108 protein-coding genes and 1 riboswitch (2 of these 109 cut by a window edge) are annotated in these 115,343 nt (G+C 51.4%); of the genes, 44 read left to right on the forward strand and 64 right to left on the reverse strand.

Annotated features, from left to right (window positions below; genetic code table 11):
- Positions 1–355 carry the 5' portion of a lipopolysaccharide biosynthesis protein gene (locus BD749_RS08560; RefSeq protein WP_101443982.1) on the reverse strand. It extends 1,055 nt beyond the left edge of the window, so 355 of the gene's 1,410 nt are visible here — the first part of the coding sequence; its start codon is at positions 353–355; its stop codon lies off the left edge, out of view.
- Positions 356–717: 362 nt separating this feature from the next.
- Between BD749_RS08560 and ricT the strand changes: the two genes are divergently transcribed.
- From ricT to BD749_RS08575, 3 genes are all read left to right on the forward strand, one after another.
- The gene (gene ricT / locus BD749_RS08565) at positions 718–2,310 is read left to right on the forward strand and encodes a regulatory iron-sulfur-containing complex subunit RicT (RefSeq protein WP_245868943.1); all 1,593 of its coding nucleotides are present in this window, start codon (positions 718–720) and stop codon (positions 2,308–2,310) included.
- On the forward strand, positions 2,303–2,779 hold the full coding sequence (locus BD749_RS08570; RefSeq protein ID WP_101443984.1) for a gliding motility lipoprotein GldH: 477 nt from the start codon (positions 2,303–2,305) through the stop codon (positions 2,777–2,779). The genes ricT and BD749_RS08570 overlap by 8 nt, the downstream gene beginning before the upstream one ends.
- Positions 2,780–2,974: 195 nt before the next feature.
- Entirely contained in the window at positions 2,975–4,075 is a 1,101-nt protein-coding gene (locus BD749_RS08575; RefSeq protein WP_101443985.1) for an endonuclease/exonuclease/phosphatase family protein, read from the forward strand.
- 72 nt (positions 4,076–4,147) lie between these two features.
- Here the strand turns inward: BD749_RS08575 and BD749_RS08580 are convergent, their stop codons facing one another.
- Both BD749_RS08580 and BD749_RS08585 read right to left on the reverse strand, forming a co-directional pair.
- Positions 4,148–4,339, reverse strand: coding sequence for a cold-shock protein (locus tag BD749_RS08580; protein ID WP_076669406.1), 192 nt, complete (start codon positions 4,337–4,339; stop codon positions 4,148–4,150).
- Between the two features lie 424 nt (positions 4,340–4,763).
- The gene (locus tag BD749_RS08585) at positions 4,764–5,051 is read right to left on the reverse strand and encodes a hypothetical protein (RefSeq protein ID WP_143741244.1); all 288 of its coding nucleotides are present in this window, start codon (positions 5,049–5,051) and stop codon (positions 4,764–4,766) included.
- 28 nt (positions 5,052–5,079) lie between these two features.
- Between BD749_RS08585 and BD749_RS08590 the strand changes: the two genes are divergently transcribed.
- Entirely contained in the window at positions 5,080–6,645 is a 1,566-nt protein-coding gene (locus BD749_RS08590; RefSeq protein ID WP_245868946.1) for a hypothetical protein, read from the forward strand.
- 74 nt (positions 6,646–6,719) lie between these two features.
- Here BD749_RS08590 and BD749_RS08595 read toward each other — a convergent pair whose 3' ends face one another.
- The 3 genes from BD749_RS08595 to BD749_RS08605 form a co-directional block, all read right to left on the reverse strand.
- The gene (locus tag BD749_RS08595) at positions 6,720–7,586 is read right to left on the reverse strand and encodes an SDR family oxidoreductase (protein WP_180336354.1); all 867 of its coding nucleotides are present in this window, start codon (positions 7,584–7,586) and stop codon (positions 6,720–6,722) included.
- A gap of 106 nt (positions 7,587–7,692) precedes the next feature.
- Positions 7,693–8,550 carry a hypothetical protein gene (locus BD749_RS08600; RefSeq protein ID WP_101443987.1) on the reverse strand — a complete coding sequence of 286 codons (858 nt, stop codon included), beginning with the start codon at positions 8,548–8,550 and terminating at the stop codon, positions 7,693–7,695.
- 570 nt (positions 8,551–9,120) lie between these two features.
- Entirely contained in the window at positions 9,121–13,071 is a 3,951-nt protein-coding gene (locus BD749_RS08605; RefSeq protein WP_180336355.1) for an AAA domain-containing protein, read from the reverse strand.
- Between the two features lie 198 nt (positions 13,072–13,269).
- On the opposite strand from BD749_RS08605, the gene BD749_RS08610 reads away from it, so the two are divergent.
- The 3 genes from BD749_RS08610 to BD749_RS08620 all read left to right on the forward strand — a co-directional run bounded on the left by BD749_RS08610 (position 13,270) and on the right by BD749_RS08620 (position 15,777).
- On the forward strand, positions 13,270–14,001 hold the full coding sequence (locus BD749_RS08610; protein ID WP_101443989.1) for a hypothetical protein: 732 nt from the start codon (positions 13,270–13,272) through the stop codon (positions 13,999–14,001).
- Positions 14,002–14,184: 183 nt separating this feature from the next.
- Complete coding sequence (locus tag BD749_RS08615) at positions 14,185–15,270, forward strand: alpha/beta hydrolase family protein (RefSeq protein WP_101443990.1); 1,086 nt, start codon at positions 14,185–14,187, stop codon at positions 15,268–15,270.
- A gap of 39 nt (positions 15,271–15,309) precedes the next feature.
- Positions 15,310–15,777, forward strand: coding sequence for an NUDIX hydrolase (locus tag BD749_RS08620; RefSeq protein WP_101443991.1), 468 nt, complete (start codon positions 15,310–15,312; stop codon positions 15,775–15,777).
- 10 nt (positions 15,778–15,787) lie between these two features.
- Here the strand turns inward: BD749_RS08620 and BD749_RS08625 are convergent, their stop codons facing one another.
- From BD749_RS08625 to BD749_RS08640, 5 genes are all read right to left on the reverse strand, one after another.
- A complete protein-coding gene (locus BD749_RS08625; RefSeq protein WP_101443992.1) occupies positions 15,788–16,744 on the reverse strand; it encodes a ComEA family DNA-binding protein in 957 nt (318 codons plus the stop codon).
- Positions 16,745–16,751: 7 nt separating this feature from the next.
- Entirely contained in the window at positions 16,752–16,913 is a 162-nt protein-coding gene (locus BD749_RS19365; RefSeq protein ID WP_180336356.1) for a hypothetical protein, read from the reverse strand.
- Positions 16,914–16,919: 6 nt separating this feature from the next.
- The gene (locus BD749_RS08630; RefSeq protein ID WP_101443993.1) at positions 16,920–18,575 is read right to left on the reverse strand and encodes a sodium-dependent transporter; all 1,656 of its coding nucleotides are present in this window, start codon (positions 18,573–18,575) and stop codon (positions 16,920–16,922) included.
- 121 nt (positions 18,576–18,696) lie between these two features.
- Complete coding sequence (locus BD749_RS08635) at positions 18,697–19,605, reverse strand: SDR family oxidoreductase (RefSeq protein WP_101443994.1); 909 nt, start codon at positions 19,603–19,605, stop codon at positions 18,697–18,699.
- 163 nt (positions 19,606–19,768) lie between these two features.
- Positions 19,769–20,410 carry a peptidylprolyl isomerase gene (locus BD749_RS08640; protein WP_180336357.1) on the reverse strand — a complete coding sequence of 214 codons (642 nt, stop codon included), beginning with the start codon at positions 20,408–20,410 and terminating at the stop codon, positions 19,769–19,771.
- A gap of 293 nt (positions 20,411–20,703) precedes the next feature.
- Between BD749_RS08640 and BD749_RS08645 the strand changes: the two genes are divergently transcribed.
- The gene (locus BD749_RS08645) at positions 20,704–22,263 is read left to right on the forward strand and encodes an alanine/glycine:cation symporter family protein (protein ID WP_101443995.1); all 1,560 of its coding nucleotides are present in this window, start codon (positions 20,704–20,706) and stop codon (positions 22,261–22,263) included.
- An 89-nt stretch (positions 22,264–22,352) separates the two neighbouring features.
- Here BD749_RS08645 and hemC read toward each other — a convergent pair whose 3' ends face one another.
- The 5 genes from hemC to BD749_RS08670 all read right to left on the reverse strand — a co-directional run bounded on the left by hemC (position 22,353) and on the right by BD749_RS08670 (position 26,833).
- Positions 22,353–23,306 (reverse strand): hydroxymethylbilane synthase, encoded by a 954-nt coding sequence (gene hemC, locus BD749_RS08650; protein WP_101443996.1) that lies wholly within the window; start codon positions 23,304–23,306, stop codon positions 22,353–22,355.
- A gap of 12 nt (positions 23,307–23,318) precedes the next feature.
- Entirely contained in the window at positions 23,319–24,446 is a 1,128-nt protein-coding gene (locus tag BD749_RS08655) for a DNA polymerase III subunit (protein WP_101443997.1), read from the reverse strand.
- Positions 24,447–24,595: 149 nt separating this feature from the next.
- Complete coding sequence (locus BD749_RS08660; protein WP_101443998.1) at positions 24,596–25,801, reverse strand: GlmU family protein; 1,206 nt, start codon at positions 25,799–25,801, stop codon at positions 24,596–24,598.
- A gap of 69 nt (positions 25,802–25,870) precedes the next feature.
- Positions 25,871–26,317 carry a hypothetical protein gene (locus tag BD749_RS08665; protein WP_101443999.1) on the reverse strand — a complete coding sequence of 149 codons (447 nt, stop codon included), beginning with the start codon at positions 26,315–26,317 and terminating at the stop codon, positions 25,871–25,873.
- 270 nt (positions 26,318–26,587) lie between these two features.
- Positions 26,588–26,833 carry a type B 50S ribosomal protein L31 gene (locus BD749_RS08670; protein WP_101444000.1) on the reverse strand — a complete coding sequence of 82 codons (246 nt, stop codon included), beginning with the start codon at positions 26,831–26,833 and terminating at the stop codon, positions 26,588–26,590.
- A gap of 176 nt (positions 26,834–27,009) precedes the next feature.
- Here BD749_RS08670 and BD749_RS08675 point away from each other — a divergent pair, with 176 nt between their 5' ends.
- The 7 genes from BD749_RS08675 (at position 27,010) to secDF (ending at position 33,613) form a co-directional block, all read left to right on the forward strand.
- Positions 27,010–27,519: a phosphoribosyltransferase family protein gene (locus BD749_RS08675; RefSeq protein ID WP_101444001.1), complete on the forward strand. Its 510-nt coding sequence runs from the start codon at positions 27,010–27,012 to the stop codon at positions 27,517–27,519.
- A 51-nt stretch (positions 27,520–27,570) separates the two neighbouring features.
- Positions 27,571–27,906 carry a hypothetical protein gene (locus BD749_RS08680; protein ID WP_101444002.1) on the forward strand — a complete coding sequence of 112 codons (336 nt, stop codon included), beginning with the start codon at positions 27,571–27,573 and terminating at the stop codon, positions 27,904–27,906.
- A 122-nt stretch (positions 27,907–28,028) separates the two neighbouring features.
- Positions 28,029–28,607 (forward strand): non-canonical purine NTP diphosphatase, encoded by a 579-nt coding sequence (locus BD749_RS08685; protein WP_101444003.1) that lies wholly within the window; start codon positions 28,029–28,031, stop codon positions 28,605–28,607.
- An 85-nt stretch (positions 28,608–28,692) separates the two neighbouring features.
- Positions 28,693–29,310, forward strand: a complete 618-nt coding sequence (gene udk, locus BD749_RS08690; RefSeq protein WP_101444004.1) for a uridine kinase — start codon at positions 28,693–28,695, stop codon at positions 29,308–29,310.
- Positions 29,310–30,002, forward strand: a complete 693-nt coding sequence (locus tag BD749_RS08695) for a potassium channel family protein (RefSeq protein WP_101444005.1) — start codon at positions 29,310–29,312, stop codon at positions 30,000–30,002. The genes udk and BD749_RS08695 overlap by 1 nt, the downstream gene beginning before the upstream one ends.
- An 89-nt stretch (positions 30,003–30,091) precedes the next feature.
- The gene (locus BD749_RS08700; RefSeq protein ID WP_180336358.1) at positions 30,092–30,418 is read left to right on the forward strand and encodes an RNA methyltransferase; all 327 of its coding nucleotides are present in this window, start codon (positions 30,092–30,094) and stop codon (positions 30,416–30,418) included.
- Positions 30,419–30,589: 171 nt separating this feature from the next.
- Complete coding sequence (secDF, locus tag BD749_RS08705; RefSeq protein WP_101444006.1) at positions 30,590–33,613, forward strand: protein translocase subunit SecDF; 3,024 nt, start codon at positions 30,590–30,592, stop codon at positions 33,611–33,613.
- Between the two features lie 147 nt (positions 33,614–33,760).
- Here the strand turns inward: secDF and BD749_RS08710 are convergent, their stop codons facing one another.
- The gene (locus BD749_RS08710; RefSeq protein WP_101444007.1) at positions 33,761–34,375 is read right to left on the reverse strand and encodes a NifU family protein; all 615 of its coding nucleotides are present in this window, start codon (positions 34,373–34,375) and stop codon (positions 33,761–33,763) included.
- Between the two features lie 263 nt (positions 34,376–34,638).
- Here BD749_RS08710 and BD749_RS08715 point away from each other — a divergent pair, with 263 nt between their 5' ends.
- Together BD749_RS08715 and BD749_RS08720 are read left to right on the forward strand one after the other, a co-directional pair.
- Positions 34,639–36,030, forward strand: coding sequence for a sodium:proton antiporter (locus BD749_RS08715; RefSeq protein ID WP_101444008.1), 1,392 nt, complete (start codon positions 34,639–34,641; stop codon positions 36,028–36,030).
- Positions 36,031–36,277: 247 nt separating this feature from the next.
- Entirely contained in the window at positions 36,278–37,783 is a 1,506-nt protein-coding gene (locus BD749_RS08720; protein ID WP_101444009.1) for a potassium/proton antiporter, read from the forward strand.
- Positions 37,784–37,823: 40 nt separating this feature from the next.
- Here the strand turns inward: BD749_RS08720 and BD749_RS08725 are convergent, their stop codons facing one another.
- The 4 genes from BD749_RS08725 to BD749_RS08740 form a co-directional block, all read right to left on the reverse strand.
- Positions 37,824–38,564 (reverse strand): hypothetical protein, encoded by a 741-nt coding sequence (locus tag BD749_RS08725; RefSeq protein WP_143741245.1) that lies wholly within the window; start codon positions 38,562–38,564, stop codon positions 37,824–37,826.
- A gap of 464 nt (positions 38,565–39,028) precedes the next feature.
- Positions 39,029–39,418 (reverse strand): hypothetical protein, encoded by a 390-nt coding sequence (locus BD749_RS08730; protein ID WP_101444011.1) that lies wholly within the window; start codon positions 39,416–39,418, stop codon positions 39,029–39,031.
- Between the two features lie 36 nt (positions 39,419–39,454).
- Positions 39,455–40,540, reverse strand: a complete 1,086-nt coding sequence (aroC, locus tag BD749_RS08735; protein WP_101444012.1) for a chorismate synthase — start codon at positions 40,538–40,540, stop codon at positions 39,455–39,457.
- Positions 40,537–41,976 (reverse strand): BatD family protein, encoded by a 1,440-nt coding sequence (locus BD749_RS08740; protein ID WP_180336359.1) that lies wholly within the window; start codon positions 41,974–41,976, stop codon positions 40,537–40,539. Before BD749_RS08740 ends, aroC begins: the two co-directional genes overlap by 4 nt.
- A gap of 290 nt (positions 41,977–42,266) precedes the next feature.
- Here BD749_RS08740 and BD749_RS19590 point away from each other — a divergent pair, with 290 nt between their 5' ends.
- Entirely contained in the window at positions 42,267–42,458 is a 192-nt protein-coding gene (locus BD749_RS19590; RefSeq protein WP_101444014.1) for a hypothetical protein, read from the forward strand.
- Here the strand turns inward: BD749_RS19590 and queG are convergent.
- Positions 42,449–43,396: a tRNA epoxyqueuosine(34) reductase QueG gene (gene queG / locus BD749_RS08750; protein WP_101444015.1), complete on the reverse strand. Its 948-nt coding sequence runs from the start codon at positions 43,394–43,396 to the stop codon at positions 42,449–42,451. The genes BD749_RS19590 and queG overlap by 10 nt on opposite strands.
- Before the next feature lie 268 nt (positions 43,397–43,664).
- Here queG and BD749_RS08755 point away from each other — a divergent pair, with 268 nt between their 5' ends.
- Entirely contained in the window at positions 43,665–44,111 is a 447-nt protein-coding gene (locus BD749_RS08755) for a RidA family protein (RefSeq protein WP_180336360.1), read from the forward strand.
- Positions 44,112–44,194: 83 nt separating this feature from the next.
- Here the strand turns inward: BD749_RS08755 and ruvB are convergent, their stop codons facing one another.
- The 8 genes from ruvB to pnuC all read right to left on the reverse strand — a co-directional run bounded on the left by ruvB (position 44,195) and on the right by pnuC (position 53,820).
- Complete coding sequence (ruvB, locus tag BD749_RS08760) at positions 44,195–45,238, reverse strand: Holliday junction branch migration DNA helicase RuvB (protein ID WP_101444017.1); 1,044 nt, start codon at positions 45,236–45,238, stop codon at positions 44,195–44,197.
- A 215-nt stretch (positions 45,239–45,453) separates the two neighbouring features.
- Positions 45,454–46,632, reverse strand: a complete 1,179-nt coding sequence (locus tag BD749_RS08765; RefSeq protein ID WP_101444018.1) for an acyl-CoA dehydrogenase family protein — start codon at positions 46,630–46,632, stop codon at positions 45,454–45,456.
- Between the two features lie 185 nt (positions 46,633–46,817).
- On the reverse strand, positions 46,818–49,292 hold the full coding sequence (locus tag BD749_RS08770; RefSeq protein ID WP_101444019.1) for a TonB-dependent receptor: 2,475 nt from the start codon (positions 49,290–49,292) through the stop codon (positions 46,818–46,820).
- A 62-nt stretch (positions 49,293–49,354) separates the two neighbouring features.
- Positions 49,355–49,453: riboswitch (TPP riboswitch) on the reverse strand.
- Positions 49,454–50,008: 555 nt separating this feature from the next.
- On the reverse strand, positions 50,009–50,884 hold the full coding sequence (locus BD749_RS08780; RefSeq protein WP_101444020.1) for an aldose 1-epimerase family protein: 876 nt from the start codon (positions 50,882–50,884) through the stop codon (positions 50,009–50,011).
- Between the two features lie 14 nt (positions 50,885–50,898).
- The gene (locus tag BD749_RS08785) at positions 50,899–51,420 is read right to left on the reverse strand and encodes an AAA family ATPase (protein ID WP_101444021.1); all 522 of its coding nucleotides are present in this window, start codon (positions 51,418–51,420) and stop codon (positions 50,899–50,901) included.
- A gap of 117 nt (positions 51,421–51,537) precedes the next feature.
- Positions 51,538–52,494: a hypothetical protein gene (locus tag BD749_RS08790; protein ID WP_101444022.1), complete on the reverse strand. Its 957-nt coding sequence runs from the start codon at positions 52,492–52,494 to the stop codon at positions 51,538–51,540.
- Between the two features lie 379 nt (positions 52,495–52,873).
- Positions 52,874–53,050, reverse strand: a complete 177-nt coding sequence (locus BD749_RS19370) for a hypothetical protein (protein ID WP_180336361.1) — start codon at positions 53,048–53,050, stop codon at positions 52,874–52,876.
- Between the two features lie 146 nt (positions 53,051–53,196).
- Positions 53,197–53,820 (reverse strand): nicotinamide riboside transporter PnuC, encoded by a 624-nt coding sequence (gene pnuC / locus BD749_RS08795; RefSeq protein WP_101444023.1) that lies wholly within the window; start codon positions 53,818–53,820, stop codon positions 53,197–53,199.
- An 8-nt stretch (positions 53,821–53,828) separates the two neighbouring features.
- Between pnuC and BD749_RS08800 the strand changes: the two genes are divergently transcribed.
- From BD749_RS08800 to BD749_RS08840, 9 genes are all read left to right on the forward strand, one after another.
- Entirely contained in the window at positions 53,829–54,242 is a 414-nt protein-coding gene (locus BD749_RS08800) for a rhodanese-like domain-containing protein (RefSeq protein ID WP_245868951.1), read from the forward strand.
- 213 nt (positions 54,243–54,455) lie between these two features.
- Positions 54,456–55,925: an IMP dehydrogenase gene (gene guaB / locus BD749_RS08805; protein WP_101444024.1), complete on the forward strand. Its 1,470-nt coding sequence runs from the start codon at positions 54,456–54,458 to the stop codon at positions 55,923–55,925.
- A gap of 203 nt (positions 55,926–56,128) precedes the next feature.
- Positions 56,129–58,204, forward strand: a complete 2,076-nt coding sequence (locus BD749_RS08810) for a GAF domain-containing SpoIIE family protein phosphatase (protein ID WP_245868952.1) — start codon at positions 56,129–56,131, stop codon at positions 58,202–58,204.
- 19 nt (positions 58,205–58,223) lie between these two features.
- Positions 58,224–58,562 carry an STAS domain-containing protein gene (locus BD749_RS08815; RefSeq protein ID WP_040574303.1) on the forward strand — a complete coding sequence of 113 codons (339 nt, stop codon included), beginning with the start codon at positions 58,224–58,226 and terminating at the stop codon, positions 58,560–58,562.
- On the forward strand, positions 58,555–58,965 hold the full coding sequence (locus tag BD749_RS08820; RefSeq protein ID WP_101444026.1) for an ATP-binding protein: 411 nt from the start codon (positions 58,555–58,557) through the stop codon (positions 58,963–58,965). The genes BD749_RS08815 and BD749_RS08820 overlap by 8 nt, the downstream gene beginning before the upstream one ends.
- A gap of 164 nt (positions 58,966–59,129) precedes the next feature.
- Entirely contained in the window at positions 59,130–61,439 is a 2,310-nt protein-coding gene (locus BD749_RS08825; protein WP_245868955.1) for a peptidylprolyl isomerase, read from the forward strand.
- A gap of 36 nt (positions 61,440–61,475) precedes the next feature.
- Complete coding sequence (locus BD749_RS08830) at positions 61,476–62,846, forward strand: peptidylprolyl isomerase (RefSeq protein ID WP_101444027.1); 1,371 nt, start codon at positions 61,476–61,478, stop codon at positions 62,844–62,846.
- 7 nt (positions 62,847–62,853) lie between these two features.
- On the forward strand, positions 62,854–63,819 hold the full coding sequence (locus tag BD749_RS08835; RefSeq protein WP_101444028.1) for an AAA family ATPase: 966 nt from the start codon (positions 62,854–62,856) through the stop codon (positions 63,817–63,819).
- 247 nt (positions 63,820–64,066) lie between these two features.
- Positions 64,067–64,498, forward strand: a complete 432-nt coding sequence (locus tag BD749_RS08840) for a hypothetical protein (protein WP_101444029.1) — start codon at positions 64,067–64,069, stop codon at positions 64,496–64,498.
- 78 nt (positions 64,499–64,576) lie between these two features.
- Here BD749_RS08840 and BD749_RS08845 read toward each other — a convergent pair whose 3' ends face one another.
- Complete coding sequence (locus BD749_RS08845) at positions 64,577–65,443, reverse strand: SDR family NAD(P)-dependent oxidoreductase (protein ID WP_101444030.1); 867 nt, start codon at positions 65,441–65,443, stop codon at positions 64,577–64,579.
- 187 nt (positions 65,444–65,630) lie between these two features.
- On the opposite strand from BD749_RS08845, the gene BD749_RS08850 reads away from it, so the two are divergent.
- Positions 65,631–66,260, forward strand: a complete 630-nt coding sequence (locus BD749_RS08850; RefSeq protein ID WP_101444031.1) for a GNAT family N-acetyltransferase — start codon at positions 65,631–65,633, stop codon at positions 66,258–66,260.
- A gap of 6 nt (positions 66,261–66,266) precedes the next feature.
- Here the strand turns inward: BD749_RS08850 and BD749_RS08855 are convergent, their stop codons facing one another.
- Positions 66,267–67,415, reverse strand: a complete 1,149-nt coding sequence (locus tag BD749_RS08855) for a hypothetical protein (RefSeq protein ID WP_245868957.1) — start codon at positions 67,413–67,415, stop codon at positions 66,267–66,269.
- Positions 67,416–67,575: 160 nt separating this feature from the next.
- On the opposite strand from BD749_RS08855, the gene recA reads away from it, so the two are divergent.
- The 5 genes from recA (at position 67,576) to BD749_RS08880 (ending at position 72,499) form a co-directional block, all read left to right on the forward strand.
- Complete coding sequence (gene recA / locus BD749_RS08860; RefSeq protein ID WP_101444032.1) at positions 67,576–68,619, forward strand: recombinase RecA; 1,044 nt, start codon at positions 67,576–67,578, stop codon at positions 68,617–68,619.
- 170 nt (positions 68,620–68,789) lie between these two features.
- Positions 68,790–69,602, forward strand: a complete 813-nt coding sequence (locus BD749_RS08865) for a DUF3108 domain-containing protein (RefSeq protein ID WP_101444033.1) — start codon at positions 68,790–68,792, stop codon at positions 69,600–69,602.
- Positions 69,603–69,799: 197 nt separating this feature from the next.
- On the forward strand, positions 69,800–70,495 hold the full coding sequence (locus BD749_RS08870) for a response regulator transcription factor (RefSeq protein WP_101444034.1): 696 nt from the start codon (positions 69,800–69,802) through the stop codon (positions 70,493–70,495).
- A gap of 3 nt (positions 70,496–70,498) precedes the next feature.
- On the forward strand, positions 70,499–71,539 hold the full coding sequence (locus BD749_RS08875; RefSeq protein ID WP_101444035.1) for a sensor histidine kinase: 1,041 nt from the start codon (positions 70,499–70,501) through the stop codon (positions 71,537–71,539).
- A gap of 246 nt (positions 71,540–71,785) precedes the next feature.
- Positions 71,786–72,499, forward strand: coding sequence for an RluA family pseudouridine synthase (locus BD749_RS08880; RefSeq protein ID WP_101444036.1), 714 nt, complete (start codon positions 71,786–71,788; stop codon positions 72,497–72,499).
- Between the two features lie 232 nt (positions 72,500–72,731).
- Here the strand turns inward: BD749_RS08880 and BD749_RS08885 are convergent, their stop codons facing one another.
- Positions 72,732–73,712 (reverse strand): NAD(P)H-quinone oxidoreductase, encoded by a 981-nt coding sequence (locus BD749_RS08885; protein WP_101444037.1) that lies wholly within the window; start codon positions 73,710–73,712, stop codon positions 72,732–72,734.
- Positions 73,713–73,909: 197 nt separating this feature from the next.
- Between BD749_RS08885 and BD749_RS08890 the strand changes: the two genes are divergently transcribed.
- The 6 genes from BD749_RS08890 to tsf all read left to right on the forward strand — a co-directional run bounded on the left by BD749_RS08890 (position 73,910) and on the right by tsf (position 79,592).
- Positions 73,910–74,275, forward strand: coding sequence for a BlaI/MecI/CopY family transcriptional regulator (locus tag BD749_RS08890; protein WP_101444038.1), 366 nt, complete (start codon positions 73,910–73,912; stop codon positions 74,273–74,275).
- Between the two features lies 1 nt (position 74,276).
- Positions 74,277–76,628, forward strand: coding sequence for a M56 family metallopeptidase (locus tag BD749_RS08895; protein WP_101444039.1), 2,352 nt, complete (start codon positions 74,277–74,279; stop codon positions 76,626–76,628).
- Between the two features lie 293 nt (positions 76,629–76,921).
- Positions 76,922–77,371: a 50S ribosomal protein L13 gene (gene rplM / locus BD749_RS08900; RefSeq protein WP_101444040.1), complete on the forward strand. Its 450-nt coding sequence runs from the start codon at positions 76,922–76,924 to the stop codon at positions 77,369–77,371.
- Between the two features lie 6 nt (positions 77,372–77,377).
- Positions 77,378–77,764: a 30S ribosomal protein S9 gene (gene rpsI / locus BD749_RS08905; protein WP_101444041.1), complete on the forward strand. Its 387-nt coding sequence runs from the start codon at positions 77,378–77,380 to the stop codon at positions 77,762–77,764.
- Between the two features lie 21 nt (positions 77,765–77,785).
- A complete protein-coding gene (gene rpsB / locus BD749_RS08910; protein WP_101444042.1) occupies positions 77,786–78,553 on the forward strand; it encodes a 30S ribosomal protein S2 in 768 nt (255 codons plus the stop codon).
- Between the two features lie 205 nt (positions 78,554–78,758).
- Positions 78,759–79,592 carry a translation elongation factor Ts gene (gene tsf, locus BD749_RS08915; protein WP_101444043.1) on the forward strand — a complete coding sequence of 278 codons (834 nt, stop codon included), beginning with the start codon at positions 78,759–78,761 and terminating at the stop codon, positions 79,590–79,592.
- Between the two features lie 70 nt (positions 79,593–79,662).
- Here the strand turns inward: tsf and BD749_RS08920 are convergent, their stop codons facing one another.
- The 16 genes from BD749_RS08920 to dapF all read right to left on the reverse strand — a co-directional run bounded on the left by BD749_RS08920 (position 79,663) and on the right by dapF (position 98,070).
- A complete protein-coding gene (locus tag BD749_RS08920) occupies positions 79,663–79,905 on the reverse strand; it encodes a hypothetical protein (protein WP_101444044.1) in 243 nt (80 codons plus the stop codon).
- Positions 79,906–79,972: 67 nt separating this feature from the next.
- Complete coding sequence (locus BD749_RS08925; protein ID WP_101444045.1) at positions 79,973–81,793, reverse strand: MutS-related protein; 1,821 nt, start codon at positions 81,791–81,793, stop codon at positions 79,973–79,975.
- Between the two features lie 21 nt (positions 81,794–81,814).
- Positions 81,815–82,240 carry a RidA family protein gene (locus BD749_RS08930; protein ID WP_101444046.1) on the reverse strand — a complete coding sequence of 142 codons (426 nt, stop codon included), beginning with the start codon at positions 82,238–82,240 and terminating at the stop codon, positions 81,815–81,817.
- A 159-nt stretch (positions 82,241–82,399) separates the two neighbouring features.
- Positions 82,400–83,527, reverse strand: coding sequence for a hypothetical protein (locus BD749_RS08935; RefSeq protein ID WP_245868960.1), 1,128 nt, complete (start codon positions 83,525–83,527; stop codon positions 82,400–82,402).
- Positions 83,508–84,173 carry a hypothetical protein gene (locus tag BD749_RS08940; RefSeq protein ID WP_101444047.1) on the reverse strand — a complete coding sequence of 222 codons (666 nt, stop codon included), beginning with the start codon at positions 84,171–84,173 and terminating at the stop codon, positions 83,508–83,510. The genes BD749_RS08935 and BD749_RS08940 overlap by 20 nt, the downstream gene beginning before the upstream one ends.
- Before the next feature lie 27 nt (positions 84,174–84,200).
- The gene (locus tag BD749_RS08945; RefSeq protein WP_101444048.1) at positions 84,201–84,758 is read right to left on the reverse strand and encodes an RNA polymerase sigma factor; all 558 of its coding nucleotides are present in this window, start codon (positions 84,756–84,758) and stop codon (positions 84,201–84,203) included.
- A gap of 313 nt (positions 84,759–85,071) precedes the next feature.
- The gene (gene amaB / locus BD749_RS08950; protein ID WP_101444049.1) at positions 85,072–86,646 is read right to left on the reverse strand and encodes an L-piperidine-6-carboxylate dehydrogenase; all 1,575 of its coding nucleotides are present in this window, start codon (positions 86,644–86,646) and stop codon (positions 85,072–85,074) included.
- A 162-nt stretch (positions 86,647–86,808) separates the two neighbouring features.
- Positions 86,809–88,302: a Do family serine endopeptidase gene (locus BD749_RS08955; RefSeq protein ID WP_101444050.1), complete on the reverse strand. Its 1,494-nt coding sequence runs from the start codon at positions 88,300–88,302 to the stop codon at positions 86,809–86,811.
- Positions 88,303–88,478: 176 nt separating this feature from the next.
- Positions 88,479–88,988: an Hsp20/alpha crystallin family protein gene (locus tag BD749_RS08960; RefSeq protein WP_101444715.1), complete on the reverse strand. Its 510-nt coding sequence runs from the start codon at positions 88,986–88,988 to the stop codon at positions 88,479–88,481.
- Between the two features lie 145 nt (positions 88,989–89,133).
- Positions 89,134–89,910, reverse strand: coding sequence for a DUF2490 domain-containing protein (locus tag BD749_RS08965; protein ID WP_101444051.1), 777 nt, complete (start codon positions 89,908–89,910; stop codon positions 89,134–89,136).
- A 9-nt stretch (positions 89,911–89,919) separates the two neighbouring features.
- Complete coding sequence (locus tag BD749_RS08970) at positions 89,920–91,119, reverse strand: M20 metallopeptidase family protein (protein WP_101444052.1); 1,200 nt, start codon at positions 91,117–91,119, stop codon at positions 89,920–89,922.
- Positions 91,120–91,238: 119 nt separating this feature from the next.
- Positions 91,239–91,745, reverse strand: a complete 507-nt coding sequence (locus BD749_RS08975; RefSeq protein ID WP_245868962.1) for a sporulation protein — start codon at positions 91,743–91,745, stop codon at positions 91,239–91,241.
- Positions 91,729–92,400, reverse strand: coding sequence for a deoxyribose-phosphate aldolase (deoC, locus tag BD749_RS08980; RefSeq protein WP_101444054.1), 672 nt, complete (start codon positions 92,398–92,400; stop codon positions 91,729–91,731). Before deoC ends, BD749_RS08975 begins: the two co-directional genes overlap by 17 nt.
- Before the next feature lie 140 nt (positions 92,401–92,540).
- A complete protein-coding gene (secA, locus tag BD749_RS08985) occupies positions 92,541–95,906 on the reverse strand; it encodes a preprotein translocase subunit SecA (RefSeq protein ID WP_101444055.1) in 3,366 nt (1,121 codons plus the stop codon).
- Between the two features lie 851 nt (positions 95,907–96,757).
- Positions 96,758–97,282: a GNAT family N-acetyltransferase gene (locus tag BD749_RS08990; RefSeq protein WP_101444056.1), complete on the reverse strand. Its 525-nt coding sequence runs from the start codon at positions 97,280–97,282 to the stop codon at positions 96,758–96,760.
- Positions 97,283–97,284: 2 nt separating this feature from the next.
- Positions 97,285–98,070: a diaminopimelate epimerase gene (gene dapF, locus BD749_RS08995; RefSeq protein WP_101444716.1), complete on the reverse strand. Its 786-nt coding sequence runs from the start codon at positions 98,068–98,070 to the stop codon at positions 97,285–97,287.
- Between the two features lie 159 nt (positions 98,071–98,229).
- On the opposite strand from dapF, the gene BD749_RS09000 reads away from it, so the two are divergent.
- Together BD749_RS09000 and BD749_RS09010 are read left to right on the forward strand one after the other, a co-directional pair.
- The gene (locus tag BD749_RS09000; protein ID WP_101444717.1) at positions 98,230–99,123 is read left to right on the forward strand and encodes a class I SAM-dependent methyltransferase; all 894 of its coding nucleotides are present in this window, start codon (positions 98,230–98,232) and stop codon (positions 99,121–99,123) included.
- Positions 99,124–99,414: 291 nt separating this feature from the next.
- Positions 99,415–100,353: a Ppx/GppA phosphatase family protein gene (locus tag BD749_RS09010; RefSeq protein ID WP_101444058.1), complete on the forward strand. Its 939-nt coding sequence runs from the start codon at positions 99,415–99,417 to the stop codon at positions 100,351–100,353.
- A gap of 85 nt (positions 100,354–100,438) precedes the next feature.
- Here BD749_RS09010 and BD749_RS09015 read toward each other — a convergent pair whose 3' ends face one another.
- A complete protein-coding gene (locus BD749_RS09015) occupies positions 100,439–102,826 on the reverse strand; it encodes a tetratricopeptide repeat protein (RefSeq protein WP_101444059.1) in 2,388 nt (795 codons plus the stop codon).
- Between the two features lie 188 nt (positions 102,827–103,014).
- Between BD749_RS09015 and BD749_RS09020 the strand changes: the two genes are divergently transcribed.
- Together BD749_RS09020 and BD749_RS09025 are read left to right on the forward strand one after the other, a co-directional pair.
- A complete protein-coding gene (locus BD749_RS09020) occupies positions 103,015–104,082 on the forward strand; it encodes an Ldh family oxidoreductase (protein ID WP_101444060.1) in 1,068 nt (355 codons plus the stop codon).
- Positions 104,083–104,085: 3 nt separating this feature from the next.
- Positions 104,086–104,424 carry a hypothetical protein gene (locus BD749_RS09025; protein ID WP_101444061.1) on the forward strand — a complete coding sequence of 113 codons (339 nt, stop codon included), beginning with the start codon at positions 104,086–104,088 and terminating at the stop codon, positions 104,422–104,424.
- Between the two features lie 68 nt (positions 104,425–104,492).
- Here the strand turns inward: BD749_RS09025 and dnaK are convergent, their stop codons facing one another.
- The 14 genes from dnaK to rplO form a co-directional block, all read right to left on the reverse strand.
- Positions 104,493–106,355 (reverse strand): molecular chaperone DnaK, encoded by a 1,863-nt coding sequence (gene dnaK / locus BD749_RS09030; protein ID WP_101444062.1) that lies wholly within the window; start codon positions 106,353–106,355, stop codon positions 104,493–104,495.
- A 206-nt stretch (positions 106,356–106,561) separates the two neighbouring features.
- A complete protein-coding gene (locus BD749_RS09035) occupies positions 106,562–106,861 on the reverse strand; it encodes an FtsB family cell division protein (RefSeq protein ID WP_101444063.1) in 300 nt (99 codons plus the stop codon).
- Between the two features lie 101 nt (positions 106,862–106,962).
- Complete coding sequence (gene eno, locus BD749_RS09040) at positions 106,963–108,240, reverse strand: phosphopyruvate hydratase (RefSeq protein WP_101444064.1); 1,278 nt, start codon at positions 108,238–108,240, stop codon at positions 106,963–106,965.
- 20 nt (positions 108,241–108,260) lie between these two features.
- Positions 108,261–109,367 carry a glutamine-hydrolyzing carbamoyl-phosphate synthase small subunit gene (gene carA / locus BD749_RS09045; protein WP_101444065.1) on the reverse strand — a complete coding sequence of 369 codons (1,107 nt, stop codon included), beginning with the start codon at positions 109,365–109,367 and terminating at the stop codon, positions 108,261–108,263.
- 76 nt (positions 109,368–109,443) lie between these two features.
- Positions 109,444–109,956 carry a 50S ribosomal protein L17 gene (rplQ, locus tag BD749_RS09050; protein WP_040573755.1) on the reverse strand — a complete coding sequence of 171 codons (513 nt, stop codon included), beginning with the start codon at positions 109,954–109,956 and terminating at the stop codon, positions 109,444–109,446.
- A gap of 70 nt (positions 109,957–110,026) precedes the next feature.
- Complete coding sequence (locus BD749_RS09055) at positions 110,027–111,016, reverse strand: DNA-directed RNA polymerase subunit alpha (RefSeq protein ID WP_076669296.1); 990 nt, start codon at positions 111,014–111,016, stop codon at positions 110,027–110,029.
- A gap of 37 nt (positions 111,017–111,053) precedes the next feature.
- Complete coding sequence (gene rpsD, locus BD749_RS09060) at positions 111,054–111,659, reverse strand: 30S ribosomal protein S4 (protein WP_101444066.1); 606 nt, start codon at positions 111,657–111,659, stop codon at positions 111,054–111,056.
- Between the two features lie 22 nt (positions 111,660–111,681).
- Positions 111,682–112,074 (reverse strand): 30S ribosomal protein S11, encoded by a 393-nt coding sequence (gene rpsK / locus BD749_RS09065; protein WP_018476863.1) that lies wholly within the window; start codon positions 112,072–112,074, stop codon positions 111,682–111,684.
- A gap of 9 nt (positions 112,075–112,083) precedes the next feature.
- Positions 112,084–112,461: a 30S ribosomal protein S13 gene (rpsM, locus tag BD749_RS09070; protein ID WP_076669293.1), complete on the reverse strand. Its 378-nt coding sequence runs from the start codon at positions 112,459–112,461 to the stop codon at positions 112,084–112,086.
- 9 nt (positions 112,462–112,470) lie between these two features.
- Positions 112,471–112,587, reverse strand: coding sequence for a 50S ribosomal protein L36 (gene rpmJ, locus BD749_RS09075; RefSeq protein ID WP_045688470.1), 117 nt, complete (start codon positions 112,585–112,587; stop codon positions 112,471–112,473).
- A gap of 5 nt (positions 112,588–112,592) precedes the next feature.
- Positions 112,593–112,811, reverse strand: a complete 219-nt coding sequence (gene infA / locus BD749_RS09080; protein WP_018476861.1) for a translation initiation factor IF-1 — start codon at positions 112,809–112,811, stop codon at positions 112,593–112,595.
- On the reverse strand, positions 112,812–113,585 hold the full coding sequence (gene map, locus BD749_RS09085; protein ID WP_101444067.1) for a type I methionyl aminopeptidase: 774 nt from the start codon (positions 113,583–113,585) through the stop codon (positions 112,812–112,814). It lies immediately after the preceding gene.
- A 3-nt stretch (positions 113,586–113,588) separates the two neighbouring features.
- Entirely contained in the window at positions 113,589–114,905 is a 1,317-nt protein-coding gene (gene secY / locus BD749_RS09090; protein ID WP_101444068.1) for a preprotein translocase subunit SecY, read from the reverse strand.
- 5 nt (positions 114,906–114,910) lie between these two features.
- Positions 114,911–115,343 carry the 3' portion of a 50S ribosomal protein L15 gene (gene rplO, locus BD749_RS09095; protein ID WP_101444069.1) on the reverse strand. It continues 14 nt past the right edge of the window, so 433 of the gene's 447 nt are visible here — the last part of the coding sequence; its start codon lies off the right edge, out of view — the gene reads right to left on this strand; its stop codon occupies positions 114,911–114,913.

Below are 115,343 nucleotides of genomic sequence, written 5' to 3' on the forward strand. Positions count from 1 at the left end.
GCAGCGAAATGAGCAGTCGATTCTCGTGTGCATCGGCAGGAACCGCCAGGTATATGATCCCCATACAGAGCAGGCCATACACAAGCGACCAGCTCGTCAGGAAACCATAAAGCTGGCGCCAGATCCACTGGAAACGGCGGGGATGCCGGGCAAAGCTGTTTTCCATCACCACGGTAAAACCCAGCGACTGCAGCATAACCAGAGCACTGTAGTAGGCTGTCACCACACCGGCCACGCCGTAATCTTCCGGTGTCAGGTGCTGCGTGATAAGGGGCAGGGCCAGCACACCCGCCAGGCGGGGTATCTGAGCAGACAAGCCATAGATCGCAGCATGTGACAGGAGTTTCCGAAGCATTCTCTAAAATTAGGGGATAATCCCTTCACGGCCATACCTGCTGGATTGCATTTTGCTAAATAGCTTTGGCACACACTGTTTAAAACTCCCGTAAAAGCACTAATTTATGCGTCGGACTGTTAAAGACCGCAGGCACGAAAGCCGGTATTTGAGCATAAGCTCAAAAAATTAGTATATTTGTTAATTCAGACAATAAGAAAACAAGAAGCCTCACGGCTATATAGGAGATATAAACAGTGGGATGTAGTTCATGTTCTAGTGGCGGATGCAGCACCGGCGATAAACCGGGAGGCTGCAAAAGCAACGGCGGCTGTAGCACAGGAGGCTGCAATCGTTTAAACGTGTTCGACTGGCTCAGCGATATGGAAATACCAACCGCGTTTGAGGAGTTCGACATCGTAGAAATAAGATTCAAGGGAGGGCGCAAAGACTTCTTCCGCAACATAAACAGACTCGACCTGACCACCGGCGACCCGGTGGTAGTAGACGTGCCCAATGGGCATCACATCGGCACCGTGTCGCTGAAAGGCGAACTGGTGCGCCTGCAGATGCTCAAGAAAAAGGTAGACAACAACGAGGAGATCCGCACCATTTACCGCATCGCCAACGAGCGCGATCTGGAAAAGCTGCGTGAGGTGCAGGAGCAGGAGGCGGCCACTATGTACCGCTCCCGTGAGATCATCCAACAGACGGGCCTCAAAATGAAGCTGTCTGATGTAGAGTTTCAGGCAGACCGCTCCAAAGCCACCTTCTATTATTCTGCCGACGACCGCGTCGACTTCCGCGACCTGATCAAGAAACTGGCCGAGGAGTTTAAGGTGCGCATCGAGATGCGTCAGATCAGCCTGCGCCACGAGGCCGGCCGATTGGGAGGTATAGGTTCCTGCGGCCGCGAACTGTGCTGCTCTACCTGGCTCACCGATTTCAAGAGCGTATCTACCACGGCGGCCCGTTACCAGAACCTGTCACTCAACCCGAGCAAGCTGTCGGGCCAGTGCGGGCGCCTGAAGTGCTGCCTCAACTACGAGCTCGAAACCTACATGGAGGCGCTCAAGGATATACCAACCGTGTCGCGGCCGTTGCAAACCAAGCAGGGTGATGCCATGCTGCAGAAAACCGACATCTTTAAAAAGATGATGTGGTTCGGCTACCGTGGCGACAACAACTGGTACCCCGTGCCAGTGGAGCGAGTGCACGAAATCCTGAAAATGAACAGCCAGGGCATTGTGCCTGAAACGCTGGTAGAGGAACCTGTGAACGAGCCGAAGCAGAACGAATTTGTGGCGCAAGTGGAGGGTAGCCTCGAGCGACTCGACGACAAGTTCAAGAGTAAGAAAAAGAAGAAAAAGAAGAAAAAATCAGGTGCTCCCGAAGGAGCCGAGCAAAAGCAGGACGGTCGTCAGCAAGGCGAAGCACGCGAACCGCGCAGCCAACGCAACGAGCAGAAGCAGCGCGAACCACGCGAAGGCAGGGAGCAACGTGAACCGAGAGAACCACGTGAGCCAAGAGACCAGCGTGAGGGCAGAGAACAGCGTGAGCCGCGTGAGGGTCGTGGGCAACGTGACAATCGGGGCCGCAACCGTGGACCGCGCGATGGCAAATCACCTGAGCAAGGTATGCCAGCCAAAGCAAGTGTGGGGGGAGCCAGCCCGGAGGCGCAGGGAGCTGAACAGGCGCAACGCCCTAAAAAGCAGCGCCCACCGCGCAATCGGGGTAACCGCGAAGGCCGTGAGAACCAGGAAGAACGTGGACCACGCAACGAGGAAAGAGCCGCGCGCGGCGAAGCCAGACCAGCCCGCGAAGGTGAGGCTCCACGCCTACCACGTGGCGAGGGCAAACCAACTGAGCAACCGCCGCAAGGCGATGGCGCACCGCAGCAGCGGCGTCAGAAGTCACGTAGACCGAACCGTGGACCAAAACCAAACCAACCTAAAACACCTTCGTCTGATGCGTAACCTGATGCTGACGCTGGCAGTAGCGGGCACCTTGCTACTGTCGGCCTGCGACCCATCGCGGGTATATGAGCAAAACATAGAGCTGCCCGACAAGAACTGGACAGTAGACAATGCGCCTGTATTTGAGTTTGCCATTACGGATACTACCAAGCGGTATAACGTGTACTTCAATGTGCGCTACTCCTTGGCATACGACTACTATAACCTGTACCTGCAGCATCGCCTCACGGCACCAGATAGCAGCCAGGTATCGTCGGCGCTGCACGAAATCCATTTGATGGATGCAAAAACAGGAAAGCCAGAAGGAAAGGGCTCTAGCGACATTTACGATATACAGTCGCTGGTGCTGAAGGACGTCGCTCTTCCACAGGCGGGCACGTACCGCCTGCAGCTGACGCAGTACATGCGCCGCGATCCGCTTCCCAACGTTCTGGCAGTGGGCGTGCGTGTAGAGGAAGCAGGCAAGTAGCACATAACAGATTCTTTAGAAAACGGCCGGGGCTTATTCATAGCTTCGGCCATTTTTTTTATATACCTGCATACGCTATACTTTATGCCGAACGCTTTAGATCCTGACAAGAAACCGCAGGCGCTTACAACAAAAAATTAGTGTTGAAAGTATGCAGTATATCTTACTGTCCTATACCTGTTTGCTTGCAACAATATGAAGCTCACCCTCCAGATAGCCGGATTCGTTCTGACGCTATTTTCATTTCTACCGCTCATCAAATCCCCTTTATGGTGGATCAGGGTACTCGACTTTCCGCGCTTGCATGTGGCTATACTGCTAACGGGCGTGCTGGTGGCCTATGTAGCGTTGTTCGGTTTTGCAGGCGATGCAGCAGAGATCGCCATGCTCGTGCTGTGGGTGCTAGCAATTGCGAACGAAATGCGTTATGTGTACTTCTTCACACCGGTCGCACCGGTCGAAGCCCTGCGCACAGAAGTAGCGAAACCGGCCAACTGTATCACGCTGATGATCTCGAACGTGCGCATGACCAACAAAAAGTATGAGAAATTCCTACAGCTCGTTCTGCGTGCCGACCCTGACATTGTGCTTATCAACGAACCCGACAGCGCCTGGCACCAACACCTGCAACCTGAGCTGAGCAAGCGTTTCCCATACGCCATCGAAAAGCCGCTGGAGAACACCTACGGCATGCTGCTCTACAGCAAGTTCAAGCTGCTCGACAGCGAGATACGCTTTATGGTAGAAGATGACATTCCCTCGTTTTTTACGACTGTAGAACTGCCAAGCGGACTTTTGTTTGATTTGTACACCGTGCACCCGCAGCCTCCGCGCCTCTTGCAGAACACTGAAACCCGTGAGGCGGAACTCCTGATCGCGGCCAAGGCTGTCAAGAAATCACCGCATCCTTCCATTGTGGCCGGCGACCTGAACGATGTGGCCTGGTCCAGCACCACCAAGCTGTTCAAGCAGATAAGCGGTATGCTGGACCCACGCGTCGGCCGTGGCTTCTACAACACCTACAATGCCTACATACCGCTCTTCCGCTACCCCCTCGATCACGTTTTTTACGATCCTTCGTTCCGGCTGGTGCACATGGAGCGTCTGCCCAAGTTCGGGTCCGACCACTTCCCGATCCTGATCACGCTGAACTATGAGCCGAAGCTCCAAAACGAGCAGCAGCCTCCCAAAGCCGATGCCGAAGATCACGAAGAGGCGAATGAACTGATACAGGAAGGGCTGGAAAAAGGCGAGGAGCGCAACGAGGAAAAAGAAGCCGAGAACGGAAGAAAATAAAAAACCCGCTCAGAGAACTGAGCGGGTCAAAATAGATGAATGCCCTGCCTAAAGGGCTATATGTTCGTTAACTTAGATACGCTCTACGTTAATTGCATTCAATCCTTTTTTGCCATCTTTCACTTCGAAAGAAACACGGTCGTTCTCACGGATTTCGTGAACAAGACCTGTCTGATGAACGAAGATGTCTTGGTTTGTGTCGTCAGCCACGATGAATCCGAAGCCCTTAGACACGTTGAAGAATTTTACTTTACCTGTTTGCATGATAAATAATTGTTAATAATAGAAGCAAAGGTAAAAAATAAGTTCTTATAAATAACCAAATTCCTAAAAATATAATGTGACCTCTTCCATCAGAAAAAGGTCATCTAAATCAGAAACATAGCTTTCTTTTCTCAACTTCTTGGTGCACCTGCACGCAAGTGTTTCGGGTTGTCTCACGGGCCCTCCCGCCCTATACCTGTCTCATAACCCTCCTACGTAAGGTCCGTATAGCTAAAACGTTCAGTTACACTAACTAAATCGGTATAATGACCATTTTTTGGTGTGCCCTGAACAAGGCCTTACCACTGCTTTGCCATTTTGTGCTGCGCAGTGGCGATGCCCCAGGAAATTGATCCTTTACTATACCTTTTAATCTATAACTATAAACTGAGGAGATCAGAACTATGAAAGAAAACGAAAAAAATCAGTCGTCCAGCCAGTCTGGCAGCATGTCGAGCGGCATGTCTTCGGGCACTTCCAACCAAAGCGGATCCAGTTCAAGCGGATCTGGCATGGACTCCATGAACCAGGGAAGCTCTAGCATGGGTTCTTCCTCTTCCAGCTCTAGTCCTGCATCAAAGAGCAGCAGCAAAACGACTTCTTCTGACACGAAGTCGACAGGTATAAAAGCAAAAGCAGGCTCTAAAACCACTGCCAAAACTTCCGATTCCAAAACAGCAAAATCTTCCTCATCTTCTTCTAAGTCCGGCAAGGGCATAGAGTCTACCAGCAGCAGTTCTATGAGCGGCAGCTCGATGGGCAGCAGCGACCAGAACTACGGCAGCCAGAGCGGCTCTCAGCAGGGCTATGGCAACCAGCAGCAAGGTGGCCAGAACTACGGTGACAGCCAGCAGGGCTACGGCTCACAAGGCGGCTATGGATATGGCTCACAGAACAGCAACTACGGTGGCCAGGGTGGCTATGGCTATCAGGGCGATTACGGCTCTTCGCAGCAGGGTGGCAGCATGCAGCGCGGTTACGGCGACAGCAGCGGCTACAGCTCTTCATCGCAGGGCAACTATGGCGGCTCGCAGGGTGGCTATAACTATGGCAACCAAGGTGGCATGGAAGGCAACCGCACCCGCTACCAGGATCAGGACTACGGTGCCTCGAGAGGTGGTATGCAGGGCGGCTACCAGGACAGAGAAGGCGACAACATGGGTGGCCAAAGCTACGGTGGCTCACAGGGCTCTTTCGGTATGCAGGGCAGCGGCTCTAACCAGGGCGGCTATGGCAGCTACAGCAGTGGCCGCGGCGGATACGAGCAAGGCGGCAGCTACCGCAGCAGTAACCAGGGCAACTATGGTGGTTCGTCTCAGGGTGGCTATGGCGGCAGCAGCAGAAGTGGCCAGGAAGGCTACGGTTCAAGCATGACAGGTTCAGGCTCGTCCAGATCAAATATGCACGGCGGCTATGGCAGCCAGGGCAGCTATCAGCAGAGCTACGGACAGGGCGACTACGGCCAGCGTGGCTCACAAGGTGGCTACGGTTCATCGCAGGGCATGCAGCGTGGCTACGGCGACAGCAGCGGCTACAGCTCTTCATCACAGGGCGATTACGGCTCTATGAGCAGCCGCGGCGGCTCAGGCAACTACGGTTCGTCTTCACAAGGCAACTACGGCGATCGTGACCGTTACGGCTCCATGGGTTATGGTTCATCCAGAGGTATGAGCGAGTACGACCGCGACGACTATGGCTCACAGAGAGGCTACAGCTCGCAGAGCTCTATGCAGGGCGGCTATGGTTCGCAGGGTGGCTACGGCTCACGCGGCGGCTCATATAACGACGAGTACCGCTCTTCTCAGGACCGCAACCGCGGCGGAAGCTCTTATGATGATAACTACGGCTCGCAAAGCAGCTACGGCGGATCTTCGCGTCAGGGCTCGCAGGGAGGCTACGGTTCATCTTCACAAAGCGACTATGGCTCGATGAGCAGTCGTGGTGGTTACGGTTCTTCCTCTCAGGGCGGTTACGGCTCGATGGGCGGCAGATTGCAGGGTGGCTACGGCTCTATGAGTAGCGGCGGCTACGGCGGATCTGAAAGAAGCGGCGGCATGAGCGGCTATGGCCAAAGCGGTTACCGTGAAGGTGGCTATGGCCAGGGCGGACGAGGAGGCGACCAGAGCCGCTATGGCTCTATGGACAGCAACACCTCTTACTACAGCGATAACCAAGGCTCATCTTCCCGCGAAAACTATCGCAGTGGCATGGGCGGCCAGGACTACTCGCAGCGCGGACGCTCCAACTACGATGATGACAGCAGCTTTGAGACAAGAAGAAGCGACCGCTACCGTGACCTGGACTAATTTGAAATGATGTAAAATAGAAAGGCCTTCCCTATGTTAGGGAAGGCCTTTTTTGTGCATCCATACCTGACACTTTAAAAGCACCCGCTATAGTCGCTGGCGAACTGCCGGAAGTTATGGGGAGCACGACCTGTTATTTCCTTTACAGAATCTGTTACAAGGGAAGACTTTCCGGTTTTGTACACTGCATACAGCTCCAGAAGAGCATCGGCTATTGGTGCGGGTGTGTGATGGGTGAGCATGGCCTGGCGAGCTGCCTCTTCCGGCACATCCACAAAGTCTATTTGCTTGCCTGTTGCATTGCCCAGCACCTCGGCTATTTCCTGGTGCGAAAGTGCCTCCGGCCCGGTCAGTTCGTATACCTTCCCTGAGTGCTCGCCCGACAGCAGCACCTCTACCGCCACAGACGCAATGTCGCGGGTGTCGATGTAGCTGACCTTGCCCTCTCCTACCGGCATATAGAACTTCCCTTCCTGCTTAATGGATTCAGCGCTGAAAGTCACCAGGTTCTGCATAAACCCCGCAGGCCGCAGGATGGTAAAAGGGATGCCGCTCTCCTCTACATACCTTTCCATTTCCCGGTGCCAACGCCCCAATTGTATACCAGGCTCCGCCCCCGCCCCCAGCGCCGACAGTCTTACAATATATTTAACTTCTTGCTTCACGGCTTCTGATACCAGATTGCGGGCCATCTCCAGTTGATGTTCCGAGAGCGGTGTAATAAGCATAAGGCGGTCTATGTTTGTGAAGGCGGCATGCAGCGAGTCTGGGTCATTGAAATCGATCTCCACGATCTCCACACCAGGCAGTCTTTTCAGGTTTTCGCCTTTGATGAGCGAGTGTACGCCCGCCCGGACATTGACATCCTGCATGGAAAGTTGTTTTATGATCTCGCGGCCTACAGTACCTGTAGCACCAGTCACCAATATCGTTTGTTGCATCGTTTTTCAGTTATGGGGTATGCTAGCTATACGTGTACAACCCGGAGGCCGTCACATTCAACAGCAATACATCAAACTTCCCACACCAGAGATAGGTAAATACCGACTACCGCTTCAACTCAAAACGCACCAGGTATAGCTTTCCACTTTCGTTGCTGATGAGCAGTTCTGTTGGCGACAGGTATAGCAGCGCCTCCGCCTGACCTGTTCGGGCCAGTGGCAGACAGTAGCGCTTGCCGGCAAACTGCACCTGCTCGTTTTCGGGTTCAAACAGGTATAGCCGCCCATACCCGAGCAAGGCGAAGTCTTTTCTGTTGGGAGCGCTGTCGGCGGCTGTGATAGCGGAGCTCACGCGCAATTGCTCCTGGGGCTGCAAGGTATAGGAACCGGCTGCGGCAGGCAAGGTATAGCGGCGGGTGAGGCCCTTGCGTGCACGGCTTTTGGTAAACAGGTGCAGGCTGTCAGCACGGTAAAAGAACGCCTCCAGGTCGAAGTGTTTGGCGGACGCGGGAGGTGGAAATTCCTGCTGGTCCGCGAAGAGGAAGCGTATAGTATCCTGCACGGTCCTACCTTCCTCCTGTACCTTGAGAACGCGCAGGTCGCGGCGGGTGTTGGCATTGTTGCCGAAGTCGCCGATGTAAAGGTTGCCTTGGTTGTCCTGAGCTAGTTCTTCCCAGTCCCGGTTGGGTATAGGCAAGGGCACCGTTTGCAGCAGTTCGCCTTTCAGGTTAAACAGGTATAGCTCAGCAGGCTGGCCGCCATCCGGGTGTGTCCAGAAGGTGCTGTCGGTGGCATGGGCCAGTCCGGAGCTCTCCCGGATGCGGGCATCCAGGCGTCCGATGCGCTCCACTTTCACCTTGTACTCCTTCCGTAGCCGCTCAAAGTCGCTGTTGCGCAGGTCGGGTCCGCAGCCGCACAAAGCCGTTTGCAGGTATACATACAGGGTGAAAAGTTTGATGAGCATTTACTCGGGGGTGGTTAAATTGTTGATTGCTGATTGTTGATTGTTGATTGAATTTTGCACGATTACAAAAGTTTGTGCTGTGATTGCCGCTAACTCAAATAAGAGTGCCGTTATACAGGTAGTTTGAGCCTTTGGCTCGCGGATTACAAATCCGCTTTTGCAATACTTTCGGATTGCAAATCCGAAAAAAATGAGTCAGAAAGAACAGAATGGGAAACTGTCATCTCGAATGAAATGAGAGATCTGGACCATTCTCCCGAATCGGTCATAGTTTAAATTTCTCTAGGAGCTTTTCCTTACCGCTCTTTCGGATTTGCAATCCGAAAGTTTTATTGAGGGCTCCTCCCCCCACTGTTGGGCATGTCCACATCCCCGTATGTCATGTGCGCAGAACAGGAAACCCGCGGCAGTTGCAGGGAGCTTATTTTCGTTTCGTTTATTAACGACTGATGGCCAAAAAAATCGCTCACAAAAGGTGTACGCAAATGATACGACGTTACGGTGTAACGTCGCTACTATTTCCAAACTCCTCAACTCTCAAACTCCGAAATTCTTAAACTTCTTAACTCCTCAACTCTTAATCTCTTCTACCCTCTTTAACTTTTTCACCAGCGCCTCTTTATTGTCCCAGTACTGCCGGCTGTATACCTTCTGGAAGGGCCAGTTGCGTTGACGGAGCAGTACCGGAATGTCGGCGTGGGCGTGACGGACAGAGAGGTTGTTGTAGTACAGGTCGTCATCAGTGAGCACTACGCTGTTGTAGTTCCCCTCTTCCATCAGGGTGAGGTCGGCGAAAGGCACGGCGGCTTGCAGGGCAGGTATAGCCTGGGCGAGCCGCTCTTTCAGCAAGGGTACGTGTGCGGGCATAGGCAGTACCTGCGGCTCGTACTTGAAATAACGGCGACTGACTTGCTGGGCGTAGTGCAGGTAATCGCGCAGCAGTTTGGGACCGGCATGCTGGGCATTATCCACTTGCAATTGTTCGCTCCGGATGCTGCTCACCACCATCACCAGCTGCCGGGCGCGGGTAATGGCCACGTTCAGGCGATTCTCGCCACCAGCCTGATTCAGGCTGCCGAACTGCATTACCATCTTGCCTTTCGCATCCGGTGCATAGCCCACCGATAAGATCACCACCTCCTTCTCATCTCCCTGCATGTTCTCGATGTTCTTCACCGTGACAGTCGGCGGCAAGGCTATACCTTGCACCTGGGCTTTTTCCTCCAGCAGGTCCTGTACCAGCATCTGCTGGTTGTAGTTGAACGTGATGACGCCCACATCTTCTACTCCGCTCTGCACGAGTTGCCATACATGCTCCACTACCTTTTCGGCTTCGGGGAGGTTGCTGTTCTGCTGCCATAGGCCCTGCACTTTCACAAATTGGATGGCGGGCTGCCGGGCGTTCACGTCCTGCAACTCAGGTATAAGCTCCAAACGGTTGCGGTAGAAATGGCGGTTCGAGAAATCAATCAGTTCCGGAAAGCGGCTGCGGTAGTGCTGCGTGAGCATGGTCTGCGGCAGGTATAGCCCACAGAGTTGCAGCAGCGACTCGGCGGTCAGCTCCTCAGCTTCCTCGTCGCCGTTGCCACCCCAGCGGGAACGGTACAGGTCCGAAGGGCGAAGCTGCTGTTCGTCGCCGGCCACCACCACCTGGCGCCCGCGCAGCATGGCCGGTATACCCGTCTCAGCGAAGCACTGGCTGGCCTCGTCGAAAATCACCAGATCGAAGCAGCGCTCCAGCGGAAAAACCGCCGACACCGTTTCCGGAGAAGCCAGCCAGCATGGCGTCAGGTTCAGGATTTCATCACCGAACAGTTCAAAGAGTTTTCGGATGGGGTATAGGCTGCGCTTCTTGCTCACCTGCGCATGCAGCCGGCGATAGGTCACGGCATTGCCGAGCCGGTTGTACTCCATGTTCCGGTAAGTCTGCTCCCGCAGCCGCGACAGTACAATCTCCTGGCTCAGGTCCTGCTTTTGTTGTAGCAGGTTTTGTAGGTCGGTTTCTAAACGGTCCAGCTCTCCGCTGTCGGGCATGCGCAGTTCGGGCCATTGGCTTTCGAGTTCGTGCAGCCAGGCCAAGTATAGACTGTTCAGAAAAAGCTCCTCGCCGACTTGCGCGTCGGCTATACCTTCGCGCAGCACCTGCCGGCAGATTTCCTGTTCCGCCACGGTAAGGGTGCTGCGGAGCTCGTCGTACGCCACCAGTTGCTCGAAATTTTGACGGAGGCTCTTCAGTAGCAAGTCGCTGTAACTCTCCTGTTCTGTTAATTTTTCGATGTGCGTTTTTGGGAGCCATTGTTCCCACTCGCCATAGCGCTGCTCAAACACCTGCAGCGCCTGGGCCAGTGCCTGCAGGTGGCCGGATAGATTTGCTTCCAGCCACATCTTTTCATGCAGCACCCGATCGCGGTGCAGTTGTTTGAGCAGTTGGTGCGCTGCCAGGGCCTGTTCCACCACCTCCAGTTTTTGCAGCATCGGAGTCGGGTTGTCTTCAAGGCGCAAGGTATAGCTGATGCTTTTGTTGATGGCTTTGATCAATTCCTGCGCCTGCTCGCGCAGCTCGAGGCGCCGCTGCAGTTCACCCACGCCGCCGGGGCTCAGGTCAAGCTTGTACTTATCCAGTGCCTGTTGCAGCACTTTCTTATCCTGAGAGAAATACCAGCCCAGTCCTTTCAAAAAATCCTTCTGCTTTGCCTCAAAAACCGTAATCGCTGATTTTACCAGCGTCAGTTGCTCCACAGGTATAGCGGCGTCCGGAGCGGGGCACACCAGGTATAGCCCTTTGAGCTGGCGCACCAGTTTCTTCAACTCCGATGCCTTGGCTTGTTTGCGCAGCAGCGGTTGTATAACGCCGGCTACGCCTTCCAGCTCGAGCAGATGCTGCAGCTCATCCAGGGTGTCGTAAGCCGCACGGAAACGGTCCAGGCTGCTCAACTCAAAATCGGAGCCGCTCAGTTGGCTGATGCCCTGCTGCATGGCGCGGTACTGCTCGGGCAGCGCCTCGATGGTGCGCTCCATTTCCTGCCGCTGCGGCCAGCCGAAACCCCGCATGCTGTGCCGCTCCTTCCAGGCAAAGTCCGGCTGCTCCAACGCGATGCCCTGTTGCAGACAAGCACGCAGGCGGGGCAGAAAGTCCGTAACTGTGTCGGCGGTGAATTGCTTGAATACCTCCGACAGACGCACATGGGGCTGCTGCAGGCTGCTGCGCAGGTATAGCTCTTTAGGCGACCAACCACACCGGCTGCTGTCGAACAGGGCAGTGCGGAAACGCTCGAGCTTTTGGAGGCTTTGGTTGATGCCGCGGCTCACCTCCAGAAACGTGCGGTCGGTGAAAATGCTGTTGAGGGCGTGGTTTTGCTTCTTGTATTCCTCGACCTGGTCAATCTGCAGGAGCAGTTGCTGGTAAATGCTTTTGCGGTCGGCGTTTATGTCGTGCACCAGGGCGGCGAACGGGCCGAGCCCGGCGGACGATAGGCGCTGGTGCACCACGTCGAGGGCGGCGCGTTTCTGGCTCACCACGAGCACCCGCTTGCCGCGCGCCGTGAAGTCTGACACCAGGTTACAGATGAGTTGTGACTTGCCCGTACCCGGAGGGCCCTGCACCACGAGCGAACGCCCCTGCTTCACCTGCTGCAGTGCCGCCTCCTGTGAGGCATCCATAGCAAAGGCGGTAAAGGTTTGTTGCGCCTGCGTGGCGGCCTGGCTTATACCTGCGTCCGGGCCAGTAAACAGGTCCTCCATCTCCTCCAAGCCGTCGCGTTGCAGTAGTTCGTCGTAGTCGTTTAGCAAAAACGAAGCGGCCTGCGGGTATAGCCCCAGCACGGCTTCCTGCTCCAGGTATAGCTGACCGGGTTTGAGGTCAGCCTCGTAGTCGGCTTTACGGAAATCGCGGAAAGGCTTGAGCTTGTCCGTGAAAAACTCGCGGCCCGCGTGTATCGTCAGTTGGTTCTCTTTCAGGAGCTCATATACCTGTGTGCGAAACTCCAGCGGGTGTGTGGGCAAGGTGCTCAGGTCAAGCTCCAGCAGGGGTTCGGCCAGCGGCGTGCCCATGTAGTGCGCGTAGGCCAGCACAAAACTCTGGTTGAACTGCGCCGGTTGCGAAGTGTCAGGTAGAAGCTCCCACTCCTGCTTGCCGTTCACCTGCAGCTGCACCGGGAAAAACAGTAAGGGGCAGCGTACGGTGGTGCCATCCGAGAACTGGCCATGCACAAAGGGCCAGCCCAGGTACAACTCCCGACTTCCGCGTTCCTCCAGAATCATGTCGGCTTTGCGCCGGATGTAGCGCAGCCGCTGGCTAACGGGCGTGACCGGGGCATAGCGACTGTCGGCAAAAGGAGCCAGCACGGCAGTCTTGCCACCGATCACTTTCTCCAGGGTGTGGAATGCAGGTTTGTTGTTGATGAAATCCAGCTCGTTCACATCCAGGTGCAGCTCGCGCGAAAGCCGCAACAGCAACAGGGCTCTGTTGCCGGCGCTCAGGTTAAGCAGACGATGGCGGTAGTTTTTGAGGATGGATTTCATAATTGCGTTGCTCCGAAAACGGATGAACATGCAGAATAGTCTGTAGCTATACGGCAAGTCGGTGGCTAAACGGCAAGTTAGCAGGAAAATAGTGGACTTGGAAGCGATAAGATGGGCACCGTTCTGGTTTTGTATCCGTAAAATCAATCATCAAGGGCCTCCAACGCTACGCCTATACCTACGCCTGAAGCCTAAACCATGAATCCGATCAAAAGATTAAAAACGGCCGGTTTGTTCTTCCCTGCTCCCGGGGGCAGACTTGGCTCTATGGCTTCAAGCAAAACCACGCTGCTGGCTACGGGGCTCTATACCTTTACCGCGCTGCATGTGCTGGCCGCGATTGCGTTTTATGCCCAGGACATAAGCCTCTTCTACAGCTATACCACCGAAGACGGATATATCGAGTACTTCACGTCTTTTTTTCTGCTGGCCACTTCTGTTTTCTGCTACATAAAAGCGCGAAAAATGGAAAGCAAATGGGCAGTGGCGTTTTATTACCTGGCAGCGGCCGTGTTCTTTTTTGGCTTTGGCGAGGAGATTTCCTGGGGGCAGCGCATTCTGGGTTTAGGGGTGCCTGAAAAGCTGGAAAAGATCAACCATCAAAGTGAGTTTAACTTGCACAACATTCACCTCAACGGGGTGAACCTGAACAAGCTCATCTTTGGCAAGCTGCTATACCTGGCCGTGTTCGTTTATTTTCTGGCCTTTCCGGTGCTTTACCGGCGCTGGCAGTGGTTCCGGCACCTGGTCGATAAGATCAGCTTCCCGTTGCCAACATTTATGCAAGCACTGCTTTACCTGCTGCTCTTTTGCTGCCTGATGCTCATAAACGACGGAAAAATGTGGGAAGTGCAGGAGTTTTTGCTCGTCAGCTTCATTTTCTATGTATTCCTGATGCCCTTAAACCGCTATGACTCAAGACAGGTATAGGTATAGCTTGTTTGGACGTAGCACCCATAATTTAGCGCAAGCGGCGTAGTTCAACGTATGGCAAAGAAATTTGCTGGCCAGTTGTTTTGTGCTTTGGCTTTGCTCACAACATTTTCCACTGCACAGCAGTTGTAGTATCACGCATACACTGTAGCTTGCAACTTGTTCGCACTGTTTTTGACTATGAAAAAACCGATCAACCTCTTCCTATACCTCGGGCTTGTCCTGTCGCTGCTCTCCTCCTGCCGCAAAGAACGCATGGAGAAAGACGTGGCCCGCATGGATGAGTACACCACTTCCAAAAAGTACCCCTCTAAGTTCGCCGACGAAAGCATCACCAAATGGAAAGAGCAGGTGCCCGAGATTCAGGAGATCAGGATCAAATCCACTTTAGACGGCACCCAGCAACCCGCACTTTTCTATACCTCCAACACTACCGGGCCACGCCCTTTGCTCGTGATGCTGCACAGCTGGAGCAGTGAGTATTTGCAGGAAGTGAGCATCCCCTACGCCCTCTGGAGCAAGGAGTACGACTGGGCTTTCATTCACCCCAACTACCGCGGCAAATTTGATAAACCCGAAGCCATGGCCTCCGACCTCGCCATACAGGACCTGGTGGATGCCGTGAACTATGCCAAAGCAAACGCCGAAATAGACGAGTCGCGCATTTACATCCTGGGCTCATCGGGCGGTGCTATGACGGCTCTGGTGGCTGCAGGCCGCCACCCCGAGATCTGGGCCGGTGTTGTGGCCTGGGTGCCGGTGTTCGACCTGGTGGACTGGTATGCCTTCAGCCAGAATTACCCGCACCGCGATTACAACCGGCATATTGTGGCTGCCTGCGGCGGAGAACCTATACCGGGCACACCGGCCGCCGAAGAGGCCAAGCGCCGCAGCCCGAGCACTTACATCCACAACGCCAAAGAGGTCCCTATTTTCCTGGCCCACGGCACCGTGGATGTGCTCGTGCCGCCTGACCACTCCATCCGGGCCTACAACATACTGGCCAGCCCCGCCGACACGATCGCGCAGCAGGAAATAGACTACATCCTGAAAGAGCAGGCACTGCCCGAAGGAATGGAAGGCGCCACCACCCGCGACAAGTATTTCGGGGTGAAAGACCCCAAGGTGGTATTTATGCGGGAGTCGGCTAACGTGCGGCTGGTACTGTTTGAAGGGGTGCACGACATGGCCTACAATCCTGGTTTGCTGTGGCTCAACGAACAGCAAAAGAAAATAGCTCCTGCTGCCCCCGTTGCCGGGCATTGACCCACCTCCGGAACCTGTTGCTATACCTGAGAAATGGCGATGAAAGAAGAAACTCCCAGACCGGCTATACCTACGCTCGAGCAGGTTTCGTCTGGTGGCGTGGTCTTTCACCGAGGGGCTTCAGGTATAGAAGTAGCGCTGATCTCGGTGGGTGAGCCCGCACGCTGGCAATTGCCCAAAGGTATAGTTGACCCCGGCGAAGCACCTGAGACAACCGCCCTGCGCGAGGTGCGCGAAGAAACCGGCGTGACAGCTCGGCTAATAGAAAAGATAGATACGATAGAATACTGGTATGTGGGCACCAGATCCGGTCAACGCGTGCGCTTCCACAAGTTTGTGCACTTCTTTCTGCTTGCTTACCAGTCCGGCGACATAGGCCAGCACGACTGGGAGGTGAACGAAGCCCGTTGGGTGGATCTGCAGGCAGCCAAAGCTTTGCTGTCCTTCAAAAGCGAGCGGCAGGCACTGGAGAAGGCGGAGCGGTTGATCAGAGCCATTGAAAGGTAAAACGCTATACCTATAGCTCCAGATAAGGGCTGATCTTGTCGAACAGCTCGGCCGTCACAATCTTGATCTGCCGGATATCCTCCACCCGCTTAAACTCGCCGTGCTGCTCGCGGTAGGCCACGATGGCACGCGCCACATTAGAACTGATGTAGGGATGGGCCTTCAGTTCATCTGCCTGTGCTTGGTTAAGTGACAATCGCTGTAGGGTATTGTTTTTTGGCACAAAAGTGTACTTGTGCAGGCTATCGACCACGGCTGGCGGCAGTCCGTATACCTCCTGGACCTGGGCCATGCTGTGGAAACCACCCAAGCCGCTGCGGTACTTCACGATCCGGGCCGATAGCTTGCTACCGATGCCCCTGATCTGCTTTAAGGCGGTGGTATCGGCGGTGTTGATGTTGAATGGGGCCAGGATAAATCGCTCCCGTGGGCGGGCATTGTTAGCCCAGTTCGGGTTGGGCACCGTGCGTGCGTTGGCGGCTATACCTTGGTTGCGCTTATACCTGTCAGGTTTGGTTTCGGGGAGCTGGATGTAGGGGTACAGTTGCTGAAAAACAGAATCGGGCAGGCCATAAATGGTGCCGAGCTGTGCCTTGTAAGTGAAGTCACCGACTTTGTTGCGGTAGTTGAGAATGCGCTGCGCCATGTATTTGGGCATACCCAGTTCCTGCCATTGCGCTTCGGTCAGGTGGTTGGGGTTAAAGGGCTGCAGGGCCAAGGGCAGTTTGTATACCTGCCTCCTATTGGTCGGTTCGGGCTGCCTGGCCTCGAGCTGCGCCACCAGGCTGTCGAGCAGTTGCCTGTCCGCGGTGCTGCCAAAGGTGTCTGCTTCAGGTTCAGAAATCCTTTTAAACAGCCATGGTGCTGCCGTTAGCAGCACCATGGCTCCTATCAGTACCAGAAATCCGTTTACCTCGCGCTGCGAAAAGCCAAAGTTGCGTCTGATCCAGTACCTCAGTTTTTTCATAAATCGATCAAGCCCGCGGTGCCTGCCGCTCTATCTCGTCGTCGTTGTCGAGAAAAGAGTCGGGCTCCGGTTTGGGAGGTGTGTTCAGCACCCTGTAAAAAAAGTATAACGTTACGCCAGTTACTAACAGCATAGTACCGAGCATCACAACAAGTGCAGATGTATTCATAGTTTCCTAAATTCTTCCTTCTCTAACTCTTTTTTTATACGCCATGTACACCAGCACCGCAATGCTCAGGAACATGGCCACCAGCAGTATGCGCGAGGCATTTACAAAGAACAAGGTGTCCTGCAACTGCTCAATCACGGCCGGATCGGTGGCTTCGGCCAGTTGGCGCTTCAGGCTCGTGTTCTTAATCTTGCTGATGATCGAGCCGTCGTCGAGTACCCAGCCATTGCGGAAGGCACCTGCCCAGTCGCCGCCCTTTGGTGTAATAAGCGAGCCGATGAACACCCACAGCAACAGCAGCGGAGTGATGAACTTGATAATGAACTTGTAAATGCCCGGCACTTTGATATCGGCACCGGAGGTAATCTCTCTCCAGCCCTTGTTCATGCCAAATACCCAGGCAAACAGGATAGACTCAAACAAGGCAAACACCACCAGTGACACGGTGCCCGCCCAGTAGTCGTACTCGTCGAACACCCCATACTCAAAGAATAATACGGTCGGCATACCGAGCAAGAGCACGATCAGGCCAAAAGACCAGGCGGCTGGTCTGCGGCGCCAGTTAAACTCGTCCTGCAGGAAGCCCATCCAGGGCGTACCCATGGCCAGCGACGAGGTGATACCGGCAAAGAACAACAGGCCAAACCACATCACACCGGCAACGGCACCCAGCACATCGCCCCACTGGTAGAACAGGTATGGCAAAGTACGGAAGCCCAGACCCAGGCCGCCCTGGCTATTTACCAGGTTCACCACGCCATCTATACCCAGGTAGCCGATCGAGATCGGGATCAGGATAGAGGCACCCAGCACCACTTCCACAAACTCGTTCATCCAACCGGCTGACATGGCGTTGAGGGCAATGTCGTCTTTGGAGCGCACATAGGAAGCATAGCAATGGATGGTACCCATACCTACCGACAGGGTAAAGAAAATCTGACCGGCGGCAGCCAGCCATACTGTAGGCGACCAAAGCTCATCGAAATTGGGCGTCCAGAGGAAGTTAAGGCCAACCGAGCTGTCGTTAATGGCGCCGTTTTCGCCGGCTGTAATGGTGAAGCCTTTGTAAGCCAAGAACATACCGAAGAGAATCAAAAGCGGCATACCGATTTTGGCCACACGCTCCACCCCTTTGGCCAGGCCTTGCGACAGGATCCAGGTGTTGAGCAGCAAACAGATGACGAAGAAGAGGATAGGCTCGTAAGGAATCCCGAAAGTAGAGTCTCCCAGGCTTACATACTCGTCAAAAAAAGCAGATACCCCGTTTTGGTCAAGCCCGGAGAAGGTGCCCGCCAGCGAGTGGAAAACGTAGGAAAGCGTCCAGGACTCGAGGTAGCAGTAGTAAGAGGCTACCGCAATGTTGGTCCAGATGCCAAACACACCGATGTACTTCCAGAGGCGGTTGCGGTGCATGGTGTCCACGATAAAGGGCGTGGAGTGGTGCCCGAACTTGCCACCGAAGCGCCCCATGGACCACTCGATCCAGAGGAGCGGAATACCCATCACCAGAAAGCAGACCAGGTAGGGGATAATGAAGGCGCCACCGCCGTTCTGCACCGCCTGCACCGGGAAACGGAGGAAGTTTCCCAGGCCCACCGCGTTGCCGGCCATGGCCAGAATGAGACCCACCCGGGAGCCCCAAGATTCTTTGTTAGCACTCATAAAAAGGGTAAAGGTTGGTTAGTTTAGATTAGTTGGTTTAGTGTAAAGGCACGGATAATCAGGATTTAAAGCTTACAATTTAAACAATGGTTCTGATTGCACCATAGTAAATTCAATATTTTTAATACATATCAGCCTGTTCTGCCACCATGGCAATGCCCTCCTCAAAGGTGTGGGGTTTGTAGCCAAGTTTCTTTTCAGCTTTGGTGATGATAAAGCCAGTGCGCGGTGGGCGTTTGGCCGGTTGTGAAAAGGTGCTGGCATCGGCCTTGTCGATAAGCGATTTGTCGAGTTGGAAGTAGTCGGCTACAAGCATGGCCATGTCGTAAGGCGTGTACATTTCCTTCCCCGAGATGTTGTAAATACCTTCAGCATCGTGCTGCACAGCCAGCCAGCAGCCCATGGCCAGGTCTTCGGCCAGCGTGGGTGTACGGAACTGGTCAGTTACCACCTTGATCACCTTGCCTGCCCGCAAACTGTCGCGCACCCACAGCACAATGTTCGTACGGCCATAGTCGTGCACCACGCCGTATACCAGCACCGTGCGCAGAATGGCCCATTTGCACTTCGCCTGCTTCACAATTTCTTCGGCCATCAACTTCGTTTCACCATAAAAACTGATCGGGTTGCCTGTTGCCTCTTCGTCATAGGGGCCGTCTTCTCCGTCGAAAATAAAGTCGGTGGAGAGGTGAACGAGGTGCACATCATGCTTTTCGCAGGCTTCCACCACATAGGCCACGGCATCGCGGTTGAGTTTCAGGGCGCCTTCGCGGTCTGTCTCACACTGGTCCACGTTGGTCATGGCAGCGGTATGGATCAGGTGGGTGGGTTTAAAATCGGCCACTACACGCTCTACTTGCGAGCGGTTAGTCACGTCCATGGAGGCAAAGGCCAGTGTCGGGAAGATCTCGGCTAGTTTGTTTTCGCCACGGCTGGTCGCCAGCAATTCTACATCGGTGCGGGGTAGCAGCAAAGCGACCAATTTCTGGCCCAGCAGGCCATTAGAGCCTGTTATTAATATTTTTTTCATTTCTATTCTCGGGGTGTAATCAATATGCTTCAAAATACTTCCTGCCCTGTATAAAGCAGAGCGGTGATCTTCTTTCAGTTGTAAGTGCGTGGTCACTTCTCCAAAGTGCACTGCTCAGGTATAGCAGTCAATCAGAGGCGCAATGTTGTCGGTTTGATAAGCGTTACTCGGCCTGCGGGTAGGTATAGCGGTACTTCTTTGCTATCTTTTTCTTCTTCATCTCCTCTACCTGCACCGTCATCTTCACATCCGACAGGGGGCGGTTGCGGCCGTCCACAGCCTGGCTGGCTATTTTATCGATCACATCCAGGCCGTCGATCACCTGCCCGAACACGGTGTAGGCTTCGTCTAGCTGGGGGGTGCCCTGGTGGTTTTCCACGATGTAGAACTGTGAGCCGCTAGACTCCTTCTTCGGGTTTACCTGGTCGCTCATGCGGGCAGCAGCCAATGCGCCGCGCACGTGCTTGTATTTTGGCTTTATCTCGGCCGGAATGGTATAGCCGGGGTTGCCTGAGCCGTCGTTGCGCGGGTCGTCATCCCTGGAGTTCGGGTCACCGCCCTGTATCATAAAACCGTCGATTACCCGGTGGAATGTAGTCCCGTTGTAGAATCCTTCACGCGTCAGTTTCAGGAAGTTTTCTTTGTGCAGCGGCGTGTCGTCGTAGAGCACCAGTTTCATGTCGCCGTGTGGGGTGGAGATGGTTACAAGCTGATCTTTTCCTTTGGGTGCCTTTTGTGCCACCGTGGCCATGGGGCAAAGCACCAACAGCATCACAAAAGTGGCCATTACTTTAAGCAGGTTCATGTTCAAGCGAAAGGTTATCGGTTTAAAATTGTGTATGGGTATCAAATTTAAGCCTTTATAGTTCCTATTCATGCTTTGGTGTCATTTTCTCCGGACTCATGCAAATTCTCCTATTTTGCTGGATACGTATAGAGAAGAGGCGCTACAAGTAAAGCCCGCTTTTGCAGAAGTAACAATTTGCACTTTAGGAATTTTGCGCTGTACCTGCAGAAGCAATTTAAATGTAAATTTCCTATTTCCGTCTAATAAAATTATATTAAAGCTGACCGACTAAACTTACCTACCCCTATTTGATGAAAAAAGTACTACTTACAGCAAGCCTTGGCCTACCTGTTCTGGGCAGTGTACAGGCCCAGGACCTGCAACCTACCATCGACGAAAAAATTGAGGCGGCCGTTGCGCCCACTGCGCAGTTCATCTCCGATATCATTTTTTATGAAGTGCCCATAGCAGGAGCAGGTATACCGCTTATCCTGGTCTGGCTGCTGGCAGGGGCGCTTTTCTTTACCGTATACCTGGGCTTCATCAACATCAGGGGCTTTAAATATGCGCTTGATATTGTGCGCGGCAAGTATAACCAACCTGGCGCGCCGGGCGAGCTTTCGCATTTTCAGGCACTAACGGCGGCTGTGTCGGGCACGGTGGGTCTCGGCAACATTGCGGGTGTGGCCATTGCCATCTCGCTGGGCGGACCGGGGGCTACGTTCTGGATGATCATGGCTGGCCTGCTGGGCATGTCGACCAAGTTTGTGTCGTGCACCTTGGGGGTGAAGTACCGCGATGTGCACGCCGACGGCACGGTGTCAGGTGGGCCAATGCACTACCTTAAAAAAGGACTGGCTGAACGGGGCGCAAAAGGCCTGGGCAAGTTTCTGGCTGCGTTCTTTGCGGTGATGTGCATAGGCGGGGCTCTCGGAGCCGGTAACATGTTCCAGATCAACCAGGCCACACAGCAGTTCATTACCGTTACAGGCGGCGCGGAGGCTTCTTTTTTCGGAGGTGGCAACGCCTGGCTTTTCGGCCTGATCATGGCTGTGCTGGTGGGCCTGGTTATTTTAGGAGGCGTGAAGAGCATTGCCCGGGTTACCGAAAAAGTAGTGCCCCTGATGTGCGGCATTTACATCGCGGCGGGCATCCTGGTTTTGACGGTTAACTTTTCGCAGATACCGGCCGCCTTTGGGGCAATAATAGAGGGAGCCTTTAGCACAACGGCCCTTGGCGGCGGTTTGGTTGGCGTGATGATTCAGGGCTTGCGCCGTGGCATTTTCTCGAATGAAGCCGGTATAGGCTCTGCCTCCATTGCCCACTCTGCCGTGAAGACCAACATGCCCGTAACCGAAGGCTTCGTGGCCTCCCTGGAACCCTTCATCGATACGGTGATCGTCTGCACCATGACAGCTCTCGTTATTGTCGTGACAGGCGCTTATACCCAGGACACAGGAGATGGCATTGCGCTTACTTCTTCTGCTTTTGCCACCGTCATCAACTGGTTCCCGCTGGTGCTGGCCGCTGCCGTCATCCTGTTTGCCTTCTCCACCATGATCACCTGGTCTTACTACGGCCTCAAGTCCTGGACCTACCTGTTTGGCAACTCCCAATCATCTAAAATTTCATTCAAAGTTCTTTTCTGCGCTTTTGTTGTGCTGGGCGCTCCGGTTCAGCTGATCAGTGTGGTTGCCTTTTCTGATGCCATGCTGTTTGCCATGAGTATACCGAACCTGATCGGTCTGTTTATGCTGGCTCCGGTGGTTAAAAGCGAGATGCAGGCTTTTCTGGCCTATGCACGCTCCGGGGCAAAGCAACCGCTCACACCGAAGCCTGTAGACAGCACCCACCTCGAAGCCGAGGTATAGGTATAAGTGCAGATAAAATAGAAAAGGGGCTGTCCGCTTTGCGCAGATGGCCCCTTTTCGATTGTCTGGTATCTTTTTGTGTTTAATGCTTATTCTCCGCGTTCCGATCTGATTTCACGGAGTATCTGGTCGCCTCCCTGGCGCAGGATCGTTTCGGCCAGCTTCACACCCAAGGCTTCTGCCTCGTCTCTATTGCCCTCAAAGATTTCTGAAAGGTGCTGCTGTCCGTCGAGGCTCACAATGCCGCCTTGAATGCGCACGTTTCCTTCGGCTGTCAGTTTAGCCAGCGCAAACGATGGGATGCTGCAGCCGCCCTCCATGGTGCGCAGGAAGGCACGCTCTGCTACCAGGCACACATGGGTGTCGGCATGGTCAATCGCATCTTTGAGCAACTGCTTCAGCTCCGGGTCCAGGTTACGGGCGCACTCCACGGCCACGCTACCCTGACCGGCGGCAGGTATAAACTCGTCATCCGGAAAGGTATGCACGATCAAATCGTCGTAGCCCATTCGCACTACACCGGCGTAGGCCAGTATTAGCGCTTCGAAAGGACCTTCTTTCAGTTTCTGCAGGCGGGTCTGCAGGTTGCCGCGCGACTCGGCGGTGATTACGTTCGGGTAGTATTTGCGGAGCAGCGCCTTGCGACGGGTTGATGAGGTGCCCACCATCGCGCGGCTGTCGCGCTCAAGTTTAAAGTCCGGGTTAAAAGACAGCACGACGTCATTCACCACTTCGCGCTCCATAAAGGCTACCAGTTCCAGATCCTCAGGTATAGACGACTGCACATCTTTGGCGCTGTGCACGGCAATTTCGATGTCGCCTTCGCGCAGGCCAATTTCTAACTCCTCGGTAAACACGCCTTTCGAGCCCAGTTTGTCGAGCGAGCGGTCCAGTATCTGATCGCCTTTGGTGCTGATGATCACAATTTCGGTACCGAGGCCGGCGGCCTGCAGTTTGTCGGCCACGGCGTTTGCCTGCCAAAGGGCCAGCTTACTGCCTCGTGTACCAATTCGGATGGTTTTTACTATTGTATTATTTTCCATGATATTTTCTTCTTAACTGGCATTGCGCAGGTACTGGGCAATCTGGATTGAGCTGTCCACGAACACCATTTTTGGATTGGCATTTCGCTCTATGTGGTAGTGTGCCTCGTTCAGTTCCTGCGTTAGTTTATCGGCGTTGTTTTCTGTGATCAGCTTGGAGAACTTCTGCACGAAGTCAAGCTCATTGGGGGGCAGGTAAGCTATCAGCGCCTGGTCCACACCGTACAATATGACTTTACGGAACAGGTTGAGCGCGTAGAGCAAAAAGTTCTTCTGGTTCTCGCGGCCCAGCTTCTGGAAGTCCTCACTGGCATCTACCACCTTGTCGAACTTGAAGCTGTAGCAATTGCGCATCCAGTCGGTAAAAAAGGTAAAGTAATCGCTGCTGACCTCGCTGGTGAGCTTAGTGGCGGCATTTAAACTGCCTTCTGCCAATTGCGCCACCTGGTAAGCGGCGGTATCGTCCAGCCCGTGCTTTTCCTGCAGATAAGCGATCACCTCATGTTCAGTAAAGGCCCGCACCTGCACAATCTGGGTACGCGAGGTAATGGTGGCCAGCAGCTTTTCAGCGGATTGCGAAACGAGCAAAAAGAGCGTTTTAGCCGGTGGCTCTTCCAGCAACTTGAGCAGAGCGTTTGCCGCGAAGGGGTGCATCAGTTCCGGCAGCCAGATCAGCACGATCTTGTAATCGCCCTCAAACGCCTTCAGGGAAACCAGCTTTACGAGTTGCCGGCTTTCTTCTTTCGAGATATTGCCCTGCTTGTTCTCGGCTCCGATGTGCTGCATCCACTCGTTCAGCCCCTGGTATGGGTTGGCCAGCACAAACTCGCGCCACTCGCTCAGGAACTTCTGGCTCAGTACATCCTTGGTCACCGACTTGGTACTCGTCACCGGCATCACAAAATTGAAGTCGGGGTGCACCAGTTTGTTCATTTTCACGCAGCTGTTGCACGTTCCACATGAATCATCAGGCCTACGGTCCTCGCAGTTGATGTAGGTCGCATAGGCTAGTGCCAGCGCCAGATTGGCACTCCCCTCCTGCCCCAGAAACAGCTGCGCATGCGCCACATGATTCTGCCGCACCGAGTTAATGAGCAGGTTCTTCGTTTCCTGATGCCCTATGATTTGAGAGAAATGCAAATTTCGAATTGTTAAATGTTAATTGCTAATAGTTGATTGTTAATTGATTACTAATGATTTGCTTTTTGCTGAAATGTTCGGCTGTTGATATTTATCCTGACGACAATTCCCAATCACCCACGCAACAATCAGCAATTAACAACCAACAATTAAGCTTTCCTATCCCACACACGGTATTGTTGGGTTTGCTCGAAAATGACTGCCATGATGGCACGCTCTATTTCGTTGTAAGGTATGCTGCGGCGGTCCATCACTTTTTCGGCTACTTCATCGGCTTTGCGCAACTGAAACGTCTCGAAACCAGAGGCTCCGCCCCAGGCAAACGAAGGAATGAAATTGCGTGGGTAGCCGGCCCCAAAAATATTGGCGCTCACGCCTACCACTGTGCCCGTGTTGAACATGGTATTGATGCCGCTTTTGCTGTGGTCGCCCATGATGAGGCCACAGAACTGTTGGCCGGTGCTCCTGAAACCGCCTTTGGCATAGTTCCAGATCTTCACTTCTGCGTAGTTGTTCTTCAGGTTCGAAGTATTGGTGTCGGCGCCCAGGTTGCACCACTCGCCCAGCACGGAGTTGCCCAGGTATCCTTCGTGGCCTTTGTTGGTATAGCCAAAGATAACGGAAGCAGCCACCTCGCCGCCCACTTTGCAGAAGGGCCCGATGGTTACGTCGCCGCGCATTTTGCCGCCCACGTTCACATTGCTTCCTTCGCAGATGGCAAACGGCCCTTTAATGATGGCGCCTTCGTGTATCTGTGCATTCTTACCAATGTAGATAGGGCCATTTTCTGCATTCAGGATAGCCGCCCGTATCTTCACTCCTTCTTCGATAAAGATATTCTCTTCGGCATACACCATGGTATACCTGTCGCCGATGGGTTGGCTTTTACGGCCTTCCGTCAGCACCTTGAAGTCGCTGCGGATCTGGTTGCCGTTCTGCACGAAGATCTCCCATACCTCCCGGATAATGTTCTGGGGCATGCACTCAATCCGCTTAGAGGAGGAATGCATCACCAGATCCGCCGCATCGTGCAGGTCCAGGTTGTCGGCGTTCAGGGCGATCAGCAGACCCTCGCAGTACAGCCCCTCCCCTACTTTAAGGGATTTCACCTGCTCCACCAGTCTTTCATCAGGGCAAACGGCGCCATTCACAAACACATTATGCGTGTCGTAGTTGGCCGGGTACTTGTGCTGCAGATAAGTTTGGGTGAGGTACGACACGGTTGCGCCCGCGTAGGTCTGCCACTTTTCGGCAATCGTCATAATACCTACCCGTATACAGGCCACCGGCCTGGTGAAAGTCAGCGGCAACAGCGACTGTCGAATTACCGGTTCATCGAAGAGAATGATGTTCATAGCTACAAAAATAAAAAGTCTTCCTGAAATAGTTCAGGAACATGGGGTTTATTGGGTATAATCTTTTTGCTAATAAATGATGAGCTCCACCTGCTTTTCCTGCTGCCCGGCAGGGAAGGTCTGGTTCTTCCCAAAGGAGCTCTGCCTGTAGGTATAGCCCGTGCCGATATGCACTTCTTCTTTTGAATCGAGCACCGCAGGTATGGTTTTACGGATGTATAGCCTGTTTGCCCGCACAGGTATATCCTTCAGGGCCATCGTGAAGGTACTGTCGAATACCACTTGCACGGCGGCATCAGCCACGTCTTTGTTCATGCGGCTGATCACCAGCTCAACCGTGACTTTCTCCTCGCCAAACTGGCTGTAAGAGAAATCCTGCTGACCGTATACCTGAAACACCACTGTTTTGTCGAGCGGCTCAGGCGCAGGTATAACTTCCTCGGGATGGCTGCATGAGGGCAGGAAGAGGCTGAATCCTATAATAGCTGGCAGGAAGAAGGTATTCGTTTTTTTCATAGTGGCAGGTGTTTCTATTTGCTTTTGGCGTTAATAAACCAAGTTGGCCATCAGGTTGTGTCCTTTGAAGATGGCAACTGACCTATTGACTAGCTTTGCGGCTGTATGCTGTTGCTCCGGATTCTTTCTCTCAATCGCCATGCACTATACATAGGGAAGCGAGGCTAAACCAGTTGAGACCGAGCACGTCCTCAGGGGGATAAAAATAGAAAAGTCTTCCCGATTTCTCGGGAAGACTTTTCAAACGTTTTAACCAGATAATATACCTGACTATTTTTTCTTGTAACGTGTGTTGAAACGCTCCACACGACCCGCAGTATCCACGAAGATGTTTTTGCCAGTGTAGAAAGGGTGCGACGCAGAAGAAACTTCCACTTTGATTACTGGATATTCTTTGCCGTCTTCCATTGTGATTGTCTCGCTAGAGTTCATCGTAGAACGGGTGATGAATTTGAAATCACTCGTCATATCCTGGAAAACCACCTCTCTGTATTCTGGGTGAATGCCTTTTTTCATTATTATAAACGTTAATTAACCTTAATTTCTGAATCGGACTGCAAATTTAGCAAGTATTTTTGAAATTAAAACGCTACTAACCAAATTATTTTAACATTTACCGCGGGGTGCTGCAGCTTGCGATAATTCTTTAAATTTGTCTCAGCCACAGCGCTATACCTTATACCGACACCTACATGACACACCCACAGCAAAACCTGATACTCGACCAGAACCAGATACAACAGAAGATTACCCGCATGGCTTACGAGGTATACGAGCAGAACTTTGAGGAACAGACACTTGTGCTGGCAGGTATCCACCGAAACGGCTATACCCTGGCCGGTATGCTGGCCGCTGAACTGGAGAAAATTTCACCCATCAAGGTAACGCTCCTGCAGGTTAGCCTGGACAAAACTGCCCCGCTTCAAACGCCGGTCGCCATCACGCCCGAAAATGCACCGCTTGAAAACACCGTGGTCATTATCGTGGATGATGTCCTGAACACGGGCAAAACGCTGGCCTATACCTTGAACGCCCTGCTGCCGCAGAACCCCAAGAAAGTGGAGATCGCCACGCTGGTGAACCGCCACCATACCTTGTTCCCGGTATCGGCTACTTACACAGGCTACTCGCTGGCCACTACCCTGCGCGAGCGCGTGGATGTGGTACTGCAGGCAAACGAAGTGGCGGCTTACCTGCACTAAAAACGTTTGAGCGCTTTTTGAATAAGAAAGCCTATACCTTAAACTTACCCTATGCGGTTAAACAAAGCAGAGACACGATTCATCGGAAACTGGGCCAAAACAAAAGAGCGCGGCCAGTGGCGCTACATTCTTACGCGCGGCTTGCTGTGGGGCGGGCTAGTAGGCTTCCTGTCAAAGCTATTCCAGGTATGGGACGCGCTCAAAGCCTGGGACACCGGCTCCCTTGCCAACACATTTGCCTCCTCTGACTTTGTGGTTCGACTGCTTATTTACAGCGTAATAGGTATAGGCATACATGCCTACCACTGGAACACCAACACCCAAAGGTATAACCAGCTAAAGAACATCGAACGAAAAACGCAGGCCGCGGCTAATGCACCAGGCTGATCCTATACCTGAAGTCGTCCGGGCACGTATCCCCGAGGGACGGTACATCGCTCATTATTCTCCGGAATCGTGCTAATTTCAAAACCATACTCAGCTGGGGTTCAAGTCCTCAATTTAATACCATGAAAGAACTCTGTTTCGCCACGAACAACCGCAATAAAGTAGCCGAGGTAAGCCGCATGCTCGAAGGCAAGTATAAACTCCTCACCCTCGAGGACATTGGCTGCCACGAAGAACTGGCTGAGGACCAGGACACACTCGAGGGCAACTCACGCCAGAAGGCACAATACGTGTGGGAGAACTACCAGGTCAACTGCTTTGCCGACGACACGGGGCTGGAAGTAGACGCGCTTTGCGGCGAACCGGGCGTGTACTCGGCCCGCTATGCCGGCCCGCAGCGCAGCGACGCCGACAACATTCGCCACTTGCTTCAGAACCTGGAGGGCCACGACGTGCGCCGCGCCCGCTTCCGCACCTCCATCACGCTATATCTCGACGGAGTGGAGCACCAGTTTGAGGGAACCGTGAATGGGCAGATTACCACCGAATGGAAAGGCGACAAGGGCTTCGGCTACGACCCGGTATTCGTGCCGGAGGGTTACGACCGCACTTTTGCCGAAATGAGTCCGGAGGAGAAAAACGCCATCAGTCACCGCGGGGAGGCCGTGCGCAAGCTCGTGGAATTTTTGAAGGCGCAATAGCGTTTGGGTGGTAAAATAATTAGCGCAGGCTGTAGCCACATTGGCCTTAAAAGACTAATTTTGTAGCCTGAAACTATAATCTCCAATGCAAAAGCCATTTATCGTCGGAATTACAGGAGGTAGTGCTTCAGGGAAAACCACTTTTTTGAATAGACTACTTGCGTCCTTTTCACCTGAGAACATCTGCCTGATCTCTCAGGACAACTATTACAAAGACCGCGAGCACCAGACCCGCGACCTCAACGGGGTTGTCAACTTCGACCTCCCTTCCTGCATCGACGACGAGGCATACGCACAGGACATCCTGAAGCTGAGCCAAGGCGAGACCGTTTACCGCAAAGAGTATACCTTCAACAACCCCAACGTAGTGCCAAAGCAGCTGGAGTTCAAGCCGGCGCCCATCGTGGTAGTAGAAGGTATTTTTGTTTTCTACTTCGAGGAGATCGCCAAGCTGCTCGACCTGAAGGTATACATCGACGCCAAGGAGTACATAAAACTGCAGCGCCGCATCGTGCGCGACAAAGTGGAGCGCGGCTACGACCTTGACGACGTGCTATACCGCTACACGCACCATGTGGCGCCTACGTATGAGAAATACATCAAGCCCTACAAAAACGACGCGGACATCATCATCCCGAACAACGAGAAGTTTGACCGCGGATTAGAGGTACTGACCACTTTCCTTAACTCCAAGATAAAATAATGCGACACAAGTTCGTAGTAATCGGCCTCGGTATTTTTGGCAACTCCATTGCCCGCACACTTGCCGAGCGCGGCGCAGAAGTGCTCGCCATCGACAACGATGAAGACCACGTGGATGCCATCAAAGACGAGGTGGCCTATGCTGTTTCGCTGGACGCGACCGACATTCGCGCCCTCGAGGCGCAAAATGTGCAGGACATGGATGCGGCCATTGTGGCTATTGGCGAAGACTTTGAGGCCCTGCTGATTGCCACGGCCAACCTGCAGGAGCTCGGCATCAAACGGGTTATTACGCGCGCATCAAACAAGCAGCAGCGTCGCATTCTGGAGAAAATGGGCGTACAGGAAATCCTGTCGCCGGAGGGGGAGGTTGGCAAAACAGTGGCCGAGCGCCTGCTGCAGCCCAACATCCGCACCTTCCTGCCGCTTCCCGACAACTACGAAATCGTGGAGATCAACACACCGCGCGGCATCGCCAACAAAAGCCTGGCAAAAATATCGCTGCGCGAGAAGTACAACCTCAACATGATCACGATTAAGCGCTTTTTTGAGGAGATACAGGACGGCAAACCCACACAGGTAGAGCACATCATCGGCGTACCGAAGGCCGACACTATTATCTATCCGTCTGACATTCTGATCCTTATCGGCAAGAAGCACGACATTAAACGTTTTATTGATATAAACCGCTAACAGGTTTTAATTTTTCATAGAAAGCCTTACATTTGCTTTCTAGTATGCCAAATACCACTAACATATTGCCACACTTTCGTCATCTTCTGATGACTGTTACCCTGCTTTGGGCACTGATGCTCAATGGGCAGGAGGTAGTGGCGTATACCTACACGGTACCAGGCGCTCCTGCCAAATCGGCCTCGCAGTTGGCCACAGTGCCACAGGAGAAAACGGTTGTGAAGCAAAAGGTGACGCTGGAGGCCACTACCTCCTTTGTGGTGCTCAATCTGGAGCAGAACGCGCTGGAGCCCACGCCTATACCTGCCTTTGCCATACCTGCCGACGAAGCGCTTCCTGCCTATGCGGCCAGGGCACCCGGAGCTGGTTTTGTGGCCCGCTTCTTCCCTATTTCCATACAACCCAACGCTCCCTAAGCGAACCCTTTCCCTGCAGGCCCATCCTTGGTCCTGACCCGTTGCGCATACCCAAAACAGTAGGTATAGCGGAACAGCAGCACAGCTTTTCTTGGTTAACAGATCGTTTCACAGCTGTGATTTTCAGAGTATTACCATTCTTTCAACTATACTTTTTTTATCCATCAACTCATGCGGAATAAGAATTTCATCATCATTATGACCGTGATAGTATCGGCGCTCTGCCTGTACTACCTGTCATTCTCGTTCGTTGCCCGCAGTGTGCAGAAAGACGCTGAGGCCTATGCCACAGACGCACAAGGCAACGTAGACCACGCCAAACAGCAGTCGTACCTCGACTCGGTGTGGAGAGAGCCAGTTTACAACTTCCTCGGTGCTGAGTATACCTACCAGGAAGTAAAAGAAAACGAATTGGGCCTTGGCCTGGACCTTCGCGGCGGTATGCACGTGGTGTTGGAGGTGTCTCCAATCGAGATCGTGAAGTCGCTTTCCGGCAACAGCAAAGACCCCAACTTCCTGAAGGCCCTTGCCCGTGCCCAGGAAATGCAGCGCAACAGCCAGGAGCGTTTCCCGAACCTGTTTGCTGAAGCTTACCGCGAGATAGAGCCAGACGGCCGCCTGAGCCGTATTTTCTCCAACACGGTTACCCGTGGCAAAATCAGCTACGAGTCCAGCAACGCGGAGGTAGTAGACGTAATAAACCAGGAGGTAGAAGAGGCCATTGAGCGTTCGTTCAACATCCTGCGTACCCGTGTCGATAAATTCGGTGTGAACCAGCCGAACATCCAGCGCCTGGGCCGCAGCGGTCGTATCCAGATCGAGTTGCCAGGTGTAGACAACCCTGACCGTGTGCGTAAGCTCCTGCAGGGTATGGCCAACCTGGAGTTCTGGGAGGTATGGACACCAGAGGAGATTTCTCCTTACTTCACACAGCTGAGCACGCATCTTGATGCAGAAGAGAAAGCCGGTCGCCTGAACATCGGCCGTGCTGCCGCACAAACTGCTCCAGCAGCTGCCGGCACAACGCCAGCTGCCGTACAGGATGCCGCCGCTGACGATGTACTCGCCCAGGCCGCCGCTACTTCTGGCGACACTGCCGCTTCTGCTGCAAACGACACCACTGCACTTGCCTCTACTGCCCAAACCGACTCTGCCGATGCGCTTCAGTCGTTGCAGAATGAGCAAATGGGTGTAATGGGTCGCCTGTTCACGATGATGCCGGGCGGTATCGGTGCCAACGTGCGCGACACTGCCAAGATCAACGAGATCTTCGCTAGACCTGATGTTCGTTCTATCTTCCCTCCGAACATGAAGTTCCTGTGGGGCGTGAAGCCTCTTGTAGGTGATAACCGCCAGGAGTTTGTGGAGTTCTACGCTGTGAAGAAAGGCCGTGACGGCAAAGCACCCATGACTGGTGATGCCGTGAACGACGCTCGTCAGGACTTCGATCAGAATGGTCGCCCTGAGATCAACATGACCATGACGCCAACCGGTGCCAAGCGCTGGGCAAACCTGACAGGCAACAACGTAGGCCGCCAGGTAGCCATTGTGCTTGACAACTACGTGTACTCTGCGCCAGTGGTGCAGGGCGAGATTACGGGTGGTAACTCCTCTATCACCGGTAACTTCACTATCGAAGAAGCAAAAGACCTTGCCAACATCCTGAAAGCCGGTAAAATGCCAGCTCCTACCCGCATCGTGGAAGAAGCCATCGTTGGCCCTTCACTGGGGCAGGAAGCCATCAACCAGGGTCTGATCTCTACAGTAGCTGGTCTGGTGCTGGTTATCCTCTTCATGATTGCCTACTACGCGCGCGGCGGCTTTATCGCTGACCTTGCCCTGTTGTTCAACGTGTTCTTTATTCTGGGCGTGTTGGCGCAGTTCGGTGCAGCCCTCACCCTTCCTGGTATCGCCGGTATCGTGCTGACGCTGGGTATGGCCGTGGATGCGAACGTACTGATATTTGAGCGTATGCGCGAGGAAGCCTCAAAAGGCCTTAACATCCGGGAAGTGATCAACAAAGGTTACGAAAAGGCGTTCAGCTCTATTTTGGATGCGAACGTGACTACTTTCCTGGTAGGTTTCATTCTGTACTTCTTCGGCTCTGGCCCGGTAAAAGGCTTTGCCATTACCCTGATGATCGGTATTGTTACTTCGTTCTTCACATCAGTGTTCATCTCCAGAATCCTGGTTGAGCGTAGCTTTAGAAGAAGTGGCAAGCTTTCTTTCTCGACTTCGATTGCAGACAAGATGTTCCGCAACGTGAAGTTCGATGTGATGAAAATCAAGAAGCCTGCTTACATTTTTTCACTGAGCGTGATCGTACTTGGCTTTGTTGCCATGTTTATCAACGGTGGCCCTAACCTGGGCGTTGACTTTAAGGGTGGGCGCTCTTATGTAGTGGAATTCGACCAGGCTATACCTGCGCCGGACCTGCGCTCTGCCCTGCTGGACAACTTTGAGTCTGCCGGCACGGAAGTGAAGACATTCGGTGCGTCTAACCGCGTGAAGGTGACAACAAGCTGGCTGGCGGAAGACGAAAGCACGCAGGCCGATGAGCGCGTACTGAGTGCCCTGATGCAGGGACTTGAACAGTACAGCAACCAGAACCCTGAAGTGCTGAGCTCGTCGAAAGTGGGCGCTACCATGGCTGACGACATTCAGAAAACAGCCCTGTTGGCCGTATTGCTTTCACTGGCGGGTATCTTTATTTACGTGATGGTTCGCTTTAGCAAGTGGCAGTTCTCGCTGGGTGGTGTTATTGCCTTGCTGCACGATGCACTCATGATCATTGCGGTGTTCTCTATTCTGGAGCTCATTGGTATTTCTTATGAAATAGACCAAGTGTTTGTTGCCGCGGTACTGACCATCATCGGTTTCTCCATTAACGACACCGTAGTAATCTTTGACCGTGTGCGTGAGTACATGCACGACAACCCGAACAAGCACATCAAAGACCTGGTGAACCCTGCTTTGATTAGCACCTTCAGCCGTACCATGATCACGTCACTCACCTTGCTGGTAGTGGTAGTGGTACTGTTCATCTTCGGTGGCGAAGTGCTGCGCGGTTTCTCACTTGCCATGATCATTGGTGTACTGGCTGGTAGCTACTCTTCCCTGTTCATTGCGACGCCAATCGTACTGGACACCATGAGAGAGAAGAAGACTCCGGTAGCCTCTGCTAAAATGGCGTAAGCCACGCTTAACCATAATAAAAAACTCCCACCTCTGAAAAGGGGTGGGAGTTTTTTGTTCAATAAGGTATAGACTTTCCTATACCCTGAAACAAAAAGGGGCGGCTCCGATCGGAGCCGCCCCTTTTTGCTAATACATGTTAATGGCTTAGATAGTTACTCCGTCCGCCACAACTTCTTTTACTTCAGGAACCATACGCTTCAGCAGGTTTTCGATACCAGCCTTCAGTGTTACGGTAGCAGATGGGCAGCCGCTGCAGGAACCTTGCAGGTGCACGGTTACCACGCCGTCTTTATAAGACTTAAATGAGATATTACCACCGTCCTGCTCTACAGCCGGGCGCACGTAGTTCTCCAGCAGGTCCGTTACTTTCTTCGAGATAGCTGCATCTTCTTCAGTCGCTTCTACCCCTGCTTCGCCGTTTGCGGCTGGCTTATTAGCCTGGAAGCCTTCCACGAAGATAGGGCCGCCTGCCTCCACATACGACTTCAGGAAAGTACGCAACTCAGGTATAAGCTTTACCCACTCGATGTTAGCGGATTTGGTAACAGTTACGAAGTTGCTGGCAATGAATACACGCGACACATAGTCAAAGTTGAAGAGCTCCTGCGCCAGTGGCGAATCAGCTGCACTCTCCAAGTTTGGGTAGTCCACACTCTGACCATCGGGCAGCAGGCCTACGTTCATCACAAACTTCATTGACTCGGGGTTGGGGTTGGCCTCAGCGTATACCGAAACCGTTTTTTCTCTATTTTCTAACATGGATATCAGTGTTTTAAATTAAAACCTAGGCCTTTGCCTTAAAGTTTCCAAAATTACTCAATTATTCTGACAACTGATAGTGCCTTGCCGACTGCGCTCGCCTTCACATGTGCGCCACACCTCTTGCATTTGGAGTAGATTTATAATGAAAAGTCGCCGATTAGCAGTGTCTATACAACAATTAGGTTAGCTATTTAGCCCAGAAAATGTAACTTTGTAACGCAGTTAAATTTTTGTCCTGACTCTAATCCCGCACATTTAACATGCTTTACAACTACATTTTGCTGGCGCAAGCTCAGCAGGCCATTCCTGGCTTTTTGATTATTCCATTCCTGCTTCTTATCGGACTTATTGCCAGTGGCCCCATTTTCTTCGGGCACTTCTGGGAGCATAATTATAAGAAAATAGCAGTTATACTTGGTCTCACCGTACTGGCTTACTATCTGTTTGTATTGGGCGATGTGCACATGCCTGCCCACACCCTTGCAGAGTACTTTACCTTTGCCGTTCTGCTCAGTTCGCTCTACATAGCGGCGGGCGGTATCTACCTAAACGTAAATGCTAAAGCTACCCCGCTCATAAACGTTGCTTTGGTGGCTGTTGGCGCTGTTTTGGCTAACTTTATCGGTACCACAGGCGCTTCCCTGCTTCTGATTCGTCCGTTCATGCGCCTGAACGCGCACCGTTTGCAGCCTTACCAGATCATATTCTTCATCTTTATTGTGAGTAACGCAGGTGGCCTGCTGACACCGCTCGGCGATCCGCCGCTGTTCATCGGTTTCATCAAAGGAGTACCGTTCTTCTGGACGCTGCAGCACCTCTTCATTCCATGGCTATTGTCAATTGCGCTCCTGTGCCTACTCTTCTTCTTTGTAGACAGCCGCAACAAAGGCAATGAAATTGTAGCTGAGCTTGAGCCGGCACAGCCAAGCACGGGCAAAACAGAGTTCAGTTTTAGTGGCCGCCGCAACCTGTTCTGGCTGGCGATCATCATCGGTGCCGTGTTCCTCGACCCGAACGTGATTGATGCACTGCCACACATTTACTACGATGGAAACAAGTTCTCTTATATCCGCGAGATCATTCAGCTGAGTGCCGCTTTTATGTGCTACCGCTTTTCGAGCAAAGAAGCCCTGGCAGGTAACCAGTTCAACTTCCACCCGATTCTGGAAGTAGTGTTCCTGTTCTTCGGTATATTCTTCACCATGATGCCAGCCCTGCAGCTGTCTGCCGAAATCGCCTCTTCTCCTGCATACGCTAACTACATCACGCCAAACTTCCTGTACTGGGCTACAGGTTCGCTTTCCGGCTTCCTGGACAATGCACCAACTTATGCTAACTTCCTGTCGCTGGCCATGGCCAAGTTTGACCTGGCGCAAAGCAATGTGGAGGATGTGAGACAATTCGCTGCCGGAACTTCGGCCGCAGGTATGGAGACCCTGATACAACTCGAAGCCATCTCACTGGCAGCTGTATTGTTTGGTGCCTTTACTTACATCGGTAACGGACCGAACTTTATGGTGAAGGCGATCGCCGAGAGTGCCGGTGTAAGAATGCCTTCTTTCTTTGGTTACATTCTGCGTTACTCTATCCCGTTCCTGTTGCCGATCTTCCTGTTGATCTGGTTCCTGGTCGTGCACCTGAGATTATTCTAATCCGAGTATATGCTATTCATAAAAGAGCCGCCCTTTACTGCAAGGAGCGGCTCTTTTTGTTTATCAACTATACTACAACTTTCCTTATAAATGACCCAACCCTCAGTCACAACATAAAGAATTCAGCTGTCAAAATACTCCGAAAAGCATTTTAGCGACCACTAAAAGCGGCTTTTTCGTTATATTTGTTTAGTCCCAAAATCAGGTAGCTTACTCTTGCCTGCTTAATTACCGATAACCCAAGCGTATGGAGAATATAAATGTCGAACTGATATTATTTGCTATTGCCATCCTGTTTTTCCTGAGTATTATGGCTGGGAAGGCGGGGCACAAGTTTGGAGTACCAGCCTTATTGCTGTTCCTGTCAGTAGGTATGCTCTCGGGTAGCGATGGCCTGGGCATTCAGTTCGAGAATATCCAGCTTGCACAAATCATCGGCACGGTAGCCCTGTGTATCATTCTGTTCTCGGGCGGTATGGACACCAAAATTGCCGATATACGACCGGTAATGGCGCAAGGGGTGGTTTTGGCAACCATAGGCGTGTTTCTCACCGCCGTGCTGACGGGTTTCGCTATCTGGTGGATCCTGGGCATGACAATGGCATCTGCAGGTATAGGCCTCACCACTTCACTGCTACTGGCGGCCACCATGTCCTCCACCGACTCTGCCTCCGTTTTCTCCATCCTCCGCTCCAAGAGCCTGAATCTCAAAAACAATCTACGCCCCATGCTGGAGCTGGAAAGCGGCAGTAACGACCCCATGGCCTATATCCTGACCATCACGCTCATTGAGATTGTTCTGATAGAAAGCGGCGTGAATTACTGGGCTGCAGCCGGTATGTTAGTGGTGCAGCTTGTGGTTGGCGGGGTGGCTGGCTATGTAATGGGGCGCCTGGCCGTGCGCTTGATTAACAACGTTGACATTGATAACAGCTCGCTATACCCTATCTTGGTTTTCACTGTCTGCATCTTCATCTTCTCAGCCACTTATTTCATCAAAGGCAACGGCTTTTTGGCAGTATACATCGGGGGCCTGGTTATCGGTAACTCCAAATTTGTGCACAAGCGCTCTTCGCTCAACTTTTTTGATGGCATGGCCTGGATGAGCCAACTGCTCATGTTTCTTACGCTAGGTCTGCTGGTGAACCCGCACGAACTGGTGCCCATTATCATACCTGGCCTCATCATTAGTTTCCTGATGATCTTCATAACCCGCCCGATCAGTGTTTTCCTGTGCCTGCTGCCCTTTCGCAACATGGGCATGAAAGACAAAACGTTTATATCATGGGTGGGCCTGCGGGGAGCAGTGCCGATTATCTTTGCCATCCTGCCACTGGCCGCAGATGTACCGCATGCACGCCTGATGTTCAACATCGTGTTCTTCTGTACGCTGGTTTCGCTGGTGGTGCAGGGCACCTCGCTCTCGCAGGTGGCTGTTTGGCTGGGCTTGGCCGAGAAGCCGCGCGAGCTTCAGAAACTGAAAGATTTCGATATCGAGTTTTCTGACGAGATCAAGTCTATCACCACAGAAATCAACATTACGGAACAGATGCTGATAAACGGCAATCACCTGATGGATTTGCCCCTGCCAGACAAAACCCTAGCTGTAATGGTAAAGCGCGACGAGAAGTACTTTGTACCGAAAGGCAAAACCGTGCTGCAGGAAGACGATAAACTACTCATCATCACAGATGACCTGGAGGCCCTGATGCAGAACATGCAAAACCTGGGCAGCGCTACCAAGGCGCAATAGCAAAGTAATGCGTAGTGCTCCTGCACCACTCCGTTTCCCGTTATGCATACTGCAATAGCTCGTTCACTTCAAAGACAGCTGTCGCCGGCACAGGCGCACTGATGGCGAGTTCGGCCGCGATGGAGCGTGGAGCCAAGCCGTTGGCAGCATCCAGCAAGTTATCCAGCATCAGCTTGGCCAGGTCGTATACCTGCGCCTCTGCTGCATCCGCAATACGCACACTGCAGGTAATTAGCACCGGAACGCCCAACCGTTTAAGGAGCGGGAAATACTTATAGCGCTTATTAGCCAAAGCAGCACGCAAGGCGCGGCCACCGTAGAACTCCAACAGATCCTGGCTATCGTATTGCTGCGTCTGCAGCTCCGTCAGGTATACCCATACCAGCCCGCGCTGGTTTTCAAAGGCTTCGCTCCTCACAAATTGATTTAACTCTTTCTGTGCCTCCTTGCCGCTATCAGATGATGGCAGTGCGGCGACAACTTCTGAAAGAGCTGTCGCCAGGGTTTGGTCGCTCAGTGGTAACAGCCCTGTCCGAAGAACTATCTCAGGCATTGGTAGCTTTGTGGCATGATACGCTTTGATGGAATAACGTCGCAGTATGGTTGCCAAGTGCTGCTGGGTCTGCACATAGATCGAGTCAGGTATAGTAGAAAGCCAACTCTTGCCCTCCAGGTTTTTTGCCAGCTCCAATTCCCGCTCCTGGCTAATGCGGGCCATGTCGGGGGCCACAAAATCCATTACTTCCTGCGGCCAGGTAGATTTATCTTCTAATATGATCAAGGTTGAATCGTTACTCATTTTAACAAGAAAATTAAGAACTGTAATAAGGTAGTTGTCTGGCTACCGAACAGTAGGCAGACCAGCAGGTATTGCAGCATAGAACAATTGTATTCACTTCTGCCTGTAGCCAAATCTTATTGCTCGTACCTGTTGCGACTGCGGCCATCGCCCGGTTCAGGGATGCCATCAGTTGCCAAAGGGAACAATATGCTGGTAAGGCTCAGCAGTAGTCTGGGTTCCCTATGACTTCCTGGAGACAGAAAGCCAGGCGAACACGAACGAGCCCTAAGCAGACCCGCAGGACTTGAAGAGAATAATCCGGTAAAATTGATGGTTTGTGAAAGCCGCACGGGCAGCATCTGCTAAGGCTGCAGCTTACCTGCAGAGACTGTGCCCAGAAGGTTGAACAGTTTCCTCTTCGATTAGCAAACGCGTATGCTGTGCACGAACTATGGGAGAACCTGCTAAGGGGCCTGAGGTTGAATGGAGCGGTAAAAATACTTGATGAAGCAGCCTCTGCCGGAAGCTCTCCCCGCGTAAGGTGGAATGACCTCGTCGCTGGGAACAAGGAATGTAAAATGCTTTAGGGTTGTTCCGGCTTTCTGAAGTCCGTAGAAAAGGCCGGAGGGCGGGGTTGCATCCTGAGAAAGGCGCTGTTTCCCCTGCGTAAGGATATGCCCCACCTCGTCTGGCAATACAGTGGCAGATTCGGATGTGAGGGAGGTATTGTAAACAGCACCACAGGCCGCCGCCGCATGCCCCTGACCCGCCAAAGCTACGAGCAACACGAAGGCCAACAGCAAAGGCCTGATATGACTGGATATGTTTACGCCACTTAGTATCACTATGAACAAATATACACAATTCAGGCTAAAGAGGCATCATTTGTTTCAGAATACCAGTCTATTAGCGCGTTGCCGTAGCAGAAAATCGGCCAGCACGAGCGCAGCCATGGCATCTACAATGGGCACGGCCCGAGGCAACACGCAAGGGTCATGACGGCCCTTGCCTTGCAGGGTAATCTCATCGCCGGCGTCGTTGATGGTCTGTTGGGGCTTCAGGATGGTCGCGACAGGCTTGAAAGCGACATTGAAGTAGATATCCTGCCCGTTGCTGATGCCGCCCTGTATACCGCCGGAGTGGTTAGTGCGGGTGCGCACATTTCCGTTTTCATCGGTATAGAACTGGTCGTTGTGCTCCGAGCCGCGCAGCTTCACACCCTCAAAGCCGCTGCCATACTCAAAGCCCTTCACGGCATTGATGCTCAGCATCGCCTTGCCCAGCTCAGCGTGCAGTTTGTCAAACACCGGCTCTCCCAAGCCTACCGGCACGCCTTGCACGACACAGCTCACCACACCGCCAATGGTATCGAGGCTATCGCGGGCGTCTTCTATCAGGCCGATCATACGGGCGGCAGTTTTACCATCGGGGCAGCGCACTTTGTTGGCATCAATCTGAGTCAGGTTGAGGCGGGTGTAGGGCTTGCGCACCTTGATACTTCCCACCTGCGAAACGTAAGAGCGCACTGTGATGCCGTAGTGCTGCAAGAGTTTGGCCGCCAGAGCACCTGCCGCTACACGGGCAACTGTTTCGCGGGCTGAGCTACGGCCACCGCCCCGGTGGTCGCGCAGGCCGTACTTGGAAGTATAGGTATAGTCGGCATGCGACGGACGGAAAGCCTGCGCCACATGCGAGTAGTCGTGGCTTGCCTGGTCTTTGTTGCCCACTACCATGGCAATGGGCGTACCGGTGGTTCTGCCCTCAAACACACCCGATAGGATGGTCACTTTGTCTTCTTCCTTGCGGGGCGTGGTGATGTCGGACTGGCCGGGGCGGCGACGATCAAGCGCAGCCTGTATCTCTTCGGTGGTGATCTCCAGACCTGCCGGACAGCCATCCACAATTACGCCCACAGCCGGACCATGCGATTCGCCGAAGGTGCTTATTTTGAAAATCTTACCGTATGTGTTGCTCATTTGATTTTGCGGTTTTTTAAGAATATAAACCCTGACAAAGCCAGAAGTACCAGCAGGATGATATTGGTATAGCGCTTAATGGCTTCGTTCTGGTAAATACTCACCAAGGTATGGTCTTCGTTTTCCATGATCTTATAAAAAGGTCCCAGGTCGCGGGCCAGCACCATGTTGTCGGCATCGGCTATACCTGTTACCGTCACGCTCAGATTGGATTTCAGGGTATCGTAAGTGGCCGTCACCGGGTTGAAATAAATCCACTGAAAATCGTTGGCCAGGATATAAGTGCCCGGTACGCGGCCCAGCACCGAATAGGTAAAGCGCTTTATGCCCTGCACGTGGCCGGCACGCAGCGTGATGTCCTGTTGCAGATCGGGCGGGTAAAAGTCGAGCGTGCCGGTTGTGGTCGGGCTCGGAGGCATGATGGCCGCCAGGTTGCCCTCTCCTTCCAGCTCAAACACGTAGCTAAAGCTTTTGTTCAGCGGCACCGATTTGCTGGAAAGCCCCTCCCGCAAGGTATACTCCCCAACCGGCACCACGTCGCGCAGGGGATGTGGCGGCAGCTCTTTGACAGGTATGATGCGCTCACGGGCAAAGAAAGTTTTGTAGCCCTCCAGCCGATCTTCGAGCAGCGTTGGATTAACGGCCACTTTGTATTTAAGCATGCGCAGCGAGAGTTTCGGGAAGCGTAAGGGCTCCGTGGTAAGCGGGTAAAGCACGGCTTCGTACAACCTGAAACGCAGGTATGGCTTGCCCTGCACCTCCACCTGCTCCGGAGTCACTTCATCAATTTCAAAGACCTCCTCCCAGGCATTGGGCTGCTTGAGCTGGCGTAGTATACCTGTTATCTGGTTTCCAAAATCATGAAAATCGAGCAGGCGCTGATCCTCTTCAGCCAGGTAAAAGTATAGCACGATGTTCAGCCCTTCGCCTACGTATACCTCCTTTTTGTCGGTGTAAAGTGTCAGAAAGGCGTTATCTTCCTGGTCCACGTACTCCTGCGGCTGCTCTTCGCTCTGTTCGGGTTGCTGCGGTATCACCAGGTCAGGGCCTTGCGGGCTCACGGCAGCCATCGGGCCCACTCTTATTTTCATGCCAGCCGACTGCAGGATCTGCCCGTTCACGGTCATGCTGAAGGGCTTTACCTCGTAGTCTCCTTCTGCCAGGGCCGCATAATTCTGCGTGATGGTCAGCACAGTGGTGGTTTTACCGCCGGCTATCACCGTTTTGGTAGAGGAAAAGCGATTACTCTTTTTGAATCCTTCGATCTCCGGGAAAGGAGAATAGTCTTTGAGTTGCTGGTCCTGCAACCTGATCGACACAGTGAAGTAGGTGTTGATCGGAAGCGGGCTTTTGCCTAACTCAATACGCGCCTGCTGCCCAAAAGCGGGCACCAATACCAACAGGTATAACAGGGCAAGTAGGAAACTCAGTCGCATAATCGAGGGCATAATAGCAAATTTACAAATTCTTGTCGCTATACCCCGGAATATTATAGTCCAATTGCTGCGAAATAACTGAATTTCTTTCCGCCGCTTTATTCGTGTTTTCTGCAAAATAGAGGGCTGTTTCTGCCGTTCTCCTATTAACTGACATCCTCAAAACAGGCAAACATTGTCATTCAGAATCAACTGATTAACTAAAAATCTTACAAATCAATCAAAACTGAATCAACTTTTTAAACTGGTTTCGTATATCAGACTATATTACCGAAATACCTTAAAATAAAATGTTGGAGTACGTTAAAATGATCTTGTTGAAGGTAAGCTTCGACAAAAAGCTGTTTGAAAAAGAACTGCGAAAAGCCTTTAAAGTGCTGATCCCGGAAGAGCTCAAACAACTGAAACAATGGTGCTATGAAAAATTTTCGGAGATATACCTTTATGTGCTAAATAAGGTCTTCTCCAGAGCTCAGGTTTGAGTGTCGGGGCTTTGCTCAACAAAACGGATATTGCGCAGTAGACCATTGTAGCCTGTTCGTTTCACAGCTGATTTCTTGAACAGCTGCGCAAAGACCTCTTGTGTAATTTCCTCCCAATCGTTTTTTTTCATTTCTTTCAATTGAGGGTGCGGCGCAAAGGCTGGCTCCTGGTGTGGCTTGCTGAAACGGTTCCAGGGGCATACATCCTGGCAGATGTCGCAGCCGAAGATCCAATTGCCAAACCTCCCGTTCATCTCCTGCGGCAGCTGGTCCTTCAGCTCAATGGTGAAGTATGAGATGCACTTGCTGCCATCCACAACGTAGGGCGCCACAATGGCATCCGTTGGGCAGGCATCCAGGCAACGGGTACAGGAACCGCAGTAGTCTTTGATCGGTCCGTCATATTCCAGGTCCAGGTCGATGATCAGCTCGGCGATGAAGTAAAAACTACCGACCTGCGGCGTGATGAGGTTGGAGTTTTTGCCGACCCAGCCCAATCCGCCCTTTTTGGCCCAGGCCTTGTCGAGTACTGGGGCAGAGTCTACGAAGCAGCGGCCGCCTACCTCCCCTACCTCCCCGTTGATATAATTGAGCAGCGTCTTCAGCTTGTCTTTGATCACAAAATGGTAGTCGGTGCCGTAAGCGTATTTCGATACTTTGTACGTTCCTGCTTCTGGCTGCTGGGCTTCCTTCTCGGGGTAATAGTTGAGCAGCAGCGACACCACCGATTTGGCGCCCTCCACCAGCAGACGCGGGTCCAGGCGCTTGTCGAAATGGTTTTCCATGTAGTGCATTTGCCCGTGCATGTTCTGCTTCAGCCAGTTCTCCAGGCGCGGAGCCTCCTCTTCCAGAAAATCAGCCTTGGAAATGCCGCAATACATGAAGCCCAGTTCCTGCGCTTTCTGCTTGATCAGGTATGTGTAATGTGCTTTGTTCAAAATAAAGGTGCTGCTCAGGTATAGCTATACCTTGGAGAGAACAAATTTACATAGAAATAAATCCGATTCGCACCTTTGTTTCCCAAGGCAGCGCGCCGCTACCCTATCCGTATACCTTGGATCGTTCAGTTCCGGACACAGTTGTCCTATTTTAGAGCATGTTACAGCGCCTGTTATACCTTTAATCGGCTTCATATCCTGAATGGGGGCACTTCGCAGATTTGGCACATTTATAGGTATAGCTATACTTGATCTTAACTTATCAACTATGAAAAATATCTTACTTCTATTGATTGCCGCAGGCATTGGCTTTGCTTGCAATGCGCAGGCACAAGGGCAAAAACTGCAGAACGGGAAAGTCTTTCACCTGCATCCCAAGGGGGAACAAGAGTGGAACTATGCCCAGGCTTACCGGAGTAGCAACCTGCTATACCTGTCGGGCACGGTGGGCAAGGGCACCATGGACAACGCAATGGAGCGAGTTTACAAAACCATCGAGCTGACCCTGAAGCAGTACGGCCTTGACCTCACGCATGTGGTCAAAGAGAACCTGTACGCCACCGATATAGAGGCCGCCAAGAAAAGCCAGCCCATCCGCCGCAAGTACTATGGCACGCATACCCCGGCGGCCACCTGGGTGCAGGTGGCAAGGCTCTTTGAGGAAGACACCATTCTGGAGGTGGAGGTGATCGTGGAGATAGAGAAAACGGAGTAGCGTTAGGTATAGCTTTTTACTTCTGACACAAAACAAAACGGCAGGCCTTGGGCCTGCCGTTTTTAAATTATCACAAACAGTTTTTATTCAGATTGATCAAAAAGCCCACCGGCTACCACCTGTTGTGGCGGAATTTTGCCCAGATGACGGTAAGCTGCCTCTGTGGCTTCGCGGCCGCGGGAGGTACGCTTGATATAACCTTCCTGGATCAGGAACGGCTCGTATACCTCTTCGATCGTCTCAGACTCTTCGCCGCAGGCCGTCGCGATCGTCGACAAACCAACCGGGCCGCCTTTAAACTTCTCGATGATGGTGGTCAGGATGCGGTTGTCCATGTCGTCCAAACCATTGTGGTCCACATCCAGCGCATTCAGGGCGAAACGAGCGATCTCCACGTCGATGGTGCCGTTGCTTTTCACCTGCGCAAAGTCGCGGGTACGACGCAGCAGGTTGTTGGCGATACGCGGTGTACCACGGCTACGGCGGGCAATTTCGAAAGCAGCATCCTCGTGTATAGGCGCTCCCAACAAAGCTGACGAGCGCTTTACAATAGAAGTCAGAAGTTCAGCATCATAGTACTCCAAGCGTGAGTTGATGCTGAAACGGGCACGCAGTGGCGAAGTCAGCAAACCAGAACGGGTCGTGGCACCAATCAGCGTGAAGGGATTCAGACTGATCTGCACCGAGCGGGCATTCGGACCCGAGTCGAGCATGATGTCGATCTTGTAGTCCTCCATAGCCGAGTACAGGTACTCCTCCACAATCGGGTTGAGGCGGTGAATCTCGTCGATGAACAGTACATCGTTCGCATCGAGGTTCGTGAGCAAACCCGCCAGGTCGCTTGGCTTGTCGAGCACAGGGCCCGAGGTCATTTTAATGCCTGCGTCCAGTTCCGACGCAATGATGTGCGACAGCGTGGTTTTACCCAGGCCGGGAGGTCCGTGCAGGAGCACGTGGTCCAGGGCTTCGCCACGGCGCTTGGCTGCCTGCACAAATATTTTCAGGTTCTCCACCACTTTGGCCTGCCCCGTAAAGTCGGCAAAGCTTAGCGGACGAAGTGCCTTGTCAATGTCTTTTTCAACTGGCGACATGTAGTCGTTACTGCCAGTCAGATAATCTTCTCTCATAAAAATGCTCTCTTAAAAAGCCCTTTTCGCTATACCTAAAGGTAACAGTTTCGGTAATGCTTTCGCTCCATTTCTGCTGACGAATTTACTCATTTTTGCTAATTATTTTATAGTAATTTGCCAAAAATCTAATATGATTAGCAAAAAGGCAGCCACTCACGTGGCTGCCTTTCCATTTCTTTACCGTTATCCGATAAAAAGGCAACGGGAAACTATTACTTAAACGCTGGTATACCTGTGATATCAGCCCCGGTGATGAGCAGGTGGATGTCGTGCGTGCCTTCGTAGGTGATCACTGACTCCAGGTTCATCATGTGGCGCATGATCGGGTACTCGCCCGTGATGCCCATACCGCCATGTATCTGGCGTGCTTCGCGGGCGATATGCAAGGCCATGTCCACGTTATTGCGCTTCGCCATCGAGATTTGCTGCGTAGTGGCTTTGCCTTCATTCTTCAAGGTGCCCAGTCGCCAGGCCAATAGCTGTGCTTTGGTTATCTCGGTCAACATTTCGGCCAGCTTCTTTTGTGTGAGCTGGAACGCCCCGATCGGTTTGTCGAACTGGATGCGCTCCATGGCATACTTGCGGGCCGACTCATAGCAATCGATGGCTACACCGATGGCACCCCAGGCAATGCCATAACGGGCCGAGTCGAGGCAACCCAACGGACCGCGCAGACCTTCTACGTTTGGCAGTAGGTTTTCTTTTGGCACTTTTACGTTATCGAACACGAGTTCGCCGGTGCAGCTGGCACGCAGGCTCCATTTGTTGTGGATCTCCGGTGTGGAGAAGCCTTCCATGCCGCGCTCCACAATCAGACCTTTAATGCGACCCTGTTCGTTCTTGGCCCATACCACCGCCACCTGGCACTCCGGTGAGTTCGATATCCACATCTTGGCACCGTTAAGCAGGTAGTGGTCGCCCATGTCTTTGATGTTGGTCGTCATGCCGCCCGGGTTAGAGCCATGATCCGGTTCTGTCAGGCCAAAGCAACCCAGCCACTCACCGCTCGCCAGCTTCGGCAGGTATTTTTTGCGCTGCTCCTCCGAACCATAGGCATAAATCGGGTACATCACCAGCGAGCCCTGCACCGAGGCCGTAGAGCGCATGCCAGAATCACCGCGCTCGATCTCCTGCATGATGATGCCGTAGCTAATGTAGTCGAGGCCGCCGCCGCCATACTCGGTAGGTATAGTCGGACCAAAAGCACCCACATCGCCGAATTTCTTCACGATTTCAGACGGGAAGTGTGCATCCTGCGCCCATTGCTCAATGTTAGGAGAGATTTCCTTCTTTACAAAGTCGCGGATTGACTGGCGGATAAGTAGGTGCTCTTCGGTGAGCAGGTCGTCGATGTTATAGTAATCAGGGGCTCCTGATGATTCGTAGGCCATAGTTTTGTTTGTTTTAAGGAAAGGGTAATACGCAAATATAACAAGTTTTCTGAATCAGGGTTTGTTGGGTAGTTAATTTGCTACATGCTTGCATGGTTAGGCGGGTAAATGCCTTGTTTCATCCCTTCATCACAAAAAAAGCCCCACCGAATGGTAGGGCCTTTCCAAAAAAATCTCAATCTATGTTAAAATCTTAAACCCACCGAGGCCAGGAAGTTGCGGGTGGCCTGCGGGTAGTAGAAGTTTTCGGTTGTCACGTCCCCTCCCGCTTTGTAGCTGTAGGTATAGCCATTGGCGGCATAGCGTTCGTTGAAAAGGTTGTTAACCAGCAAGCCCAGCTCCAGGCCTTTCAGCACGCCTGTAAAACCAGTGGTATAGCGCAAGCGAAGGTCGCCCACCTGGTAGGCAGGTATAATGCGGCTCTCGTTCTGGGTATTGTCGAGGTACTGTTTGCTCACGGTTTTATAGACAAAGGCAGCCTTCAAACCTTTCAGCACTTCTACCTCCAGTTGCGTGGCCGACACAAAATCAGGCGAGAAAGCGATTGTGGATTCGGCGTAGGTGTTCATTACCTGGCCGCCTTCATCATAGTCGTCGATGTACTCCTCGAAGTTGCGCACTTTGTTCTGGCTGTAGCTCAGGTTGCTGCTCAGGCTGGCGAAACTACCCAGACGCAACGCTCCGGCCAATTCTATACCCTGGCGGTAGCTGCGGTCGATGTTGGTGCGGGTATAGGCGCCTACGTCGTTGATCTCGCCGGTGAGCACCAGCTGGTTTTTGTAGTTCATGTAAAAGTAGTTCGCCTCCAGGCTAGCACCCAGTTCACGCCCTGCCAGTTCGCCCAGGGCCAGCTGACTACGGTAGCCTGCCTCTATGTTGCGAAGCGTCTCAGGTTTTGGACGGCTATTAACGGTAGACTCTGTAAAGTCGCTCCGTACGGGTTCGCGGTTGCCGATGGCGTACGATGCGTATACCTGGTGCCCCGGCTTCACCTCGTAGCTTATACCTGCCTTGGGGTTGTAGAAAGTATAATCCACCTCCTGCTCCAGGTTCTCGAAGTTGTTGTCTATTCCTTCAAAGGTGTAGTTCACCGTCCGCACCTGCATGTCGCCAAACAGGCTTAGCTGGTCCGTCAGGCTGTAGGTCAACTTTCCGAAGATATTAAAGTCCGTTTTCACGGCGTTGTTGTCGTAGTAGCGGTCGCGGATATTGGAGGTGGAAGCGTAGCGTGCCCAGATCACCTCCCCGAAATGGTCGCCGTCATACCTGTTCCAGGCACCGCCTATGGTGGCGTTTAAACGTGACGACGGATTGTACTGCAGGGCGTAGGTGGCGCCGTAAAATCCGTTGTCGAGCCAGCGGCGGCGTATCAGGTCAGTTCGGCTGATCACCTGACTGCCAATCTCTACATTCGGTAAGCCGTAGTTCGACAGTCGGTCGTTGTTGCGGAACTGCTCGTAGTAGCCACGTCCGTAGGTATAGTGCAGTGCTCCAGAGAAGGTAAGCTCTGGCGAGAAGTCGTGCGAGAGGTGCAACTGGTAGTGGTCCTGCTGGTAATTGTCGGTTTCGTTGTCGTAGGTATAGTAGTTATACATGCGGCCGGCAGTACGCAGGTTCTCCAGGTCGCTACCCGTTATGCCGTTGCGGTCGATATAGGCCTGCAGGTCGGCGGCATTGCCGTACACCAGCGCTTCCGGTGTGCCGTACCAAGCCTGGTAAGTCTGTTCCTGACCCGAGAAGGTCACGAATTTCACGGTGGTTTTATCGCCGTAGTAGCCACCCGAGAAGTACATCGATTTCAGATCAGAGAAGGCACGGTCGATGTAGCCATCCGACTTGATACGCGACAGGCGTCCGTCGAAAGCAAACCTTCCATTGATCAGCCCGGTACCGAAGCGTACGTTGTTTTTCCAGGTGTTGAAAGAGCCGTAGCTGTTGTCGGTCTCAGCATAGGCCTCGCGGCGCACCTTTTGGGTCTGGATGTTGATGCTGGCCCCGAAGGCGCCTGCTCCGTTGGTGGACGTGCCCACCCCGCGCTGCACTTGCATGTCTTCCACGGAGGAGGCAAAGTCCGGCATGTTCACAAAGAAGGTACCGTGGCTTTCGGAGTCGTTTATCGGAATGCCGTTCACGGTTACGTTGATGCGTGTGATGTCGGAGCCACGAATGCGGATGCCGGTATAGCCCACGCCCGCACCGGCATCAGAGTTCACCACCACCGAAGGCGTCTGCTCCAGCAGGTAGGGCAGGTCCTGCCCAAAATTGCGCTCGGCTATTTCTTCGCGCGTTACATTGGTAAAGGTGGTGCCGGTGCGCTCGTTGGCACGCGTAGACGAAACCAGCACTTCGCCGGTGCTCACGCTGGCTGGCTGCAGTTCCAGGCGCACCTCTGTGTCGGCAGCTAGCTGTATTTGTCTGCTCAGCTGGGTATAGCCCAGGTAGCTAACCTGCAAGGTATAGCCGCCTGCTGGCAGGTCCTGAAATTGGAAACGGCCATCGGGGCCGGAGACGGTAACATGGCCGCTGCTGGTCAGGACGACGGTGGCTCCCGCCAGCGCCTCGTTTTTGGCAGCATCGGTAACGTAGCCGCTCAGCGTGTACTGAGCAAGCAACTGCAATGGCAATAGCACGACTGCCATCACAATCAGTAATTTTTTCATTGGTGTGTAAGAAAAGAATAAGATGAAACATACAGACCTGCCTGGGGCCGGCAGCCTGCTACATTGTTTCCCCGCGTTTTTCCCTTCGCCGGCATTACCCGGAATCAGGTTCAATGGGTATGATCTCAGCCCGTTGTTATAAGGCACCCCTAAACTGATGCAAAGGTATACCTGATTTTCTGTGAAAACAAAACCGGCCTATGTGAAATATGGCCAACCCACTGTATCAAGTAGTTAAGTACAATTTTATTTTAACAAAAGCCGATAACCACATGCGGGCAAACTACGTTGAAAACTATACAAGGCACATTTTCAAGCACCCGCTCACATCAAGTAGGAATTGCCAGGAAAATAGGCCGGCTGAACCAATTTTAGAGTTTAAGAAGAAATGTGATGATGATCAGCTTACTGTATACTTTAGCACTGCTAACGATACTGGCATATTACGCTTTCGCGCCACGCAAAAAGTTCAGGGGATCTTCCTCTACTGATAACGACGATGATGGAGGCGAGCCACTTGGCGACGATCTGCCAGATCTGGACCTGCCACCCGGCATATCATTGCCCATCAATGATTATGAACCGCAATATGACTTGAGACGCATCAAGGTTCCCAAGTTCCCAGAGCCTTCTCTGCAATGAAACACTGTGAAACCAAAAAGTCCCCTGCTCGACCATTCGGCAGGGGACTTTTTGGTTTAGAGGGGTTGCTCAAACTATAATATCTCCATCGTGAAGGTTCGCTCAAACACATGCTTGGGGCTCAACAGGTTGATACCCTCCTTTTTATCGATTTCGCCAGACTCTCCGTCGCGCCCCGCTATACCGCACCAGGGCTCGATACACACATAAGGCGATGGCCCCGGCTTTGCCCAAATGCCCAGGTATGGAAAGCCCTCGAAGGTCATTTCGATGCGGCGCTGGTTAGTGCGGCTGCCCAGTGAGAGTTTGTCTGAGTTCAGGCTTTTGAACACCAGCGCGTCTTTCTCAAAATAGCTGTGCTTGAGGGGCAGCACCCGCTCGTGCTCCAGCACTTTTTCGGTGTCGCCACTCTGCAGACCTCCATCGGTGAGCAGGTAACGGTGCAGGGTTTCTTCCTTTTCAAACTCAATAAAGTAGTCCTCGTAGCGCTCGCCGCCATAAAATGGCACATTAAAGCCCGGATGTCCTCCAATAGAAAAGTACATTCCTTTCTTATCTCGGTTGAGCACCTGGTTGGTGACCGAAAGCTTGTTGTTCTCGAGCTTGTAGGCGATCAGAAGCCTGAATTTGAATGGGTATACCTGTAAGGTCTCCTCGTCGTCTTCCAGCTCAAACACCAGCTTGTCTTCTTCCTCCTCTATCAGTTTAAACTCCTTGTGCCGGGCAAAACCATGGCGCTTCAAGGCAAAAATCTCGTCTTCGTAGGTATAGGTTCCTTCGGGCAACTCGCCCACGATCGGGAAAAGGTTGGGCGCGTGACTCCCCCAGATTTCCGGGTCGGCCTGCCAAATAAACTCCAGCCCCTCGTCGAGCTTAACAAAGTGCTGCAACTCGGCGCCTTTGCTCTCAACGCCCACTTTAAAGTTATAATTCTGCAAATAATATAGCATGGCCAGGTATAGGTTTAGGTGTGTTGTCGGAGCAACGCATCGACACGCCCGATCGCTTTTTCGAGCCGCGCTTCGTGCTGTCCGCTGATCTCCAGAAAAGGCACCCCGAGCGCCTCCAGTTCCCGCTTATACCAATCATAAAAAAACTGGCGCAAGTGCGGATGCTCCCGTTGCGGATCAGGCTCCCACGGCAAATCAACGCCCATGAGCAGGTAAAGGTTGTAGTCCTGCTGCTTTAGTTTTTGCAGCACCCAGTCGGGGCACATCCCGAAAGCGTGCTCGCTCCAGATCTTGATCACCAGCAGGTCGGTGTCGGAGAACAGAATGCGGTTTGCCTCTTGCTCAATTTGCTCCTCCAAGTCTAGTTGTCCCCGTGCGATTGTCTCCAAATCCTGCAAGGTATAGGGCCTGGCCAAGTCTTCGATGTAAGTGCGGGCGTACTCTGGCACCCACACTGTGTTGTAGTGCGCGGCCAACTGCTGCGACAGCGTGGATTTACCCGTGGACTCAGGCCCTGTAATGGCGACTTTCAGCATACAACAAAGGTATAGCAATTATGCTGAAAGTCACGACCGGAAGGTATACCACAAAAACAGCCACCCACAGGAAACCCCGCGGGTGGCTGTTTAGCTTGTCAGCTCAGGCTGCTGGTTTTATTCTTCGCAGTGGTTTTCGTCGATCCAGTCGCCAATGGTGCTCGCAGCCGTCTGCAGATCGCAGATGGATGACCCATCCGTGTAATAAGCTGCGATACAGGTATAAGCATTGCGCACCGACTCAGGAAGCATGGTGAAATAATCGGCCCAGGCAATGCCCTGCTCCATCGCACTCAGTACCAGGGCGCCTGCCTGGAATAGTGCTTTCGCTTCGGCTGTGGTGGCTGGCAATGTGTGCTTTCCTTTCTCTAACTTCTTGTTGCCAACGTAAATACACTCCACGCCGGCTGGCCAGTTTTTACCCATGTTGCCTTTGTTGAAGTAGCGTCCTTGCGAGAATGAGCACACCTCCACCGGGTTGCAATAGTCTTCGCAGGTTCCGATGGCGCCCCTGTTGCATTGTATCTCTCTTGGTCCACCGGTTTTTACCAGCACATTGGCTCCACTCAACAGGGTACCGTCGGTTAGTTTGAATGAGAAGGACGCTTTGTTGGCTTTCAGAATGTCATCGAGTTCGCCTTTCATCTCGAACTTCACAATACCGGTTTCCACAACGCCGGGTGCCGTGCAACTACCGTCAGAGTAACCCAGCACAAAGCCGTTGCCATACGCGTCAAGCTGCCCTGCCACATAGGTTTCACCAGCCACCGTAATTGTTGCATGGGTAATGCTGCCCTCAGCAAGGCATACAGGTTTCTCCTCGCAGTCCAGCAACTCCAGATTCAGATGGCTTAAACCATACGGGGCGCTACCGCCCTTTACTGTAAAGGACCAGGCATCGCCGTCATAGCTTAAGCAGCTCAAACCGAAGCCGCCCAGGGTTGCCTGGTATTCATTCAAGGATGTGCTGCTAAGCGAGGATGTGGGGTTTACATCATCGCTCTCCTTCCTACAAGCAACTGCCACGAAAGCAAACAGGAAAAACAGGAACGAGTACTTCAATAGTTTTTTCATACGATTTTAAGGGTTATAATTAATTATGGATTTTTCTCAGAGTAGGCAGCAGAAGCAACAGGATGTCCTGTTTAAGGAATTGACTTTGATCTTGCCTTATCTTTAAGTCACTTGCAGGTAGTTGTACGGAGGGGATATACTTATATATAATATATTAAATATTATTTTGTATTATATATAAATACAAGGGTGAATATTTACAATTCGGGGGTGAATGGATTTTAGTGGAGAGTTTAGGAATGTTGTGACTGAAGGACAACAATTATTTTGCATCATTCCCATATATAAAAATACTTCCACCTGTAGGTGCAATAAAAAAGGATGCATTATACCTAATGCATCCTTTTCAATACTGCCTGCCAGTTAAGACAGGTATCTCCTAATTCTCTGTGAAGCTATAATCGTAAAAATTATACACTTCTACCTCTTTGGGGTGCTTATCGCCGTGCTGGCGCAGCAACAGGCGCTTGGGGCTTTCGTCCGGAGACTCGTAGCCCCACTTCATACGGTTCTCGTACTTGAGTTCGTCTGGCAATTCAATCTTGCGGTTCATCATACATAGTGTCGTTGTAGCGTGGAACATAGGTACTCGCATACTTTGGCGCACTAAAATTCAACTATTGCCTCAGCTACACTCATGTACGGCACATATTGTGCCATGACTGAACACTATAGAAACATAAAACAGGATATTTTTGATAATTACTTTGTAACAGGAGCTAGAGCTTCCTTTTCCATATCCCGCTTCCAATCGAAATACCCTATGGTTGCCAGAATAAGGAAGATGAAGTATAAGAGCGCCGTCAGGTATAACTCTTTGTAGGTGAACACGCCTATGTAAACCACGTCCACGGCTAGCCATACCAGCCAGTTCTCCAGGCGCTTCTTGGCCATCATCCAGTAAGCCATCAAACTCACAGCGGTTGTGCCCGAATCGGTATACGACAGGTCGGCATCGGTATAATTGTCAAGGAAATAGCCCAAGCTGGCCGTGAAGGCCAACACCAGAGCAATCATGATCCAGAACTCCCGCTGCCCCACCCGGGTAACTTTGCGCTCGGTGTGTCCTTTGCCGCCATACAGCCATTCGTACCAACCATAAAAACTCGTGATGATATAGAAGGCATTCAACCCCATGTCGGCATAGAGGCGGGCATCGTAGAACACAAATACGTAAGCCGTTACGCTTACCACACTCACTGGCCAGGTCCAGATATTCTGGCGGGCCGCCAGCCAGACCCCGGCTATACCTGTGATCACCCCTATCACCTCGACCAGGCTCATGGCCTGCAGTGCCCCTGTTATGCTGTTGTAAAAATCTGTCATCTATACCTGTGCAAACCCATGGATTGGGCTATTTTGTTGCTAAGTTTGCAAATCGAAACCAAAACGCCAAAGTTAAAGGTATAGCACAAGCAGGAGAGCTTAAGATGGACGAGATCACAGCACAGGAATTGAAAGAACGACTTGGCCGCAGCGCTGCACTGCAGATCGTGGACGTGCGGGAGCCCTCTGAGTTTGAGATCTGCAACCTGGGAGGCGAACTTATACCCTTGGGGGAGTTACCAAAACAGGTCAACCGCATCCGCCGCGATATACCAGTGGTAATGGTCTGCCACCATGGGTTTCGCAGCGCACAGGCCATTAACTACCTCACCCAACGCCTCGGCTACGACAACCTGCTCAACCTCAAAGGCGGCATCCATGCCTGGGCCACGCAGGTAGACCCTACCATGCAGGTATACTAGGTATAGACTACTTATTTCTCTTAATTTTAGGAACGACTATACCTTTTCATATGCTTTTCTATACCTGAATTTCAGCGGTGTTTTCCCTCAAACTATACCGCAGGCAGGAATTTTATAGCATGTCGCGAATAATTTTCTCGTACCTCTTGCTAAATTATCCGGATTAATTTATGTAATTTTACGCGGCAAATAAGGACCCCTAAATTATTTGCCATGATCGCTGATCAATCCAAAATTGTTTTTGAGGCACTCACCTACGACGACGTGCTTCTGCTCCCGGCCTACTCCGAGGTGCTTCCCCACAACACTGATACTTCCTCACAGCTTACACGCAATATACGCATTAACATTCCGCTGCTTTCGGCCGCTATGGACACCGTGACCGAGGCTGAGCTGGCTATTGCCATGGCCCAGGAAGGCGGCATCGGCATCATCCACAAAAACATGTCGATCAAGAAGCAGGCCGAGCAGGTGCGCAAGGTGAAGCGCTCTGAGAGCGGCATGATTCTGGACCCGATCACGCTGCAGGAAGATGCCACGCTCGGCGATGCGGTGCGCATTATGTCTGAAAACAAAATCGGCGGTATACCTATTACAAACGGCCACGGCAAGCTGACAGGCATTCTGACGAACCGCGACCTGCGCTTCGAAAAAGACCTGACCCAACCTGTCAGGGCGGTGATGACAACCGAAAATCTGATCACAGCCGAAAAGGGCACGGACCTGGCCAAGGCCGAAGATATCCTGCAGCAGTACAAGATCGAGAAACTGCCTGTGGTAGATGGCGGGGGCAACCTGGTAGGCCTGATCACTTACAAAGACATCCTGAAAAAGAAAGACCGCCCGAACGCCTGCAAAGACGAGTACGGCCGTCTGCGCGTAGGTGCCGCCGTAGGCGTGACGCCTGACGTGATGGACCGCATCAAGGCACTGGTAGAAGCCGGTGTGGATGTGATCAGCGTGGACACGGCGCACGGCCACTCCAAAGGCGTGCTCGACGTGGTGCGTAAGATAAAAGAAAACTTCCCGACCCTGGAGGTGATTGCCGGTAACGTGGCCACTGCCGAGGGCGCCAAGGCCCTGGCCGATGCCGGTGCCGATGCCGTGAAAGTGGGCGTTGGCCCGGGCAGTATCTGCACCACCCGCGTGATTGCAGGTATAGGCGTTCCGCAGCTGTCGGCTGTGATGGAAGCGGCAAGAGGCCTGGAGGGTACTGGGGTGCCTGTGATTGCCGACGGTGGCATTAAGTTCTCGGGTGATATCGTGAAGGCACTGGCTGGTGGTGCGAGCACCGTGATGGTGGGCTCGCTGCTGGCAGGCACTGAAGAAGCACCGGGCGAGATGATCATCTACGAAGGACGTAAGTTTAAAACCTACCGTGGCATGGGTTCTATCGAGGCGATGGAAGACGGCTCGAAGGACCGCTACTTCCAGGGCAACGAAAAAGACAGCAAAAAACTGGTACCGGAAGGCATTGTGGGCCGTGTGGCTTACAAAGGCATGGTGGCAGAGGTGATCTACCAACTGGTGGGCGGCATCCGCGCAGGTATGGGTTACTGCGGCACCCCAACCATCACCGACCTGCAGGCTGCTAAAATGGTGAAAATAACAGGAGCTGGTCTGCGCGAGAGTCATCCGCACGATGTACAGATCATGCGGGAGGCTCCGAATTACAGCCGCTAATTATTTTGGTGCTATAAGGAAAGAAGAAGTAGGTTGGCTTTTGTTAACCTACTTCTTCTTTTTTACGTTATGCAAGTTGTTCTTTCAAAACTCACCTTGACAACTTGGCCAAAGAGCAAAAAATTTTCTTACCTTACAAACTAATAAAGTCTCGGGCAAGCCATTTTCTGTCGCCAATAAAACTAAGCACGGTTTTCCGTTTTATGCTTTATAGAACCAACGCAAAATCTCTGTTTATTACCTCCGCCCTGATCAGCTGGTCACTCCTGCTGGCCAATGTGCTGTTGGCGGCAGAGAGCATGCACCGGGGCAGCTCCAATGCGCTGAATCTGCCTTTTGTCAACAACTTCCTGATCGTTGTCTTCATTATTTCCGTTTTTGGTTTCCAACGCCTGAGCGCCGACAACCTGAAGGGAATCGATTTTATTGGCTACCTCTGGAACATTTTCGCCAAAGGAGGTATAGCAGCCTATCTAAGCATTGCCCTCTACATGGTATATCGGGTGGTCACCAACTACTCCAGCATGCAGTCGCCGTTGCTGCTGCATATGGTCTACCAGGTTAACTTCGGCTTGCTGGTGCTGTTCCTGGCAAAGGCCTTCTATGTGTGGCGGCAGCTGATCCTCTACCACAAGAACAAGTTTATCCAGATCGCCTGGGACTGGTACGAGATTTTGCTTTTCGCCACGCTGGTACTCACGTTACTCAACTTCAATTACAGCAGCCTGATCTTCCTGCCTTTGCTAGGACTGATCGGCCTGTATACCTTGTTCCTGTGCACCAACCTGAAGTGGGTCGCCTACCTTACTTTCAATAAAAAGGGCCGGTCACTCATCCTGTTGGTGGCTATCCTGTTGGCCTGCTATATTTTCGCCGACTTCTTCCATGGCTTTGCCGACAGTCCGCTGCTCGTTATCGACTACTCAGACGTGGGCTTTTTGCTCTTGGCCATGTTCTTTGTGGCACTCTATACCTTTGCGGCTTTCCTGGTAGCGCTTTTCAGCCTCCCCACTTCCAGCGTGTTTGAACAGAAGAGCGAAGACCTGCTCAACTTCCAACGCCTGAGCCAGTCGATACAGCAGGGCCAGAGTGAGAAGCAGGTATACGACATGCTCTTCGAGAGTACCGTGAAGGCCGCCGACGCCAGCGCAGCCTGGCTGGAGGTGTTTAAAGGAGAGAAAAAGGAGGAGGTAGAGCTCTGCCACCAGCTTACCATAGAAGAAGAGCAGATCAAGCGTATACGCCACCTGTTGCTGGCTTATAACATCCAGCACATCGACTACATCAACAACAACCTCGACCGTAACCCCGGCTTCCGGGACCTCACGCTGCCCTGGAAGTCGCTTATCATCCTGCCTATCAAGTCGAAGAAGCACCTGTTCGGGGTGCTATACCTGCTGAAGGATATTGAGCAGGGTTTCGACAGGGAGACCGTGAACGTACTGCGCACTTTCACCAACCAGACCATCCTCACGATTGAGAACCTGCGCCTGGTGCACGAGTCGCTGCAAAACGAGCGCTACAAAGAGGAGCTTAAAATTGCTTCGGTGGTGCAGGACAGCCTCATACCTAAAAAATTCCCGAGCGACAGCTGGTTCGAGATCTCTACCTACGCCAAAGCCGCCAAAGAAGTGGGGGGCGACTTTTACGACTTCCTGCAACTGAGTGAGTCGCGCATTGCCATCATTATCGGCGACGTGTCGGGCAAGGGTATTTCGGCGGCCTTCCACATGGCCCAGATGAAGGGCATTTTCCATGGCCTGATGCAGCAGGATATGCCGCCAAGCGAGTTCATGAAACAGGCCAACAGCGCCCTGAGCCGCTGCCTCGAGAAAACTTCTTTTATCACTTCTGCGCTATACATCATTGATTATCGCATGAAGGGCTTTATGTTTGCCCGCGCGGGCCACTGCCATACCTTGTATTACAACTCCATGATGGACGACACCTTCTATTTTCAGACGGATGGACTGGGACTTGGCATCATTCGTGATAAAAGTTATAACAATCACGTCCGGGAAATGTATTATGATTACAACCCGACCGATGTGATGGTGATTTACACGGATGGCATTGTAGAGGCCCGCAGCCCGACCAACGAGGAGTACGGAGAGGACAGGCTGCGCTATATGCTCACCCAGACCTACCACCTGGAGGCCGAGGATATAAAGTACGCCATTATAAACGATCTGCAGGATTTTACAGGTCCCACAGAAAACCTATACGATGACCAGACACTGCTCGTCATCAAGTTTAAGCCGACTCAACCTAGTGAATAATTACACGTAAAGGATGCCGATGAAAATTACTAACCAAATCAAAGACACAACGATCATCATCACCCTGGATGGTGAACTGGACGCAAGCTCATCTGTCATGCTCGATGAAGCGCTTTCCGACCCCGAGATCATGACCTACAGCAAGATCCTGGTAGACTGCAAAGACCTGAACTACATCTCGTCTGCCGGCCTCGGGGTATTCATTTCGCACCTGCAGCGTTTTGAAGATGCACAGATCAAACTCATTTTTTACAACATGCAGGACAAAGTGCGCAACGTGTTCGAAATCCTGGGCCTCGACCTGCTCATGACCATCGTTTCGGATTACGAGGAAGCCATGACCATTGCTGATGAATAATAAAATCACAGTAAGCTGTACTAAAAAAAATCTGAAGCAAATACGGGACTTCGTCACGGAGTATCTGGCAGCATACAGGCTGACAGATATCCTGATGAACCAGATCGTATTGGCTGTGGATGAGATATGCGCCAACCTCATCATCCATGCCAACCAGGAAGACCCGTCCAAAAACATTTCCCTCTCCATCACGGAGAAGGCAGGCATGCTCAAGTTCGAGATCGTCGACAACGGAGTGGCCTTCCGCCGCTCCGAGTACAAGGAGCCCAACATCGAAGAGCACATCCGGGTCGGCAAAAAAGGGGGCGTGGGCATCGCGCTGGTCAACCGGATCATGGATCGTGTGGAGTTTGAGTCGAACGCCAGGCAAAACACCTGCTTCCTGTACAAAAAAATTAAATAGGGCTGAACTGCACACTTTTAGCGCCCCTGCTCCGTTATCCGGAACGAAATCGCATGCAATAGGATTATAGTGGTACTTTTTGGCTAATCTGTCAGAAAAATTAACTAAAATTGCATGATCTGACCTCGTCAGGGCAAAACCAAGCGTTAGTTTATCATCTATTTATGCGCAGCAATCAACTACTTGTTGCGGCAGCAGCCCTCGTAATGGCTGGCTGTACCGCAACCAAGAAGAATGACAAGCAGGAACCTATCATTGCGACCATTGGCTCCCAACCCATTTACACATCCGAGTTTCAGTATGTGTATGAGAAGAACAACGGGGGCAACGAAGACGCCTATACCCGCCAGAGTGTAAGCGAGTACCTCGATCTCTATACCCGATTCAAGCTGAAAGTGATGGAAGGCGAGAGTCGTGGTCTGGATACCACTGCTGCTTTTAAACGGGAACTGGATGGCTACAGAGAGCAACTCGCACAACCCTATCTCACCGAAAAGAGCGTAACAGACCAGCTGGTGCGGGAGGCTTATGAGCGCCTGAAACAGGAGGTAAACGCATCGCACATCCTCCTCGGCCTGCCCAACGACCCAAGCCCGCAGGACACGCTGGCTGCTTACAACCAAGCCCTGGAACTACGCAAGCGATTGGAGGCCGGCGAGGCGTTTGATAAACTGGCGCGTGAGTTTTCGCAAGACCCATCGGCAGCCGAAAACGGGGGCAACCTGGGCTACTTCACAGCCATGCAGATGGTGTACCGCTTCGAGGACGCCGCCTACAAAACACCGGTTGGTCAGATCTCGATGCCGGTTCGCACCCGCTTTGGCTATCACTTGATAAAGGTAAACGACAAGCGTGCCGCGCAAGGCGAGGTAAAGGTAGCCCACATTATGGTGCGTGCCACCCCAGGTATGCCAAAGGCAGACTCACTGGCCGCCAAACAGCGCGTGGATGCCATTTACAAACGTGTGCAGCGCAATGAGAACTGGGACCGACTGGCTGCTGAATTTTCGGAGGATGCCAACTCAGCCGCCAACGGAGGGGAACTGCCCTGGTTCGGCACGGGCCGCATGATTCCGTCGTTTGAGGAAGTAGCTTTTGGCCTGAAGAAGGAAGGCGAAGTAGCTCCTCCTGTGCTGACGCCTTACGGCTGGCACATCATAAAACTGATCGGTAAACAAACGCTTCCGTCGTTTGAGGACATGGAGCAGAACTTGCGCAACAAAATTGCAAAAGACTCACGCTCCGAGCTGAACAAAGCGGCTTTCCTGAAGCGCATCAAATCAGAAAACAACTTTAGTGAAGACGGCATTGTCAAAGCCGCTGCTTTGGGTAAGACTACAGACGAACTCGTGCAGGGCAAGTGGGACTACGATGCGACCGACAAGGCACTGAAGAATACACTGTTCACCATACAAGGCAAGCCTTATACCGTAGCCGACTTCTATACCTTCGTGAAGGCAGAGCAGCGTCCGCGCATAGCAGGCGACCCGCAACATCACATGAACTCGCTTTACGACAGCTTCGTGCAGAAAAGTCTGCTGGCGTATGAGCGTGCCAACCTGGAGAACAAGTACCCTGATTACCGCATGCTCGTTCGTGAGTACCACGATGGTATTCTGCTGTTCCAGCTGATGGACGAAAAGGTATGGTCGAAGGCGGTAGAAGACTCGGTTGGCCTGAAGGCTTTCTTTGACCAAAACCGCGATAAGTACCAGTGGAAAGAGCGTGCGCACGCTACCGTAATCAGCGCTGCCGATAAAGACCTGCTCACCAAGGCCCAGCAGCAACTGAGCCAGCGCCGCTATGAGGTACGCACCGGAAAACCTGCCGATATTACCTTCGAGACAAATAGCGCCACACCGGACCAGGCAAACATAGCCCGTCTGAACGAATTGGCCGATCGCCTGAGCAACAACCCGAACCTGATGCTGGAAGTGAATGGCCACGCCGACTCACGCGAAGCGGCAGGCAAACGCGACCTCTCTGCAGAGCGTGCCAAAGCCATTGCAGCCTACCTGACAGCACATGGTGTAGCAGCCAATCAGATCACGACCAAAGCACTGGGAAAAACCAAGCAGGCTGCCTCCGACAACACCGAAACCGGGCGCCGCCGCAACAGACGCGTATCGTTTACTCTTTACTCACCTGAACTCAGTGTGCTGGCCGAAAACCTGAATGCCGGCAACCCGCTGGGTGTACAAATCGCAGAGAAGAAATTCCAGAAAGGCGAGAACAAGGCAGTAGATGCTGTGAAATGGGAAAAAGGCACTTATAACACCGAACTGAACGGACGCCAGTACCTGGTGATCGTGCACGATGTGCTGGCCCCTGCGCCAAAGCAGCTTTCCGAAGTAAGAGGCCAGGTAACGGCCGACTACCAGAACTACCTGGATGAGCAGTGGGTGAAGCAGCTGCAGGAGAAGAATCCGGTCAGTGTTAACCAGACAGAGGTCGATAAAATCATCAGAAAATAACGCGGGTCCGAAACGAGAGAACCGACACAAGCCAACATGCATAACACACTAGATAAAACGAAAACCCTGGCCCTGCTACTGCTCAGCCTGATCACGGCCTTTACAGCTACAGCCCAACCTACGCAGAAGAAACTGGATGGCATCATCGCGAAGGTAGACAACCACGTGATCCTGCGCTCGGAGCTTGAGTTCAGTTACCTGCAGTACCTGGCGCAGAGCAAGCAGCAACCAAGCGCCCAGACCGAGCCATTGAAGTGCGAGATCCTCAAGTCGATGGTGCAGGAGAAACTTTTGCTGGCGCGCGCTGAGATTGACTCTGTGGTAGTGGAAGAAACGGCCGTAACGGGCGAACTGAACCGCAGAATTGACTATCTCGCCTCACAGGTAGGTGGCACCGAACGTCTGGAGCAATACTATAATAAGAGCGTAAAGCAACTGCGTGATGAGCTGCGCCGTTCGGTTCGCAACCAGATGGTGTCTGAGAAGATGCAGCGTGAGATCACCGAGAAAGTAACCGTAACCCCGAAAGAGGTGCGTCGCTACTTCAACCAGATACCTGCCGACAGCTTGCCTTACTTCTCCAGCGAAGTGCAATTGAGCCACATCGTGAAATATGCGCAGGTAAGCCGTCAGCAGAAGCAGGCAGCCCGCCAGAAACTAGAGGCACTGCGTGAGCGCATTGTGGCCGGAGAGGACTTTGCCACCCTGGCCCGTGAATTTTCAGAAGACCCGGGCTCAGCAGCAGATGGCGGCGAGCTGGGTTTCATGAAAAAGAAAGAGCTTGTACCAGAGTACGAGGCGGCGGCCCTGCGCCTCGAGCCGGGCCAGATGTCGAACGTCATTGAGTCGATGTTTGGCTTTCACCTGATCCAGATGATCGAGCGCAAAGGCCAGGAGTTCAACACCCGTCACATCCTGATCAAGCCTGCCACTGAGCGCGTGGATGTACAGGACGCAATCGCTGCCCTGGATAGCGTGCGCACTCTCATCGTGAACGACAGCATCAGCTTTGCGAAGGCTGCTAAAGATTTTTCGGATGATAAGAACACAAAAGACAACGGTGGTACTATCATCAGCCGTATGACCGGTAACTCGTACATCCCGATGGATGAAGTGGAACCAGGTATATTTTTCGTGATCGACACCATGAAAGTAGGTGATGTGTCGAAACCGGTGACCTTTACTACGCCGGATGGCAGGGAAGCAGCCCGTATCATTATGCTTCGTTACAAATCGGCTCCACACCTGGCCAACCTGCGCGACGACTACCAGAAGATAGCCGCCGCCGCCCTGGCCCAGAAAAGAGACAAAGCCGTGGACGAGTGGTTCCGAAAAAACATCGACACCGTATTCATTGAGATCGATCCGGAGTACGACCAGTGCAAAGTGCTTGAACTAACGCAATAGAGACCAAATGAAGCAGTATACCTCTGACAAAGAAGCAGCCGATGCTTTGCACCGCGCCTATCAGGACCTCACTTCCGAAATATCCAAGGTTATTGTAGGACAGGAGGAGGTCGTGCGACTGGTGCTCACAGCCGTTTTTTGTCAGGGGCACTGCCTCTTAGTAGGTGTTCCGGGGCTTGCTAAAACCCTGCTGATTCAGACCATCGCCTCTTCGCTGGATATGTCATTTAGCCGCGTGCAGTTCACCCCGGATTTGATGCCGAGCGATATTGTAGGAGCTGAGACGCTGGATAAGGACCGCAATTTCAATTTTGTGACCGGTCCTATCTTCGCCAACATCATTCTGGCGGATGAGATAAACCGTACACCTCCCAAAACCCAAGCAGCGCTGCTGGAAGCCATGCAGGAGTATGCCGTGACAGTTGCCGGCAAGCGCTACGAGTTGCCGCGCCCTTTCTTCGTACTCGCCACCCAAAACCCGATTGAGCAGGAAGGCACCTACCCGCTGCCTGAGGCCCAGCTCGACCGCTTCATGTTCAACATTACCTTAGGCTACCCAAGCTACGAATCAGAGCTGCAGATTGTGAAGAACACCACCGGCGCCGCCCGTGTGGCGCTCGACAAGATCCTGCACGCCGATGACATCATGGCGTTTCAGCAACTGGTGCGCCGCGTACCGGTGGTAGACAATGTAGTAGAATATGCCGTAAAACTGGTGCACAAGACCCGCCCGAACACAGCGATGGGATCTGAGCGGGCCAGTCAATACCTGGAGTGGGGTGCGGGTCCACGTGCCTCCCAGCACCTGATCATCGGGGCGAAATGCAACGCCTTGCTCAATGGCAAGTACTCACCTGATATTGAAGATGTGCAGGCAGTCGCTTTACCAATTCTGCGTCACCGCATTGTGCGCAACTTCAAAGCCGAGGCAGAAGGTATAACGGTAGAGCAGTTGATTCAGGAGTTGCTTTAATTGTTGATTGCTGATTGTTAATTGTTTAGAAATTACGCAGGTATAGCTACAGACTAAAGTCAGAACTATATCTTCCATTCTTCGCACACATAGCGTGCTAACAATTCAGCAATTGAACAATTTAACCATCCAAGAGGCAACAATTAACAATCAGCAATCAACAATTCACCAAACAATTTAGCAATCTACGCTTATTGGTGTAATTTTGCGGCTGTACTGATTTTTTTGACACATTACCCTGAAACTTATGGAGGCGGCAGCGCTATACGTTCGCTTTAAAGAAAACCTGGCCACAATTATTGGAGCCCTGAACAGCAAACTCGAGGTTCGCTCCATGCCCTATAATGTATCCTTACCGCTGGAAGTTGACCTGCTTGCTGACATTCTGCGCCTGCACGGTCTTGAGTTTAAATCTGAGACTGCGGGGGCTGCCCGCCTGGAGGATTTCACCCGTTGGTTTGAGCAGAATGAGAACACGGTGATGGATACCCTGCAACGCGTGATGGAAGACAAGCGCGCTTACATGAAAACAGCAGGTGGCGTGGTGCTGCAAAAAGAAATGCTGATACGCAGGCTGGAGTATTTCAATGAAACGGCTCATACCCTGCAGGTGATGATGCGCCAGCAGCAGCTTAACAGCCCGAAACACTTCAAATACCCTTTCCTACTGAATCAATAGCCAAAGGCTATACCTAGTAAACGAGCAGCGCCCGCAGTCTTATACCTGCGGGCGCTGCTCGTTTATACCTGAGAATGCTTACTTGTTCCGGATAGTGGTATGCCCCTCTTTGGAATGCTCCAGGTCCAGCTCGCCTTTCGGTTCTTTCTTCATACTCGAGTCGGCCTCTTCTCCTACGGGCCCCTTAGCTACCGTAATACCGCCATCTACCATATAAAGTGCACCCGTTACATAAGAGGCTTCGTCTGAGGCCAGGAAGCAGTACACGTTTGCCACCTCTTCCGGGCTCCCTCTGCGGCCCATGGGTGTGGCTGCCTTCATAGTCTTCACCATCTTGCCATCCATCGGGCCGGTGCTTGCGTGGGTCCAGGCGGTGTCAATTGGCCCCGGCCCTACTATATTGACCCGTACGCCAAACTGCGCCTGCTCAACGGCCAGGCCTTTCATAAAGGCATGAATAAACCCTTTGGTACCACCATAAGGCGTATTCTGCGCTATACCGATCACACCGGCCTCCGACCCAGCCGACACAATGTTGCCTTTTGTTTTGTGTAGTTCGGGCAGGGCGGCCTTGCTCATAGCAAAAGCCGACTTAATGTTGTTCTTGATCATGTAATCCAGTGCCTCCTCGGTGTAGTCTTGCAGCAGGTTCACCTCCGGAAACACACCGGCGTTATTGATCAGGATGTCGAGCTGTCCATATTCTTTCACGGCCTGTTGCACGCATTCCTTTGCGTTGGCTTCCGTGGAAATGTCGCCAGTGTAAGCCAGTGCTTCACCTCCCTCCTGCTGTATTTCCTTCACCACTTCTTCCACCGGATCCTCGGGGAAGCCTGCGACCACCACACGTGCCCCTTCCTGTGCAAATTTTTTGCATATAGCCTCTCCTATACCTGTGCCACCGCCTGTTACGATAGCTACTTTGCCTTCTAGTCTCTTTTTCATAGCTGATTGTTTAATGTAAAAAGCATACGTACTGCATAAAGTTGTAACGATAGCAACAGCTAGCCGGTTAGCGCGAAACCGGGTTATAAAGATTATTTCCACATTTTCGGCTAATCAGCGTATGACAGACAATACAACTAAGGCAATGGCAATGACCTGGCTGTTCCATTAAAACAAGAATACACCGATGAGCTACTTATACAACACCTTGCCAGAGGAGTTTGATGAACAACTGGAGACCGAGCACCTTGTACTCAGGCCCTACGCAGAGGGAGATGAGCAGGAATTTATGCAGCTGATACACGAGGATACTTCTGCCCTGAGCCCTGCCTTTACCGGAAGAGTGGCGCGTGTGCGTGTTTTGGAAGATGCACGTATACAGTTGGCCCAAATGCGCACCGACTGGGACAACCGCAAGCAGTTTGACTTTGGCGTATGGCTCCGGGAAAGCAATACCTATATCGGCGATATCACGCTTAAAAACATCGACAGGTCCATACCAAAGGCAGAGGCCGCACTATACTTCTCCAGCTGGTCTGAGATGCTGAACCTGGCAGAGGAGGCTTTCAAGGCGGTACTGCATTTTGCCTTCGAAGACATGAAGCTTAACAAGGTATACCTGCGCTGCACCCACTACAATAATGCATGCGCTCAGTTGGCCGAGAGCTGTGGCTTTGTAAAAGAGGGCGTACTGCGCAGCGACTTCAAAGGGGCTGATTCGGAGGAACTGCTCGACCTGAGCTACTATGGCATGACCCGCGACGATTACGAAAAAACGAACCAACTCAAAGAGCGCGACTCACAGGCAGCCGTGTAACCTGTGCTATTTGCGGGGCCTGGCAACAAAAAAATCCGTATCGAAGGTCAGGTAGATGGCGTTTGAAAACTCCAGTTTGGGGTTGTCGAGGTCTACCACGGGCTCCAGGCGAAGCGTCAGGTTCACGTCATCTACGATCTCTATGTCTTTCATCAATCGCAGGATCAGCAGGTGACGGTCTTCCTGTATAAAGTCAGGGTCTTTATAAGTCGTGGAGGCCGACTGAAAGAGCTTACCGCCCAGTTCCGTAATATACCCGTCGCCTCGCCAGTAACTCAGCATCACGTCCTGGTACTTGGTGTCTATACCTGCGTTCAGGTATACGGCGGCGCCTTTGGTGAAGGGAAGTTGAAAGGTGTTAGAAAAGTCGTTAAAACCTAACAGGTAGTTTTTGGTATAGAGCCGGTGCAGAATACGGTGTGGCAGCTGCCGCTCTAACTCAAACCCCACGGCGGCATTAAAAACGGTAAGCAAAGGCAAGGGCGAACTGTCGATCTGTCCGCCTTTGTGCTGCGCCGTGAACTGCACAGGTATAGCCAGCCGTAACGTATCGCCTGCCATGGCTCCGGGCTTGTTAAGCAAGTGCAAAGCGGAGCTGATTCCGCCTGCCACCTCCTCGCGCACCGGGTCAGCCGGGTAGATCATTTTGCTCCAGTCAATCCAGGCATCCAACTTAACGCGGTGCGTGTTCAGCAAAAACTGCAATCCGTTTTCAAGCCGGTCGTTGATTACCCGCTCAAAATCATAGAGCGGCTCTACATACCCGTGGCTGACATTGCCTTCTAATGTACCGAACACAAAAGCCCAATTCTCCTGCTGCCACTTTACCGTGAAGGTAGGCTGAAAGTCCTGGTAGCCAGAACTGCCGAAGTCTTTCCAAAGAAAGGCTCCTGCATCTATTCGCACAGCAGCAGACGGATAATAGCTCACGCGCGGCATCAGATGGTAGCCGAACAGCGTATAGCCATCAGCTATCTTGTTGAAGTACTCGTTGTTTTTGGAGAAGCCAAAGGCGTGCAGTCCAATTCTAATCTGGTTAGCATTTTCAGACTTAACAGGTATAGCCTGCTTCAGTGCGTTGTTGTTCAGTTGGCCATGAGCTAAAGAGCTGTATAGCACCGCAAACACACAAAATAAAAGCCTGAAATAGATCATAAATAATTGCGTAAGATGGCACAAAAGTGCATTCGTATATGTTGTAACAAGACGGCCCTGATCAACTAAAATATTTAGCAAAATACCTGCTACTTTTTTTGCAAATTGATTTTGAACGTCGTAATTTCACATCAATATAAAGCTATTTAATTAAACACACATGAGCGTAAGCAACGAAAAACTAAAAGCCCTGCAGCTGACCATTGACAAGCTTGACAAGACTTACGGCAAAGGTACTGTAATGAAGTTGAGCGATAACAAGGTGGAAGACATTCCGGCTATCTCAACCGGCTCGCTAGGACTTGACATTGCTTTAGGAATTGGCGGTTTGCCGCGTGGCCGTGTCATTGAGATCTACGGTCCTGAATCGTCTGGTAAAACTACGCTTACTATGCATGCTATTGCCGAGGCACAGCGCAATGGTGGCCTGGCCGCCTTTATCGACGCAGAGCACGCATTTGACAAGGTATATGCCGAGAAACTCGGAATCGATACAGAAAACCTCCTGATCTCGCAGCCTGACAACGGTGAGCAGGCATTGGAGATCGCCGATCACCTGATCCGCTCCGGCGCGATCGACATCATCGTAATTGACTCTGTGGCTGCCCTGGTACCGAAAGGCGAACTGGAAGGCGACATGGGTGACAGTAAAATGGGCCTTCAGGCTCGTTTGATGTCGCAGGCCCTGCGTAAGCTGACCGGTACGATCAACAAAACCGGCTGCTGCTGTATCTTCATCAACCAGCTTCGTGAGAAGATCGGTGTGATGTTCGGTAACCCGGAAACTACTACAGGTGGTAACGCCCTTAAGTTCTACGCCTCTGTGCGTCTCGATATCCGCCGTATCGGCCAGATCAAAGAATCTGCCGACAACATTACAGGTAACCGTACCCGTGTGAAGGTGGTGAAGAACAAAGTAGCGCCTCCGTTCAAAGTAGTGGAGTTCGACATCATGTATGGCGAAGGCATTTCTAAAGTAGGCGAGATTCTGGACCTGGGCGTTGAGCTCGGCGTGGTGCAGAAATCCGGTTCGTGGTTCTCTTACAACGGCGACAAGCTGGGTCAGGGCCGCGACGGCGTGAAGCAGATCCTGCTTGACAATCCGGAACTGCAGGAAGAGATCGAAGCCAAGATCAGAGCGATTGTGAAAGGCGAGCCAGAAAAGGTGGCTGCCGCTCTGGAAGATGCCAGCGGTGAGGAGTGAACATTATTCTCATCAAACAAGTAATCAAAAAGGTGCTATGCTACATAGCACCTTTTTGCGTTTTATGTTGTTGGTAGTGTGAAGATAAGATATTACCTTAGTGCAAGGGCCTGTTTTGGTATAATAGTTGGATATACATTGAAAACGATACAAGCCTTACCTTACAACGTATGAAAAGGATATTACCAGTTTTTCTTTTGCTAATCGTGGTGCTCTCTGGCTTTGCAGCCAAAGAGTCGCTTCGCACTATACCGAACGAAAGCTTTAGCGCGGGCGAGCTGCTAAAGTATAAAGTACACTATGGCCCCATTACAGCGGCCGAAGCAGTCATTGACATCGCACCAAACCTGCATCGCATTAACGACAGGCCAACCTACAAAGCGACCGTGTATGGCAAGACCAGCAATTCGTTCGACCTCTTTATCAGAATCCGTGATACCTGGCAGTCGTACATCGACACTGCTGCCATCTTGCCGCAGCGCTCTTTCCGCAACATTGAGGAGGGCAGCTACCGCAAGCGCGAAACAGTGGACTTTAACCATTTCACCAACACCGCGCAGGTGGAGTCAAAAAGAAAGAACCGGGATAAAAGACAAAGCAGCCATAAGATCCCATCCGGCGCCCAGGACATCGTGAGCGGTTTTTACTATCTGCGCACCCTGGACTACGACCGCTACAAGCCGGGCGATAAGTTCACGATCAAGGGTTTCTTTGATGAAGAGACATTTGACATGGTGGTGACCTACCAGGGCCGCGAAACAATTGAAACCAAGGCCGGCTCGTTCAGAGCGATTAAATTGGTGCCCCGTATGCCAAAGAACAAACTCTTCAAGGGAGAAGACGCGATTACGGTATACCTGTCAGATGACAAAAACAAAATACCTGTACTGATATCAGCCAACATGTTTGTGGGAGCCGTGAAAGTGGACTTATATGAGCACAAGAATCTGAAGCATAAACCAGCCCTTGTGGCACAGAAATAAACAGAAAAGCCAGCCTTTACAGCTGGCTTTTTCATTGCCCAAAAACGAATGTTAAGAAAATATTATGATTTGGCTTCCCGCTCCTTCTATACCTTCCGAAATGATATCTTTGTCTTGAAATGGAAGCCATGAAACGACTTCCGGCAATAGTTATACCTGCTTGCTCGTAGCGGGCAGGAAAACCTAATCAAAAAGACGTGCAGACACCGAACCAAGCCCAATATAAAATACTGGTAGTTGATGACGATCCGGATATTGTGGAGCTGCTCCAGTACAACCTGATCCGCGAGGGCTACGAAGTAGCGCAGGCCGAAAACGGCAAAAAGGCAATAGAGGTCGCGCATACCTTTAAACCAAACGTGATCCTGATGGACGTGATGATGCCGGTAATGGATGGTATAGCCGCCTGCCGCCAGCTGCGCGAAGAGCAGGATTTCCGCCATACACACATCATCTTCCTGACTGCCCGATCGGAGGAGTTCTCCGAAGTAGCCGCTTTCGATGCCGGCGCCGACGATTTTATAACCAAGCCCATTAAGCCACGTGCCCTGCTTAGCCGATTGGCAGCCTACGCGCGCCGCGATGCGCAGCAAGAGGAGCAGGAGCAAGTAATAGAGATCGGCGGATTGCGGATTGACCGCACCAGCTTTGCCGTGTACAAAGGTGAAGAACGGATTACGCTGCCAAAGAAGGAGTTTGAACTGCTGGCTTTCCTGGCCGCCACCCCGAACAAGGTATTTACGCGCGAAGAGCTGCTCAACAACGTGTGGGGGAGTGATGTTTATGTCATTGCCCGTACCGTGGATGTGCACATCCGGAAAGTACGCGAGAAGGTAGGCGAAAACCAGATCAGGACAATCAAGGGGGTTGGCTATAAGTTTAACACCGATTAAGAAATGAACCTTAACTCCCGTACGCTTGCGCTTTTGCTATCGCTGGCAGTGGCCCTTGTGCTCACTGCCTTTTTGGCTTTAGCCAGTTACTTTTCCTCACAGGGATTAATGGCGGCGCTTGTACTGGTGTTTATCTGCTGCTTCCTCCTGATCTATTTTTCTTATGAGGCGCTCGTGTTCCGCGAGATCAAGAACGTGTACTCCAGCCTGGAGAAAATAAAGAAACAGGAGTACCGCAAAGCAGAGGGACGCTCTTTGTTCACGGCCGACCCACTCCGAAAGATAAAAGACGATATTTTCCAGATAGCCGAACGAAAGCAGCAGGAGATTGACGAGCTCAGACACCTGCAAGTGATGCGACGCGAGTTCCTGGCCGACGTTTCGCACGAACTCAAAACCCCGATCTTCGCAGCGCAAGGCTTCATCCACACCTTGCTTGATGGCGCCATGGACGACCCCGCCGTGCGCGACAAATTTTTGCAGAAAGCAGCCAACAGCCTCGACGGCCTCGACACGTTGGTACAGGACCTGATCAGCATCTCGCAGTTTGAGAAAGGGGTCGTAAAAATGGAAAAGCAGGACTTTGACGCCGCGCAACTGGTACGGGAGGTGTTTGAGCAGCTGGAGCAGAAAGCAACAAACAGCCAGACAAAACTGCACTTACTGGATGTAGAGCCTGGCGAGAAAGTCATGATTCACGCTGATCCTAACCGTATCCGCCAGGTATTCATCAACCTGGTTGACAATGCCATTAAGTACGGACACGTTGGTGGCAATATCTGGGTGTCCTTTACAGAAGGCCGCAAGCGCTACACCATTACCGTGAAAGACGACGGCCCAGGTATAGCGCAGGAGCACATCAACCGCATCTTCGAGCGTTTCTACCGCATCGACAAAAGCCGCTCACGCGACAAAGGCGGCTCCGGCCTGGGCCTTGCCATTTCCAAGCACATCATCGAAGCCCACCGCTCCTTCATTGCTGTAAAAAGCGAGCTCGACAAAGGGACCGTCCTGCGGTTCAAACTGCTGAAGGCGAAGGGGTGATTCATTTAATTGTTATGATCCCAAAATAATTAGGGTTTAACTTTAGATAATGTATTTAATAGAATAGAAAAGCGGAGGCTATACCTTCTTTACCTCAAAACAAACAGCAATTGACAATTAAAAAATTTAGCCATTTAACAATTCAACCATTTAGAATTCCAACAATTAATACCCCCATCAAATTTGCGTATCTTTGCAGGCTACGTAGCTAAGGTATAGCTGCGCCCGTTTACGATACTGTTTAACATGAAATACCCGGTTTTTAAAGACCTGATCATATTCGAGAACGAGGACTTTTTGGTGGTGAATAAGCCGCCGTTTCTGGCCACCCTCGAAGACCGTACCCCAAACACCACCAACCTGCTTAAGCTGGCCAAGCAGCACAACCCCAACCTGCAGGCCTGCCACCGCCTCGACAAGGACACGTCGGGCTGCCTCGTGTTTGCCAAGAACCCAGAGGCCTACCGCCATTTGTCGATGCAGTTTGAGCACCGCGAGGTATACAAGGTATACCATGCCGTGGCCTGGGGGGTGCATAAATTCGAAGACCGGTTGGTGAACCGCTCCATCCTAGCAGGCGCCAAAGGTGTGGCGAAACTCACGCCACAGGGCAAGCCAGCCGAGACCTATTTTACCACCCTGGAAAGCTACAGTCGCCATACCTTACTGGAGTGTATGCCCGTGACGGGCCGCCTGCACCAGATTCGTGTGCACCTGGCTTTTTTGGGAGCACCTATCGTAGGTGATGAATTGTATGGCGGAGAGCCCCTCTACCTGAGCAGCCTGAAGCGCAAGTTTAACCTGAAGCAGCAAACCGAGGAGCAACCACTCATCAAACGCTTTGCGCTGCACTCGCACACCATTGGCTTTAGGCTGATGAACGAGGAGCCAATCAAAATAGAGGCACCCTACCCGAAAGACATGGCCGTGCTCATCAAGCAACTTCGGCAGTACAGCTAGACTTTTTGATAAAAGACTATGTGACAAAGGACAAAAGACGCTGGGCGAACCTGCATCTTTTGTCCTTTGTTGTTTGGGCTCACCGAACTGCCCGCCTATACCTATACCTATACCTATACCTATACCTATACCTATACCTTATTAAGCACGCAGAATTGCCTTCGAGCAACCTTTTACCAATCGGCCTCAACGAAAAAGTCCTTTGTCTTTTGTCAAATCGTCTTTTGTCAAGTCAATTGACCCGCAGCACGATCTTCCCGATGTTCTTGTTGGCCTCCATGTAGCCGTGCGCCTCGGTAGCGTCGGCCCAATCGAACACCGAGTCAACAACAGGTTTAATGGTCCCATTCTCGAACAGCGGCATGGCAAAAGCTGCCATGTCCTGCGTGAGTTTGATCTGGTAGTCGCGGGTGCGGGAACGGAGGGTAGAGCCGATCACTTGCAGGCGTTTTACCAGAATCTGGCGCAGATCGAAGTCCTCTACCTTGCCGCCTCCCAGGCTTGCCAGCAGCACCAGTCGCCCGTCGAGGCGCAGGCATTCGATGTTCTGCTTGAAATAGGGACCGGCAATGAAGTCCACGATCACGTCCACCCCCTCTGAGTTGGTATGGGCCAGCACCTCATCTTCAAAAGGCACTTCGTTGTAGTTGATCGCTTTGTGGGCGCCCAGGTCCAGACAGGCTTTTACTTTGTTTTCAGATGCCGTTACCAGCACCTGAGCTTGGAGGGCACGGGCCAGCTGTATACCTGCCGTGCCTACCCCACTGGCGCCTGCGTGTATCAGTATACGTTCCCCAGCCTGCAGCTTGCCCAGCCAGGAGATCGCCTGCCAGGCCGTCAGGAACACCTCAGGTATGGCAGCGGCTTCTTCCATGCTCAGGTTATCAGGTATAGTCATGGCCATTTCTTCGTGTATCACGGCATACTCGGCATAGCCCCCGCCGGGCAGCAGGCCCATCACTTTGTCGCCTTTCTTGAACCGGGTACAGTTTATACCTGCCTCCACCACCTCACCGGCCATTTCGAGCCCCAGCAGCGGACTTTCCCCTTTGGGCGGTGGGTATTTGCCTTGTCGCTGCAAGGTGTCGGCACGGTTGAGCGCAGTGGCCTGCACACGCACCAGCAATTCGTAGGGTTTGGGCAGTGGCTGTTCGTATTCGCCCAGCACCAGTTGCTCTGGTCCGCCTGGTTGCTTCACTAGGATGGCTTTCATATCAGGTTACGGTTTGTTATTGGCTATACCTAAAGACGCCTCCTAAAAGTAGATGTTTCCTAGGGAAATGCAAAAGTGCGTTTGCGGGCCGCATGAACGCATTTATACCCGATCCAAAAAATATTTTATAAAAATCAACCCCTAACACTTGACCTTATTACGAAACTTTCGTAACTATACGAAAACATCGTAGAACTATGGAAAAGCTCACGCAACAAGAAGAGGAAGCCATGCAGGCGATTTGGTCGCTGGATGGTGGTTTTATAAAGGAGTTTCTGGAAAAGCTGGAAGAACCAAAGCCACCTTATACCACGTTGGCCTCTACGGTGAAGAATCTGGAAAAGAAAGGCTTTTTGCTAAGTGAGAAGTTCGGCAACACCTACCGCTATACCCCCATCATCAGAGAAGAGGACTACAAAAAGCGCTTCATGAAAGGCTTTGTGGGCGACTACTTCAAAAACTCCTACAAAGAGCTGGTGGCTTTTTTTGCGAAGGAAAAGCAGATCAGTGCCGAGGAGTTGAAGGAGATTATTGATATGATCGAGAACAAAAAGACAGATTGATATGCCGACCCTGCTCCTATACCTGCTGAAAGCGAACGTGGCCCTGGTGCTCTTTTACCTGGCCTACCACCTGGTGCTGCGCAAGCTCACCTTTTACCACCTCAATCGGCTTTTCCTGTTGTTTGGCATTGTGTTCTCGGCCGTATACCCGCTGGTGGACCTCACCGAGCTGTTTAGCCGCCACGAAGAACTCGCTGTGGTGCAGAGCTATGCCGTGGTGATCCCTGTCTGGACGTCCACCGCTATACCTGAGCAAGCTCCTGCATTCGACTACTGGTTGATACCTGTCGGGCTGTTCTGGATAGGCTGCGGACTGATGCTATTGCGGCTGATGGTGCAGTTTGTATCGCTTTACAAAATACACCGCGCCTCGGTGCCTGCTACTTACCAAGGGGTTGAATTCCGCAAGGTACAAGGTATAAGCGAGGCTTTCTCGTTCTGGAAAACCATTTACCTGAACCCCGCGCAGCACCAGTCACCCGAACTGGAATCGATCCTGCGGCACGAGCAGATACACGTGAATGGCTGGCATACCCTGGATGTGCTGCTGGCTGAGCTGAGCACCGTGTTTTACTGGTTTAACCCAGGGGTATGGCTCATGAAAAAGGCCATGAAAGAAAACCTAGAATTTATAGCCGACCAGCATGTTGTAGATGCTGGCGTCGATAGAGTAGCATACCAATACCTCTTACTGAAAGTTGTGGGCGCCACACAACCTCAGCTTGCCAATCAGTTTAATTTCCCATCACTTAAACGAAGAATTGCCATGATGAACAAAATGCCCACAAATAAGACCAACCGACTCAGACTGCTGGTTGTGCTTCCCCTCGTCACCGTGCTGCTGGTTGCTTTTAGGAGCGCCTCACCGGATGATATCACGAACTTGACGGAAGCCATACTTCCAACAGAGGAAACAGCTCAACAGGAAGCAAACCACACTGATGAATATGCAGCCTTCTATGCTCGCAACCCAGAGGTAAATAAAATCTCCTGGCGATCGAATGGAAAAATAGTAGTAGCGCTGAAGTCCGGTGCTGAGGAGGTCTATACTTTTGGAGACAAGCAAAGTATGGCGGCGGCCGAGCAGAAGTACGGCGAATTACCTAACACACCGCCTGTTGCCAGAAGAGATAGCCAAGACCAGGAGGCGAGGGCTAAAAAATTAGCCGAAGAACACAAGGCTTTTTATGCCCGCAACCCGCAGGTGAGGAAAATAGAATGGGTATCCAGAAATGAAATTAGAGTGCGTCTTGAGTCTACGGAAGAGATTTACAACATGGCCGACACAAAGAGTCGTGCGGCGGCTGAAAAGAAGTATGGTCAGTTCCCCTCAAGCCCTGGTCCAGCACAAGTTGTCACGAGAGCCGAGTTTGAATCTCAAAGAGATGACGCAGTACAGCAACAGAACAGTGAGCGCATTTTCTCACCGACGGACATTGGCTACTATCAGGACAGAAACAATCTTCCTGTGGACTACACCAACTTCTTAAAGAGGAACCCAACAATTGATAAGGTTGGCTGGAAGATTCATCCAGAGAAAGGCCCGAAAGCAGTAGTGCTGTTCCTAAGATCGGGGTCAACTGAGATCTATAACCTGAATGACAAGGAGAGCATGGCTAAGGCAAAAAGCAAGTATGGCGAATTCCCTGGTATGCTACCGCCACCACCGCCTGTAATGATAAAAGATAAATTGCCACCGCCGCCACCGCCAGCCCCAGCTGCTCCAGATGCGCCACCAGCACCTGACAAAGAGGAGCTGATAGTAGGTATGCCAGAAGCAGCCCTATATTATATTGACGGAGTAGAAGCTAGCCGTGAAGCCGTACAAAAACTCGACCCAAAGACCATCCACAGTATAAATGTAGTCAAAGGGAACACCGCAGCAGAAGTATTTGGTAACAAAGCCTCAAAGGGTATTATCTCTATCGTAACTGAAAAGAACAAAGACTCTCATAAAGTACAGGAGTTAAACAAGAAAATGAAGAATCTGGTGCCACCACCGCCAGCGGCACCAGATGCACTTCCGGCACCACCGGCTCCGCCAGCACCAGGCGTTCTAGACCTACCAGAGAATGTGCTGTATTATATAGATGGTATGGAAGCTACAAAGGAAGCAGTTGAAAAACTTACCCCAAAGCAGATTTACAACATGAACGTTGTAAAGGCGGAGAGCGCTCAAAAAGCACTCGGCAACAAAGCAGCCAATGGCGTTATTTCCATAACGACGGAGGCAAACAAGAACTCAGAAAAGGTAAGGGAGTTCAACAGGAAGCTATTAGGAAGAGCAGAAGCCCGAGAACCTGGACATGAAAAACATAAAATTATTATATCAGAGTCTACTAATAAACAATAATCCAAAGCTATACCGGCTAGGATCACATTATTCTCGTTTCGAGGAAACAAAAAGTCAAGTGAGATAACTATACTTGTAAAAAGGCAGAAAACAGACTTAGATAATAGATTAGCTCTCAGGCAGTGGCGCAGCTTTGTGTCGCTGCCTGCTTTTTTACACTATTCCTCTGTGTCACAGCATATTTCTACATCAAGTATTGCATATCAAATAAAGACTTTCTATCTTTGTGACCATTTTTCAAGAACCCTCGAGAAAAAATTAATTGTTAAATAAATCGCTTACAACCACCAAAAATGGATCATTTAAGTTATAAGACCCTTACTGTCAATAAGAAGACAGCCAACAAAGGCTGGGTGATTATTGATGCAGGGCAAGGAAGCTTGGGTCGCGTGGCGTCTGAAATCGCCAAGATCCTGAAAGGCAAGAACAAGCCTTCGTACACGCCAAATGCTGACTGCGGTGACAACGTGATCGTTATCAATGCTGATGACACGCGCTTCACTGGCCGCAAGTGGGACCAGAAGTATTACCTGACACACACGGGTTACCCAGGTGGTCAGAAGAAAACTTCTCCACGTGAGCTGAAGGCTAAATCATCAACGCTGCTCGTTGAGCGTGCGGTTCGTGGCATGTTGCCTAAAGGCCCACTAGGTCGCGAGCTTTTCCGTAATCTTCATGTTTTTGCAGGAAGCGAGCATCCATTTGCAGCTCAGCAGCCTAAAGAATTAACCCTCAACATCTAATAATTAATGGAAGTTATCAATACATCTGGTAGAAGAAAAACCTCGGTGGCTCGTATCTACATGACGGCCGGGCAAGGGAATATCACTATTAACGGTAAAGATATCAAGGCATACTTCCCTGACGAAGTACTGCAAACTATTGTGAATCAGCCGTTTCAAACCTTAGAAGCTATTGGCAAGTACGATGTTACTGCTAATCTAAAAGGTGGTGGTGTAAGCGGCCAGGCTGAAGCACTTAGACTTGCTATCGCAAAAGCACTGGTAGTAGAAAACGCCGAGTCAAAATCTGCACTTCGCAAAGAAGGGTTCGTAACCAGAGACCCTCGTATGGTGGAGCGTAAGAAGTTCGGTAAGCGCAAAGCGCGTCGTTCATTCCAGTTCAGTAAACGTTAATATTAAAGGTGTATCAACAACATGGCAAGTACTAATTATAAAGAATTACTTGAGGCAGGTGTTCACTTCGGTCACCTTACCCGCAAGTGGGATCCGAAAATGGCTCCGTACATCTTCATGGAGAAGAACGGAATCCACATTATTGACCTGAACAAGACGCTGGTTGCCCTTGACGAAGCTACTTCAGCTATCAAGAACATCGCCAAGTCTGGTCGCAAAATCCTTTTCGTAGCTACCAAAAAGCAGGCCCAGGACATCGTTGCTGAAGAAGCAAAGCGCCTTAAAATGCCTTATGTAACTGACCGTTGGTTAGGTGGTATGCTGACGAACTTCGCCACTGTGCGCAAGTCGCTTAAGAAAATGTCGACTATCGACAAGATGGTAAAAGACAACACAGCTTATGCAGCTATTGCAAAGCGTGAGCGTCTGATGCTGTCTCGTGAGCGTGAGAAACTGGAGCGTGTATTGGGCGGTATCGCCGACCTATCTCGCCTGCCAGCTGCTCTGTTCATCGTTGACGTGAAGCGCGAGCACATTGCCGTGAAGGAAGCACAGAAGTTGAACCTGCCTGTATTCGCAGTTTGCGATACGAACTCTAACCCAGAGACGGTTGACTTCCCAATCCCAGCAAACGACGACGCCTCTAAGTCTATCGCCCTGATCGTTTCGATCATTGGTAAGGCTATTGAAGAGGGTCTGTCTGAGCGTAAAGTAGACAAAGAAGAGACTGAGCGTAAGCGTTCTGAAGAAGAAGGCATCAAAGCCAAGCAGGAAGCTGACGAGCAATAATCTCTAATGCATAGTGCATTGTAAATAAACTGAACATTGGGCTTTGCTGCTTCAATGTTCAGTTTGTTTTAGGGCATAGGAGAGACAAAGGAAAATTTGACAAAGGACAAAAGACTGTAAATAGCAGCCAACCGTTCTGTTCTTTTCTGGAGAATCCCTTAAAAAGACTCTTAATTATTAATTCATAATTCTTAATTATAACAAGATGGCTATTACAGCACAAGACGTTAACAGACTTCGCCAGGAAACTGGTGCAGGTATGATGGATTGCAAAAAAGCACTTACAGAAGCCAACGGCGACTTCGAAGCTGCTAAAGATATTCTGCGTAAGCAAGGCCAGAAGATTGCCAGCAAGCGTGCTGACAACGCTACTTCTGAAGGTATTGTATTGACTCAGGTAAGCGACAACGGCGCTACTGGCGTAGTAGTAGCACTTGCTTGCGAAACTGAGCCGGTATCAAAAGTAGAAGACTTCAGAAACCTGGCGCAGTCCGTTCTGGACGCTGCTGTTTCTACTGGTGCTTCTTCTAAAGAAGAACTGTTGGCAACGCCACAGGCTGACGGCCGCTCGCTGCAGGACCACATCACAGACCTGATGGGTAAAATCGGTGAGAAGATCGACGTGGTTTCTTACGAGACTGTGAAGGCTGAGAAAGTGGTAGCTTACAACCACTCGAACGGTAAACTAGGTGTACTGGTAGGTATGAGCAATACTAACGGCACAGACGTAACTGAAGTTGGTAAAGACATCGCGATGCAGATCGCTGCCATGAAGCCGATCGCGCTTGACAAAGACGGTGTTGACTCTGCTACTATCGAGCGTGAGATCGAGATCGGCAAAGAGCAGGCCCGTGCTGAAGGCAAGCCAGAGAACATGCTGGAGAAGATTGCGCAAGGTAAACTGAACAAGTTCTACAAAGAGAGCACGCTGTTGAACCAGGAGTTCGTAAAAGACTCTTCGCTGACTATCTCTCAACTGCTTGAGAAAACCAGCAAAGGTTTGACAGTAACGGAGTTCAAGCGTGTAGCTATCGGCTAATTCGCTTTGCAACCATATTAAAAAAGGCGCTGAGAGATCAGCGCCTTTTTCATTGGCCATAGTCTATACCTTAATTATTCCGTCTCACCGTACTCACAAAAGCATCACGCATGTCCTGAAAACGATTCACAACAGCTTCGATGAACTCTTCATCCAACAGGGCCTTGGCGCCTTCGTCTCCCATCACTTCGGTTTCCTCTATCTTATAAATCTGCTCCAGGTTGGCTTTCTCCAGCTTTAGGATATACTTGCCGTTGTATGAATGCAGCGTAATTTTCACGTGCGGGTTAGGTATGTCGGCTACTACTCTCATAGGTTTATTTCTGGTTGTTTATATATGTTGCTATGCTAACGTAAATTCGGCCCTTAGGTGAACGCTCTTACCCGGCTGCATCGGTGCGTTCCATCTCAATGCCCATGAGCTGCATCAGTTTACTGGCATTGAAGCTGCGGCAGATGCCCCTTTGCAAGGTATAGTCGAAGAGAATTTTATCGCCCTCGATGGTGCTGTTGAAGCTGAAGTTCTCGACGCTGCCCGGAAGTTCCTGCTCCATCGCCCCAAGCTCCAGATCGTGTGTGGAGATAAGGCCAGAGGCGTTGCGGCGGTGCAGCTGCCGGATCAGGGCCATAGCCCCGGCGTGGCGGTCACGGGAGTTGGTGCCTTTGAGTATCTCGTCCAGCAGGTAGAACACCGGCTCCTCCCCTTCTGTCATGTTGAGCAAAATACGGAGGCGCTTAAGCTCAGCGTAGAAAGATGAAGTATTCTCAGCGAGGTTATCGGCAGTGCGCATGGCCGTGTATACCTGCGCCGGAGCTACTTTCAGGCGGCGCGCGCATACGGCAGCTCCCATGAAGGCCAGCACCATGTTAATGCCCACCGTGCGCAGAAACGTCGTCTTGCCGGACATATTGGAGCCTGTGACCACAATCGTCTTGCCAGCACCTTTCATCTGAAAATCGTTGGCGATGCGCTCCACTGAAAATATTAGCGGATGCGCCAGCTTTTCAGCATCCAACTCAAAAGGTATAGCGCTCAACTCAGGTATAGCAAAATGGGGCTGCGCATACTGAAACGCAGCCATACTAGCCAACGCCTCAAATTCCGCCAATAAATCAAGCGAGGACTCTACTTGGTCCAGGTGGGCTGCTTTCCAGGCTTCCAGCCGATAGATCCACACAAAATCCCACATCAGGATCGTGTTCAGGAAAAAGCTCATCAGCGTGCTCAACCGCCACGAAAAATAGTCGATGATAGTGGCTACTTTGCCGATGGCGACGGAAGCGGGTGTGCTGCCTTTGTAAAGCTTCGTCCGGATCTCCTCTAACAGCGAAGCGTTGAAGGTATGGGGCTCAAGATGGCGCAGTTGATCTGTATAGCTTTGCATGGCCTCGTACATACCGATACTCTTTTCGTAATAATCGTCGCGTTGCTGTTGGAACTTAAGCCCCAGCAGATACTGAATAGCCAGAAAACCAACTGCAATGTACCCGGAGTAGCCATAAAACCAGGCCGCAATGGACGCCAAAGTCAATACGGGCAGCACAAATACCAGCAACTTTAACCAAGGGTATGTTTTATACAAACTCTGCTCGCGCAGCCAGTCAAAAAATTCCTGTGTATTTTCGTTGAGGTGCTTGTAATGCATCGGTTTCACGATAGCCTGCTGCAGCCACTCCTGCTGGTCGGGTTGCGTCAGTTCAGCCGCCGCCTCCTGCCTGCGCAGCACTTCCGTAGCAGGGGCCGCCTGCCGGAACCACTGGGCCAGCCGCAGCTTGCCAATGCTGGTGACAGCGCGGTTCATCAGCTGAAAGAGCGAGTCCGGACCAAATATGTCCAGATCGGAGGTATAGGGGTGCTGGTCGTCTTTAAAGGCGATGCCGTCGTCAAACTTATGGAGCTTGCCCTGCAGCCGGTCGATCTCCTGCAAGTTGAGCTGGCCGAGCAACTGCAGCTGCTTATACCTGTAGTCGAGGCGGCTGTGCCAGCGCATGACCAATATAAAGAGGACGTAAAACCCGACAATGCTGATGATGCCCGAGCTGGTGTTGCCGCTCCTGAAAAAGAGCCAGGCCGTGACAGCGCCCGCCAGGAATACCACTACCCGCAACCACGACACTGACTTCGATTTACTGCCTGCTTTTTGTTCTTGCTCCTCATAGGCCGCAGCCCGTTGTCTGAATTCGTTTTCTCTGTTGTTCACGTATCGTTAATTCGTTTGCGGCTAGTCAATTGTAGCAATGCACTTCAACTCAATGGCAATGGGGGTCGGCAGTTTGTTTATCTCCACAGTAGTACGGCAAGGCTGGTTGTCTTTGAAATACTCGGCGTAGATGCGGTTATAGGTCGCAAAGTCGTCCTTCATGTTTGTCAGGTATACGGTCACGTCCACAAGGTTCGCCCAGCTCGAGCCGGCATCTTCCAATATGTAGCGCACATTCTGAAACACCGAGCGGCACTGCACTTCTATATCATACGATGTAATGTTGCCAGCTTCGTCCAGCTCCACCCCTGGTATCTTTTTAGTACCACGCTCCCGTGGCCCAACGCCGGACAGGAACAAAAGATTGCCTACACGGCGGGCATGCGGGTATAGCCCCACCGGCTCCGGGGCTTTCGATGAATTGAGAAGCTCTTTGTCGTTTGTCATACTCAAATATAAAACATTCTGGCCAGCATTGTGCTGTGGCACCGCCATCCTGCAGGCCAATAATAGAAAAGCCGGCCTATTTCGCAGGCCGGCTTCTCTCACCTTAAACAAACTCTATTATTCAACCCCTTCACGTGTAATATGTTTCAAATCAGGGAGTTATTTTGTAAACTTTACATCGTTGTACTTAGATGTGATGTTGATCGAGCCCTTGGGAGCAGCGCTTCCATACTTGCCTTTGTACTCAGCAGAGGTATGGCCTTTTTCCATCGTCGTGAATTTTACCAGGTTACGGTCTACCTTAAAATCAGCGTACTGAACATTAACATTAAAGTCGAAGGCAGAGTCATCTTCAAAGTGCAGTTGGATAGGCGTAAACCCTCCATTTACCGAGATGTTCTTGAAGTTTTTCTTCACATTATCAACCTTGAAGGAGCTGTACTTCACATCCATTTCCAAGGCTTCGGATAGATTGCCAATCTTTAGATCGCTGTACTTAACCAGGCCGTTAACGCCATTCGTATTGCCCAGATTAAGGGTTGAGTATGCCAGATCCACATTACCTTTGTTTAGGTAGCCAATGGTGTTTGGAGTACTCTGGCAAAACGAGGCTTTAATCGAGTTAGAGGCATTGGCCAGATTGCCCGCTTTAAAGGCGCCGTAACGCACATGCAGGTCTACTTTGCCTTTCATGTCGGGCAGGTATACGTTGCCGAAGCTGTTCTTCACCATCAGGTTGTTATCGGCAGGCATGTTCACTGTGTAGTTGATCTCGAAGCTCTGATGGCCGCTCTTGGAGTTCATAGACCCCATTTCGGTCTTCACAGCAATGGTATTGCCGCTTCTGTTATCGACTACATTGATCTTATTCAGCATTTCCTGGGCTGTTTGCTCAGAGTTGGCCCGGCTAATGATGTCAACCTTCACCTGTATTTCGTTGCGGTTCCAGGTGTTCACGTGCACGTTGCCGAACTTATTGTCGATGCTCAGTACATCCGACTTGTTAACCTTGTAGGTCTTATCGAAAGTCTTGCGCCTCTCCGACTTATAGGTATAGACTTCAGCCTCTTGTCTGCCCGGCTGATGCGGCGGCATTACAACAGGGGGCACCGGCGGAACTGGCGGTGCGGGTGGCAGTGTCTGCTGCGCATTAAGGGTGGGTGGCGCAGGCGGCGTTTGGCTTGGGCAAGGCTCTGGTGCATAAGGCTGCGCCGTGGCCAGGGCAGGTAGTATTACCAAAAGCGTGGCTATGTGGTAGCGCAATGATTTAAATAGTGGTAGTTTCATTGTTCTTTGGTTCAGTAGTATCCTGTTCTTTTATAGCTTCTATTTTCTTGAGCACCTCCAACTGATGGTTCAGCACTTCGATCCGGATCTGCAGGTTCTGGATCATGGCCGCCATCACCTGGTCGGTGTTCGGCGTAGTTTGTAATTGATTCTTGAGTCGGGTATAGCTGCTGTCGAGGCGGGCCAGTTCGTTGTCAATTTGCCGGGTTTCGTCCAGGCCAAGCACTTTCAGGTCGTATTCGCTCAGCTCTTCACGCTTACTGTTGATCTGGCTGGTATAGTAGACCTCTACTTCGGCAAGCTCCGGTGCTACCTGGTAGACGGATGGCTGCCCAGCAGTTTCGGTGGCAACGGCCAGGGAATTTGTGGGTGTCGGGGCGTTCTGCTTCACCATCCAGAGCGTAATGCCACAGGCCAGCAAAAGCACAATGGTGGCGGCTACGCGCATGAACATGAAATCGGCGGTGAAGTTGAGGCGCTCCCCAAAGTTAATGCTGATCACCTTCGCTTCCTTGCGAGGCTTCTCCTCCAGCGCCTTCTGCACTTTTAGCTCAGTACAGATCTCCTGCCACAGTTCCGGTCTGGGCTCGAACATGTCGAAGTCCTCCCGGTTCTCGTTCACAAATTCCTTTAATCTATCTTTCATCTCTCTTCTCTTTATAGTCAACCACGGCTAGGCCATGGAATGTGTGTCTTTCATAATTTCCAGGAGCTTTTTGCGGGCCCTGCTGTACTGCGATTTCGAGGTAGACTCGCTTATACCCAGCACATCTCCTATTTCGGCATGGTCAAGTCCCTCCAACAGGTATAGGCTGAGCACCACCCTGTAACCGTCGGGCAGGCGCTGTATAGCGCGTCGAACCTGCTCTACCTGCCACTCTGCATCGTCGTCGTACTCCTCGTCGGGTATGTCCCCGGCAATGCGGTCCTCGAGTGGCACCAGTTCCGAGCGGCGCTTGCGCACGGCGTTTACCGAGGCATTGATCACGATCCGCTTTAGCCAGCTCCCGAATGAAGCTTCTGCTTTGTAAGAATGAAGGTTTTTGAAGGCGCTGATAAAGGCTTCCTGCAACACGTCCTCGGACTCGGCATAATCGTTGGTGATGCGCATGCTCACGTTAAACATGGCTTTGGAGTATAACTTGTACAGCTCGTACTGGGCACGGTTGTCCCCTTCCCTGCAGCGCTGCACGACCTTTGCGTTAACATCCTGAAAAGTGCCTTTTTCCAAAATCGCCTTGTTTATCGTTCTATTTTCTCTGTTTGTCGACCTTACGCCTTATTTCATCTTAATTTTTGCCCTCCCTTCATTCTATCTGCACTAAAGACACAACCAATTGCGTTGGGTTGCATCAAGTTGCAAAATAATTTTAAAGAATTTTTCGTTGCTCGCCCATGTATGCTGTTGCTCTACTTATTACAGAGGTAGAGCCACAAAAAAAGCCAGCCCCAAATGGAGCTGGCTATACTTTTCAGGGTATACCTTCAGCTGTATACTTGCCTGGCTTACAGAGTTAAAAGGCGATGCCTTTGCAGCGGCCGGGCTACCCAATATCGAACTTAATCCCTTGCGCCAGCGGTAGCTCACGGCTGTAGTTGATGGTGTTGGTCTGGCGGCGCATGTAGATTCTCCAGGCGTCAGATCCGGACTCGCGGCCACCGCCTGTGTCTTTCTCACCGCCAAAGGCACCGCCAATCTCCGCACCGGACGTGCCAATGTTCACGTTGGCTATACCACAGTCAGAACCCCAGTGACTCAGGAACGCTTCAGTCTCCAGCATGTTGGTCGAGAAGATAGACGAAGAAAGTCCCTGCTTCACACCGTTCTGAATGTCAATGGCATTTTCAACGTCACCGCTATACCGGATCAGGTATAGGATCGGCGCAAAGGTCTCTTCCTGCACCATATGGTAATGGTTCTCAGCCTCCACAATGGCCGGCGTCACGTAGGTGCCGGTTGCGTACTGCTCGCCTTCCAGCACTTCGCCCCCGATCAACAGCTTGCCGCCCTCTTTCTGCACCTCTTGTAGCGCATTCTGGAAAGCCTTCACGGCATCTTTATCAATCAGAGGCCCTACCAGTGTGGTGTCGCTCAGCGGGTGACCAATCGGCAAGTTCGGGTAGATTTTGAGCAAGCGGTCGCGCACCTGGTCAAATACATTCTCGTGGATGATCAAACGACGGGTGGACGTGCAACGCTGTCCGCAGGTACCCACGGCACCGAACACCACGGCACGAAGCGCCATTTCGATGTCAGCATTTTCGGTGATGATGATGGCGTTGTTTCCGCCCAGTTCCAGCAGCGACTTACCCAGGCGGGCTCCAACGGCCTCGCCCACCTTTTTGCCCATGCGGGTAGAGCCTGTAGCCGAAACGAGCGGTACGCGGGTGTCGTGCGCCATCAGGCTGCCGATCTCGGCATCCCCGATGATCACGCTGAAAATGCCTTCCGGCAACTCGTTATCGGCCAGCACGTCGCGGATGATGTGCTGACAGGCGATGGCCGTAAGCGGAGTCTTTTCGGATGGCTTCCAGATGGTTACGTCGCCGCAAACGGCGGCCAGCATGGCGTTCCAGCTCCACACCGCTACCGGGAAGTTGAAGGCCGAGATAACACCCACTATACCCAGCGGGTGGTACTGCTCATACATACGATGCTGCGGACGCTCGGAGTGCATGGTATAGCCGTGCAACTGGCGCGACAGGCCAACGGCAAAGTCGCAGATGTCGATCATCTCCTGCACCTCGCCAAGCCCCTCCTGCAGGATCTTGCCCATTTCGTAGCTCACCAGTTTACCCAGTGCCTCCTTGTGCTCACGCAGCTTGTTGCCGATTTGGCGCACAATCTCGCCACGTTTCGGGGCCGGCACCGTGCGCCATACCTTAAAAGCAGCCTGCGCCGTTTTTACTACCTGCTCGTAATCATCGGCTGTGGCCATGTTTACCCCAGCGATCAGGTTTCCGTCAGCAGGTGAGTAGATGTCGCGGGTTGTTTTGTTGTTTTCGCCGCCCCAGTTCAGACCGGTGCTGTAGGCGGGGTTCAGTTCTTTGATGCCCAGTTGCTGCAATACATCGGCAATCGCCTTTGTCATCGGCATTTCATCTATGGCTTGCTTCATAATTCTATCCGTATTATCAGGTTTTAGGTGTTTAAACATCTTGTAGAGCGACTTGCCTTGCTATAGGAACTCTACAGCATGAAGATAGGCCTTTTTTCCGGGCTAAGAAAACAAAAAAGCTCCCGCCGTGTGGCAGGAGCTTTTTTAATATCTCACTAATACTTAGCGCTTCCCGATCGGGTAATAAGCTTTCAGACCGTCAGGGTACACACCCTCTATGTAAACGATGCCGGTCTCGAAGTTCTTCAGGTGGCGCTCCACATCGGCTGGCACGTTCACTGCATACTTATCTATACGCGTAATGATGAAGCCGTCTTTCATACCAGTCTCACGGAACTTGCTCTTCTCCACATTGGAGATCTTGGCACCGCCGTCTATACCTAGTTTGTTCATTTCGGGCTTGCTCACTGCTTCAAAGGTAGCGCCGTCGAACGTGACAGAGTTTGCATTGCTGCGCTTCGATATCTCAGTGCTGTTGTTCAGGTTCTTGAGCGTTACGTTGGCAGAGCGTGTCTTGCCGTCGCGCAGGTATTCCACCTTCACCTTATCGCCAGGACGGTAGCGGGCCACCTGCTCCAGCAATTGCGAAGTACGGGCTACTTTCACATCGTTGATCGACGTGATCACGTCACCGGCGCGAAGACCCGCCTCCTTGGCACCGCCCTCTTCCACCGTATTCAGGTATACGCCGTTCAATGTGTTCAGGCCTTTCTCCTTGGCCAGCGCAGCGTCAATCTCCTGGATGGTGGCACCCAGCAAGGCGCGCTGCACCTCACCATACTTCAGCAGGTCATCCACTACTTTGCTCACAATGGCAGATGGCACTGCAAACGAATAACCAGCAAAGGAACCGGTTTGAGAGGCAATGGCCGTGTTGATGCCTACCAGATCACCGTTCAGGTTCACCAAAGCGCCCCCGCTGTTGCCTGGGTTCACGGCTGCATCCGTCTGAATGAACGACTCGATGCTCAGGTCACGGTTCTGGCTGGTGCGCAGGATGTTGATGTTACGTCCTTTGGCACTTACAATACCGGCTGTTACGGTAGAGGTCAGATTCATGGGGTTGCCCACGGCCAGTACCCACTCGCCTACCTGCAGATCGTCGGAGTTACCGTAGCGAACAACAGGTAGCTTGTCGGCGTTGATTTTCAGCAGGGCCAGATCGGTGGTAGGGTCTGTGCCTACCAGCGTGGCTTCAAACTTGCGCTTGTCGTCCAGTGTTACTTCTATTTTGTCGGCGCGGTCAATTACGTGGTTGTTGGTAACGATATAGCCGTTAGAGGCAATGATCACACCAGAGCCGGAGCCCATCTGCGGACCACGCGGCACACGCTCCCCAAATCCATCGCCGAAGAACTCGCGCAGAAACGGGTCCATGGGTGTGTTGCTTCGCTGTGCAGTGCGGGCGCTGTATTCGGTCATCACGTGCACCACGGCAGGAGTTGATACCTGCGCTGCTTTAATAAAGTTAAGTCCCTCCGGTACAATTACGTTGCTGCTGCGCATATCGCTTGTGTAGCGAACGGTTGGATACTCCTGTTGTGCCTGTACGCCCTGCGGGCTGTTATCTTCCAGCAACTTATAGCTGCCTACTGCCACACCGCCGCCCATTAGCGCCGATAGTGTGAGGCCAACAATAAACTGTTTCGTCTTCATGTATTGAATTCCTCCTTATTGGTGTTTATCAAATATTAAGGTTAATCTATATTATAACCTTGTAACGCTAATATACTATACGGCAGTATAAAAGGTCAAGGCGATTGGCATTCTTTAACATTTCTATAACAAAAAAGAGGCCAGTTTAGGTGGCCTCTTTTTTGTTATGGGTTCTCTTATTTTTCTCTTCCGTTCTCAGCGGCTGAGGCTGCCACACGCTTCTGCTTAGCGGCTTGTTTGGCCTCTTCTTCACCGCCCGATATCGTGATCTGGCGCTTCATAGTCTTCTGCTCATCCTTCGGCACGGTAACCAACAGCACACCGTCCTGCAGCTGCGCTGAGATCTTATCCGGATTCACGTTGTCAGGCAGGTAGAAAGAGCGGGTGAAAGTACCGTACTGGGTTTCCAGCATCTGGTAACGACGACCTTCCTCTTTCTTCTCAAAGCGGCGCTCACCCGAAATGGTCAGCTTGCCTTCCTGAAAATCGATGGAAATGTCCTCTTTGCGTATACCTGGCAGGGCTACCTCAATCTCGTACCCGTTGTCGGTTTCGCAGGCATCCACATGCGGCGTAAAACCAGTGAAGCCTCTGGAGTTTACAGACTCGTTGAAGAATCTGTCTAACATCGAGCTGAAAGTCTGCGGCATCTCATTCTGCATGCCGTTGTATTTTCTGAGTACCATAGCTACCTCCTTTTTTAAGTTTTCGTTTTCACTTTCAAACAAGGTATAGCTAAAAGTTTGCCAGTCGTTTTATTTTATCGAATCATGAAATAATGTCATTTGCACCACTACACTTTACCTGTCATCTCTGTCAAATTTTCAGAAATCAGTAGGTATAGCTGCCAGTGGAAGTCGCTCTGTTAAAGGCATATTTAAGCTCTAGGCCAAATACAGGCGAAATGCGGTTTCGCTTCGTGGTATAACCCTGCTCCACCAGCATCCCGTCTTCGTCATATTTAGGCCCTACCTCCACAAAGTAGTAATCTGTCTGCCGCAGGAAGTAGGGTGTAACGCGAAGCTTGTCGCTGATCTCGTACGTGGCGTCTACTCGGAGGCGGGTCCGATCGATGGTGCGCACCAGCAATTCGTTTGTCTCATCCCCAAAATCCTTTACCACCAGCATCTCATAAGACAAAGACGGTGTCAGGAAACGCGCACCAACAGGTATACGCTTGCCCAGTTCCACCATCAGCCTGAAGCGTGCAAAAGGGTCTCTGCGCTCCTGGTTTACATAGTCCAGTGTAAGTTGTTTGTTGAAATACAGGCCTTTGATATTACCGGCATGGCGCAGAAAAGCAGATGTAAAGTTACTCGATGGCATGTCTTCTTTAGCGTAGCGGAACATGGCGCCCGCCAGCCAGTGATCGGTAAAGGCGTGTTCGTAGCCCAGCGTAAACTCAATACGCTCAAAATTGCCTACGCCGTTGTAGCGCCCGTCGGTATTAATGCGGTATTGGTTCTGTAGAAACAGTAGTCCGTTCTCACCCAGGCCGTAGCTCAGTTGCAGTTCGGGCCAGATGGCGGTAGGCGCGCTTATCTTGCTTTGCGCTGTGCTCAAAAGCGGCAATACAAGCAGCGAGAGGAAGAAGTAGAATTTTTTCATGGTCGGTCGTTATGCTGTTTTAGCCTCCAGTTCCTGCACCGCAATCCAGGCCATCAGACCTATACCTGTTTCCAGCGCGGCTTCGTCTATATCAAACGTAGGGGTGTGAACACCTGAGGTGATGCCTCGCTCATCGTTGCGGGTGCCCAGGCGGTAGAAACACGCGGCTACCTCCTGCGAGTAATAAGCAAAGTCTTCGGCGCCCATCCACAGGTCCAGATCCACTACGCTTTCCGCCCCAAGGTATAGCGCCGCCGCCTCGCGGGCTCGGCCAGTCAGGTCGGGGTCGTTTTTCAGGAAAGGGTAACCAAACTTGATGTCGATGTCGCAGCTGCCGCCCATGCTTTCGCACAGCCCTTCGGCTAGTAGGCGTATACGGCGGTGCGCCTCTTTGCGCCATACCTCATCCATGGTCCGGAAAGTGCCTTCTACCTTCACTTCGTTCGGGATCACATTGGTGGCACCCAAGGCTTCCACTTTGCCGAAAGAGAGCACGGTGGGTACTTTGGGGCTGGCATGGCGGCTCACAACTTGTTGCAACGCCACGATCAGGTGTGAGGTGATGAGCACCGGGTCGACGTTTAGCTCCGGCAGGGCCGCATGACCGCCCTTTCCTTTCACGGTGATGTAAATTTCGTCGGCACTGGCCATGTACATACCTGAGCGGAAACCAACCTTACCGGCTGGCAGCATCGGGAACACGTGTTGGCCTATGATGCCTGCCGGTGCCGGTTGCTGCAGCACCCCTTCTTTTATCATCACCGAAGCACCTCCGGGAAATTTCTCCTCTCCTGGTTGGAACACCAGCTTCACGGTACCTTCAAACTCATGGTGCAGGTCCTGCAAAATACGAGCAGCGCCCAGCAAAGAGGCTGTGTGCACATCGTGCCCGCAGGCATGCATCACACCTTCATTCTTCGACTTGTAGTCTACGGAGTTTTGCTCTGTGATCGGCAGGGCGTCCAGATCGGCGCGCAGGGCGATGGTTTTACTTTCCGGATTTCGGCCTTTTATCAGGGCCACCACGCCAGTAGCTGCCATACGGGTTGTTTCAAGTCCGTAGCTTTGCAGTACCTGCTCCACATAGGCAGCTGTGTTGTGCTCTTCAAAAGAAAGCTCCGGATGGGCGTGTATGTGCCGGCGTATACCTACCGTGTCGTGCGTGTAGGCCCTGGCAAGTTCTTTTATTTTTTGCGCTAGTTGGTTCATGTAAGTAATGCAGCGGGAAGGCGCTCCCTGCCTTGGTACAATTGGTTAAAGATAAAAAGAAAAACGTTGCAGCCGCCTGAGCAACTGCAACGTGTATACCTGCGGCAGGTCGCTATACCTTAGTTTTTGGGTATGTTGATCTGTTCCTGCACAATATGGGCGTTGGGTATCAGATCGCTGATCCGGTTAAGCACCTGCTGTGCTTCCATGCGGGTAAAATAATCGCCTATCTTCAGCCTGAAGTTCGGCTGTTGGTAGGTCAGGTAGTCTTTTTCTTCTGGCATGCGGGCGATGATCGCTTTGCGCAGGTCCATCACGGTCTGGCGCTCCGAGCCGTTGTAGGCCAGAATACGATAACCCTGTGCATACTTTATACCTTTGTTTACACTGGCCACGGAGTCCATCAGCACAGCTACTTTGGCATTGGCGTGATTGGTTGGCTCCACCCGCGCAGCCGCCGGCGCGTTAGCCCCTTCAGCAGGGTAAGTCGGGCGGTAAACGCTGATATCGTCTACTACACGTGCACTGGCTTTGTCTGGAGAACTGGTACGGGCCTCTGAGGCGGGCTTGCAGGCCGATGACACTAGCAGGGCCATTATAAATAAGAAACTAAGCGCTCTGTTCATGCTTTACAATTTGGATACTGGCCGAGCAACCCAATCGGTCTGCTCCCGCCTCAATTAACGCAAGGGCATCGGCGTATGTTTTAATGCCGCCCGACGCTTTTATTTTGATGTGATTTGGCAATACACGGCGCATCAACTGCACATCCTCCACCCGGGCGCCACCCGAGGCGAAGCCAGTCGAAGTCTTTACAAAGTCTACTCCGGCAGCTGCGCAGATCTCACAGGCTTTGGCAATCTCGTCGTGCGACAGCAAAGCCGTTTCGATAATCACTTTCAGCTCCGCCTCCTTCAGGTGACAGAAGTTGGCCAGGTCACTGAGTTCATTTTGTATCTCGCTATACCTGCCCGACTTGAAAAACGACACGTTCATCACAACATCGATCTCATTGGCACCGTCGGCAATGGCCTGATGGGTTTCCAGAAACTTTACTTTGGAATGGCTATACCCTAGCGGGAACCCCACTACAGTGGCTACTTTCACGAGCGAGCCCGGGCCAAGGCGCTCCGTGGCCAGTTGCACGTAGCACGGCGGTACGCAAACGGCCGCAAAATTGTAGTTGCGTGCTTCATCACAAAGCTGCAACACCTGCTCCTGCGTGGCGTCTGGCCGCAGGATGGTATGGTCTATATAGGTAGCAAGTTCTTCTCCTGACATGGTTCTTGACAAAAGATGGTTGGGGTAAAAGATAAAGGACATAAGAAGAAAACCAGTTCTACCTACATCCTTTAGCTGATTTTTGCACAAAGATAAAACAGCCACCAGTTTATACCTGATGGCTGTTGTTTAAATTTAGATTAATCTTCGATCAGTACGCAGCGGTTGTGGAGCAAGTCCTCTTCCACTGTCTTGAACTTCACGTCTTTGAGCACGCGGCCGTCGTTGTACTGTACGCTGACACGGTCGTTGCGGCCTGCCACTTTCTGCGAATGCGCCGGCATGATCTTCTCAGGTTCCGGGGCATGCATCGGGCTGCTGTTATGCTCCAGCGACGAGTGCACTTCCTCTTTCTGCTCATGCAATACCGGCGGCTTTGGCATTTGTGGTACACGCGGCTCCTGCACTTGCTCCGGCGCCTGCACCGGTATAAAGGCATGGAACAGGAACGAAACCGTCTCTTCATTCACCTTGCCGATCATGCGCTTAAACAGCTCAAACGACTCGAACTTGTAGATCAACAGCGGGTCTTTCTGCTCGTACACCGCGTTCTGCACTACCTGCTTTAGGTCGTCCATCTGGCGCAGGTGGTCGGTCCAGGCCTGGTCAATCGTGCCCAGCGTAATGATCTTCTCCATGGCACGGATCAGCTCCAGGCCTCTGGTTTCGTAGGTCTTCGTCAGGTTGGCTACAGCAGCCAGCTGGCGTTTACCGTCTGTGAACGGCACAGCCACGTTCTCGATCATCGGCCCACGGTTCAAGTGGATGTTCTCGATAATTGGGAAAGCCTGCTCGGCTATCTGCTTGTTCTTGGTCAGGTAGTGGTTCAGGGCCTCGTTGTATAGGCGCTCCACCAGTGCATTGGCCTGTCCAGACTTAAACTCATCTTCTGTGATGCCCGTGTTGATGCCGAACACACGGATGATGTTAAGCTGGAAGTTCTCGAAGTCGGCTGTGTTCTTATAGTTCACTACCATGTCTTCGCTGATATCGTAGATCATGTTCCATATATCGAGTTCCAGACGCTCGCCATACAGGGCGTTGCGGCGGCGCTTGTACACCACTTCCCGCTGGGCGTTCATCACGTCGTCGTACTCGAGCAGGCGCTTACGCTGTCCAAAGTTGTTTTCCTCCACTTTCTTCTGCGCACGCTCAATCGAGTTCGTGATCATCGAGTGCTGGATCACCTCACCCTCTTCCAGACCCATGCGGTCCATCAGGCGGGCGATACGGTCAGAACCGAACAGACGCATCAGGTTATCCTCCAGCGACACGAAGAACTGCGATGAACCTGGGTCACCCTGGCGACCGGCACGACCACGCAGCTGGCGGTCAACGCGGCGGGACTCGTGGCGCTCTGTACCGATGATGGCCAGACCACCTGAGGCTTTCGACTCCGGTGTTAGCTTAATATCGGTACCACGACCGGCCATGTTCGTCGCGATGGTTACTGTACCTGGTTTACCGGCTTCAGCCACAATTTCGGCTTCTTTCTGGTGCATCTTGGCGTTAAGTACCTGATGCTTGATCTTGCGCAGCGTCAGCATACGGCTCAGGAGCTCCGAGATCTCTACCGAAGTAGTACCTACCAGCACCGGACGGCCTTTTTGTGTCAACTCCACAATTTCGTCGGCTACGGCGTTGTATTTCTCACGCGTGGTTTTGTATACCTTGTCGTGCTCGTCTTTTCGGGCGATTGGCTTGTTGGTCGGTATCACCACCACATCCAGTTTGTAGATATCCCAGAATTCGCCTGCTTCCGTCTCGGCCGTACCTGTCATACCTGACAGTTTGTGGTACATACGGAAGTAGTTCTGCAGCGTAACGGTGGCGTAAGTCTGTGTGGCGTCTTCTACCTTTACATTTTCCTTCGCCTCGATGGCCTGGTGCAGACCGTCAGAATAACGGCGACCTTCCATCACACGGCCGGTCTGCTCGTCTACGATCTTCACCTTGTTGTCCGGCGTAACGATATACTCGGTGTCCTTTTCGAATAAGGTATAGGCCTTGAGCAACTGGTTGATAGTATGCACACGCTTGGTCTTCTCCTGGAAATCAGCGATCAGCTTTTCTTTGGCGTGCAATACCTCTTCTTCGTTGAGCGACTTGTTATTTTCGATGTTGGCGATCTCGGTGCCGATATCCGGCAGGATGAAGAGCTGTGGATCCTCGCCCTGGCCTGTGATCAGGTCAATGCCGTTTTCAGTCAGTTCGATCTGGTTATGCTTTTCGTCGATGGTGAAGTAAAGCGGCTCATCGGCCTCCGGCATCATACGGGAGTTGTCCTGCAGGTAATAGTTCTCCACCTTTTGCATGATGGCACGGTTACCAGTCTCGCTCAGGAATTTGATCAATGGCTTGCTCTTCGGCAGACCACGGTAGGCGCGGAACAAGGCCAGACCACCATCCTGTGTATTTCCTTCTTTGATCAGGCGCTTGGCCTCCGTCAGGAAGTTCATCACCACTTTGCGCTGGGCTTCTACCAAGGTAGCAATACGTGGTTTCAGCTGGTAGAACTCGTGCTCGTCGCCACGCGGCACCGGGCCAGAGATGATCAATGGTGTACGGGCGTCGTCGATCAACACAGAGTCCACTTCATCGACCATGGCGTAGTGGTGCTTGCGCTGTACTAAATCCTTGGTCTCGCGTGACATGTTATCGCGCAGGTAGTCGAAGCCGAACTCGTTGTTAGTACCGTAGGTGATGTCGGCGCGGTAAGCGTTGCGACGGCCTTCGGAGTTAGGCTGGTGTTTATCGATGCAGTCGATCGTAATACCATGGAACTCGAACAAAGGCGCCATCCACTCAGAGTCACGACGGGCCAGGTAGTCGTTTACGGTCACTACGTGCACCCCGCGCTTCGAGAGGGCATTCAGGAAGGCCGGCAGCGTTGCCACTAGGGTCTTACCCTCACCTGTGGCCATCTCGGCGATCTTACCCTGGTGCAGCACAATACCACCGATCAACTGCACATCGTAGTGCAGCATTTCCCAGGTGATCTCATTGCCGGCAGCTACCCACTTGTTCGCCCAGATGGCTTTGTCGCCGTCGATCTGCACGTTTGGCTTGCGGGCTGCCAGTTGGCGGTCCATGTCGTTGGCGGTTACCACCAGCTGGCCGTTCTCTTTCCAGCGGCGGGCAGTTTCCTTTACAATCGCAAAAGCAACAGGCAGTACTTCCATCAGTACTACCTCGAGTTCTTTATTGCGCTCCTTTTCCAGCTCATCGATCTCAGAGAAAATATTTTCCTTCTGCACAATGTTCAGTTCCGGCTCATCGGCCACGCGCTTGTGCAGGGCGGCTATTTTCTCATCGGTAGGCTTTAGTCGTTCATCAATGATACCTTTTATCTCTACCGTTTTCTGACGGAGCTGATCGTCGGTAAGGTTGGTGAGCTTAGCGTATTCCGCATTTATTTTAGATACGTAAGGCACTACCTCCTTTATATCTCTGTCGGACTTTGTTCCGAATATTTTCGCAACGGTTTTACCGAAAAAATCAAACATCTGTATTGGTTGTTCTTAAATGAAATTCTGCGTTCGCAATATCGTCAAAAATAGCTGTTTTTCTGATATATCTAAAGTTCTACACCAAAACAATACCAGAATGAAAGCTGTATAGTCGATCTGCCATATTTGCCGATAGGCTCTACTTTCTCTTCCAACAAAGCTTAGGGTATGTAAATTCCTGTGTCAGAAAAGGAAAAAGGAAGGCGTGCGTTGTGGCATTGTGACAGGATGGGGTAGTTTTCGCTTTGCCAGCGAGGCCATTAGCGCGGGCGTCCTCACCCGTGTCTGCTATTGTGGGGCCTCCGGCCCAGGTATAGGTGCTGCTGTAGGTATAGCAACCTTTATTGTTTTATAGCTTCGCCTGTGCGGCGGGCACTTACTTTTTTCCTTGATGAAAAGAAAGAGGGCCCATACCCCCACTCGCTGACCGCTCTTGACAGGGGACCCCTTCGCCCCCAATAGTGGAGCATCGTTTGGTGCACCTGGCTAAGTCTGTTTCTTTCATAGCTAAAGGGGCAAGTTACTCTTGCTATACCTGCCAGTGGTCTGTTATGAGTACAACGAAGCTTATACCTACGGAAAGGCATTAACAGAAAATGCCCCTTTCGGGAGCAGGAGCGTTTCATTCTGCTTTTTTGTCATCCTGTAAGGATCTTGGTAGCGAGTAGCATAAGCTAAATTTCCATTTAACCAAGTTTCTTAACAGAATGACAGGAGGTTTTTGGTCTGTCATCCTAGAATGCAACGCCCCTGCTCTCGAGATGGCTAGGGGGATGCTAATAGTGCGCGAAAATCCTGTAAATCCAAAAATCCTGTAAATCCTTGGGGTAGGGGCCCTATATAAAGATTCAGACAGGAAACACCCGCTGCATTTCCATAACATCATCCCAATCGCCGTCAGACTTGCGCAGCCACTCCCGTCGTATACCTACTTCCTCGAAACTGGCATTTTTGAAAAGTTTGATGCTAGTGTGGTTGCTGGCGGTAACGGAGCAGTATACCTGGTGCAATTGCAGCGTATGCTGGCAGTAGTGCAGCAGCAGGTTCAGCGCCTCAGTTGCATGACCTTGGCCGCGGTAGGGGGCCAACACTACGATGCCTATACCTGCGCGGCGGTGCAATGGGTCGAAGTCAAACAGGTCGATGGCGCCAATGGCCTCCTGCTCCTGGTTGCAGATGACCAGGCGGAGTTGTTTGATTGTATAAATGTCGAGGGCGGCATTTTCGAGGTACTGCTCTAATACAAACCTGGAGTAAGGCGTGAGCGTGTTGCCGACATGCCAGACCGAGGTGTCGTTCTCCAGGGTATAGAGGAAGTCCAGGTCGGCTGGTTCCAGGGCACGCAGGGAGATATGGTCGCCTTGCAGGAACATGGCTATACCTTTTCGAGCAATGGGACTGTGCCTGTAAACACCAGCTTGGCCGGGCCGATCAGGTAGATGTAGCGGAAGCCCATTCCATCCTGCTCAAAAGCTACTTTCAAGTTGCCACCAGGTGTCTTCACTGAGACAGGGCTTTGCATACCTGTCAAGCCGGCTACAAGCGCACAGGCTGTCACGCCGGTGCCGCAAGAGAGGGTTTCGTCTTCCACGCCACGTTCGTACGTACGTACATAGATGCTATTATCTGACAGGCGCTGCACAAAGTTCACGTTGGTGCCTACTGCATTGAAGCGGGGGCTATACCTGACAAGGCGTCCTTCGGCGTATACATCCAGGTTATCGACATTCTCCACGAAACGCACATAATGCGGCGATCCGGTATTGAGGTAAAAATCATCTTCGATGCGCTCTACTCCTACTACGTCCGCCATCTTCAGCTGAATTTCTTCCCGCTCGATCGTGGCCTGGTGCTCACCGTCGGCAGCCAGGAAATAGGCTACATCTTCGATCACACCCAACTGCTTGGCGAAACGAACCGTGCAGCGGGCACCGTTTCCACACATAGATCCCAGACGACCGTCGGCGTTGAAGTACACCATCTCGAAATCGTAGTCGTCGTGGTTTTGCAACAGAATCAGTCCGTCTGCTCCAATGCCGGTGCGGCGGTTGCACAAGTTCCGGATCAGTTGTTCATCGTCAGCCGGGAAGGTAAGTTTCCGGTTGTCGATCATCACAAAGTCGTTGCCAGTACCCTGGTATTTATAGAAGCTAAGTGCCATACAGTAGAAACAATTAAACCAGCTCTTGCGTGCAATTTTCAGGCACGGCATATAATTCGTAATTTGCCAACCTTCAGGGTATGTTCAAAACCGTCCTTTGTACTATGGAGACGAAGTTTAAACATGCGCTTTACACAACCGGATATAAACAGCAAATATATGTATTCCTTTTTAACAACCGAAAACTGGGCTGACTACGAACTCGTTGACTCGGGCAATTTTGAAAAGCTGGAGCGCTTTGGCCAGTACTACGTAGCCCGCCCCGAGCCGCAAGCCATCTGGGACAAACACCTGCCCGAATCGGAGTGGCAGCGCATGGCCAATGCCGTGTTCACCCGCGACAAAGGCAGCCAGGAGAAAGGCCAGTGGAAACTCCAAAAAGGAATGCCCGAGCAGTGGTACATCAATTACCAGTACAATGACCTGAAGCTGCGCTTCCGCCTGGGCCTGTCTTCGTTCAAGCACGTGGGCCTTTTCCCGGAGCAGGACAGCAACTGGAAATTCATCTACAACAAGACCCGCTCGCTGAAGGCTAAAACGCCGAAGGTGCTCAACATGTTTGCCTACACCGGTGCCGCCACCCTCGCCGCCAAAGCCGCCGGCGCCGATGTAACGCACCTCGACTCGGTGAAACAGGTCAACTTCTGGGCCCGCGATAACATGGAGGCCAGCGGCCTCGACAATGTGCGCTGGATCGTGGAAGACGCCATGAAGTACGCCCGCCGTGAAGTGAAGCGCGGCAACACTTACAACGGCATCATCCTGGATCCTCCCGCTTATGGCCGTGGCCCGAACGGCGAAAAGTGGCAACTGGAGAACGAGCTGAACGAACTCATTAAACTCTGCCACCAGATGCTCGACAAAACCGACTACTTCCTGGTGATCAACCTCTATTCGTTAGGTTTCTCAGCCTTGATTCTGGATAACCTGATGCGTCTGACCTTTGGGGAGCAGATCAAGAACGAAGAACTGGGTGAGATCTACCTGCACGACCGTGGGGAGCGGAAGCTTCCGTTGGGGACTTTCTTTCGGTTTAGTTCGGAGGGGAAGTAAAATCTACAAATATGATTCTACTGAAAGGCGGATTATCACTCGACATGCTATTTGCGCTTTTAGGGGCATTCATAGGCGCATTGTCTGTTTTCATTGGGTCGCACAAGTATGCCACCAGAACCCCATTTTACAACCTGAGCTATAGCAATTACTCAGCGATACAAAAAGTACTCGTATACCTGCCCTTTCTGCTGTTTACCCTTATTTCTGCTGTAGTAGCATTTTATATTCTCTTTTTTTCAATTGGAATAATTTTCGCCTCGTTATCTGATTTATAATAACCCTCCCTCTATGACAAAACGCCTCGCACTCATCGACATGGGCACCAACACCTTTCACCTCCTCATCACCGAGGTGGCTGCCAACGGCAACCGCACCGACTTCGTGAAAACCAAGCTACCGGTACGGCTCGGGCAGGGTGGCATCAGCAAGGGTACTATTGCGCCGGAGGCTTACGAGCGGGCACTGAAAACGCTGAAGGATTTCAGGAAGCAGATCGACGAATACAATGTAGAGACGGTGCGGGCAATGGCGACGAGCATGGTGCGCAACGCCAGCAATGGCGAAGACTTTATCAAAGACATTTACAAACAGACCGACATACAGGTAGAGGTGATTGACGGTGCCCGTGAAGCAGAACTGATCTACTACGGCGTGCGCTCGGCTGGTGTGCTCGATGAGCAGACCTCCCTGATCATGGACATTGGCGGCGGTAGCGTAGAGTTCATACTTTGCAACAACCATGAGATCTCCTGGAAGCAAAGCTTTGAAGTGGGTGCCCAGCGGCTGATGGACAATTTCTTCACCGCTGATCCTATACCTGATGCGCAGGTAGCCGCTGAGAAACAGTTTCTGGCAGAGCAATTGCAGCCGCTCACCGAGGCTGTTGCCAGGTATAAGCCTGCCCGACTGGTAGGCGCGTCTGGCACATTCGACACCCTCTGCGACATCGACGCCCTGAGCCGCGGCGACAATACCCGGCAACTTTCCCAGCCCGCCGCCTCTGCCCTGGAGGTTGCTGACTATTACAAAATACACCAGCAACTGCTGCACAAAACCCACGAAGAGCGACTGGCTATACCGGGTATGCTGGAGATGCGGGTGGATATGATCGTGCTAGCCAGTATCTTAGTCGACTTCGTACTGGAAACTTACCAACTGCAGGAGATACGGGTGTCGGCTTACGCGCTGAAAGAGGGCGTGCTGGCGCAGGCGCTTCAAACAATGTAACAGGCGCTATACCTATACCTACGAAACGGAACGAGCTTGCTGAAGACAGCAGGCTCGTTCCGTTTTAAGCAGGCTATACCTTTGTCTATCCTTTTGCCAGTTTCTTACGCTCTTTCTCGTAGGCTTTGCCCAAGTGCTTTAGTTTTTTGTCACCGTGGGTATAGTTGGCTGCCATTACTTTGGGAGCCTCCGCCTGGCCACTGGTTACATCTTTAATAGCCAGTTGTATACCTAGCTGCTGCTGCACCTTTTTGGTTTTGCCTTTTGCATAGCCTTTGTCGAGTAGGTTAGTGAGTAGTTGCAGGGCCGCTTTCTCTTGTCGGATGTTAGTAAAATGGTCTACCACCGTCGCAGTAAACGCCAGCTTGCTTTGCTCCCGTGCAAAGTTGTAGAGCGAAGTATGGTCCAGCCCGAATCGTGCAATCGACTTGCTGAGGTAATGCTGCTCAGCTTCGTTATACCTTTGGATAGCATCGGTATAGCGACCAGTCGATACCATCCGGTTTGCCTCCTCGAGCAGGCGTTGGTAAGCAGCGGCATCGGCAATGGTAGCCTGACCGTCTTCTGCCGTGAAAGTAGCAATGGTGCAAGTCGCTTTTGATGCCGCGGCATTGAGGGCAGCATGGTAGGCCTGGTCGGCAGCGATGAATTTCTTCTCTTTTATGAGCGACTGCGCAGCGGCATAATGACGGTCGTAGTCGGCCTGCACGTTCAGACACTCCTGCGTAAAGATGCGGTCGCGCAACTCTACATACTTGGCCTGCACTTCAGTGTCGCGCTCCAAGGCATAGCGGCTGCGCATGTTCTCGGCGGCAGTGGCTGTGGCTCTGGCATCGGCCAACCGGTTGTTCATAGCCAGGGTATAGCCTTCTGCAAGCTGACTCAGCAGCACCGGTTTGGCGGCCTGCAGTAGCAGACCACTGAGTTCCCGAACCGGCTGGAAGGTATAACTCTGCTCCAGCGCAAGGGCAGACTCAAACTGCTCCAGCGCATAACGGTAATCTTTCGCCTTCATGGCCTGGCGGCCTTTGTCGATGTGCTGCACATAATACTGGTACTTTACCTGCCCCTGCAGTTCGGCAGCCTCCGGAGCGTCGTGTAGCAGGTAGTCGTACTGGCGCTGAAAGGTATAGGCTTCGTCGGCCAGCCGGTCGGCTTGCACTAAGTCGCCTTTACTCAGGAAGCGCTTACCCTCCTCCACCATGCTGCGATAGAGACCAAACACGGCGCGGCCTTCGCCGTCGTTCAGCGCAGGCATGTTGCAACGCAATCCGCCCAGCGTGCTGCACAAAGCACGGGCATCGGCATAGGCCGCAACAGCACTACGATAATCACCTCGGCCATTGTGGGCGTGCCCTTCTGCCATGAACGAACTGTAGATGTCGTGTGCCAGGCCCAGAGCCATTTGCGCAGTTTCAGGATCAACGCGCATTTGAGTCAGGATGTCGCGGGTGCGGCCGGCTGCCTCCCGCACATTGCCATTCATAAAGTCCAGGCGAGCCAGTTGCAGGTGCGCAGGCGCAAAGCGTGGGTTCACCTCCAGCGACTTCACAAAATACGTGCTGGCAGCCGCCAGATTGTTGCGGGCCATCAGACTGATGCCTCTGTTATAGAACTGCTGGTCGAGTGTAGCCAAGGTATGGTTCACCGCTTTGCGACGCTCCTTCAGCAGCTGGTTCAACTGGTTCGATTTGGCGGTATAGCGCTGCGGGTCATACTGGTTCAGGCTCAGCTTCTCAGAGAAACGCTTGTCCTGCAGCTTCTGCAGCATCTCCTCCATGTCGCGCAGGCGCTGGTCCTGCTGCTTAATGCGATCGATATCGTCATGCTTGATCAGGGCCACATCCTGCTGCATGTTATTCAGGGTGGCATCAGCGGCGTAGTAGTCTTTGATCAGATCTATCCGCTCCTTTACCTCCTGCACATCGGCCTGGGTATAGGTCAGCGTCAGGTTCTCTACTTTCAAGGTATAGCCTTGGCTGCCAGCCGTATCGGGTACAGTAGTTTCCAGCGCCACAATGCCGTTAGGTTTCAGACTCAGGGCAGGCAGACTAAAGCGCTTCACTTCTTTCTGCTGGCTGTTGAGCAAGCGCACGGTCATACTGACCTGTTCCGGCAAAAGCACGCTGCCCAGGTCAAAGCCACGGTAATGCACATCACCGCTCACGCCTATTTGCTGCAACTGCACTTTGATCTGCAATTGATCGCCGGCCTTGGCGATGCGGGCCTGTTGCTCCAGCCGCACCACAAACTCAGGCTTGCGGTTAGGCCGCCCGCCGGATTGGTTGGCCGTTGTGCCGCTTTCAGTAAGCAGTTGAACGATCTTGTTGCTGTTCGTTTGGCTGCTGTTGCCTGCTGCCTCCTGTTTGATCAGGAAAGAAACAGGTATAGCCTCGTTAAACACAAGGCGGCTCTGTGCTTGTACCGCAACAACCGCTGTGAGTATCCAGATCAGAAGTAGAGCTCTTTTCATTTCGTATCGTTTTAGCCTGACTTGGCCAAGTCAAATTCTATTCCACATTTTTACCAAACTCCGAAAGTATAGAAAAAAGGGTATATAAATGATGCTCAAAGGCATAATTTCCGTCAAGAATAATCGCTTGAGGAATTGCGCGGCATTGGGCTGATAATTTTTTAATTTGCGGCATTAACTCATCTGCTATGTACCCATACCGACACCTCTTTGACTTCACCCGCGAGATATTCCTGAACATCGGCTGCTCTCTGGAAGACGCCCAGTTGGCTACCCAGGTATTGCTGGAAGCTGACCTGCGCGGCGTAGACTCTCACGGCGTGGCCCGACTGAGCGGCTACATTCGCCTTTGGGAAGCTGGGCGTATTAACCCGAAGCCTACCATTTCCATCGTGCACGAAACGCCCAGCACTGCCACAGTAGACGGCGGCGGCGGACTTGGCCTGGTGGTAGCACCACGGGCGATGGAGATCGCCATGAAGAAAGCCGAGAATGTAGGCTCAGGCTGGGTGTCGGTGCGCAACTCGAACCACTTCGGTATAGCAGGCTACCACGCCATGCAGGCCCTGCAGCGCGATATGATCGGGATGGCCATGACCAACGCCAGTCCGCTGGTGGCACCTACTAACTCTACACAGCGTATGCTCGGCACCAACCCGATCGCCGTAGCCGTGCCTGCCAATGAGCAGCCACCTTTCGTAGCCGACCTGGCCACTACTACGGCCGCCAACGGCAAACTGGAGATACTGCAGCGCAAGCAAAAGAAAACCCCGAGCGGCTGGGTGCAGACGGCTACAGGCCTAGGCTCTACCAATGCTTTTGAGGTACAATCTGGGGGAGCATTGCTCCCGTTGGGCAGCACCAAGAACCGCGGTAGTCACAAAGGCTATGCACTCGGCTCTATCGTCGATATTTTTTCGGGTGTGCTCTCAGGTGCCAACTATGGCCCGTGGGTGCCGCCTTTTGTGAGCTTCCTGGCTCCTCCTGCCGACCCGGTAGGCCAAGGTATAGGTCACTTTTTCGGCGCCATGCGCATCGACGCCTTCCGCCCTGCCGACGAGTTCAAGCAGCACATGGACAACTGGATCAACGCCTTTAGAAACGCCCATGTGAAACGTGGCGAAAAAGCCGTCCTTATACCTGGCGACCCCGAGCGCATCATGACAGCCAAGCGCCTGCAGAAAGGTATACCACTGTTACCGCCCGTAGAAAAAGACCTGGCAGAGGTGGGCAAGAAGTTCGGTGTAAAATTCTAAGCCATGGCAACGAATAAAGGTATAGCCGTGTTCCGGGCACTCGGCTTGGGCTCCACCCGGCGCAGTATCCTGATGTTGGTGCTGGCCTGGATTCTGAATGTAGCCTGGCTCGGCTTCAACTTTTTCTGGAGTCTCGTTCCGGAGTCGGTGCTGGTGGCTATACCAGTGCTCCTGCTGCTTTACGGTCTTCTTGCCTTGATTGCCTACATATATTGGGGCGTAAAAGGCGTGCGCGAGCAGGATGAACCATACGCTAACATCATGGTTGGTGTGATTGTAGCCATTACGCTGCTATACCTGAACTATACCTTGCTCGACGCACTGCTTGCGCTTAGTCGCTAATAAAAACAAGAAGAGCTGGCCATTACGGTCAGCTCTTCTTGTTTTAAGTATAAGCAATAAGGTATAACTTACTCGATCTTCTTGCCAGCCATGGCTTGTTTAATGGAAATCTGCATCACACGCTCTGCAAACGGGCTGGTCTGTTCTTCCAGGTTGTCCACCGCTTTCAGAATCTGGTCCTTGTCGCCGCTTGGCAGCACGTCGCGTAGCTTCTGCAAATTCTCACGCGTCAGGTTGATTTCCTCTTGCTTCAGGTGCTGGCCATTCTTCTCCAGGAAACGCTCCACCTGATACAGCATCTGCTCAGCGGTGGTGCGGGCTTCGATCACCATACGGGCCGACACGTCGTCGCGGGCATGGGTGATGGAGTCCATCAGCATCTGCTCCACTTGCTCGTCGGTCAGGCCATACTGTGGCTTTACCTCCACTTCCTGGCGCACACCCGAGCGCAATTCAATCGCCTCCACTTTCAGGATGCCGTCGGCGTTCAGAATGAAGTTCACATCTACTTTCGGGAAACCTGCTGGCATGGCCGGTATACCTTTCAGGTCGAACTCAGCCAGTTTGCGGTTCTCTTTTACCAGGTCTCGCTCTCCTTGGTACACCGAGATCTTCATGTTCACCTGCCCATCGATGGAAGTCGTGTACTGGCGGCCGGCTTTGGTTGGTATCTTGGAATTGCGGGGAATGATGGAGTCCATGAGGCCACCCATGGTTTCTATACCTAGGGTAAGCGGCGTTACGTCCAGCAGCAAAATGTCTTTGCGGTTTCCCGCCAAAATATCAGCTTGAATAGCGGCACCCAGCGCCACTACTTCGTCTGGGTTAAGGGAGTTGTTGGCTTGCTTCCCGAAGAACTCCGATACGGCTTCGTATACCAGCGGCACACGGGTAGAGCCTCCCACCATGATTACTGCATCGATCTGCTCCGGCGTTCGCTTCGCATCACCCATTGCTTGTCGGCAGCTCTCAATGGTCTTGGCCACGATCGGCGCGATCAGCTCTTCAAATTTATGCCGCGTAATGCCGCATTCAATCGTACCATTTACCTTACTAGTGTAGATCTGCTGCTGACTTAAGGCTTTCTTAGCCTCTTCAGCCTTCAATCGCAACTCCTGCTGCAGGTTCTTGTCCTGGTTCAGGGTATCAGCTACCAGTTGGTTTTCTTCGATCCAGTAGTTGATGATCGCCCTGTCCATGTCGTCGCCACCCAGGTAGGTGTCGCCGTGCGTGGAAAGCACCTCGAATATACCTTGGTGCAAACTCAGGATAGAGATATCAAAGGTGCCACCGCCTAGGTCGTATACCGCAATCGTCTTCTCTTCAGAAGGATCAATCCCTATACCGTAGGCAAGAGAGGCTGCAGTCGGTTCATTTACGATTCGCAGCACTTCCAGTCCGGCCAATTTGCCGGCATCGCGGGTTGCCTGTCGCTGGGAGTCGTTGAAGTAAGCCGGCACTGTGATCACGGCTCTGTTCACCGGCGTTTTCAGCGCGTGCTCGGCCCTTGCCCGCAGCTCCTTCAGTATCTCCGCCGATAGCTCAATAGGTGAGTAAAATTTATCTCCTAGCCTGATCTTCACAAGTCCTTCGCTGTCATCGTCGATGATCTTATAGCCAAAGTAGTCTTTATGCTCGCCCAGGTCTTTGTAAGACTTACCCAGCAGGCGCTTTACGGAGTAAATAGTATTGGCCGGATCGGTGGTGAGGTAGTCTTTCGCCTCGTTGCCCACAATTGTTTCGCCGTTTTGAGTGAAGTGCACCACAGAAGGTACAATGGTGCCGCGCCCGAGGTCGTTTATCGCTACCGGCTTTTTGGTTTCGGGATGTATGTAGGCTACCAGGCTGTTGGTAGTCCCAAGGTCTATACCTACAATCACCTCTTCCTGCTGAAGGGCTCCTGTAGAAAGGTTTATCGCAACTTTTGCCATGTTTGTATACGTTAGTGAGGCCACCGCTCCAGGGCAGCAGCGCATATATGCAAAGTTACGAAAAATTTAAGGGAGGTATGGGAATGGCAAGGTTTATACCTAGCGTTCTGCCTTTGGAACTTCATAAGAGAAAACACTTGGCTTATAAATGCAGAAAGCTGTTCTTCTAAACAGCTTTCTTAAGATTCACCTAAGGGATCTTTACCTTATTTTTCTTTCTTCGGCACCACGATAAATACATCCTCTCCCGGACGCTTCATCAGGTATTTCTCACGGGCAAACTTTTCAAGCAGCTCCGGATTCCCCATCAGCTCCTCCCGGTCCTGCTGCACTTCCTCCATTTTTTCCAAGTAGTGCTCCTTGTCCTGCTCCAGTATGCTGAGCTGACGGCTCATGCGATACTGCGTGATAAAGTCGTTGGAGTCGAAAAATAGCATCCATACCAAGAACAGCATACCTGTTATGAAATAGAAACTGCGGAAAAACTTAGGTATACGTTGAAGCATATATAGAAAACTATAGATATTATCCTGAGGGCTTTACACAAAAATAAGGCTGTGAGTCATAAACCCACAGCCTTATGCCTAAAATATTTTCAGGATGTTCGTTAGAACTTCTTTCCAGGATAATAAGCCACTTCTCCCAGCTCCTCCTCAATGCGAAGCAGCTGGTTGTACTTGGCCATACGGTCAGAGCGGGAAGCCGAACCTGTCTTGATCTGGCCTGTGTTAAGGGCCACCGCCAAGTCAGCGATCGTGTTGTCCTCTGTCTCGCCGGAGCGGTGCGACATCACACTCTTATACCCGTGGCGCAGGCCCAGGTTAATAGCATTAATTGTCTCCGTCAGCGTACCGATCTGGTTCACTTTGATCAAAATGGAGTTGGCTACACCCTGGTCTATACCTTGCTGCAGACGGTTTACGTTCGTTACGAACAAGTCATCGCCCACCAGCTGTACCTTGTTGCCAATCGTCTCAGTCAGTTCCTTCCAGCCTTTCCAGTCGTCTTCGTCCATACCGTCTTCAATCGAAGCGATTGGGTATTTCTCTGTCCACTCTTTCCAGTAACTTACCATTTCAGAGGAGGTCAGCTTATCGCCAGTAGATTTCTTGAAGGTATAAAGGCCTGTAGATTTGTCATAGAACTCAGAGCTGGCCGCGTCCATGGCGATCATCATATCGTCGCCTGGCTTGTAACCTGCTGCCTCGATAGCCTGCAGTACCACTTCGATCGCCTCTACGTTAGAAGCAATGTTCGGCGCAAAGCCACCTTCGTCACCTACGTTGGTAGAAAGACCTTTTTTCTTCAGCACGTTCTTCAGGTGATGGAATACCTCAGATCCCATACGCAGCGCTTCAGAGAAAGAAGGAGCACCTACTGGCATGATCATGAACTCCTGGAAGTCGATGGCATTGTCTGCGTGGCTGCCACCGTTCAGGATGTTCATCATTGGCACAGGCAGTGTATTAGCGTTAACACCACCTACGTAGCGGTAAAGTGGCATGCCCAGTTCCTGCGCTGCAGCACGGGCAATCGCCAGCGACACACCAAGTATAGCATTTGCACCGAGGTTGCCCTTATTCTCCGAGCCATCCAGCTCGATCATGATCTTGTCGAGCAGGTTCTGCTCAAACACCGGAAAACCAACAAGCTCTTCAGCTATTTTCTCGTTTACATTGTTTACGGCCTGCAGCACACCTTTGCCCATGTACTTTCCTTTGTCGCCGTCACGGAGTTCTACCGCCTCGTGCACACCCGTAGAGGCGCCTGATGGTACAGCAGCACGGCCCAATACACCGCTCTCAGTAAACACATCCACTTCTACTGTTGGGTTGCCTCTCGAATCAAAGATCTGGCGGGCTTTAATATCTGTAATTAAGCTCATTGGTTTGTTTTTATATAGTTTTACTTGTTTTGCTCTAGCAGGGCAATGAAATCATCAAACAGGTAAGTAGAATCGTGCGGGCCTGGAGAAGACTCCGGGTGATACTGCACCGAAAAAGCCGGCTTCGTCTTCATGCGTATACCTTCTACTGTGTTATCGTTGAGGTTGATATGCGTCACTTCTACGTCTGGGTGGTTCTTCAGTTGCTCCGAATCTACCACAAATCCATGGTTCTGGGAAGTGATTTCACTTAGACCTGTAATTAGGTTTTTCACCGGATGATTCAAACCTCTGTGACCATTGTGCATCTTATAAGTAGCGATACCATTTGCCTGCGCCAGCATCTGATGCCCCATGCAGATACCAAACATAGGTCGGTTCTTATCGAGAATCTGCTTTACGCTGTCGATAGCAATGGTAGTTGCAGCAGGATCACCAGGACCGTTTGAAATGAAGTAACCGTCCGGATTCCATTTCTCCATCTCTTCAAATGGCGTGTTGTAAGGGAACACTTTCACTTCACAGCCACGCGCCACCAGGTTATTGAGGCTATTGCGTTTCACACCAAGATCCAGCACTGCCACCTTATACTTTACTTCAGCAGGCTTCATTTCGTATACGGCAGGCGTACTTACGTGCGAAGACAGCTCCAGCCCAGCCATGGATGGGACTTCTGCCAGCCTCTTCTTAAGCTCAGCTACATCAGCAGTTTCAGAAGAAATGATACCGTTCATCGCACCTTTGTCGCGAATATGGCGAACCAATGCGCGAGTATCAATCTCGCAAATGCCGACTATACCTGCATTTTCGAAATATTCCTGCAAAGAACCTTCGGCCGTTTTACGTGAGAAGAAGTGGGAAAACTCCTTACATACCAGACCATTGATCTGTACCTTGTCTGATTCAACCTCTTCAGATTGTACACCATAGTTCCCTATGTGTGAAAATGTAGTGACAACTAGCTGGCCATAATAAGAAGGATCGGTGAAGATTTCCTGATAGCCCGTCATACCTGTATTAAAGCATAACTCGCCACCTGTTGTACCTATTCGCCCCAGGCTTTTGCCCGTGAACACGGTACCATCTTGCAATAAAAGAATAGCTTCGGAAGTTGTGTGTTTCTTCATTTTTAAAATTTGGTACAAAAATAAAAAAGGGACACGACTTACGTCATGTCCCTTTGCAATATTTCACAAATGAAGCTTATTCAGCATCTTTTGTTTCATCTTTAGTGCCCTCTGCTTCTGGAGTTGCTGGAGCAGAAGCCTCAGTAGACTCAGCACCTTTTTTCTTAGAAGAAGAACGACGACGAGTTTTCTTAGCACCACCGGCAGCACCAGTTGTAGTCAGCATATCCTCGTTGTAGTCAACAAGCTCGATCACACACATTTCTGCGTTGTCACCTAGTCTGTAACCAGTTTTCAGGATACGAGTGTAACCACCTGGTCTGTTAGCAATCTTTACAGATACTTCGTCGAACAACTCTTTCACAGACTCTTTGTCCTGCAGGTAAGCAAAAACAGTTCTTCTGGAGTGAGTTGTATCGTTTTTAGATTTTGTTAGTAGAGGCTCAACATACTTGCGTAGTGCTTTCGCTTTTGCTACTGTAGTAGAAAGACGCTTGTGCAGGATAAGAGATGCTGCCATATTAGACAACATTGCTTTGCGATGCGAAGCGGTTCTTCCTAAGTGATTGATTTTTTTACCGTGTCTCATTAATTTGAATTGTGCACGTGCATACCGTCGATCAACCCACCCGGGGATCGGGAATTATGCCGTAGATTGATTAATCTTCTTCTAATTTATACTTAGAAAGGTCCATGCCAAAAGTCAGGCCTTTCTCTTGCACTAGGTTCTCAAGCTCTGTGAGTGACTTCTTACCAAAGTTACGGAACTTCATCATGTCAGAGATATCAAGCTGAACCAGGTCACCGAGTGTTTTAATATCGGCAGCCTTCAGGCAGTTGTACGCTCTTACAGAAAGATCCATGTCCTGAAGCGAAGTCTTCAGTACTTTACGCATGTGCAGCAGTTCCTCGTCTACAGCTTCCTCCTCTTCAGGCTTGGCTGTCTCGAATGTCATCGTGTTGTCAGAGAAGAGCATGAAGTGCTGGATCAAAATATTGGCAGCACCTTTAAGCGCATCCTCAGGATGAATAGAACCGTCAGTCTGTATGTCAAGCACTAGCTTTTCATAGTCAGTCTTCTGCTCAACGCGTGTATTTTCAACACTGAACTTTACATTCTTAATTGGCGTGAAGATCGCATCGATTGGAATGAGACCAAACACTTGATCTGCTGGCTTATTTTCTTCAGCAGGAACGTAACCACGTCCCTTCTGAATAGTAAGCTCAACCTCCAGCGTCATGTTCTTATCCAGGTTGCAAATTACCAGCTCTGGGTTTAATACCTCAAAGCTTGTAGAAAACTTGCTGATATCGCCAGCTAAAAACTTATCCTGACCTGAAATGGAAACGGTGATTTTATCATCGATCACTTCGCTTATTTTCTTAAAGCGAACCATTTTCAGGTTGAGGATAATATCAGATACATCCTCTACAACGCCTTCAACAGACGAGAACTCGTGCAGTACACCAGGTATGCGAACGCTAGTTATTGCATATCCTTCCAGAGAAGAGAGCAAAATTCTTCGCAAAGCATTACCGATGGTTACTCCGTAACCTTTTTCAAGCGGCTTGAATTCAAATAAACCATGAAAGTCGTCGGCTTTTTCCATTACAACTTTCTCTGGCATTTGAAATGCTAATATTGACATACTTGCAGTGTTAAAGGTTAAAAATTGATTACGCGGCTTACTTAGAGTAAAACTCAACGATTAGCTGCTCCTGAATCTTCTCAGGGATCTGGTCACGCTGTGGCGCAGACACAAATTTACCAACCATCTCAGCTGCATCCCACTCTAACCAGCTAAATGCACGTGCATTACGTACGCTCAGACTAGTTGTAATTGCTTCAAGAGATTTTGACTTCTCTCTTACAGCTACCGAATCACCAACTTTTAAGCTATAGGAAGGTATGTTTACAATCTCACCGTTAACAGTGATGTGCTTGTGCAATACAAGCTGACGAGCCGCTCTTCTTGTAGGGGCAATACCCAATCTGTAAACAGTGTTATCAAGTCTTGACTCAAGCAGAGTCAGGAACTGCTCACCAGTTACACCGCCTTTTCTGGCAGCTTTTTCAAACAGGTTTGCGAATTGCTTCTCAAGCATGCCATAAATAAACTTAGCTTTTTGCTTTTCAGAAAGCTGAAGCGCATATTCTGACTGCTTCTTACGGCGACCACGTCCGTGCTGTCCCGGAGGATAGCTTTTCTTTTTTAATGCTTTGCTTGGGCCAAAAATCTCCTCGTTAAACTTTCTGGAGATTTTGCTTTTAGGACCAGTATATCTTGCCATTGTATTTAATCTGAATTACTAATTAAACTCTTCTGCGTTTAGGAGGACGACATCCGTTGTGAGGAAGTGGCGTAACATCTTTGATTGTTGTTACTTCGATGCCCGTGTTCTGTACAGTACGGATGGCGGACTCTCTACCTGCACCAGGACCTTTAACAAAAACTTCAGCTTTGCGCATACCTAAGTCGTAAGCAACTTTGGCGCAATCTGAAGCTGCCATTTGTGCAGCGTAAGGAGTGTTCTTTTTAGAACCTTTAAAACCCATTTTACCAGCAGAAGCCCAAGAGATAACTTGTCCTGCATTATTGGTTACTGAGATAATAATATTGTTGAAAGAAGCTTTGATGTGTACCTGGCCTGTTGATTCAACAACTACAACACGCTTCTTAGCTTTGTCTTTTCTTTTCTGAGCCATGATCAAAAATTATTTAGAAGCTTTCTTCTTGTTTGCTACTGTCTTACGCTTACCCTTTCTTGTGCGCGAGTTATTCTTCGTGCGCTGACCACGTACAGGTAGACCTTTACGGTGTCTCAAACCACGGTAACAGCCAATATCAAGAAGACGCTTAATATGCAATTGCACTTCTGATCTCAGAACACCTTCTGTTTTGATCTCAGCTGCAATGATATTTCTGATCTCATTAGCCTCATCTTCGGTCCAGTCTTTCACCTTTTTGTCAAGATCCACCCCGGCTTTGTTTAGGATTTGCACAGAGAGATTACGACCTATACCAAAAATGTAAGTCAAAGAGATCTCTCCTCTTTTGTTGTCCGGAATATCAACTCCTGCTATTCTTGCCATAATTAATAATTATCCTTGTCTTTGTTTATATCTTGGATTCTTTTTGTTGATAACGTAAAGCTTACCCTTGCGACGGATAATCTTACAGTCAACACTTCTCTTTTTTACTGATGCTTTGACTTTCATTGTAGTTATTTATAACGATAAACAATTCTTCCTTTAGTTAAATCATAGGGAGACATCTCCAACTTTACGCGGTCACCTGGCAGAATTTTAATGTAGTTCATTCTCATTTTACCTGAGATATGCGCAACCACCTGATGACCATTTTCTAACTCTACCCGGAACATTGCATTTGATAATGCTTCGATGATAGTACCGTCTTGCTCGATAGAGGACTGCTTCGCCATTTATTGTTGTTTAGCTTTATCTATGTAATCAAAAGTTGTTAATACTTCTGCTTTGTCTTTTCTTATAACCACTGTATGCTCGAAATGCGCCGATGGTTTATTGTCTCGGGTACAGATTGTCCAACCGTCCTCTTCCTGTACAATATAGCGTGTACCCAGATTCACCATAGGCTCGATCGCTAAAACTAAGCCATTCTGAAGCTTTAGTCCCTGACCACGTTTACCATAGTTAGGTACTTCAGGAGATTCATGTAAATTCCGGCCAATACCATGACCTACTAATTCACGTACAACTCCATACTTAGAAGTCTCAGCATGTGTTTGAATAGCATGACTGATGTCACCAAGCCTATTACCAACCACAGCCTTTTCGATCCCTTTGTAAAGTGACTCCTTTGTTACTTCCAAGAGTTGAAGTACTTCTTCTGATATATTGCCTACTCCATGGGTATAAGCACAGTCACTATGAAACCCTTTGTAATAGACACCACAGTCAACAGAAATTATGTCCTGATCGTTCAAAACATAATTACTTGGCATTCCGTGCACTACGGTAGAGTTTACCGAGATACAAAGGCTAAAAGGAAATCCATTGTAATTTTTAAAAGATGGGACAGCGCCATGATCTCGGATGAACTCTTCAGCTCTTTTATCCAGTGATAGAGTGGATACCCCCTCTTTTATAAGAAGAGCTATTTCGCCATGTGCTTTACTTAAGATTAAAGCACTCTGGCGAATTAGCTCAATTTCTTCTTCAGTCTTGTAAAAAACCATTTATTAAGATACCATGGCAATGTTTTCTGTTCTGCCTCTAAGCTTTCCAGACTTCATCATGCCATCATAGTGACGCATTAGTAAATAACTTTCAATTTGCTTCAAGGTATCAAGCACAACCCCTACCATGATGATGAGTGATGTGCCACCATAGAACTGAGCAAACTCTCTTGTAACTCCGAATAACATAGCGATGGCCGGGAAAATAGCTACAAGTGCTAAGTAAATAGCGCCAGGGAGGGTGATTTTGGTGAGAATATTATCGATATACTCTGAAGTAGCACGCCCTGGTTTCACACCTGGTACAAACCCACCGCTTCGCTTCAAGTCATCAGCTATTTGGTTAGGGTTAACTGTAATCGCAGTGTAAAAGTAAGTGAAGATTAAGATCATCAAGCCAAATACCACATTGTACTGCCAGGAAGTAAAATCAGAAAATGTAGCTCCAATGTAGCTGGCCGTTTCATTTGAATCTGCCCAGATTGAAGCAATCATAGAAGGCAAAAACATAAGTGATTGGGCAAAGATGATTGGCATTACACCAGCCGCATTCACCTTTAATGGTATAAATTGACGCTGTCCACTATAAAGTGAGCTTCCACCAACTTGTTTAGCATACTGAACAGGTATGCGTCTTACAGCCTGAGTCAGCATTACAACAGACATGACAACGAAGAACAGAACGATTAACTCGAAAATAAACAATAAAGCACCATTCAATTCTTTTGATAAAGCTTCAGCGACAATAGCCCCAGGGAATCGGGAAATAATGCCTATCATGATAAGCATTGATATACCATTGCCTATACCTTTATCAGTAATTCTCTCACCTAGCCACATACAGAAAATAGTTCCTGATGTCAATACAATCATAGAACTGATTGTAAACAAGGTTGTATTCACCACAATCGCTTCACTATTGATGGTGGCTACAAAGCCCACGGCTTGAGCAAGTGTAATAATAATGGTAAGAACTCGGGTGATTTGGTTGATTTTCTTTCGACCAGACTCACCCTCCTTCTGCATTTTTTGAAAATAAGGAACTGCTATGGTAAGTAGCTGTAATACGATAGAAGCCGAAATGTATGGCATAATTCCTAACGCAAAGATGGAAGCATTGCTGAATGCTCCACCTAAGAATGTATCTAACAGACCAAATATGCCTTCAGTGTTAGAGGTTAATTGGTTAGGATCTATACCAGGTAAAACAACATAAGAACCTAATCTAAATATAGCTATAAAACCTAGGGTATTGAGTATACGTACCCTTAGATCATCAATAGCAAAAATGTTCTTAATTGTTGTTATAAACTTCTTCATAAAAATTAAAGGGCTACTGTTTTACCGCCTGCTTTTTCGATAGATGAAATGGCAGTCTGAGAAAAAGCATGAGCGTGAATTTCAACCGCCTTAGTAATCTCTCCTCTACCTAAGATTTTCACTTTGTCATTCTTGGACACTAAACCGTGTGCCTTGAAGAAATCAAAGTTAAAAACTTTTTCATTAGTATCTGTAGCCAAAGACTCCAGAACATCTAAATTTATTCCTTTATACTCTACTCTGTTGAAGTTTTTGAAACCAAACTTAGGAACTCGTCTCTGGAGTGGCATTTGTCCACCTTCAAAACCAGACTTCTGAGAGTAGCCTGAACGAGACTTAGCACCTTTATGACCTCTAGTAGAAGTTCCACCTCTACCTGAGCCAGTTCCTCTGCCTATTCTCTTTCTAGTCTTAACAGACCCTTCTGCAGGTTTTAAT

Origin of the sequence: Pontibacter ramchanderi, assembly GCF_002846395.1 — a bacterium.
GTDB classification, from domain to species: domain Bacteria; phylum Bacteroidota; class Bacteroidia; order Cytophagales; family Hymenobacteraceae; genus Pontibacter; species Pontibacter ramchanderi.

Coding starts and splice junctions, on each gene's coding strand:
- BD749_RS08820 (WP_101444026.1), top strand. CDS start 58,555: ATGAATAATAAAATCACAGTAAGCTGTACTAAAAAAAATCTGAAGCAA.
- rpsB (WP_101444042.1), top strand. CDS start 77,786: ATGGCAAGTACTAATTATAAAGAATTACTTGAGGCAGGTGTTCACTTC.
- BD749_RS08740 (WP_180336359.1), bottom strand. CDS start 41,976: ATGCGACTGAGTTTCCTACTTGCCCTGTTATACCTGTTGGTATTGGTG.
- aroC (WP_101444012.1), bottom strand. CDS start 40,540: ATGAGCAACACATACGGTAAGATTTTCAAAATAAGCACCTTCGGCGAA.
- ricT (WP_245868943.1), top strand. CDS start 718: ATGGAAATACCAACCGCGTTTGAGGAGTTCGACATCGTAGAAATAAGA.
- BD749_RS09035 (WP_101444063.1), bottom strand. CDS start 106,861: ATGCTTCAACGTATACCTAAGTTTTTCCGCAGTTTCTATTTCATAACA.
- carA (WP_101444065.1), bottom strand. CDS start 109,367: ATGAAGAAACACACAACTTCCGAAGCTATTCTTTTATTGCAAGATGGT.
- BD749_RS08715 (WP_101444008.1), top strand. CDS start 34,639: ATGCTTTACAACTACATTTTGCTGGCGCAAGCTCAGCAGGCCATTCCT.
- BD749_RS08615 (WP_101443990.1), top strand. CDS start 14,185: ATGAAAAAACCGATCAACCTCTTCCTATACCTCGGGCTTGTCCTGTCG.
- BD749_RS08885 (WP_101444037.1), bottom strand. CDS start 73,712: ATGAAAGCCATCCTAGTGAAGCAACCAGGCGGACCAGAGCAACTGGTG.
- BD749_RS08625 (WP_101443992.1), bottom strand. CDS start 16,744: ATGAAAAAACTGAGGTACTGGATCAGACGCAACTTTGGCTTTTCGCAG.
- tsf (WP_101444043.1), top strand. CDS start 78,759: ATGGCTATTACAGCACAAGACGTTAACAGACTTCGCCAGGAAACTGGT.
- BD749_RS08990 (WP_101444056.1), bottom strand. CDS start 97,282: ATGTTCCTGCAAGGCGACCATATCTCCCTGCGTGCCCTGGAACCAGCC.
- BD749_RS09015 (WP_101444059.1), bottom strand. CDS start 102,826: ATGAAAAGAGCTCTACTTCTGATCTGGATACTCACAGCGGTTGTTGCG.
- BD749_RS08700 (WP_180336358.1), top strand. CDS start 30,092: ATGACTGTTACCCTGCTTTGGGCACTGATGCTCAATGGGCAGGAGGTA.
- BD749_RS08680 (WP_101444002.1), top strand. CDS start 27,571: ATGCGGTTAAACAAAGCAGAGACACGATTCATCGGAAACTGGGCCAAA.
- BD749_RS08895 (WP_101444039.1), top strand. CDS start 74,277: ATGCCGACCCTGCTCCTATACCTGCTGAAAGCGAACGTGGCCCTGGTG.
- secA (WP_101444055.1), bottom strand. CDS start 95,906: ATGTTTGATTTTTTCGGTAAAACCGTTGCGAAAATATTCGGAACAAAG.
- BD749_RS08765 (WP_101444018.1), bottom strand. CDS start 46,632: ATGGCCTACGAATCATCAGGAGCCCCTGATTACTATAACATCGACGAC.
- BD749_RS08620 (WP_101443991.1), top strand. CDS start 15,310: ATGAAAGAAGAAACTCCCAGACCGGCTATACCTACGCTCGAGCAGGTT.
- BD749_RS09055 (WP_076669296.1), bottom strand. CDS start 111,016: ATGTCAATATTAGCATTTCAAATGCCAGAGAAAGTTGTAATGGAAAAA.
- BD749_RS08810 (WP_245868952.1), top strand. CDS start 56,129: ATGCTTTATAGAACCAACGCAAAATCTCTGTTTATTACCTCCGCCCTG.
- BD749_RS08855 (WP_245868957.1), bottom strand. CDS start 67,415: ATGATCTATTTCAGGCTTTTATTTTGTGTGTTTGCGGTGCTATACAGC.
- recA (WP_101444032.1), top strand. CDS start 67,576: ATGAGCGTAAGCAACGAAAAACTAAAAGCCCTGCAGCTGACCATTGAC.
- BD749_RS08960 (WP_101444715.1), bottom strand. CDS start 88,988: ATGGTACTCAGAAAATACAACGGCATGCAGAATGAGATGCCGCAGACT.
- rpsI (WP_101444041.1), top strand. CDS start 77,378: ATGGAAGTTATCAATACATCTGGTAGAAGAAAAACCTCGGTGGCTCGT.
- BD749_RS08600 (WP_101443987.1), bottom strand. CDS start 8,550: ATGCTCATCAAACTTTTCACCCTGTATGTATACCTGCAAACGGCTTTG.
- secY (WP_101444068.1), bottom strand. CDS start 114,905: ATGAAGAAGTTTATAACAACAATTAAGAACATTTTTGCTATTGATGAT.
- BD749_RS19590 (WP_101444014.1), top strand. CDS start 42,267: ATGTTGGAGTACGTTAAAATGATCTTGTTGAAGGTAAGCTTCGACAAA.
- BD749_RS08595 (WP_180336354.1), bottom strand. CDS start 7,586: ATGCAACAAACGATATTGGTGACTGGTGCTACAGGTACTGTAGGCCGC.
- BD749_RS08645 (WP_101443995.1), top strand. CDS start 20,704: ATGAAAAAAGTACTACTTACAGCAAGCCTTGGCCTACCTGTTCTGGGC.
- BD749_RS08640 (WP_180336357.1), bottom strand. CDS start 20,410: ATGAACCTGCTTAAAGTAATGGCCACTTTTGTGATGCTGTTGGTGCTT.
- BD749_RS08835 (WP_101444028.1), top strand. CDS start 62,854: ATGAAGCAGTATACCTCTGACAAAGAAGCAGCCGATGCTTTGCACCGC.
- BD749_RS08955 (WP_101444050.1), bottom strand. CDS start 88,302: ATGAAGACGAAACAGTTTATTGTTGGCCTCACACTATCGGCGCTAATG.
- BD749_RS08880 (WP_101444036.1), top strand. CDS start 71,786: ATGAAATACCCGGTTTTTAAAGACCTGATCATATTCGAGAACGAGGAC.
- BD749_RS08790 (WP_101444022.1), bottom strand. CDS start 52,494: ATGAAAAAACTATTGAAGTACTCGTTCCTGTTTTTCCTGTTTGCTTTC.
- ruvB (WP_101444017.1), bottom strand. CDS start 45,238: ATGAGAGAAGATTATCTGACTGGCAGTAACGACTACATGTCGCCAGTT.
- rplM (WP_101444040.1), top strand. CDS start 76,922: ATGGATCATTTAAGTTATAAGACCCTTACTGTCAATAAGAAGACAGCC.
- dapF (WP_101444716.1), bottom strand. CDS start 98,070: ATGGCACTTAGCTTCTATAAATACCAGGGTACTGGCAACGACTTTGTG.
- rpsM (WP_076669293.1), bottom strand. CDS start 112,461: ATGGCAAGAATAGCAGGAGTTGATATTCCGGACAACAAAAGAGGAGAG.
- infA (WP_018476861.1), bottom strand. CDS start 112,811: ATGGCGAAGCAGTCCTCTATCGAGCAAGACGGTACTATCATCGAAGCA.
- BD749_RS08670 (WP_101444000.1), bottom strand. CDS start 26,833: ATGAAAAAAGGCATTCACCCAGAATACAGAGAGGTGGTTTTCCAGGAT.
- BD749_RS08940 (WP_101444047.1), bottom strand. CDS start 84,173: ATGAAAGATAGATTAAAGGAATTTGTGAACGAGAACCGGGAGGACTTC.
- BD749_RS08815 (WP_040574303.1), top strand. CDS start 58,224: ATGAAAATTACTAACCAAATCAAAGACACAACGATCATCATCACCCTG.
- BD749_RS08675 (WP_101444001.1), top strand. CDS start 27,010: ATGACACACCCACAGCAAAACCTGATACTCGACCAGAACCAGATACAA.
- BD749_RS19365 (WP_180336356.1), bottom strand. CDS start 16,913: ATGAATACATCTGCACTTGTTGTGATGCTCGGTACTATGCTGTTAGTA.
- pnuC (WP_101444023.1), bottom strand. CDS start 53,820: ATGACAGATTTTTACAACAGCATAACAGGGGCACTGCAGGCCATGAGC.
- eno (WP_101444064.1), bottom strand. CDS start 108,240: ATGAGCTTAATTACAGATATTAAAGCCCGCCAGATCTTTGATTCGAGA.
- BD749_RS08975 (WP_245868962.1), bottom strand. CDS start 91,745: ATGAACAGAGCGCTTAGTTTCTTATTTATAATGGCCCTGCTAGTGTCA.
- rpmJ (WP_045688470.1), bottom strand. CDS start 112,587: ATGAAAGTCAAAGCATCAGTAAAAAAGAGAAGTGTTGACTGTAAGATT.
- BD749_RS08665 (WP_101443999.1), bottom strand. CDS start 26,317: ATGAAAAAAACGAATACCTTCTTCCTGCCAGCTATTATAGGATTCAGC.
- BD749_RS08610 (WP_101443989.1), top strand. CDS start 13,270: ATGAATCCGATCAAAAGATTAAAAACGGCCGGTTTGTTCTTCCCTGCT.
- BD749_RS08710 (WP_101444007.1), bottom strand. CDS start 34,375: ATGTTAGAAAATAGAGAAAAAACGGTTTCGGTATACGCTGAGGCCAAC.
- BD749_RS09010 (WP_101444058.1), top strand. CDS start 99,415: ATGACAAAACGCCTCGCACTCATCGACATGGGCACCAACACCTTTCAC.
- BD749_RS08840 (WP_101444029.1), top strand. CDS start 64,067: ATGGAGGCGGCAGCGCTATACGTTCGCTTTAAAGAAAACCTGGCCACA.
- BD749_RS08845 (WP_101444030.1), bottom strand. CDS start 65,443: ATGAAAAAGAGACTAGAAGGCAAAGTAGCTATCGTAACAGGCGGTGGC.
- BD749_RS08920 (WP_101444044.1), bottom strand. CDS start 79,905: ATGAGAGTAGTAGCCGACATACCTAACCCGCACGTGAAAATTACGCTG.
- BD749_RS08580 (WP_076669406.1), bottom strand. CDS start 4,339: ATGCAAACAGGTAAAGTAAAATTCTTCAACGTGTCTAAGGGCTTCGGA.
- hemC (WP_101443996.1), bottom strand. CDS start 23,306: ATGGAAAATAATACAATAGTAAAAACCATCCGAATTGGTACACGAGGC.
- BD749_RS08780 (WP_101444020.1), bottom strand. CDS start 50,884: ATGCTATATTATTTGCAGAATTATAACTTTAAAGTGGGCGTTGAGAGC.
- deoC (WP_101444054.1), bottom strand. CDS start 92,400: ATGTCAGGAGAAGAACTTGCTACCTATATAGACCATACCATCCTGCGG.
- BD749_RS08635 (WP_101443994.1), bottom strand. CDS start 19,605: ATGAAAAAAATATTAATAACAGGCTCTAATGGCCTGCTGGGCCAGAAA.
- BD749_RS08965 (WP_101444051.1), bottom strand. CDS start 89,910: ATGAAAAAATTCTACTTCTTCCTCTCGCTGCTTGTATTGCCGCTTTTG.
- BD749_RS08685 (WP_101444003.1), top strand. CDS start 28,029: ATGAAAGAACTCTGTTTCGCCACGAACAACCGCAATAAAGTAGCCGAG.
- BD749_RS09025 (WP_101444061.1), top strand. CDS start 104,086: ATGGCAACGAATAAAGGTATAGCCGTGTTCCGGGCACTCGGCTTGGGC.
- BD749_RS08660 (WP_101443998.1), bottom strand. CDS start 25,801: ATGAACATCATTCTCTTCGATGAACCGGTAATTCGACAGTCGCTGTTG.
- rplQ (WP_040573755.1), bottom strand. CDS start 109,956: ATGAGACACGGTAAAAAAATCAATCACTTAGGAAGAACCGCTTCGCAT.
- BD749_RS08695 (WP_101444005.1), top strand. CDS start 29,310: ATGCGACACAAGTTCGTAGTAATCGGCCTCGGTATTTTTGGCAACTCC.
- BD749_RS08825 (WP_245868955.1), top strand. CDS start 59,130: ATGCGCAGCAATCAACTACTTGTTGCGGCAGCAGCCCTCGTAATGGCT.
- BD749_RS09020 (WP_101444060.1), top strand. CDS start 103,015: ATGTACCCATACCGACACCTCTTTGACTTCACCCGCGAGATATTCCTG.
- rpsD (WP_101444066.1), bottom strand. CDS start 111,659: ATGGCAAGATATACTGGTCCTAAAAGCAAAATCTCCAGAAAGTTTAAC.
- BD749_RS08865 (WP_101444033.1), top strand. CDS start 68,790: ATGAAAAGGATATTACCAGTTTTTCTTTTGCTAATCGTGGTGCTCTCT.
- BD749_RS08890 (WP_101444038.1), top strand. CDS start 73,910: ATGGAAAAGCTCACGCAACAAGAAGAGGAAGCCATGCAGGCGATTTGG.
- rpsK (WP_018476863.1), bottom strand. CDS start 112,074: ATGGCTCAGAAAAGAAAAGACAAAGCTAAGAAGCGTGTTGTAGTTGTT.
- BD749_RS08930 (WP_101444046.1), bottom strand. CDS start 82,240: ATGACAAACGACAAAGAGCTTCTCAATTCATCGAAAGCCCCGGAGCCG.
- BD749_RS08970 (WP_101444052.1), bottom strand. CDS start 91,119: ATGAACCAACTAGCGCAAAAAATAAAAGAACTTGCCAGGGCCTACACG.
- BD749_RS08850 (WP_101444031.1), top strand. CDS start 65,631: ATGAGCTACTTATACAACACCTTGCCAGAGGAGTTTGATGAACAACTG.
- BD749_RS08720 (WP_101444009.1), top strand. CDS start 36,278: ATGGAGAATATAAATGTCGAACTGATATTATTTGCTATTGCCATCCTG.
- BD749_RS08630 (WP_101443993.1), bottom strand. CDS start 18,575: ATGAGTGCTAACAAAGAATCTTGGGGCTCCCGGGTGGGTCTCATTCTG.
- dnaK (WP_101444062.1), bottom strand. CDS start 106,355: ATGGCAAAAGTTGCGATAAACCTTTCTACAGGAGCCCTTCAGCAGGAA.
- BD749_RS08935 (WP_245868960.1), bottom strand. CDS start 83,527: ATGAAACTACCACTATTTAAATCATTGCGCTACCACATAGCCACGCTT.
- BD749_RS08570 (WP_101443984.1), top strand. CDS start 2,303: ATGCGTAACCTGATGCTGACGCTGGCAGTAGCGGGCACCTTGCTACTG.
- BD749_RS08590 (WP_245868946.1), top strand. CDS start 5,080: ATGAGCGGCAGCTCGATGGGCAGCAGCGACCAGAACTACGGCAGCCAG.
- BD749_RS08785 (WP_101444021.1), bottom strand. CDS start 51,420: ATGCTGAAAGTCGCCATTACAGGGCCTGAGTCCACGGGTAAATCCACG.
- BD749_RS08605 (WP_180336355.1), bottom strand. CDS start 13,071: ATGAAATCCATCCTCAAAAACTACCGCCATCGTCTGCTTAACCTGAGC.
- secDF (WP_101444006.1), top strand. CDS start 30,590: ATGCGGAATAAGAATTTCATCATCATTATGACCGTGATAGTATCGGCG.
- BD749_RS08875 (WP_101444035.1), top strand. CDS start 70,499: ATGAACCTTAACTCCCGTACGCTTGCGCTTTTGCTATCGCTGGCAGTG.
- BD749_RS09000 (WP_101444717.1), top strand. CDS start 98,230: ATGTATTCCTTTTTAACAACCGAAAACTGGGCTGACTACGAACTCGTT.
- guaB (WP_101444024.1), top strand. CDS start 54,456: ATGATCGCTGATCAATCCAAAATTGTTTTTGAGGCACTCACCTACGAC.
- BD749_RS08830 (WP_101444027.1), top strand. CDS start 61,476: ATGCATAACACACTAGATAAAACGAAAACCCTGGCCCTGCTACTGCTC.
- udk (WP_101444004.1), top strand. CDS start 28,693: ATGCAAAAGCCATTTATCGTCGGAATTACAGGAGGTAGTGCTTCAGGG.
- amaB (WP_101444049.1), bottom strand. CDS start 86,646: ATGAAGCAAGCCATAGATGAAATGCCGATGACAAAGGCGATTGCCGAT.
- map (WP_101444067.1), bottom strand. CDS start 113,585: ATGGTTTTTTACAAGACTGAAGAAGAAATTGAGCTAATTCGCCAGAGT.
- BD749_RS08575 (WP_101443985.1), top strand. CDS start 2,975: ATGAAGCTCACCCTCCAGATAGCCGGATTCGTTCTGACGCTATTTTCA.
- BD749_RS19370 (WP_180336361.1), bottom strand. CDS start 53,050: ATGATGAACCGCAAGATTGAATTGCCAGACGAACTCAAGTACGAGAAC.
- BD749_RS08755 (WP_180336360.1), top strand. CDS start 43,665: ATGAAAAATATCTTACTTCTATTGATTGCCGCAGGCATTGGCTTTGCT.
- BD749_RS08770 (WP_101444019.1), bottom strand. CDS start 49,292: ATGAAAAAATTACTGATTGTGATGGCAGTCGTGCTATTGCCATTGCAG.